The sequence below is a fragment of the Modestobacter sp. VKM Ac-2977 genome (assembly GCF_026968045.1).
Taxonomy (GTDB): Bacteria; Actinomycetota; Actinomycetes; order Mycobacteriales; family Geodermatophilaceae; genus Modestobacter.
Window position 1 is genome coordinate 50933 of the sequence record NZ_JAPVBQ010000002.1, and the last position, 114242, is coordinate 165174.

General features: G+C 73.8%; 110 protein-coding genes, 1 tRNA gene and 1 riboswitch (1 of these 112 cut by a window edge). Of the genes, 44 read left to right on the forward strand and 67 right to left on the reverse strand.

The features are described from left to right. Positions 1 to 2: 2 nt before the first annotated feature. From cmk to O2V63_RS07875, 3 genes are all read left to right on the forward strand, one after another. A complete protein-coding gene (gene cmk / locus O2V63_RS07865) occupies positions 3 to 710 on the forward strand; it encodes a (d)CMP kinase (protein WP_269164259.1) in 708 nt (235 codons plus the stop codon). Beyond that, on the forward strand, positions 707 to 2080 hold the full coding sequence (der, locus tag O2V63_RS07870; protein WP_269166992.1) for a ribosome biogenesis GTPase Der: 1374 nt from the start codon (positions 707 to 709) through the stop codon (positions 2078 to 2080). The genes cmk and der overlap by 4 nt, the downstream gene beginning before the upstream one ends. A gap of 75 nt (positions 2081 to 2155) precedes the next feature. After that, positions 2156 to 2229, forward strand: a tRNA-Pro gene (locus O2V63_RS07875). Here O2V63_RS07875 and O2V63_RS07880 read toward each other — a convergent pair. The 4 genes from O2V63_RS07880 to O2V63_RS07895 all read right to left on the reverse strand — a co-directional run bounded on the left by O2V63_RS07880 (position 2221) and on the right by O2V63_RS07895 (position 4889). After that, the gene (locus O2V63_RS07880) at positions 2221 to 2523 is read right to left on the reverse strand and encodes a tyrosine-type recombinase/integrase (protein ID WP_269166993.1); all 303 of its coding nucleotides are present in this window, start codon (positions 2521 to 2523) and stop codon (positions 2221 to 2223) included. The two genes, O2V63_RS07875 and O2V63_RS07880, sit on opposite strands and share 9 nt — an antisense overlap. 80 nt (positions 2524 to 2603) lie before the next feature. Then, positions 2604 to 3263: a hypothetical protein gene (locus tag O2V63_RS07885; protein ID WP_269166994.1), complete on the reverse strand. Its 660-nt coding sequence runs from the start codon at positions 3261 to 3263 to the stop codon at positions 2604 to 2606. A 66-nt stretch (positions 3264 to 3329) separates the two neighbouring features. Then, the gene (locus O2V63_RS07890) at positions 3330 to 4022 is read right to left on the reverse strand and encodes a class F sortase (RefSeq protein WP_269166995.1); all 693 of its coding nucleotides are present in this window, start codon (positions 4020 to 4022) and stop codon (positions 3330 to 3332) included. Positions 4023 to 4121: 99 nt separating this feature from the next. After that, positions 4122 to 4889, reverse strand: a complete 768-nt coding sequence (locus O2V63_RS07895; protein ID WP_269166996.1) for a hypothetical protein — start codon at positions 4887 to 4889, stop codon at positions 4122 to 4124. Positions 4890 to 5525: 636 nt separating this feature from the next. On the opposite strand from O2V63_RS07895, the gene O2V63_RS07900 reads away from it, so the two are divergent. After that, positions 5526 to 5723, forward strand: coding sequence for a hypothetical protein (locus O2V63_RS07900; RefSeq protein WP_269166997.1), 198 nt, complete (start codon positions 5526 to 5528; stop codon positions 5721 to 5723). Positions 5724 to 5763: 40 nt separating this feature from the next. Here O2V63_RS07900 and O2V63_RS07905 read toward each other — a convergent pair whose 3' ends face one another. From O2V63_RS07905 to O2V63_RS07915, 3 genes are all read right to left on the reverse strand, one after another. Continuing rightward, complete coding sequence (locus O2V63_RS07905) at positions 5764 to 7026, reverse strand: cytochrome P450 (RefSeq protein ID WP_269166998.1); 1263 nt, start codon at positions 7024 to 7026, stop codon at positions 5764 to 5766. Positions 7027 to 7493: 467 nt separating this feature from the next. Further along, positions 7494 to 8300 carry a LysM peptidoglycan-binding domain-containing protein gene (locus O2V63_RS07910; protein WP_269166999.1) on the reverse strand — a complete coding sequence of 269 codons (807 nt, stop codon included), beginning with the start codon at positions 8298 to 8300 and terminating at the stop codon, positions 7494 to 7496. Position 8301: 1 nt separating this feature from the next. Further along, a riboswitch (cyclic di-AMP (ydaO/yuaA leader) is annotated at positions 8302 to 8457 on the reverse strand. A 259-nt stretch (positions 8458 to 8716) separates the two neighbouring features. Next, positions 8717 to 10204 (reverse strand): alkaline phosphatase, encoded by a 1488-nt coding sequence (locus O2V63_RS07915; protein ID WP_269167000.1) that lies wholly within the window; start codon positions 10202 to 10204, stop codon positions 8717 to 8719. 273 nt (positions 10205 to 10477) lie between these two features. Between O2V63_RS07915 and O2V63_RS07920 the strand changes: the two genes are divergently transcribed. The 4 genes from O2V63_RS07920 (at position 10478) to O2V63_RS07935 (ending at position 15705) form a co-directional block, all read left to right on the forward strand. Then, positions 10478 to 11881, forward strand: a complete 1404-nt coding sequence (locus tag O2V63_RS07920) for a threonine/serine ThrE exporter family protein (RefSeq protein ID WP_269167001.1) — start codon at positions 10478 to 10480, stop codon at positions 11879 to 11881. A gap of 248 nt (positions 11882 to 12129) precedes the next feature. Next, positions 12130 to 13131, forward strand: a complete 1002-nt coding sequence (locus tag O2V63_RS07925; RefSeq protein ID WP_269167002.1) for a sugar ABC transporter substrate-binding protein — start codon at positions 12130 to 12132, stop codon at positions 13129 to 13131. Between the two features lies 1 nt (position 13132). Next, positions 13133 to 14632: a sugar ABC transporter ATP-binding protein gene (locus O2V63_RS07930; RefSeq protein WP_269167003.1), complete on the forward strand. Its 1500-nt coding sequence runs from the start codon at positions 13133 to 13135 to the stop codon at positions 14630 to 14632. After that, positions 14632 to 15705, forward strand: a complete 1074-nt coding sequence (locus tag O2V63_RS07935; protein WP_269167004.1) for an ABC transporter permease — start codon at positions 14632 to 14634, stop codon at positions 15703 to 15705. The genes O2V63_RS07930 and O2V63_RS07935 overlap by 1 nt, the downstream gene beginning before the upstream one ends. A gap of 42 nt (positions 15706 to 15747) precedes the next feature. On the opposite strand, the gene O2V63_RS07940 is transcribed toward O2V63_RS07935, so the two are convergent. The 6 genes from O2V63_RS07940 to O2V63_RS07965 all read right to left on the reverse strand — a co-directional run bounded on the left by O2V63_RS07940 (position 15748) and on the right by O2V63_RS07965 (position 22332). Continuing rightward, positions 15748 to 16527 (reverse strand): SDR family NAD(P)-dependent oxidoreductase, encoded by a 780-nt coding sequence (locus O2V63_RS07940; RefSeq protein WP_269167005.1) that lies wholly within the window; start codon positions 16525 to 16527, stop codon positions 15748 to 15750. 18 nt (positions 16528 to 16545) lie between these two features. After that, entirely contained in the window at positions 16546 to 17364 is an 819-nt protein-coding gene (locus O2V63_RS07945) for an SDR family NAD(P)-dependent oxidoreductase (RefSeq protein ID WP_269167006.1), read from the reverse strand. Next, positions 17361 to 18179, reverse strand: coding sequence for a MoaF C-terminal domain-containing protein (locus tag O2V63_RS07950; RefSeq protein ID WP_269167007.1), 819 nt, complete (start codon positions 18177 to 18179; stop codon positions 17361 to 17363). Before O2V63_RS07950 ends, O2V63_RS07945 begins: the two co-directional genes overlap by 4 nt. A gap of 54 nt (positions 18180 to 18233) precedes the next feature. Continuing rightward, entirely contained in the window at positions 18234 to 19910 is a 1677-nt protein-coding gene (locus O2V63_RS07955; RefSeq protein WP_269167008.1) for an amidohydrolase, read from the reverse strand. A 203-nt stretch (positions 19911 to 20113) separates the two neighbouring features. Further along, positions 20114 to 21079, reverse strand: coding sequence for a helix-turn-helix domain-containing protein (locus tag O2V63_RS07960; RefSeq protein WP_269167009.1), 966 nt, complete (start codon positions 21077 to 21079; stop codon positions 20114 to 20116). 101 nt (positions 21080 to 21180) lie between these two features. Then, entirely contained in the window at positions 21181 to 22332 is a 1152-nt protein-coding gene (locus O2V63_RS07965; protein WP_269167010.1) for a CaiB/BaiF CoA transferase family protein, read from the reverse strand. Positions 22333 to 22476: 144 nt separating this feature from the next. Here O2V63_RS07965 and O2V63_RS07970 point away from each other — a divergent pair, with 144 nt between their 5' ends. The 11 genes from O2V63_RS07970 (at position 22477) to O2V63_RS08020 (ending at position 33119) form a co-directional block, all read left to right on the forward strand. Further along, positions 22477 to 23142 (forward strand): CDP-alcohol phosphatidyltransferase family protein, encoded by a 666-nt coding sequence (locus O2V63_RS07970; protein ID WP_269167011.1) that lies wholly within the window; start codon positions 22477 to 22479, stop codon positions 23140 to 23142. Further along, a complete protein-coding gene (locus tag O2V63_RS07975) occupies positions 23139 to 24131 on the forward strand; it encodes a DUF881 domain-containing protein (protein ID WP_269167012.1) in 993 nt (330 codons plus the stop codon). Before O2V63_RS07970 ends, O2V63_RS07975 begins: the two co-directional genes overlap by 4 nt. A 3-nt stretch (positions 24132 to 24134) precedes the next feature. After that, positions 24135 to 24467 (forward strand): small basic family protein, encoded by a 333-nt coding sequence (locus O2V63_RS07980; protein ID WP_036332584.1) that lies wholly within the window; start codon positions 24135 to 24137, stop codon positions 24465 to 24467. After that, positions 24464 to 25342, forward strand: coding sequence for a DUF881 domain-containing protein (locus O2V63_RS07985; protein WP_269167013.1), 879 nt, complete (start codon positions 24464 to 24466; stop codon positions 25340 to 25342). Before O2V63_RS07980 ends, O2V63_RS07985 begins: the two co-directional genes overlap by 4 nt. A gap of 95 nt (positions 25343 to 25437) precedes the next feature. Then, on the forward strand, positions 25438 to 25842 hold the full coding sequence (gene gcvH, locus O2V63_RS07990) for a glycine cleavage system protein GcvH (protein ID WP_269167014.1): 405 nt from the start codon (positions 25438 to 25440) through the stop codon (positions 25840 to 25842). 292 nt (positions 25843 to 26134) lie between these two features. Continuing rightward, positions 26135 to 26653, forward strand: coding sequence for an oxoglutarate dehydrogenase inhibitor Odhl (odhI, locus tag O2V63_RS07995; RefSeq protein ID WP_036332588.1), 519 nt, complete (start codon positions 26135 to 26137; stop codon positions 26651 to 26653). A 43-nt stretch (positions 26654 to 26696) separates the two neighbouring features. Then, positions 26697 to 27473 (forward strand): transcriptional regulator FtsR, encoded by a 777-nt coding sequence (gene ftsR / locus O2V63_RS08000; protein ID WP_269167015.1) that lies wholly within the window; start codon positions 26697 to 26699, stop codon positions 27471 to 27473. Between the two features lie 119 nt (positions 27474 to 27592). After that, entirely contained in the window at positions 27593 to 28078 is a 486-nt protein-coding gene (locus O2V63_RS08005) for a bifunctional nuclease family protein (RefSeq protein WP_036332790.1), read from the forward strand. 271 nt (positions 28079 to 28349) lie between these two features. After that, complete coding sequence (locus O2V63_RS08010; protein ID WP_063124211.1) at positions 28350 to 28922, forward strand: MerR family transcriptional regulator; 573 nt, start codon at positions 28350 to 28352, stop codon at positions 28920 to 28922. Positions 28923 to 29173: 251 nt separating this feature from the next. Next, on the forward strand, positions 29174 to 32188 hold the full coding sequence (gene gcvP / locus O2V63_RS08015; RefSeq protein ID WP_269167016.1) for an aminomethyl-transferring glycine dehydrogenase: 3015 nt from the start codon (positions 29174 to 29176) through the stop codon (positions 32186 to 32188). Between the two features lie 52 nt (positions 32189 to 32240). Next, positions 32241 to 33119: a hypothetical protein gene (locus O2V63_RS08020; RefSeq protein WP_269167017.1), complete on the forward strand. Its 879-nt coding sequence runs from the start codon at positions 32241 to 32243 to the stop codon at positions 33117 to 33119. Positions 33120 to 33129: 10 nt separating this feature from the next. Here O2V63_RS08020 and O2V63_RS08025 read toward each other — a convergent pair whose 3' ends face one another. Together O2V63_RS08025 and coaA are read right to left on the reverse strand one after the other, a co-directional pair. After that, positions 33130 to 33330, reverse strand: a complete 201-nt coding sequence (locus O2V63_RS08025) for a DUF5999 family protein (RefSeq protein ID WP_269167018.1) — start codon at positions 33328 to 33330, stop codon at positions 33130 to 33132. A 143-nt stretch (positions 33331 to 33473) separates the two neighbouring features. Next, entirely contained in the window at positions 33474 to 34436 is a 963-nt protein-coding gene (coaA, locus tag O2V63_RS08030; protein WP_269167019.1) for a type I pantothenate kinase, read from the reverse strand. A gap of 92 nt (positions 34437 to 34528) precedes the next feature. On the opposite strand from coaA, the gene O2V63_RS08035 reads away from it, so the two are divergent. Beyond that, positions 34529 to 35359: a GNAT family N-acetyltransferase gene (locus O2V63_RS08035; protein ID WP_269167020.1), complete on the forward strand. Its 831-nt coding sequence runs from the start codon at positions 34529 to 34531 to the stop codon at positions 35357 to 35359. Positions 35360 to 35395: 36 nt separating this feature from the next. Here the strand turns inward: O2V63_RS08035 and O2V63_RS08040 are convergent, their stop codons facing one another. Then, a complete protein-coding gene (locus O2V63_RS08040) occupies positions 35396 to 35935 on the reverse strand; it encodes a YbhB/YbcL family Raf kinase inhibitor-like protein (protein ID WP_269167021.1) in 540 nt (179 codons plus the stop codon). Positions 35936 to 36194: 259 nt separating this feature from the next. Between O2V63_RS08040 and O2V63_RS08045 the strand changes: the two genes are divergently transcribed. Both O2V63_RS08045 and O2V63_RS08050 read left to right on the forward strand, forming a co-directional pair. Continuing rightward, positions 36195 to 36926 (forward strand): HAD family hydrolase, encoded by a 732-nt coding sequence (locus tag O2V63_RS08045; RefSeq protein WP_269167022.1) that lies wholly within the window; start codon positions 36195 to 36197, stop codon positions 36924 to 36926. Next, on the forward strand, positions 36923 to 39295 hold the full coding sequence (locus O2V63_RS08050; RefSeq protein WP_269167023.1) for a glycoside hydrolase family 65 protein: 2373 nt from the start codon (positions 36923 to 36925) through the stop codon (positions 39293 to 39295). Before O2V63_RS08045 ends, O2V63_RS08050 begins: the two co-directional genes overlap by 4 nt. A 49-nt stretch (positions 39296 to 39344) precedes the next feature. Here the strand turns inward: O2V63_RS08050 and O2V63_RS08055 are convergent, their stop codons facing one another. Beyond that, complete coding sequence (locus tag O2V63_RS08055) at positions 39345 to 40064, reverse strand: M50 family metallopeptidase (protein ID WP_269167024.1); 720 nt, start codon at positions 40062 to 40064, stop codon at positions 39345 to 39347. A 107-nt stretch (positions 40065 to 40171) separates the two neighbouring features. Here O2V63_RS08055 and O2V63_RS08060 point away from each other — a divergent pair, with 107 nt between their 5' ends. Continuing rightward, positions 40172 to 40780 carry an antibiotic biosynthesis monooxygenase gene (locus O2V63_RS08060; RefSeq protein ID WP_269167025.1) on the forward strand — a complete coding sequence of 203 codons (609 nt, stop codon included), beginning with the start codon at positions 40172 to 40174 and terminating at the stop codon, positions 40778 to 40780. A gap of 55 nt (positions 40781 to 40835) precedes the next feature. Here the strand turns inward: O2V63_RS08060 and O2V63_RS08065 are convergent, their stop codons facing one another. Together O2V63_RS08065 and O2V63_RS08070 are read right to left on the reverse strand one after the other, a co-directional pair. Further along, positions 40836 to 41630 (reverse strand): ABC transporter permease, encoded by a 795-nt coding sequence (locus O2V63_RS08065; RefSeq protein ID WP_269167026.1) that lies wholly within the window; start codon positions 41628 to 41630, stop codon positions 40836 to 40838. 34 nt (positions 41631 to 41664) lie between these two features. Beyond that, a complete protein-coding gene (locus O2V63_RS08070) occupies positions 41665 to 42606 on the reverse strand; it encodes an ATP-binding cassette domain-containing protein (RefSeq protein WP_269167027.1) in 942 nt (313 codons plus the stop codon). Between the two features lie 120 nt (positions 42607 to 42726). Between O2V63_RS08070 and O2V63_RS08075 the strand changes: the two genes are divergently transcribed. After that, positions 42727 to 43512, forward strand: coding sequence for a TetR/AcrR family transcriptional regulator (locus tag O2V63_RS08075; protein WP_269167028.1), 786 nt, complete (start codon positions 42727 to 42729; stop codon positions 43510 to 43512). Positions 43513 to 43527: 15 nt separating this feature from the next. On the opposite strand, the gene O2V63_RS08080 is transcribed toward O2V63_RS08075, so the two are convergent. Genes O2V63_RS08080 through O2V63_RS08090 form a run of 3 tightly spaced genes read right to left on the reverse strand, consistent with a single transcriptional unit; the run spans position 43528 to position 45666 of the window. Beyond that, positions 43528 to 43680, reverse strand: a complete 153-nt coding sequence (locus O2V63_RS08080) for a hypothetical protein (protein ID WP_269167029.1) — start codon at positions 43678 to 43680, stop codon at positions 43528 to 43530. Between the two features lie 19 nt (positions 43681 to 43699). Continuing rightward, positions 43700 to 44374: a response regulator gene (locus O2V63_RS08085; RefSeq protein WP_269167030.1), complete on the reverse strand. Its 675-nt coding sequence runs from the start codon at positions 44372 to 44374 to the stop codon at positions 43700 to 43702. Beyond that, positions 44371 to 45666 carry a histidine kinase gene (locus tag O2V63_RS08090; protein ID WP_269167031.1) on the reverse strand — a complete coding sequence of 432 codons (1296 nt, stop codon included), beginning with the start codon at positions 45664 to 45666 and terminating at the stop codon, positions 44371 to 44373. Before O2V63_RS08090 ends, O2V63_RS08085 begins: the two co-directional genes overlap by 4 nt. 138 nt (positions 45667 to 45804) lie before the next feature. Here O2V63_RS08090 and O2V63_RS08095 point away from each other — a divergent pair, with 138 nt between their 5' ends. From O2V63_RS08095 to O2V63_RS20725, 3 genes are read left to right on the forward strand one after another with little or no spacing between them, the layout of a single operon-like run. Next, a complete protein-coding gene (locus tag O2V63_RS08095; RefSeq protein WP_269167032.1) occupies positions 45805 to 46710 on the forward strand; it encodes an ABC transporter ATP-binding protein in 906 nt (301 codons plus the stop codon). Further along, positions 46707 to 47492 (forward strand): hypothetical protein, encoded by a 786-nt coding sequence (locus O2V63_RS08100; protein ID WP_269167033.1) that lies wholly within the window; start codon positions 46707 to 46709, stop codon positions 47490 to 47492. The genes O2V63_RS08095 and O2V63_RS08100 overlap by 4 nt, the downstream gene beginning before the upstream one ends. Then, the gene (locus tag O2V63_RS20725) at positions 47432 to 47788 is read left to right on the forward strand and encodes a VOC family protein (RefSeq protein WP_331253833.1); all 357 of its coding nucleotides are present in this window, start codon (positions 47432 to 47434) and stop codon (positions 47786 to 47788) included. The genes O2V63_RS08100 and O2V63_RS20725 overlap by 61 nt, the downstream gene beginning before the upstream one ends. A 27-nt stretch (positions 47789 to 47815) precedes the next feature. Here the strand turns inward: O2V63_RS20725 and O2V63_RS08110 are convergent, their stop codons facing one another. Both O2V63_RS08110 and O2V63_RS08115 read right to left on the reverse strand, forming a co-directional pair. After that, positions 47816 to 49606, reverse strand: coding sequence for a glycoside hydrolase family 15 protein (locus O2V63_RS08110; protein ID WP_269167034.1), 1791 nt, complete (start codon positions 49604 to 49606; stop codon positions 47816 to 47818). Between the two features lie 240 nt (positions 49607 to 49846). After that, the gene (locus tag O2V63_RS08115; RefSeq protein WP_269167035.1) at positions 49847 to 51082 is read right to left on the reverse strand and encodes a cation:proton antiporter; all 1236 of its coding nucleotides are present in this window, start codon (positions 51080 to 51082) and stop codon (positions 49847 to 49849) included. Positions 51083 to 51204: 122 nt separating this feature from the next. Between O2V63_RS08115 and O2V63_RS08120 the strand changes: the two genes are divergently transcribed. Next, positions 51205 to 51759, forward strand: a complete 555-nt coding sequence (locus O2V63_RS08120) for an isochorismatase family protein (protein WP_269167036.1) — start codon at positions 51205 to 51207, stop codon at positions 51757 to 51759. 56 nt (positions 51760 to 51815) lie between these two features. Here the strand turns inward: O2V63_RS08120 and O2V63_RS08125 are convergent, their stop codons facing one another. Together O2V63_RS08125 and O2V63_RS08130 are read right to left on the reverse strand one after the other, a co-directional pair. Further along, positions 51816 to 52304: a hypothetical protein gene (locus tag O2V63_RS08125; protein ID WP_269167037.1), complete on the reverse strand. Its 489-nt coding sequence runs from the start codon at positions 52302 to 52304 to the stop codon at positions 51816 to 51818. A gap of 752 nt (positions 52305 to 53056) precedes the next feature. Then, positions 53057 to 53344, reverse strand: a complete 288-nt coding sequence (locus O2V63_RS08130) for a hypothetical protein (RefSeq protein ID WP_269167038.1) — start codon at positions 53342 to 53344, stop codon at positions 53057 to 53059. Between the two features lie 239 nt (positions 53345 to 53583). Between O2V63_RS08130 and O2V63_RS08135 the strand changes: the two genes are divergently transcribed. From O2V63_RS08135 to O2V63_RS08150, 4 genes are all read left to right on the forward strand, one after another. Next, on the forward strand, positions 53584 to 54360 hold the full coding sequence (locus tag O2V63_RS08135) for a glycerophosphodiester phosphodiesterase (protein ID WP_269167039.1): 777 nt from the start codon (positions 53584 to 53586) through the stop codon (positions 54358 to 54360). A 118-nt stretch (positions 54361 to 54478) separates the two neighbouring features. Next, positions 54479 to 55849 (forward strand): MFS transporter, encoded by a 1371-nt coding sequence (locus tag O2V63_RS08140; protein WP_269167040.1) that lies wholly within the window; start codon positions 54479 to 54481, stop codon positions 55847 to 55849. Further along, positions 55846 to 56613, forward strand: a complete 768-nt coding sequence (locus tag O2V63_RS08145; protein WP_269167041.1) for a thymidine kinase — start codon at positions 55846 to 55848, stop codon at positions 56611 to 56613. Before O2V63_RS08140 ends, O2V63_RS08145 begins: the two co-directional genes overlap by 4 nt. A gap of 195 nt (positions 56614 to 56808) precedes the next feature. Further along, positions 56809 to 57153 (forward strand): RNA polymerase-binding protein RbpA, encoded by a 345-nt coding sequence (locus tag O2V63_RS08150; protein WP_269167042.1) that lies wholly within the window; start codon positions 56809 to 56811, stop codon positions 57151 to 57153. 85 nt (positions 57154 to 57238) lie between these two features. On the opposite strand, the gene O2V63_RS08155 is transcribed toward O2V63_RS08150, so the two are convergent. The 8 genes from O2V63_RS08155 to O2V63_RS08190 form a co-directional block, all read right to left on the reverse strand. Then, entirely contained in the window at positions 57239 to 57766 is a 528-nt protein-coding gene (locus O2V63_RS08155) for an FxsA family protein (RefSeq protein WP_269167043.1), read from the reverse strand. A gap of 36 nt (positions 57767 to 57802) precedes the next feature. Next, positions 57803 to 58606: a polyprenol monophosphomannose synthase gene (locus O2V63_RS08160; RefSeq protein WP_269167044.1), complete on the reverse strand. Its 804-nt coding sequence runs from the start codon at positions 58604 to 58606 to the stop codon at positions 57803 to 57805. Beyond that, positions 58603 to 60234, reverse strand: coding sequence for an apolipoprotein N-acyltransferase (gene lnt / locus O2V63_RS08165; RefSeq protein ID WP_269167045.1), 1632 nt, complete (start codon positions 60232 to 60234; stop codon positions 58603 to 58605). The genes O2V63_RS08160 and lnt overlap by 4 nt, the downstream gene beginning before the upstream one ends. A 509-nt stretch (positions 60235 to 60743) precedes the next feature. Beyond that, the gene (locus O2V63_RS08170) at positions 60744 to 61139 is read right to left on the reverse strand and encodes a hotdog fold domain-containing protein (protein WP_269167046.1); all 396 of its coding nucleotides are present in this window, start codon (positions 61137 to 61139) and stop codon (positions 60744 to 60746) included. Beyond that, entirely contained in the window at positions 61136 to 61945 is an 810-nt protein-coding gene (locus O2V63_RS08175; RefSeq protein ID WP_269167047.1) for an OAM dimerization domain-containing protein, read from the reverse strand. Before O2V63_RS08175 ends, O2V63_RS08170 begins: the two co-directional genes overlap by 4 nt. Further along, on the reverse strand, positions 61938 to 63515 hold the full coding sequence (locus O2V63_RS08180) for a lysine 5,6-aminomutase subunit alpha (protein ID WP_269167048.1): 1578 nt from the start codon (positions 63513 to 63515) through the stop codon (positions 61938 to 61940). Before O2V63_RS08180 ends, O2V63_RS08175 begins: the two co-directional genes overlap by 8 nt. A gap of 40 nt (positions 63516 to 63555) precedes the next feature. Continuing rightward, a complete protein-coding gene (locus tag O2V63_RS08185; RefSeq protein ID WP_269167049.1) occupies positions 63556 to 65061 on the reverse strand; it encodes an amidohydrolase in 1506 nt (501 codons plus the stop codon). Continuing rightward, on the reverse strand, positions 65058 to 66101 hold the full coding sequence (locus tag O2V63_RS08190) for an L-erythro-3,5-diaminohexanoate dehydrogenase (RefSeq protein ID WP_269167050.1): 1044 nt from the start codon (positions 66099 to 66101) through the stop codon (positions 65058 to 65060). Before O2V63_RS08190 ends, O2V63_RS08185 begins: the two co-directional genes overlap by 4 nt. Positions 66102 to 66219: 118 nt before the next feature. Between O2V63_RS08190 and O2V63_RS08195 the strand changes: the two genes are divergently transcribed. The 3 genes from O2V63_RS08195 to O2V63_RS08205 all read left to right on the forward strand — a co-directional run bounded on the left by O2V63_RS08195 (position 66220) and on the right by O2V63_RS08205 (position 69653). Beyond that, on the forward strand, positions 66220 to 67587 hold the full coding sequence (locus tag O2V63_RS08195) for a KamA family radical SAM protein (RefSeq protein ID WP_269167051.1): 1368 nt from the start codon (positions 66220 to 66222) through the stop codon (positions 67585 to 67587). 104 nt (positions 67588 to 67691) lie between these two features. Continuing rightward, positions 67692 to 68204, forward strand: coding sequence for a GNAT family N-acetyltransferase (locus O2V63_RS08200; RefSeq protein WP_269167052.1), 513 nt, complete (start codon positions 67692 to 67694; stop codon positions 68202 to 68204). Between the two features lie 12 nt (positions 68205 to 68216). Beyond that, the gene (locus tag O2V63_RS08205; RefSeq protein WP_269167053.1) at positions 68217 to 69653 is read left to right on the forward strand and encodes a lipase maturation factor family protein; all 1437 of its coding nucleotides are present in this window, start codon (positions 68217 to 68219) and stop codon (positions 69651 to 69653) included. 3 nt (positions 69654 to 69656) lie between these two features. Here the strand turns inward: O2V63_RS08205 and O2V63_RS08210 are convergent, their stop codons facing one another. Both O2V63_RS08210 and O2V63_RS08215 read right to left on the reverse strand, forming a co-directional pair. Beyond that, positions 69657 to 70523: a lysophospholipid acyltransferase family protein gene (locus tag O2V63_RS08210; protein WP_269167054.1), complete on the reverse strand. Its 867-nt coding sequence runs from the start codon at positions 70521 to 70523 to the stop codon at positions 69657 to 69659. Between the two features lie 42 nt (positions 70524 to 70565). After that, positions 70566 to 71729 carry a carboxylate-amine ligase gene (locus O2V63_RS08215; RefSeq protein ID WP_269167055.1) on the reverse strand — a complete coding sequence of 388 codons (1164 nt, stop codon included), beginning with the start codon at positions 71727 to 71729 and terminating at the stop codon, positions 70566 to 70568. A gap of 158 nt (positions 71730 to 71887) precedes the next feature. On the opposite strand from O2V63_RS08215, the gene O2V63_RS08220 reads away from it, so the two are divergent. Next, positions 71888 to 72733 (forward strand): hypothetical protein, encoded by an 846-nt coding sequence (locus O2V63_RS08220; protein ID WP_269167056.1) that lies wholly within the window; start codon positions 71888 to 71890, stop codon positions 72731 to 72733. Positions 72734 to 72770: 37 nt separating this feature from the next. On the opposite strand, the gene O2V63_RS08225 is transcribed toward O2V63_RS08220, so the two are convergent. The 3 genes from O2V63_RS08225 to O2V63_RS08235 form a co-directional block, all read right to left on the reverse strand. Further along, positions 72771 to 73871 (reverse strand): Rv2578c family radical SAM protein, encoded by a 1101-nt coding sequence (locus O2V63_RS08225; protein WP_269167057.1) that lies wholly within the window; start codon positions 73869 to 73871, stop codon positions 72771 to 72773. 150 nt (positions 73872 to 74021) lie between these two features. Beyond that, positions 74022 to 74504, reverse strand: a complete 483-nt coding sequence (locus O2V63_RS08230) for an Lrp/AsnC family transcriptional regulator (RefSeq protein WP_269167058.1) — start codon at positions 74502 to 74504, stop codon at positions 74022 to 74024. Beyond that, the gene (locus tag O2V63_RS08235; RefSeq protein WP_269167059.1) at positions 74479 to 75624 is read right to left on the reverse strand and encodes a M24 family metallopeptidase; all 1146 of its coding nucleotides are present in this window, start codon (positions 75622 to 75624) and stop codon (positions 74479 to 74481) included. Before O2V63_RS08235 ends, O2V63_RS08230 begins: the two co-directional genes overlap by 26 nt. A 75-nt stretch (positions 75625 to 75699) precedes the next feature. Here O2V63_RS08235 and O2V63_RS08240 point away from each other — a divergent pair, with 75 nt between their 5' ends. Next, positions 75700 to 76608 carry a 5'-3' exonuclease gene (locus O2V63_RS08240; RefSeq protein ID WP_269167899.1) on the forward strand — a complete coding sequence of 303 codons (909 nt, stop codon included), beginning with the start codon at positions 75700 to 75702 and terminating at the stop codon, positions 76606 to 76608. A gap of 9 nt (positions 76609 to 76617) precedes the next feature. On the opposite strand, the gene O2V63_RS08245 is transcribed toward O2V63_RS08240, so the two are convergent. From O2V63_RS08245 to O2V63_RS08280, 8 genes are all read right to left on the reverse strand, one after another. Then, positions 76618 to 77196, reverse strand: a complete 579-nt coding sequence (locus O2V63_RS08245; protein ID WP_269167060.1) for a DUF4333 domain-containing protein — start codon at positions 77194 to 77196, stop codon at positions 76618 to 76620. 69 nt (positions 77197 to 77265) lie between these two features. Next, complete coding sequence (locus O2V63_RS08250) at positions 77266 to 80091, reverse strand: DEAD/DEAH box helicase (RefSeq protein WP_269167061.1); 2826 nt, start codon at positions 80089 to 80091, stop codon at positions 77266 to 77268. Positions 80092 to 80173: 82 nt separating this feature from the next. Further along, the gene (locus O2V63_RS08255) at positions 80174 to 81058 is read right to left on the reverse strand and encodes a diacylglycerol/lipid kinase family protein (protein ID WP_269167062.1); all 885 of its coding nucleotides are present in this window, start codon (positions 81056 to 81058) and stop codon (positions 80174 to 80176) included. Positions 81059 to 81074: 16 nt separating this feature from the next. Beyond that, complete coding sequence (gene tatC, locus O2V63_RS08260) at positions 81075 to 81986, reverse strand: twin-arginine translocase subunit TatC (RefSeq protein WP_269167063.1); 912 nt, start codon at positions 81984 to 81986, stop codon at positions 81075 to 81077. A 43-nt stretch (positions 81987 to 82029) separates the two neighbouring features. Further along, a complete protein-coding gene (tatA, locus tag O2V63_RS08265) occupies positions 82030 to 82356 on the reverse strand; it encodes a Sec-independent protein translocase subunit TatA (protein ID WP_036332666.1) in 327 nt (108 codons plus the stop codon). Positions 82357 to 82459: 103 nt separating this feature from the next. Next, complete coding sequence (locus O2V63_RS08270) at positions 82460 to 82666, reverse strand: hypothetical protein (RefSeq protein WP_269167064.1); 207 nt, start codon at positions 82664 to 82666, stop codon at positions 82460 to 82462. 39 nt (positions 82667 to 82705) lie between these two features. Next, complete coding sequence (locus O2V63_RS08275; RefSeq protein ID WP_269167065.1) at positions 82706 to 83671, reverse strand: helix-turn-helix transcriptional regulator; 966 nt, start codon at positions 83669 to 83671, stop codon at positions 82706 to 82708. Then, positions 83668 to 84645, reverse strand: a complete 978-nt coding sequence (locus tag O2V63_RS08280) for a helix-turn-helix transcriptional regulator (protein ID WP_269167066.1) — start codon at positions 84643 to 84645, stop codon at positions 83668 to 83670. The genes O2V63_RS08275 and O2V63_RS08280 overlap by 4 nt, the downstream gene beginning before the upstream one ends. 52 nt (positions 84646 to 84697) lie before the next feature. Here O2V63_RS08280 and O2V63_RS08285 point away from each other — a divergent pair, with 52 nt between their 5' ends. Beyond that, positions 84698 to 85816, forward strand: coding sequence for a DUF3866 family protein (locus O2V63_RS08285; RefSeq protein WP_269167067.1), 1119 nt, complete (start codon positions 84698 to 84700; stop codon positions 85814 to 85816). Positions 85817 to 85940: 124 nt separating this feature from the next. Here O2V63_RS08285 and O2V63_RS08290 read toward each other — a convergent pair whose 3' ends face one another. The 9 genes from O2V63_RS08290 to O2V63_RS08330 all read right to left on the reverse strand — a co-directional run bounded on the left by O2V63_RS08290 (position 85941) and on the right by O2V63_RS08330 (position 95788). Further along, positions 85941 to 86690: an SDR family oxidoreductase gene (locus O2V63_RS08290; RefSeq protein ID WP_269167068.1), complete on the reverse strand. Its 750-nt coding sequence runs from the start codon at positions 86688 to 86690 to the stop codon at positions 85941 to 85943. A 330-nt stretch (positions 86691 to 87020) separates the two neighbouring features. After that, positions 87021 to 88379: a Pup--protein ligase gene (pafA, locus tag O2V63_RS08295; protein WP_269167069.1), complete on the reverse strand. Its 1359-nt coding sequence runs from the start codon at positions 88377 to 88379 to the stop codon at positions 87021 to 87023. 59 nt (positions 88380 to 88438) lie between these two features. After that, positions 88439 to 89356 carry a proteasome subunit alpha gene (gene prcA / locus O2V63_RS08300; protein WP_269167070.1) on the reverse strand — a complete coding sequence of 306 codons (918 nt, stop codon included), beginning with the start codon at positions 89354 to 89356 and terminating at the stop codon, positions 88439 to 88441. A gap of 3 nt (positions 89357 to 89359) precedes the next feature. Further along, on the reverse strand, positions 89360 to 90202 hold the full coding sequence (gene prcB / locus O2V63_RS08305) for a proteasome subunit beta (protein ID WP_269165450.1): 843 nt from the start codon (positions 90200 to 90202) through the stop codon (positions 89360 to 89362). A 112-nt stretch (positions 90203 to 90314) separates the two neighbouring features. After that, on the reverse strand, positions 90315 to 90725 hold the full coding sequence (locus O2V63_RS08310) for an endonuclease VII domain-containing protein (protein WP_269167071.1): 411 nt from the start codon (positions 90723 to 90725) through the stop codon (positions 90315 to 90317). Between the two features lie 252 nt (positions 90726 to 90977). After that, positions 90978 to 91187 (reverse strand): ubiquitin-like protein Pup, encoded by a 210-nt coding sequence (locus O2V63_RS08315; protein ID WP_269167072.1) that lies wholly within the window; start codon positions 91185 to 91187, stop codon positions 90978 to 90980. A gap of 110 nt (positions 91188 to 91297) precedes the next feature. Next, a complete protein-coding gene (gene dop / locus O2V63_RS08320; RefSeq protein ID WP_269167073.1) occupies positions 91298 to 92803 on the reverse strand; it encodes a depupylase/deamidase Dop in 1506 nt (501 codons plus the stop codon). Positions 92804 to 92906: 103 nt separating this feature from the next. Beyond that, positions 92907 to 94697, reverse strand: coding sequence for a proteasome ATPase (gene arc, locus O2V63_RS08325; protein WP_269167074.1), 1791 nt, complete (start codon positions 94695 to 94697; stop codon positions 92907 to 92909). Between the two features lie 143 nt (positions 94698 to 94840). Beyond that, complete coding sequence (locus O2V63_RS08330) at positions 94841 to 95788, reverse strand: tRNA (adenine-N1)-methyltransferase (protein ID WP_269167075.1); 948 nt, start codon at positions 95786 to 95788, stop codon at positions 94841 to 94843. Between the two features lie 85 nt (positions 95789 to 95873). On the opposite strand from O2V63_RS08330, the gene O2V63_RS08335 reads away from it, so the two are divergent. After that, entirely contained in the window at positions 95874 to 96803 is a 930-nt protein-coding gene (locus O2V63_RS08335) for a RecB family exonuclease (RefSeq protein WP_269167076.1), read from the forward strand. Positions 96804 to 96864: 61 nt separating this feature from the next. Here the strand turns inward: O2V63_RS08335 and O2V63_RS08340 are convergent, their stop codons facing one another. The 3 genes from O2V63_RS08340 to O2V63_RS08350 form a co-directional block, all read right to left on the reverse strand. Beyond that, entirely contained in the window at positions 96865 to 97602 is a 738-nt protein-coding gene (locus O2V63_RS08340) for an HAD family hydrolase (protein WP_269167077.1), read from the reverse strand. A 35-nt stretch (positions 97603 to 97637) separates the two neighbouring features. Continuing rightward, positions 97638 to 98333 carry a class F sortase gene (locus O2V63_RS08345; protein ID WP_269167078.1) on the reverse strand — a complete coding sequence of 232 codons (696 nt, stop codon included), beginning with the start codon at positions 98331 to 98333 and terminating at the stop codon, positions 97638 to 97640. Positions 98334 to 98428: 95 nt separating this feature from the next. Beyond that, positions 98429 to 99205, reverse strand: a complete 777-nt coding sequence (locus O2V63_RS08350) for a hypothetical protein (RefSeq protein ID WP_269167079.1) — start codon at positions 99203 to 99205, stop codon at positions 98429 to 98431. Between the two features lie 330 nt (positions 99206 to 99535). On the opposite strand from O2V63_RS08350, the gene O2V63_RS08355 reads away from it, so the two are divergent. Both O2V63_RS08355 and O2V63_RS08360 read left to right on the forward strand, forming a co-directional pair. Then, positions 99536 to 100099, forward strand: a complete 564-nt coding sequence (locus O2V63_RS08355) for a copper resistance CopC family protein (protein WP_269167080.1) — start codon at positions 99536 to 99538, stop codon at positions 100097 to 100099. Then, positions 100096 to 101451 (forward strand): CopD family protein, encoded by a 1356-nt coding sequence (locus O2V63_RS08360; protein ID WP_269167081.1) that lies wholly within the window; start codon positions 100096 to 100098, stop codon positions 101449 to 101451. Before O2V63_RS08355 ends, O2V63_RS08360 begins: the two co-directional genes overlap by 4 nt. A 65-nt stretch (positions 101452 to 101516) precedes the next feature. Here O2V63_RS08360 and metH read toward each other — a convergent pair whose 3' ends face one another. Continuing rightward, positions 101517 to 105311, reverse strand: coding sequence for a methionine synthase (gene metH, locus O2V63_RS08365; protein WP_269167082.1), 3795 nt, complete (start codon positions 105309 to 105311; stop codon positions 101517 to 101519). Positions 105312 to 105513: 202 nt separating this feature from the next. Here metH and O2V63_RS08370 point away from each other — a divergent pair, with 202 nt between their 5' ends. Further along, on the forward strand, positions 105514 to 106374 hold the full coding sequence (locus tag O2V63_RS08370; protein WP_269167083.1) for a PAC2 family protein: 861 nt from the start codon (positions 105514 to 105516) through the stop codon (positions 106372 to 106374). Between the two features lie 157 nt (positions 106375 to 106531). Here O2V63_RS08370 and O2V63_RS08375 read toward each other — a convergent pair whose 3' ends face one another. The 7 genes from O2V63_RS08375 to O2V63_RS08405 form a co-directional block, all read right to left on the reverse strand. Beyond that, on the reverse strand, positions 106532 to 107641 hold the full coding sequence (locus O2V63_RS08375) for an HD domain-containing protein (protein WP_269167084.1): 1110 nt from the start codon (positions 107639 to 107641) through the stop codon (positions 106532 to 106534). After that, positions 107638 to 108921 (reverse strand): cysteine--1-D-myo-inosityl 2-amino-2-deoxy-alpha-D-glucopyranoside ligase, encoded by a 1284-nt coding sequence (gene mshC / locus O2V63_RS08380; RefSeq protein ID WP_269167085.1) that lies wholly within the window; start codon positions 108919 to 108921, stop codon positions 107638 to 107640. Before mshC ends, O2V63_RS08375 begins: the two co-directional genes overlap by 4 nt. An 81-nt stretch (positions 108922 to 109002) precedes the next feature. Then, a complete protein-coding gene (locus tag O2V63_RS08385; protein WP_269167086.1) occupies positions 109003 to 109389 on the reverse strand; it encodes a VOC family protein in 387 nt (128 codons plus the stop codon). A gap of 59 nt (positions 109390 to 109448) precedes the next feature. Next, on the reverse strand, positions 109449 to 110324 hold the full coding sequence (locus O2V63_RS08390) for an SCO1664 family protein (RefSeq protein ID WP_269167087.1): 876 nt from the start codon (positions 110322 to 110324) through the stop codon (positions 109449 to 109451). A 12-nt stretch (positions 110325 to 110336) separates the two neighbouring features. Further along, positions 110337 to 110888 (reverse strand): DUF3090 family protein, encoded by a 552-nt coding sequence (locus tag O2V63_RS08395; RefSeq protein WP_269163072.1) that lies wholly within the window; start codon positions 110886 to 110888, stop codon positions 110337 to 110339. A 10-nt stretch (positions 110889 to 110898) separates the two neighbouring features. Beyond that, positions 110899 to 111600: a histidine phosphatase family protein gene (locus tag O2V63_RS08400; RefSeq protein ID WP_269167088.1), complete on the reverse strand. Its 702-nt coding sequence runs from the start codon at positions 111598 to 111600 to the stop codon at positions 110899 to 110901. A gap of 72 nt (positions 111601 to 111672) precedes the next feature. Next, positions 111673 to 112506, reverse strand: a complete 834-nt coding sequence (locus tag O2V63_RS08405; protein ID WP_269167089.1) for an undecaprenyl-diphosphate phosphatase — start codon at positions 112504 to 112506, stop codon at positions 111673 to 111675. A gap of 157 nt (positions 112507 to 112663) precedes the next feature. Here O2V63_RS08405 and O2V63_RS08410 point away from each other — a divergent pair, with 157 nt between their 5' ends. Then, positions 112664 to 113644 (forward strand): aldo/keto reductase, encoded by a 981-nt coding sequence (locus tag O2V63_RS08410; RefSeq protein ID WP_269167090.1) that lies wholly within the window; start codon positions 112664 to 112666, stop codon positions 113642 to 113644. Positions 113645 to 113662: 18 nt separating this feature from the next. Next, positions 113663 to 114242, forward strand: partial view of an AAA family ATPase gene (locus O2V63_RS08415; RefSeq protein ID WP_269167091.1) — the beginning only. 1367 nt of this gene lie beyond the right edge of the window; the window shows 580 of its 1947 coding nt (coding positions 1-580); the start codon lies at positions 113663 to 113665; its stop codon lies off the right edge, out of view.

Sequence of the window (114242 nt, forward strand, 5' to 3'; positions counted from 1 at the left end):
CAGTGAGTGAGCAGGGGAGTGCAGCAGTGGGGGAGTTCCTCGGGCAGGTGACCCTGGACGGGCCGTCGGGGACCGGGAAGTCGAGCGTCGCCCGGGACGTCGCCGCCCGGCTGGGGGCCGCATATCTGGACACCGGCGCCATGTACCGGGCGGCGACCGTCGCGGTGCTCGACGCCGGGGTCGACCTGACCGACACCGACGCCGTGACCCGCGCCGTCGCCTCCGCCGACATCCAGGTCGGGACGTCGGCCGGCGCGGAGCTGGTGCTGGTCGACGGCGTGGACGTGGCTGCCCGGATCCGGGGGGCCGAGGTGACCCGTACGGTGTCGCCGGTCTCCGCCGTCCCGGCTGTGCGCCGGATGCTGGTCGACCGGCAGCGTGCGCTGGTCGCGGAGGCCGACGCGGTCGTCGTCGAGGGCCGGGACATCGGCACGGTCGTCCTGCCCGACGCCACCCTGAAGGTCTACCTGACCGCCGCACCCGAGGCCCGCGCCCAGCGGCGGGCCGGTCAGCTGGGGGTCACCGACCCCGCCAAGATCGCCGAGATCGCCGCGGACCTGCGGCGTCGCGACGAGTACGACAGCAGCCGGGCCGACAGCCCGCTGCGCCCAGCTGTCGACGCCGTGGTCGTCGACAGCACCGGGCTGGACCGTGATGCCGTGGTCGAGCGTGTGCTCGACCTGGCGCGCACTGCAGTGGGAGCAGCATGAGCATGGACAACGACCTCGACGTCCCCGGTGGTGACGAGCCCACCGGCCCGCTCCCGGTGGTGGCCATCGTGGGGCGGCCGAACGTCGGCAAGTCGACCCTGGTCAACCGGTTCCTGGGCCGTCGCGCCGCTGTCGTCCAGGACATCCCCGGCGTCACCCGGGACCGCATCCCGTACCAGGCGCTGTGGAACGGCAAGAACTTCACCGTCGTCGACACCGGCGGCTGGGAGCCGAAGGCGACCGGCATGGCCGCCTCCATCGCCCGGCAGGCCGAGTACGCGATGAAGACCGCCGACGTGATCGTGCTGGTCGTGGACGCCGCGGTCGGGGTGACCGAGACGGACCTGGCCGCCGCCCGGGTGCTGCGCCGCAGCAAGACGCCGGTGATCCTGGTGGCCAACAAGGTGGACGACGAGCGGGGCGAGTCGAACGCCGCCGAGCTGTGGTCGCTGGGCCTGGGGGAGCCGTTCTCGGTCAGTGCGCTGCACGGCCGGGGGAGCGGTGACCTGCTCGACCTGGTGCTGGACGCGATGCCGGAGGCACCCCGCGAGCAGGACGACGTGGGCGGCCCCCGCCGGGTGGCCCTCGTCGGCCGGCCGAACGTCGGCAAGTCCAGCCTGATCAACCGGCTGTCCAAGGAGGAGCGCTCGGTCGTCGACTCGGTGGCCGGCACCACGGTCGACCCGGTCGACTCCCTGGTGACCCTCGGCGGGGAGCAGTGGCGGTTCGTCGACACGGCGGGGCTGCGCCGCAAGGTCAACACCGCCAGCGGCACCGAGTACTACGCCAGCCTGCGGACCGAGGCCGCGATCGAGGCCGCCGAGGTCGCGGTCGTGCTGCTGGCCGCCGACGAGGTGATCAGCGAGCAGGACCAGCGGGTGATCACCCAGGTGATCGAGGCCGGTCGGGCGCTGGTCATCGCCTTCAACAAGTGGGACAACGTCGACGAGGACCGGCACGCCCAGCTGGAGAAGGAGATCGACCGTGACCTGGCCCGGATCCAGTGGGCCAGCCGGGTCAACATCTCGGCGACCACCGGTCGCGGGGTGAACAAGCTGGCCGGTCACCTGAAGACGGCGCTGGCCGGCTGGGAGACCCGGGTGCCCACCGCGGAGCTGAACACCTTCATCCGGGCGCTGGTGCAGGAGACGCCGCCGCCGGCTCGTGGCGGCCGCGCCCCGAAGATCAAGTACGTGACCCAGGCCGACATCCGGCCGCCCCGGTTCGTCGTCTTCTCCACCGGCTTCCTGGAGGCCGGGTACCGGCGGTTCCTGGAGCGCAAGCTGCGCGAGCAGTTCGGTTTCCACGGCACCCCGATCGACGTCTCTGTCAAGGTGCGCGAGACCAAGGGGCGCGAGCGCAAGGGCTGACCCGGCCCACGGGGCAGCGGCCCGGGTGCGGTAACCTTCTCGGGCAGCGTCCGGGGCCGTGAGGCACCTGGGGCTCGGGCTGTAGCGCAGCTTGGTAGCGCACTTGACTGGGGGTCAAGGGGTCGCAGGTTCAAATCCTGTCAGCCCGACAGAAGAAATCGCACGTCAGAGGCCGTTTCCGGGAGACCGGGAACGGCCTCTGCTGCTGTTCCGGGTGGTTCGACCACCATCTGACCACCATTAGTCGACCCTGAGTCGGTCAGGTCGGTGCCCAGGGTGGCCACGGCGTCTCGGGAGACGTCGGGGGAGATGTGGCCGTAGACGTCGCCGGTGATGGTGATGGAGGAGTGGCCGAGGACGTCCGAGACCACCGTGAGCGGCACGCCGTGGCTGAGCATGGCGCTGGCTGCGGAGTGCCGCTCCGCGGCTTGGGCGCGTTGCACGTCGTGACGCAGGTGATCATCGGGCGCGGAGATCGGCTCGAGGCCGGGGGAACGAGTCCGTCGTCTCGGTGGGCGATCCTCTACCAGCTCCGCAAGCAGAACTCGAAGATCCCGAAGCCGCGGGTGACTTGAGAGATCGACCCCTCACCCTCGCGTATCAAGTCCCGCCTCGTCGTCACCGCCGTCGACAACGCCGTCGCCCGACGGGCCGCCGACAGGGCCGAGGCGGCGCCAGCGCGGTCGGGCGGGGCAGCGCCGGTCACCGTGTCGACGCCCCCGGCGAGCACCGGCATGAGCCCGGTGAACAGCATCGCGAGTCCGGTGACCACCAGGGTCGGTCCTGCGCTGGAGACCTGGTTCAGTACGGCGAGCGTGGCCGCGGTCATGGCCAGGCCGCCACCGGTCGTCGCCAGGTCGGGCAGCCGCTGCCCGGCGGCTTGGACGAGCACGACTGCGGCGATGCCGCAGGCCAGGGGCGGCAAGGTCCACGGCCCAGCTGTCAGCGGCGTCAACCCGGGGACGAGCTGCAGGTACTGGGCGGCGAGGAAACCGATGCCGGCCAGCACCACCGATCCAAGGGTCAGCACTCCGAGGGCCACGGTCAGTCGGCGTTCACCGAACCAGGTGAAGTCCACGAGGGGGCGGGTGAGCCGCTGCTCCCGGCGGGCGAAGGCGGTCGCCGGGACCGAGCAGACCGGCGAAGAGCGCGAGCAGGCAGTGCCCCGGCTGCGCTGGTCCAACGCCGGGCACCCACCCCGGGCGGTGGATCATCGCTACTGCGTGGTCAATCGCACGCTGGGCCGTGCTCAACGGATGCCGGTGAGCGAGGCGTAGACGACGATGTTGTCGGCGTAGTCCCGGGAAGCCGAGTCGAAGGCGCCCCCGCAGGTGATCAGCCGGAGTTCGGGACCGGTGGTGTTGCCGTAGACCTCGATGGTCGGGAAGTCGGCCTTGGGGTGGACCTCGACCCGGTCGACGGTGAAGGCCGCGACGCTTCCGTCGGCGCGGGTGACGTCGACGCTGTCGCCGGGCGTGAGCGCCCCGAGGTCGAAGAAGATGCCGGGGCCGTCGGCGGCGGAGTCGACGTGCCCGAGCAGCAGCGCAGGGCCAACGGCACCCGGGCGGGGTGAGCCGGTGTACCAGCCGGCCTGCAGGACGTCCTCGAGTGGTGGCACCTGGACCGTGCCGTCGTCGTTGAGGCCGAGCTCGATCAGGTCCGAGCGGGCATCGATGGCCGGGATCTCCAGGGCGACGGGCCGGGGGGCTTCGGCCGCCGGGGTCGTGGGCGCGGTCTCCGGAGGCGAGGGTGCGGCGACCACGGGCGATGGAGGTGCAGCGGGCACGTCGGTGGCCGGGACCGCTGCCGCTGCGGCGGCTGGCTGCGGTGGGCTCTGCTGGCCGGTGACGGCGATGACCAGTGCGACGGCGGCGACCACGGCGAGCACCACGGCCGCCGCCGCGGGCAGGAGGAACCGGTGGCGACCGGCGGTCGGGATCATCGGAGCTCCTCGCTGTCGGCGGGTGCGGCCCCGCACTGCACCGGTGGTGCCGTGCGGGGCCGAGGGGGCGGCCCAGCCGCTGGGCCGCCCCGGTCCGACTCAGGCCTGGTTGCCGGCCCGGCGGCGGTAGGCGACGGCGCCGGTGGCGGCGGCACCGGTCAGCGCAAGCGCACCGACCCCGATCGCCGTGGTCTGCTCCAGCCCGGCCGTGCTGCCCGCACCGGTGTCGGCACCGCCACTGGGCACCCCGGCCATCTGCGCGACCTCCAGCACCCCGCAGGCCGCAGGCACGGTGGCCTCCAGCGGCAGCGACGGGTCCAGCGGGCTCATGGCGTCCCCGTCGTAGGCGCCGCTGTCATCCAGGTCCACCCCGTGCACGACGATGACCCCGGTGCCGTTGCGCAGCCCGTCGACCACGTCGGCTCCGACGGTGAAGGTGCGGTCGTAGTCCTCCGTGCCACCCGGGGCGGTCGGGAACCGCTCCACGGCCAGCGCACTGTCCGGGCTGGTGTCGCCCTCGGTGGTCAGCGAGGCCGCGATCGGCCCGTAGCTGGGGGCCGCCTCCGGGGTGGACACCACGCCGTCCCCGTCGGTGTCGGCTGCCGGGGTCGGGCAGGTGCCCTCGGCGCCCAGGTGGATGTGCTGGGCGTGCGGTGAGCCGGCCAGCAGCCCCGCGGCGTCGATGGTGACCATCGCCTGGTCCCCGTCGATGGTGACCATCGCCGTGCCGCTGACCCCCGAGTCGTTGAGGGCCCCCAGGTCAGCCTGGTAGCTGGTGGCCTCTGCGGCGGCCGCACCGGTCATGGTCAGCAGCGGGAACGCGGCGGCCGCGATGGCCACGGCCGGAGCTGCGAGTGCCTTGCGCATGGAGTGTCTCCTCTGAGTCGTGTGCACGCCGTCCTCGTCCAGGACGACCGGCCCGGTCCAGCGACCGCGCCGATGGACGTCACAGGCACCAGAGGCACCCGCCGCCCACCCCCTCCCATTCGGGACGGGGTGCCCAGCGGATGCGACACGGTTGGTCGCGCGCACCTCCCCCCGCCGGGGTCATCCGGAGCCGTGACCCGGGGTGTCTTCCCGGAATGGCTCCGCGGCGACCCATGCCCGGCATTCAGCGGCGTACAACACGGCTGGACGCATCGTCGCCAGTTGGACACAGCTTCGTCACGGGTCCGCAATGAGGCGGGGACGGTACGTCGGCCTGACCTGAGTCCTGCGGTCGCGAGCCTCCGCGGCTGGAAGAGACCGAAGATGACTCGGGGATCGTCGGCCTGGGCCAGGCATGGAGACAGGTGGTTGCCCGTGGGCGCACCGCTCCCTCCATCGCCTCGGCCGTCAGCCCGACAGAGCACGACACAGGGGCCGTTCCCGGACCGGGCGCGGCCCTGTGTGCGCCCGGGGCCGTTCGCGCTCGGCGCCGGGTGTGGTCGACTGGAGTTCCGGCCTCGCGTGCCGATCCGTCTGATGTCCCCTCCGGGACGTACACCGATGAGGGGATGTGTCGTGGAGCACTTGCGCCGCCTGCAGGTCGAGAAGCCCGTGGTCTTCTGGGCCGTCGTGCTGCTGGGCTTCTTCGTGGCCTTCCAGCTGCTGCTGTTCGTGGCGGGGCTGCTGCTGGGCCCGTTCGGGCTGCCGGCCTGGGCGCCCATCGCGGTGGTGCTCGCCGGCCTCGTGATCGTCGCCCGCCGGCAGCAGCGCTGACCCGGCCGCCGGGCCGGGACGACCGGCCCGGCGGTTCCGGTCAGAAGGAGACCGGGAGCTCCTCGACGCCGTAGACGAAGGAGAGCCCGCGCCAGGGGAGCTGCTCCTCGGGAACGGCGAGCGCCAGGTCCGGGAAGCGGCGGAACAGCGCCGGGAGCGCGATGCGGAGCTCCATCCGAGCGAGTTCGGCACCGACGCAGCGGTGCATCCCGTGGCCGAACGCCAGGTGTCCGCCGGCGGGGGACCGGTTCGGCTGGAACTGGTCGGGCTGCGGGCCTGCCCAGGCCGGGTCGCGGTCGGCCCCGCTGAGGGAGACGGCGACGAGGTCACCCTGCTGGATCGGGCAGCCGGACAGCTCCAGGTCCTGCTTCGCGAACCGCGGGAAGGCCACCTGGACCACCGACAGGTAGCGGAGCAGCTCCTCCACCAGACCGTCGATCTCGGCCGGTGAGCCGTCCCGGACGATGGCGGCGTGGGCGGGGTCGCGCAGCAGCACCATGGTGCCCAGGGAGATGGAGCTGGCGGTGGTCTCGTACCCGCCGGTGACGATCCCGTCGACGAGACCCGCGAGGTCGTCGTCGGAGATGCCGTCGCCCTCGGCCTGGAGGATCCGCCCGATCAGGCCGTCCCCGGGCGCCGTCCGTTGCCGCGCCACCACGTCGAGGAGGATCCGCTTCTGCTCGGACACCGCGCCGAGCGCCGCGGCCGCGCCCCCCGTGGCGTCGAAGCGCTGGGTGCCCAGCCGGACGAAGGCCTCGTGATCGGCGTCGTCCAGCCCCAGCAGCCCGCAGATCACGTCCATCGGGACCCGCCAGGAGACGTGCTCGGCCAGGTCCGCTGGTGATCCCGCGGCCGCGAGCTCGTCCAGCCGGCGGGTGACGATCGCCTCGACCGTGGGCTCCAGCCGGTCCAGCCGGCGCCGGGTGAACTCCGGGGCCACGAGCTTGCGCAGCCGGGTGTGCAGCGGCGGGTCGGTGAACCCCAGGCCGCCGACGTCTGCCGTCGACCCCGGTCCGGCATCGCCGAACAGGTGCCGGATGTCGTTGCTGTAGGAGTCGCGGTCGGTCAGGACGGCGCGGGCCTGCTCGTAACCGGTCACGAGGTGCGCCCGGAGACCCATGGGCAGCTCGAGTCGCTCCACCGGGCAGCGGGTGCGCAGTTCGGCGAGCTCCGGCACCGGGTCCACCCCGCGTCGCAGCAGGGGCAGCCGGGCGCTCTCCGGGAAGAAGGTCAGCTCGGTGAGGTCGATGCCCTTCTTGCGGATCCGCCGCTCCACGATGCGGCCCAGCCATGCCTGGGCCATGGCCCGTGCGCTGCGCTGGCGCCGCGGCCATCCGCTCGACCTGCGCGTCGCCGGGCGGGTGGCCAGGGCCACGGTCCGCCCTACGCGGCGACGCCTGGACCTGCGTGGTGGTGAGAAGTCGGTCGTGGACATGATCCCTCGTCGTCGTCCGGCACCGGCGCGACGGCAAGCCACGCCGAGCCCATCGGTGAGCCACACCCGGCCTGCGCCGAGTGCTGCTCGTGCGACGTCCGCCGTGCAACGACGTCGTGGGACCTCGATCGGATCACGGGCCGTGCGCGGTCGCCGTCGACGGTGTCCGCGCCGTGGCGGGCCGTCCGTGGCAGTGGGCTCTACCCCGACCATCCCATGCGGACGGTCGGCGACCGTCGGCGGCCCGCCGGGGTCGGAGACGGACAGTGCCCCCGTGCCCGCGGTTACGGGCAGGGGGGCACTGTCGTCACCCTGGTGGAGCGCGGTCGGGCGGCTCAGCCCGCCTGGTAGTTCACGTGCGGGTGGTCCATGTGGTTGGCCGTGGCGCTCCCGCGGTCGGCCATGGGGCTCCACGAGCCGGTCGGCGAGGACAGCATGCGCTGGTGCCAGATGATGTACTCCACGCCGAGCGCGTCCCAGTTCGCCACGTGGTACTGGACGATCGCATCGCCGAGCGCCGTGTCGGACAGCACCATGTAGTCCAGCGCCAGCCCGGACGGGTGGCCGCCCGGGTCAGCTGCGCTCGGTCGTGTCCCGCCGATGGTGATGCCGGCGGCGCCCGGCACGTTGCTCACGACGGCGTTGGCGGCTGCCGCCGCCCGCGGCTGGACGGGACCGGCGTTGTTGGTGATCGACGCGACCGGGGACTGCGCGGCCGCGACCAACGCCTGGACCGGAGCCGGTGCGGCGGCCGGTGCCGGAGCCGGTGCGGCGGCCGGTGCCGGAGCCGGTGCGGCGGCCGGTGCCGGAGCCCCGGTGCCGGAGACGGCCAGTACCTGCCCCGGGGTGATGACGTTGGGGTTGCTGCCGATGACCCCGACATTGCGCTGGTAGAAGGCCTGCCAGGGCTGGCCGTGGGCCGCCGCGATCCTGGCGACCGTGTCGCCCGGCTGCACGGTGTACTGGGCCACCTGGGCGGCTGCGGGTGCAGCCACCACCGCGGGCGGCGCGGCAGTGGTGGTGTGGGCCTGGGCCGGGAAGGCCAGGGCACCCAGCGTGACGGCGGAGACGCCTGCGACGACGGGGATGCCGACGACGATCTCCTTGGTGCGGACGAAGCGAGGTGCGCGGTGCTTGGGCATGGTGATCTCCGATCACCGCCGAAGGGGTTAGCTGTCGGGTTCGGGCGATCGGTGCCCGGCCGGCGACGCCGGCTTCACCCCGAGGCGCGCCGTCTGATCTGTCGGCGCGCCGTGTGCGGTGGGTCCCCCACCCCTGCCCTGAGGGTCCTGGATGGCAGCCGGCAGGCAGGGTTGGGCGGACCGGCGCCACGCCCACGACGTCGGCGTGACCGGAACGTTATGTACCCGCACGCAGGCTGTCCTCGTGACGGCCGTCACGTCATCGGCGTGCCGTCGACGGCACGCCGTCCGCCGGCAGGTCGAGACGGTCCGACCCGCCGCCGCGGCGCCGAGCAGCGGGCCCAGACGCGCAGTCCCGCGCAGGCGACGGCAGCCTCACCGTCGCCTGCGCGGGGATCACTCCTGCTGCCGACCGGTCAGCGACCCAGCGCGCGGGTCACGTCGCCGATCCCCTCGAAGGTCTCGTCTCCCAGGCGTCGCTCCAGCTCGGCGACGACGGCCTCGGGTGCGCCGTGGTCGCGCACCGCCTGCACCAGGTCGGACCCGGCGATCGGGAAGTCGACGCGGTTGAGCCAGCGCAGCACCTGGTCGCGGGTGACGACCGTGCCGGGGCCGTCCCCGCCGCTGGTCGGGCCGGAGAACAGCGACTCCTGGACGACCTGGTGCACGAAGGTGTTGTCGTAGTAGCCCGAGAGCCGCTCCGCGCCGGGTCCCATCGCGGTCAGCGGGACGTCGGCGTTCGTGTGCCCGCTCGTCGTCCAGTCGACGACGAACTGGAACTCGGACCCGGCGATGTCGAAGGGCCCGTCCTCGGTCGACGGCGGGATGCCGCTCTCGTCCTCGGTGCCGGTGTCCTCGACCGCCATGCCGCCGGTCTCGTGGTCGGCGGTGGTGACCAGCAGCGTGTCGTCGTCCCGCTCGGCGAACTCCTCGGCGACCGCCACGGCCTCGTCCATCAGGGCGACGGCCTCGATGGTCTTCTCGGCGTTGTTGGCGTGACCCTGTTCGTCGACCGCCTCTTCCTCCACGATGAGGAGGAAGCCCTCCTCGTTCCGGGACAGGACGTCGACGGCCTTCTGGGTCATCTCCGCCAGCGACACGATGCGCTCGTTGGTGCCGACCGGCTCGGGCTCGGAGACGAACATCGTGCGGTTGGCGAACAGGCCCAGCAGCTGGTCGCCCTCTGCGGCGGCGAGCCCCTCGGCGTCGCTGACGTACCCGTAGCCGAGTTCCTCGGCCCGCTGGACGAGGTCGCCCTGGTCGCTCAGGCCCTCGCCGCCCTCGATCGCCCCCTCGTCCCCGGCGGGGTACCAGAAGTCCTCCCCGCCGCCGAGGAGGACGTCGACACCGGTCTCCTCGATGTACTGGCGGGCGATCTCCGTCTGCATGTCCCGGTCCTCGACGTGGGCACCGAAGGCAGCAGTGGACGCGTCGGTGATCTCGCCGGTGGTGACCAGGCCGGTGGACAGCCCGGCCGCCTCGGCCTGCTCGATGAGGGTCTCGACCTCGTTGCCCTCGGCGTCCAGGCCGATGGCGCCGTTGTAGGTCTTCACGCCGCTGGCGTAGGAGGTGGCCCCGGCGGCGGAGTCGGTGATGAAGCCCTCCGGGTCGGCGGAGTCGGTCTTGACCAGGCCGGCGTAGGGCAGGCTGTCCATGACCAGCTCGCCCTCGAGGCCGACGGTGGCGAGTGCGCCGGCGTTGCGCGCGGCCACGCCCATGCCGTCGCCGATGAAGAGGATCGCGTTCTGCGCCTTGCCCTGGGCATGTGGTCCCTGGCCGCGGTCGTCGTCGCCGGCGGCCGCGGTGCCGACCCCGCCGACGGTGAACGCGACGGTCGCTGACAGTGCGCCGACGGCGATGGCCAGCGGCCAGGGCCGCGCCCCGGACGTGTGTGTCTGCTGCATGACTCTCCCAGTGGACGGTGGACCTGCCCGCCGGCTCCCGGCGGCACCTGCGACGCTGGCAAGCCGAGGTGAAGCGGACGGACCCGTCCGGTGAACCGGGTCGGTACAGCCGGACGACGGCTGACCGGTGGAGGAGCGCGTGCCCGTTCGCACGGTGAGGCCTCGCTGATGCGGTCGGCCGGCGCCGGTGCCCGTCGTCGGAGTGGGGAAGGCCACGAGTCGCCGGTGGTCGGCGGCCGTGACTTCACGTCAGCGCTCCGTAACCTGACCGGGATGAAGCCCACGACCCGGGACCGCAGCCGGCGGTTCGCTCGCTTGCCGGACCGGGCGCGCAAGGCGATCTCCGGCTCCGGGCCGCCGACGGCACCCCTCGCGCTGCGCGCCCGGCCCAGCCCGGTCGACGCGGGCACCGCGCGCTCGGCGCTGGGTCTGGCCCTCCGCATCGGGGAGTCGATGATGGCGGTCGGGGCCTCGGCGGCCGACGTGACCGCCACGGTGCTCCGCGTGGCGGCGGCCTACGGGTTGACCGACTGCCAGGTCGACATCACCTTCACGTCACTGACCATCAGCTGGGACCCCGACGACGTCCCGCCGCTGATGCTGATGCGCATCGTCCGGCCCCGGGGGCTGGACTACACCCGGCTCCAGGGGATCACCGACCTGGCGGCGGCGATCAAGGGCGAGGGCCTGGGCCTGGAGGACGCGCACCGCCAGCTGGACGACGTCCTGGCCGCACCGCACCCCTACCGCCGGTCGATCCACGCACTCGGCTGGTCGGGTGTGGCGGGCTTCGTCGCCTTCCTGCTCGGTGGTGGCTGGCTGGTGGCCCTGGTCGCGGCGGTGACCACGGCCGCGATCGAGCAGACGATCCGCGCGCTCGACCGGCGTGGGCTCCCGATGTTCTTCCAGCAGGTGGCCGGTGCGGCGGTGGCCACGGCGTCGGCCGTCCTGCTCGTCGTCTGGGAGGTCGAGGTCCGCACCTCGCTGGTCGTCGCCGCCGGGATCGTGGTGCTCCTGGCAGGGCTCTCCTTCGTGGGCGCCGCCGAGGACGCGATCAGCGGCTTCCCGGTCACCGCGGCGGCACGGGGCTTCGAGGTGCTGACGCTGACGACCGGGATCGTCGTCGGCATCGCCGCGGTCCTGGACCTGGCACAGCGGGCGCAGGTACCGCTGCGGGTGCTCGACCCGGGAACGGCCGGCGTGCCGTTCGCCGTGACGCTGGCCGCGGCCGCCGGGATGGCCGGGGCGTGGGCACTGGCCTCGCACGCCCGCCCGGCCGCCATCGGGGTCGCCACGGCAGCCGGCGCGCTGGCGTGGGCGACGGCGTCGGCGACCGCGGCCTTCGGTGCCGGTCCCGCGGTGGCGAGTGCGGCGGCGGCCATCGTCGCCGGGTTCTGCGGGGAGTCGCTGACCGATCGGCTCCGGATCCCGCCCCTGCTCGTCGCGGTCTGCAGCATCGTCCCGCTGCTGCCCGGGCTGACCATCTACCGCGGGCTCTTCGCGGTCGTGGTGGAGGGAGACGTCGGCCGTGGGGTGAACGGGCTCGTCGGGGCCGCGGCGATCGGGCTGGCGCTCGCCGCCGGCGTCGTGCTGGGCAGGTTCTTCGGCCGGCCGCTGGGTGGTCGGCGGGACCGGTTCGACCGGCGGGTGCGGCGCCGCGCGACCAGCGCCGGCTGAGATCGCCCCCGCTGTCCGAGGGGGCCGGGCCGGTCAGCCCGGGCGGGTGCGCGAAACGGCGAGATCGGGTGCACGCGGTGGTCGTCGGCCGGCGCGGATCAGCCCGAGGGTCTACCGAACAGCTCACCGTCGCCGGGTGATGCCGTCAGCGGAGCTCGCTCCGGTCACCACCCCGCGGGACCAGTTCCCGGGGTGGCCGGGATCCGTCCGGTCCTGACGCCGTCCCCTCTGGAGAGATCGAGGCCCTCATGTCCGCACGCCGTCACCGAGCCACCGCCGCCGTCGTCGGGCCGCTCGCGGTGGTCCTGGCGCTCACCGGTTGCAGCACCACGAGTGAGAGCAGCACCGCCACGGCCACCCCTGCGGGAGGGGACACCGAGGTCGACACGATCCTGTTCGACTTCCCGTTCACCTCGCTGCCCATCTACTCAGTGCTCAGCCAGCAGATGCAGGACTACGCCGAGGAGCAGGGCGTCACCGTCGAGTTCACCAACGACAACAGCGACCTGTCGACGCAGGTGTCCAACCTGACCACCTACCTCAACAGCGACGTCGACGCGGTGGTGTCCTTCCCGATGGACCCGGCCAGCATCGACTCGATCGCCCAGCAGTACCTGGACGCCGGCAAGTACTGGGTCACCTACGGCGGCGACCTGGAGAACCAGAGCAGCACGCTGCAGTTCAGCTTCACCGAGTCCGGGCGGATGCTCGGGGAGGACGCCGGCCGGTGGGCGCAGGAGAACCTCGGCGAGGCCCCCACGGTGCTGGTGCTGGAGGACCAGCTGACCCAGATCGGGCAGGAGCGGACCAGCGGGATCCTCGAGGGCCTGCGCAGCGCCGCTCCCGATGCCGAGATCGTCGCCCAGCAGCAGGCGGTGACCCCGCAGGAGGCGCTCACGGTCACCAACTCGGTGCTGGCGGCGAACCCCGACGTGGACGTGGTGCTGGCCGCCGTCGGTGACGCCGCCCAGGGCGCCTACCAGGCCCTGCTGTCCTCCGGCCGGGCCGCGGACGACCCGGAGACCTACGTCGGCGGGCTCGACGGGAACCTCTCCCTGTTCCAGGCGATGCAGGAGGGCGACCTCGTGCGGGGCGTGGTGACCGTGAAGTCCGAGGACATCGTGAAGGCGACCATCGACATCCCCCTGGCCCTGGGCCGCGGGGAGGAGCCGGAGACCGACGTCCCGGTGCACCTGGTCACCCCGGACAGCCCCGACCTGCAGGAGTACGTCACCGCCTTCGGCGGCTGACGTGACCGTCTCCGTCCGCGGCCTCACCAAGAGGTACGGCCCGACCCTGGCGCTCGATCGCGTCGACCTGGACATCGCCGCCGGTGAGGTGCACGCCCTGCTCGGGCACAACGGCGCCGGCAAGTCCACGGTGATCACGTGCCTCGGCGGGGGCACCGCACCCAGCGCCGGCTCGATCACCATCGGTGGGACGACGCACGCCGCACTGGACCCCCGGTCCTCCATCGCCGCAGGGATCGCGGTCATCTACCAGCACCTGAGCCTCATCGACCGGCTCGACGTCACCGAGAACCTCTTCCTCGGTCAGGAGGCGACGACGGCGGGGGTCTTCCTGCGCCGCGCCGACCATCGTGCGCGTGCGGTGCGCCTGCTGGAGCGGGTGGGCCTGGACGTCTCCCCGGACACCCCGGTCCGGCAGCTGACCATCGGCCAGCGGCAGCTGGTCGAGATCGCGAAGGCGCTGAGCCGGGATGCACGGCTGCTGGTCCTGGACGAGCCGAGCGCCGCGCTGTCCCCGGTGGAGTCCCGCCGGCTTGCCGACCTGGTGCGACTGCTCAAGGCCGAGGGGATCGCCGTCCTGTACGTGACCCACCTGCTCAACGAGGTCGTCGAACTGGCCGACCGCACCACGGTGATGCGGGACGGGCGGGTCGTGTGGTCCCAGCCGATGGCCGGGGTCAGCAAGACCGACCTGGTGACCGCGGTGAGCGGCCGCGCGCACGGGGCGGCCGTGGCGCCGCGGCCGGTGGACCCGGACACGGCACCGGCGCTGGCCGTCGACCACCTGCAGGCACCAGGCCTGCACGACGTCTCCCTGGTGGTCCGCCCCGGGGAGATCGTCGGCCTCTACGGGCTGGTGGGGTCCGGCCGGTCGCGGCTGCTGGAGACCCTCTTCGGCCGCCGGCGAGCCACCTCCGGCACGGTCGCCGTGGACGGGCGCACGGTGGGCGTCGGCCGTCCCGACGACGCCCTCCGCGCCGGGCTCGCGCTCGTCCCCGGTGACCGGCTCCGGCAGGGGCTCTTCGGCTCCCTGTCGTCCGGGGAGAACACCGTGCTGCGGGTCATGTCGCTCACCGCGCGTGCGGGGTGGCGCCGGCCCCGGGCGGAACAGGAGGTCTTCCGGAGCACCGCCGCCGCCTTCGGCCTGCGCCCGGCCGACCCGGCGGTGCCGGTCTCCCGGCTGTCCGGCGGCAACCAGCAGAAGGTGCTCATCGCCCGCTGGGTCAACGACCGGGCCGGTACCCGGGTCCTCCTGCTGGACGACCCGACCCAGGGGGTGGACGTCGGCGCCCGGGCCGAGATCTACGACGTCCTGCGGCAGGTCGCCGCCGAGCGGGGGCTGGCGGTGCTGTTCGCCAGCAACGACCCCGACGAGGTCGTCGCGCTGGCACACCGCTGCCTGGTGATGCGCCAGGGCCGGGTCGTCGACGAGCTCGACATGCGGGACACCGACGAAGAACAGCTGCTCGACCTCATCCACAGCGAGCTGGAGCCCTCCTGATGACGACCGCCACCCCTCCCACCGTCGACGGTGCCGACCGTCGCCCGCCGTCCACCGGTCACGCCGCCGCGGCACCGTCCCCGGTGGCCGCCGCCGCGGGCTGGCTGGTCCAGAACCCGCTGCTGGTGCTGCTCGTGGTGATGGTGGCCGGCGTGCAGCTGGCCACCGGCGCGCAACTGGGCTGGGGCAACCTGCGGGGCGTCTTCCTGGACGCGGCGGTCATCGCGATCGTCGCCGCCCCGGTCGCGATGCTGGTGATCGCCGGCTACATCGACCTCTCGGTCGGGTCGACCCTGGCCCTGGGCGGGGTGGTGGCCGGCAAGGTGGCGCAGTCCGGCGGGTCCCCATTGGTCGCCGTCGGGGCGGCGCTGCTGGCCGGCGCCGCCGTCGGGGTGGTCAACGCGGTGCTGGCGACGGTGTTCGGGCTCTCCTCCTTCATCGTGACCCTGGGCATGCTCACCGCGGTCCGGGGCGTCGCGCAGCTGGTGAGCCCGCTGCCGCTGAGCAACTTCGGGGAGGCCTTCGGCTTCCTGGGCATCGGCAACATCGCCGGGATCCCGCTCCCGGCGCTGCTGGCCGTCGCCGTGCTGCTGACCGCCGGGGTGTTCCTCACCCGCACGCCGGCCGGGCGGCACGTCTACGCGATCGGGGTGAACCGGGAGGCCGCCTACCTGTCCGGGGTCGACGTGCGGCGCATCCCGTTCCTGCTGTTCGTCACCAGCGGGGCCGCGGCCGGGCTGGCCGGCGCGATCACCGTCGCCCGGCTCAACAGCGCTCCGGCGGGTCAGCTCGGCGGCGGCTTCGAGCTGGCGGTGATCACCGCGGTGCTGCTCGGCGGCATCGCGCTCACCGGCGGGGAGGGCAGCATGGTCGACGTCCTGGTCGGGGTGCTGTTCATGGGACTGCTCCGCAACGGCCTCACGCTGCTGGGCGTCACCACGTTCTGGCAGAACGTCGCCAGCGGCCTCGCGCTGGTGGCGGCGATCGCCATCGCCGCGGCCACCCACTCCGTCCGCGGGAAGATGCAGACCCGGGAGGCTCGACGGCTCGACGACGCGGCTCCCACCGGCTGACGCGCACCCGGCCGGGGGCGGCTGCCCTCGGCCGGGCCCGGGCTACGGGGTGGGGTCGGTGGCGAACTCGTACGGCGGGACGGCGGGCCGGGCGAGGTAGCCGAAGTCGGAGACGACCGAGGTGCCGTTGATCGGGGCGCTCACCGGCGAGGCGAGGAACGCGGCGTGCCGGGCCAGGTCCGCCGGCTGCATGACCGGCAGGTCGCTGCCGGCGAACCCGTCGGGCCGGCCCAGGTCGGCCCGCGACATCGGGGTGTCGACGACGCCGGGGCACAGGCAGTTGACGCGCACCTCGGGGTGGTCGACCGACAGCGAGCGGGTGAGCATCAGCACCGCGCCCTTGGAGGTGTTGTAGGCGCTCATCCCCTCGAACGCCACGAGCGCCGCGTCCGAGGCGATCAGCACGATGGTGGCGACCGGGCTGGGTCGCAGCGCCGGGACGGTGTGCTTGGCCAGCAGGAAGTTGCCGCGGACGTTCACCGCCATCACCTGGTCCCAGTCGGCGACGCTCACCTCCGCAGCCGGTGTCCCGGCCGGGCCGGAGATCCCCGCACACCCGAGGACGGTGTCCAGCCGGCCGAACCGGTCGAGGACGGCGGCCACGGCCGTGCGCACGTCGGCCTCGACCGTCACGTCGGCCCGGACGAACAGGGCCTCGTGACCCCGGTCGCGCAGCAGCGCGGCGACCTCCTCGCCGGCCGGGTCACGGTCGAGGAGGGCGATCTGCGCGCCCTCCTCGGCCAGCGCGTCGGCACACGCCCGCCCGATGCCGGAAGCACCACCGGTGATCAGCGCGACCCGGTCGCGCAGCTGCAGGTCCATGGTCCGGTCTTCCTGTCCTCAGCGGTCGTCGACCGGGCGGTCGTCGACCGACACCCGGGGGTCGAAGGGCACCGTGCCCACGTCCACGGCCACCTGCCCGCCGTCGACCGGGACCACCGCCGCGTTGACGTAGCGGGCCTGGTCCGACAGCAGCCAGGCGATGCACGCGGCGACCTCCTCGGCGCCGGCCGGCCGGCGCGCCGGGACCAGCGAGGTCACCAGCCCGTAGGCGGCGCTGGGGGAGAGGCCGCGCGGACCGCCGAACTCCGCCATCTCCGCGTCGGCCATCTCGGTCGCCGTCCACCCGGGGCACACCACGTTCGCCCGCAGTCCCTGGGGGCCGTAGTCGACGGCGAGGGACTGGGTGAGCGCGGTGGCGGCCGCCTTCGAGGCGGCGTAGACCGACATCTCCGCGCTGGCCCGCAGGCCGGCCACCGAGGCGACGGTGACCACGGCGCCGCGGGACGCCAGCAGGTGCGGCAACGCGGCCCGGAGCACGTGGTAGAGGCCGCCGACGTTGACCCGCAGCGTCGCCTCGAATGCCTCGGGGGAGACGTCCAGCAGCGCGCCGGGGTGCATCACCCCGGCATTGAGCACCAGGCCGTCGAGGCGGCCGAAGTGGTCGACGGTGCGCTGCACGACCCGGGCGGCGTCCGCCGGGTCGGCGACGTCGCCGGCCACGGCGAGCCCGCCGGTCTCCTGCGCCGTCCGCTCCAGCGGTTCCGGCCGGCGACCGCAGACGACGACCCGGGTCCCGGTGCGCGCCAGCGTGCGGGCGGTCGCCGCACCGATGCCGGCGCCGCCGCCGGTGACCAACGCGACCCGGGGAGGGGTCACGGCGTGGTGACCGGCGGTGCCACGGACAGGGGCTGTGCGTAGGCGCCCATCGTGAGGTCGACCAGCTCACCGCTGAACTGGTCGAGCGCGAACTGGATGCCCACCGAGCGCAGCTGGGTCAGGTCGACCAGCACCATGCCCTCGACGCCCAGCAGCTTCTCCAGCCAGGAGAAGAGGTACACCCCCTCGCGGATCTTCCAGTGCACGCACCGCTCGGTGTCCGCCTCGCCCTGCTCGGCACCGCCCATGCAGACCCAGGTGAAGAGGCGGTCGGTGAGGTAGACGTGGTCGTAGACGTCGTCGCTGCTGTAGCGGTAGCGGATCCGCCGGCCGACCAGCTCGGTGGTCGGCTGGTGGGGGTGCGGGTCCGTCCGCCCTCCGTCGACGGTCGCCTGGAACCACTGCTGCCGGGCGCGGTGCGGCTGCGGCTCCAGGCCGAGCTGGGCCAGGGCCCCGGTCGCTGCGCCGTTGCGCAGGTCCAGCGCCATGGACGCTGCCTCGGGCTGGGGGAGCCCCTGCCACAGCTGGTGCACGTAGAACAGCTGGTCGGCCAGCTCGAAGGCCGAGTAGCCGGCGGTGCCGCTGCGCTCCGGGTGGTCGCCGACGCGCAGCACCCAGTCGAGCCGGCGGTCGTCGGTGAACCGCTGCTCGAGGGAGAACTCCTCGCCGCCGTCGGTGAGGGCGCCGGTCAGGGTCACGGTCCGGCCGACCAGTGCGCCGGACACCGGCGGGCGGAACTCGTCGAAGCCCTCGGCCATCTCGGTCAAGGGGGTCCAGGACTGCGCGTCCCAGGCGAACTCGCCTCTGCCGCTCACGGTTCTCCTCGTCGTCGTGCTGGTCAGGTCGGTCTCGGCGCAGCCGAGTGGGTGTCAGGGGTGGGTGGTCGGGCGGTCGGCGGTGTGCACCAGCCGGCCGGCGAACCAGGTGCCCAGCACCTGGGTGGCGTGGACCTGGGTCGGGTCCACCGTGAAGACGTCGCGGTCCAGGACGATGAAGTCCGCGGACCGGCCGGGGGTGAGGCGGCCGGTCACGTCGCCGAGCCCCATCGCCTCGGCCGGGTGCGTGGTGAAGGCGGTGACCGCCTCCTGCACGGTCAGCGCCTGCCCGGGGTTGAGCGTCCCGGGCACCGCGGGGTCGGGGTTGCGGCGGGTGACCATGGCCTCCAGCCCGGTCCACGGGTCGGGGGTGGGTGCGGCGCAGGGCCAGTCCGACCCGGCGGCGACCACCGCCCCCGAGTCGAGGAAGTCGCGGAACGGCCAGGACGCCGCGACCACCTCCTCGGGTACGTGGGCGGCGATGCTGTCCTGGATCACCCCGGGGAACCAGATGTAGGGGGAGGCGTCGGCGACCACATCGAGCGCGGCGAACCGGGGCAGGTCGTCGGGGTGCACGTACTCGGCGTGGGCGATCTGGAAGCGCGGCCCGGGCCCGCGGCGGGCGCGCACCTGCTCCACGGCATCGAGCACGAGCCGCACCGAGGCGTCCCCGGTCGCGTGGAACTTCGCACCCAGGCCCAGGTCGTGACACCGCTCCACCTCGGCGACCAGGTCGGGCAGGTCGTAGTACAGGTCGCCGGTCGTGGCGGGCTCGCCGTGCCGGCACAGGTAGGGCTCCAGCAGCGCCGTCGTCCGGGTCATCGGCACGCCGTCCAGCACGATCTTCACGAAGTCCGGGCGCACCAGCTCGCTGCGCTGGGCCCGGGCCTCGGCGATGAGCTCCCCGCCGACCGCGCCGTCCTCGAGGAACGGGCGCACGGGGAGGGAGGCGACCACCCGCAGCGTCAGCTCCCCCTCCGCCTCGAGCTCGCGCAGCGCGGCCAGGGGCGCGCCCATGGTCGCGGCCTCCTGCACGCTGGTGATGCCGTAGGAGTTCAGCACCCGGATCGCGGTGGCCACCGCTTCCCGCATGCGCGCCTGCGGATCGGCGACCGACGCCGCGAAGGCCGACTCGGCCCGGGCGGAGGCCAGCTCGTGCAGCACGCCGGTGAGCCGGCCGGCGTCGTCCCGGACGTAGCGGCCGCCCTCCACGTCCGGGCTGTCCGGGCCCACCTCCATGAGCTCCAACGCCCGCGAGCTGACCCAGCGGTTGTGCATGGTGTCGTCGCGCAGCAGCACCGGCCGCCCGCCGCTGGCCTCGTCGAGGGCCAACCGGTGGCGCTCCTCGGCCAGCTGACCGAGCAGGGTGCTGCCGAGGATGCCGCCGACGACCCAGGCGTCCGGCTCCAGCCGGCCGGCCCACGCCCGCACCTTCGCCAGCACGTCGTCCAGCGAGTCGCTCGGCAGCAGGGGCAGCTCGAACGCCGCCTGGGCGCCGGCCAGGTTCAGGTGCACGTGCCCGTCGACCAACCCCGGGAGCACCAGCGCGCCGGCCAGGTCGTGCACCTCCGTGTCCGGGCCGCGGTGCCGAGCGACCTCCTCGACCGTCCCGACGTCCAGCAGCAGCCCGTCCCGGACCGCCAGCGCCTCGGCCCACGGGCGCGCCGGGTCCGACGTCCAGACGCGTCCTCCGGTCACGACGAGGTCAGCGGCGAGCGGGGTGGGGGACATCGGGCCTCCGGGTGGACGTGGGCGGGCGGGGAACGCGCGGTGCCCGGAGCCACCGGCGGGACGGTCGGCCTGCCGAACGCGGCCCGGCCGGCCGGTGACGGGCTGCGCCGACGCCGGTGAGTCCACGGCACCGCGGGGGAGGGGCTGAGCCATCCCGTGCACGGCCTGTCGCCATCTCGTGCACGGGAGGGGGCGGCATCCGGTCAGGCGGCGGTGTTCTGCCGGCGGCGGAGCTGTGCCGGGGACTCGCCGAAGGCCGTGCGGAACTGTCGCGCGAGATGGGTGACGTCGAGGATCCCCCAGCGGGCGGCGATCGACGGGGTGCTGCGGCCGGCGAGCGTGGGGTCGAGCAGGTCGCGGCGGATGCGCTCCAGGCGGCGGCGCCGTATCCACGCGGCGGTGGTGAACCCCTCCTGGGCGCACATCTTGTGCACCTGCCGCACCGAGACGCCGAGGGCCACCGCGATCGACTCGACGCCGAGGTCGGGGTCGCCCAGGTGGGCCAGCGCGTACGTGCGCACCCGGTCGGCCAGCGTCGGCCCGCTGCCCCCGGGCACCTGGGGGAGCCCGGCGTAGACGGCCAGCACCATCGACACGAGGGCATCGCCGAGGTGGCAGGCCGCGGGGGAGTCGCTCGACCCGGCGTCCTCGCACCTCGACAGCTCTTCCAGCATCGACGAGAGCGCACGAGCGGGGCTGCTCGTCGCCGGGACGGGGACCGCGGTCCGCTCGCTGAACGGTCGGAGGTGCGGGTGCAGCCGGTCCCGCGGCACCGCGACGACGACCGCCTCCCAGTTCGTACCCGCGCTGTCCAGGTGGTACGGCCGGGTCGTCTCGTAGGCCACCAGGTCCCCGGGCCTGGCCTCCCCCCGGCGCCCGTCCTGGCTCAGCCGGCTGACGCCGGAGCGCTGCCAGATGAGCTTGAGGAACTCCGGGTCGGTGGAGCTGAGCAGTCGCCCGGTACGGGAGACCGAGTTGGGGCTGGTGCGCAGCGCGGTGACGAGCAGCCCGTCGGCAGTGGCACTGCGCAGCCGGCCGTGGAAGGCGACGCCCTCGACCGGCCGCACCCGCACCGGTGCGCAGGCCGAGGACACCGCCGCCTCGAAGCTGCCGAGGGCTGCCTCGGCGTCCAGCGGCTCGGCCGCGGGGCTGCAGGGCGTCGTGACCACAGGCTGCCTCGTTCCACTCGCAAAGCGAACGACATGTCCGTTAAGAGGGAACGCTAGGTCATCTGTGACCTGCTGCACAACGACTGACCGTCCGCGGACGGTCAGTCGAGGGGAGTCGGGGCCTGGACCACCGTGCCGGCGGCCAGCAGTGCGTCGACGTCGGTGATGCCCCAGTCCGACAGCGCCGCCCGGGTGTGCTCCCCGGCGCGGGACGGTGGCCGGTCCAGCGTGGCCGGGGTGCGGGAGAACCGCGGCGCGGGCGCCGGCTGCACGACGCCGTCCCGCTCGACATAGGTCTGCCGCGCCGCCAGCTGGGGGTGGTCGCGGGCCTCGGCGAAGGAGAGCACCGGGGCCACGCAGGCGTCGGTGCCGGCGAACACCTCGGCCCACTCGTCGCGGGTCCGCCGGCCGATCGCGTCGGCGAACAGGCCGCGCAGCTCCTCCGGGTCCGCTCCGGCCCGGTCCGGCACGCGGCCGGCCAGGCCGAGCCGGTCGACGAACTCGGCGTGGAACTGCGGCTCCAGGGCGCCGACCGCGAGGTGCCGGCCGTCGGCGGTCTCGTAGACGTCGTACCAGGGGACGCCGGAGTCCAGCAGGTTGACGCCGCGGGTGTCCTGCCAGACCCCACCGGCCAGCATGCCGACGATCATGGTCGCCAGGTGCGCGGTGCCGTCGACGATGGCGGCGTCCACCACCTGGCCCCGGCCACTGCCGCGGGCCTCCAGCAGCGCGGCGAGCACCCCCACCACCAGGTACATCGCCCCGCCGCCGAAGTCGCCGACCAGGTTCAGCGGGACCTGCGGCGGCCCGCCCGCCCGCCCGATGGCGTGCAGGACGCCGGTGACCGCGATGTAGCCGACGTCGTGCCCGGCCGTCGTCGCCAGCGGGCCGTCCTGACCCCAGCCGGTCATCCGGCCGTACACCAGGCGGGGGTTGCGGGCCAGGCACTCCTGCGGCCCGATGCCCAGCCGCTCGGTGACCCCGGGCCGGAAGCCCTCGAGCAGCACGTCGGCACGCTCGGCGAGCCGCCGGACCAGCTCCGCACCGCCGGGGTCCTTGAGGTCGACGGCCACCGACCGCCGCCCGCGGGCCAGCAGGTCGTGCTCGGCGGACGGCGTGGGCGGATGCGCGCCGGGACGGTCGATCCGCAGCACGTCGGCGCCGAGGTCGGCGAGGAGCATCGCCGCGAACGGAGCGGGGCCGAGACCGGTGAGCTCGACGACGCGCAGCCCGGCGAGGGGTCCGGTGGTCATCGGAGAACCTGACGGCACCGGGACGCCGGTCGTCAAGGGGCGGGTGCCGAGGGTCGGGAGCCCCGGGCGACCGGCCGGTCGGCGGGGGCACCATGGACGTCGGGCACTAGCCTGATCCGCGGTGGACGGCGAGGTGGAGCTGCGATGACGACGGCGGGCGACCGGGCGGCCGACGTCCCGGCGGACGGTCCGGCTGACCGTCGACGCGTCGTGCCGCGGAACCGGGACGAGCTGGGCGACCGGGTGTGGACGCTGCCCAACCTGCTGTCGGTGGTCCGGCTGCTGGGCGTGCCCCTGTTCCTGTGGCTGCTGCTCGGCCCGCACGCCGACGGCTGGGCCATCGTCGTGCTCGTGGTCTCCGGCGCCACCGACTGGCTCGACGGGAAGCTCGCCCGCGCGCTGGGACAGGCCAGCCGGCTCGGCGCCCTCCTGGACCCGGCCGCCGACCGCCTCTACATCGTCGCGACGCTCATCGCCTTCGTCATCCGGGACGTCGTGCCCCTGTGGGTGGTTGTCGTGCTGCTGGTGCGCGAGGTCGTGCTCGCCGCGACCCTGCTGGTGCTCCGGCACGCGGGCTGGCCGCCACTGCAGGTCCACTACCTCGGCAAGGCCGCGACCTTCCTGCTGCTCTACGCCTTCCCCCTCCTGCTGCTGGCCGACGGCGAGGGGTCGGTGGCCGCGGTGGTCCAACCGGTCGCCTACGCGCTCACCGTGTGGGGGGCGGCGCTCTACCTGCTCGCCGGGGTCTTCTACGTGGTCCAGGCCGTCCAGCTGCTGTCCGGGCGCCGCCCGGCCGGAGTGGAGGCGTGAGCGCGCCCGCACCCGGGCGGCCGCGCTCGCTGGGTGCCTCCCTGCTGGACCAGGTGCTGGCCGACACCCTGGACCCGGCCTACGCCCAGGTCGCCGCGGCCCGGGCGGCCCGGGCCGCGGCGGAGGCGGCCGGACCGACGGCGGACGCCGGCCCGCACCCCCGGCCCAGCTGGCTGCAGCGCAACCGGGGGCAGCTGCTCGTCGCCACCGCGCTGCTGCTGGCCGGGCTGCTGGCCGCGGTGACCTACCAGGAGGCAGCGGCCGGCGCGCAGGGGCGTGAGGCGGCCCGGCAGGCGCTGCGTGACGACATCGTCCAGGAGTCGGCGGTCGGCGACGAGCTGGCCGCCCAGCTGCAGGAGCTCACCGCGGAGGTCGCCCGGACCCGGCAGCAGGCGCTGGACACCAGCGTGGTCGGGCAGCGTGCGCTGAGCCGGCTCGCGGTGGCCCAGCAGGGCGCCGCCGCGGTGGCGGTCTCCGGGCCCGGGCTGCTCGTGACGGTCGGCAACGCCCCGCCGGCGGCGGACAGTGACCCGGTCGGCGGGTCCGACCAGATCGCCCTGGCCGGTCGGGTCCAGGACGGGGACCTCCAGCTGGCGGTGAACGCGCTGTGGGCCTCCGGTGCCGAGGCGGTCAGCATCAACGGTCAGCGGGTGGGCCCGACCACTGCCATCCGTCAGGCCGGCGACGCCATCCTGGTCGACTTCCGGCCGGTGATGAACCCCTACGAGATCTCCGCGGTCGGCGACCCCGACGACCTGGCCCGCGCCTTCCTGGCCACCCCCGAGGCCAACGACCTGGCCAAGCTGACGAAGGACTTCGGTGTGGTCTTCGACTTCGCCCGGGCCGACGACCTCGAGCTGCCGGCCGGCAGCAGCGCGGAGCTGCTGTTCGCCGAGCCGCTCACCGCACCCGAGGGACAGGGTGAGGCAGCGGCGCCTGTCATCCCCGACCCGCCCACCATCCCCGACCCGCCCACCGACGGAGGCTGACGCGTGATCCCGATCCTCGGACTCGCAGTCGGCGTGGTGCTGGGGCTGTTGCTCGACCCCAGCGTCCCGCTCTGGCTGCAGCCCTACCTGCCGATCGCGGTGGTCGCAGCGCTGGACGCGGTCTTCGGCGGGGTGCGGGCGCGCTTCGACCGGATCTTCGACGCCAAGGTCTTCGTCGTCTCCTTCGTCTCCAACGTCGTCGTCGCAGCGCTGATCGTCTTCCTCGGTGACCAGCTCGGGGTCGGCGCGCAACTGTCCACCGCCGTGGTGGTGGTGCTCGGCATCCGCATCTTCGGCAACGCCGCGGCGATCCGCCGGCACCTGTTCCGCGCATGAGCGAGGAGCCGACCGCCGGTCGCCGGTCCGACGCCGCGTCCCCCGAGGCCGACGCCCCTGGGACGGGCTCCTCTGCGGCAGGGGCCCCCGAGACGGGCGCCCCCGATGCCGACGGCGTGGGGGAGCAGGAGCCGGCCGGCCCGTCGGACGATGTGGACGGCACCGGGGCCACACCGGTGGCCGGACGTCGGCGTCGCGATCCGCTGGCGGCCCTGCTCATCGGCGTGCTGACCCTGCTGCTGGGCTTCGCCTTCGCGGTGCAGGTGCGCAGCACCGACACCGACGCGCAGCTGGCCGGCCTGCGCGAGGAGGACCTCGTCCGCATCCTCGACGACCTCTCCGCTCGGGAGGACCGGCTCCGTCAGGAGATCCAGGACCAGCGGACGGCGCTGGCCCAGCTGGGCAGCTCCGACAGCGCCGCGGCCGCCGCGCTGGCGGAGGCCGAGCAGCGAGCCGAGGCGCTCGGCATCCTCAACGGCACCGTCGCCGCGCGCGGTCCCGGGCTCGAGGTGGTCATCCGCGACCCCGTCGACCGGGTCACCGCCGGTGTCGTGCTCAACGCCATCCAGGAGCTGCGCGGCGCCGGCGCGGAGACGATGCAGATCGACGGCGTCCGGATCGGCGTGAGCAGCGCCATCACCGGCGAGCCCGGTGCCCTGGAGATCGACGGCGAGCCGGTGGAGGCCCCCTACACGATCCGGGTCATCGGCTCGCCCGAGGACATGGCCACCGCCCTCAGCATCCCGGGCGGGGTCTCCGCGGTGGTCAACCAGCGCCGGGGCGACGTGGCCATCAGCCCCTCCCAGGACGTCGTGGTGGACGCGTTGCGGCCACTGGACACGCCTCAATACGCTGAGCCGGCCGAGGGGGACTGAGGAAGGACCTCGGTGCCCCCGGACCTCGCTGGCGCTCCGCCCGGGCCCCTGCACGGGGGCCGAGAACCCGTTCCGCGACTGCTTGGAGATGCCGCATGACCACACCCGATGACCGCCGTTACACCGACCAGCACGAGTGGGCGCTGGTCCAGGCCGCCGAGGGTGCGGTGACGGTGGTCCGGGTCGGGATCACCGATCACGCCCAGGACGCGCTGGGGGACATCGTGTTCGTCCAGCTGCCCGAGGTGGGCGCGGAGGTGGCCCCCGGCAACCCGATCGGTGAGGTCGAGTCCACCAAGTCCGTCTCCGACGTCTACTCGCCGGTGGCCGGCGTCGTCTCGGCGGTGAACGAGGCCCTGACCGACGCTCCGGAGACGGTCAACAGCGACCCCTACGGCGCCGGCTGGCTGGTCGAGGTCCAGGTGACCGGGGAGGACGGCGACCCCACCGCGGCGCTGCTGGACGCCGCGGCGTACCAGGCGGTCGTCCAGTCGTCCTGAGTCGGCCCCCACCGGATCGGCCCGTCACGGCGCTGGCCCCCCGCCGTCCGATCGGGGTGGTCGTCGATCACTATCATCACTGCGACGGTCGGCCGTGCGCTCCACAGCGTCCGACCCTCACCCTGTACGTGCGGTTGACCCTCGGGTCGGCCGCTGGTTCCATGACCCCCGGCCCGACCGCGATCCTGCGGCGGCCGACCTACGACGGGCCGACCGGTCCGTCGTCCGCCGGCCGACCGCGGCCCGTACCACCAGGCCCGCGGCGGTGCCGCCTGCACCGGAGGAGACAGACGTGCTCTGCACTCGATGTGGCCACCAGAACCCAGAGGGCAGCCGCTTCTGCGCGCAGTGCGGGGCGGCGCTGAGCCCCGAGCGGGTCGGCGAGTCGACCAGCATCATCCCCAAGGTCGGCGGTGAGGACTCCGGTGAGCAGGCCGAGGTCGCCGAGTCGACTGCGGACGCGCACGCCGGCGCCGTCGAGTCGCTGCCGGCCGGGTCCGCGCTGTTGGTCGTGAAGCGCGGCCCGAACGCGGGCAGCCGCTTCCTGCTCGACCAGGAGGTCACCACCGCCGGCCGGCACCCGGACAGCGACATCTTCCTCGACGACGTGACGGTCAGCCGCCGGCACGTGGAGTTCCACCGCGAGGGTGGCGGGTTCACCGTCCACGACGTGGGCAGCCTCAACGGCACCTACGTCAACCGCGAGCCGGTCGACGTGGCCTCCCTCGCCGGCGGCGACGAGGTCCAGATCGGCAAGTTCCGCCTGGTCTACCTGACCGGGCCGCGGACGGGCGAGCCGGCCGGCGCATGACCGCCACGTCGTGCACGGAGCCGGCCGAGAGCGGACGCCGGTCATGACGGCGGTGCCCCAGCCCAGCCCCCGCGCTGACCGGGACACCGCCGACGCCCGGGACGCCGCTGACAGCAGAGACGCCGCGGACGCCAGGGACACTGCTGACACCAGGCCCCGGTTCACCATCGGCGAGGTGCTGTCCGCCCTGCGCGGCGACTTCCCGGACGTCACGATCAGCAAGATCCGCTACCTCGAGTCCGAGGAGCTGGTCCACCCGCAGCGGACGCCGTCGGGCTACCGGAAGTTCTCCGTCGCCGACGTCGCCCGACTCCGGTACGTGCTGGCCGCGCAGCGGGACCAGTACCTGCCGTTGCGGGTCATCAAGGAGCACCTGGACGCCCTGGACCGGGGCGAGCCGGTCCCCGGCAGTGCGACCACCGGCGGGGTGGCCGGCCAGCCGGTCGGGACGGCACCCCTGCCGGGCCCCGAGTTCGCTGCGGCCGCCGGCCTGACGGAGGCCCAGCTGGCCGACTGCGTCCAGTTCGGACTGCTCAACGCCGACTCCCAGGGCCGGCACCGCGTCACCGACCTGCCCGTGGGCCGCGCCGTCGCCGGCCTGGCCCGGCACGGCATCGAGCCGCGGCACCTGCGGGTGTACCGGACGGCGGCGGAGCGGGAGGCCGCCCTGCTGGAGCAGCTGGTGGCCCCGGTGCTGCTGGCCCGCTCCGAGGAGGCGCGTGCCCGGGCCGGTGAGCAGCTCCAGGAGCTGGCCGCGCTGTCGGCACAACTGCACGGCGGGCTGCTGGAGTCGCGCCTGCGCGAGGTCCTCGGCGGCTGACCCCTGGCGTACCGTTGCGGGGGTGCGGGCACCCCCCGGTGCACCGGTCGGCCGCCCTGCGGTGGACGGTCCGGGAGCCGGCGGATGACCACGGGGAAGTCAGCGGAGGGGAGCCAGACGTGCAGGAGCTCAGAGTCGTCGGCGTCCGGGTGGAGCTGCCCGGCAACCAGCCCATCCTGCTGCTCAAGGAGACCCAGGGCGAGCGGTACCTGCCGATCTGGATCGGCGCCACCGAGGCCGCGGCGATCGCCTTCGAACAGCAGGGCGTCCGGCCGGCCCGGCCGATGACCCACGACCTGCTGCGCGAGGTGGTCACGGCCCTCGGCGCCACGCTGGAGGCGGTGCACATCACCGAGATGCGGGACGGCATCTACCTGGCCGAGCTGCAGTTCGGCGACGAGCGCACGGTGAGCGCCCGCCCGTCCGACGCCGTCGCCCTCGCCGTCCGCACCGGTGCGCCCATCTACGGCGCCGAGGCACTGCTCGACGAGGTCGGGATCGAGATCCCCGACGAGCAGGAGGACGAGGTGGAGAAGTTCCGCGAGTTCCTGGACAACATCAGCCCCGAGGACTTCGGCGCCGGGTCGGGCTCCGGCGGCAGCTGAGCCGCCGGCTCCCCGGACCACCCGCACGGGTGAGTGCAGCGACACGCCGGGTTCCTCGGTTGACCCTGTCCCGGCCCCGGCCTACGGTCAGCGAATCACGTGCGTGGAAGTCCCTGAGTCGCGCCCGTGATCGTTCCCAGCGAGAACACGGGAACGGCCCAGGTGCTGGGTGCCGGAGTCGAGGAGGCGCTGGAGTGAGCGGGCCCGCGATCGACGGCACGAACCCAGCAACGCCGCGACCGCGGCAGATGAGCGCCAGCGAGGAGTGCCCGTGAGCGACCAGGACAACGGTTCACAGGGTCAGCTGTTCAGCGACGCAGCGGTGGGCGTCCCCTCCTACGACGAGGTCGACACCGACGTCGTCGGCTACCGCGGCCCGACGGCGTGCGCCGCCGCCGGCATCACCTACCGGCAGCTGGACTACTGGGCGCGCACCGGCCTTGTCGCGCCGTCCGTGCGGACCGCCACCGGGTCGGGCACGCAGCGGCTCTACTCGTTCCGCGACATCCTGGTGCTCAAGGTCGTGAAGCGGCTGCTGGACACCGGCGTCTCCCTGCAGAACATCCGCAAGGCCGTCGACCACCTGCGCACCCGCGGCGTCAAGGACCTCGCCAACATCACGCTGCTCTCCGACGGCGCCACCGTCTACGAGTGCACCTCGGCCGAGGAGGTCGTCGACCTCCTCGCCGGCGGGCAGGGCGTCTTCGGCATCGCCGTCTCCGGCGCCCTCCGGGAGCTCTCCGGTGAGCTCGCGGAGCTGCCGGCCGAGCGACTGGACGGGGGCGGCTCCGTCGCCGACGACGAGCTGTCCGCCCGCCGCCGCCGCCGCGCCGCCTCGGCCTAGGCCACACCCCGACGGCCTCGGCCCGGGTCAGACCCTGGCTGCCCACGGGCCCTCTCGGCTCCCGTCCCGGCGCGGCTCGACCCTCGTGGTGCAGGGTTGAGCCGCAGGCGCACGCGGCTCGACCCTGCGCAGTGCGGCTCGACCCCCGGGAGGGCCTGCTCCGGCGCGGGCTCGACCCGGCGCGGACGTGGCCGGTCCACCTCGGCCTGGACGGCCCGGACCGGTGATAGCGCGCTGGTACCGTCCCAGCAGTGGCCGACCGGACTCCTGGTTCTGATCCCGCACCCCTGACCGGGTCGCTCCCCGCGCTCTCCGCGCTGTCGACGAGCGGGTCGTTCGCGGCCCGGCACATCGGCCCCCGCCCCGCGGACACCGCCGCGATGCTCGAGGTCCTCGGCCACGACTCGCTCGCCTCGCTGGCCGATGCCTGCGTGCCGGAGGGCGTGCGCGACCGCACCCCGCTGGACCTGCCGGCGGCCGCCGACGAGGCGACGGTGCTGGCGCAGCTGCGGGAGCGAGCGGCGGCCAACGAGGTGTTCACCTCGATGATCGGGCTCGGCTACAGCGACACGATCACCCCGGCGGTCATCCAGCGGAACATCTTGGAGAACCCTGCCTGGTACACCGCGTACACGCCCTACCAGCCGGAGATCAGTCAGGGCCGCCTCGAGGCGCTGATCAACTTCCAGACGATGGTCGCCGACCTCACCGGTCTGCCGGTCGCCGGCGCCTCGATGCTGGACGAGGCCACCGCCGCGGCGGAGGCGATGACGCTGGTGCGCCGGGCCGGACGGGCGAAGGCCGACGCCGTCTTCGTCGTCGACGCCGACACGCTGCCGCAGACCCTGGCCGTGCTGCGCACCCGTGCCGAGCCGCTGGGCATCGGCCTGCACGTGGCCGACCTCTCCGCCGGCTGGCCCACCGACCTCCCGGAGGCCGGGGCCTTCGGTGTGCTGCTGGCCTACCCGGGCGCCAGCGGCGCGGTCCGGGACCACCGCGAGCTGGCCGCGGCCGCGCACGCGGCCGGTGCCGCCGTCGTGGTCGCCGCCGACCTGCTCGCCCTCACCCTGCTGGAGGCGCCGGGGGAGTGGGGCGCCGACGTCGCCTGTGGCACCACCCAACGCTTCGGCGTGCCGATGGGCTACGGCGGTCCGCACGCCGGGTACCTGTCGGTGCGCGAGGGCCTGGCCCGCCAGCTCCCCGGTCGGCTGGTGGGGGTCTCGGTCGACGCCGACGGTGACGTGGCCTACCGGCTGGCGCTGCAGACCCGCGAGCAGCACATCCGCCGGGAGAAGGCCACCAGCAACATCTGCACCGCCCAGGTGCTGCTCGCCGTCATGGCCGGCGCCTACGCCGTCTACCACGGGGCCGAGGGGCTCACCGCGATCGCCGCCCGGGTGCACCGCACCGCGCAGGTGCTGGCCGGCTGGCTGCGCGCCGGTGGCCTCACCGTGGTGCACGAGCACTTCTTCGACACCGTCGTCGTCGCGGTGCCCGGCCGGGCCGCCGAGGTGGTGGCGGCCGCGGCCGCCCGCCGGGTGAACCTGCGCCTGGTCGACGACGACGCCGTGGCGATCGCCTGCGACGAGACGACGACACCCGCCGTCCTGCGGCTGGTCGCCGAGGCGTTCGGCGTGGCCCCGGACGACACCGCACTGGACGACGCCGGGGCCGATGCGCTCCCGGCAGCCCTCCGCCGGCGCACCCCGTTCCTCACCCACCCGGTCTTCGCCGAGCACCGGTCGGAGACGGCGATGCTGCGCTACCTGCGTCGGCTCTCGGACAAGGACCTCGCGCTGGACCGCACGATGATCCCGCTGGGCTCGTGCACCATGAAGCTCAACGCCGCCACCGAGATGGCTGCGATCACCTGGCCGGAGTTCGCCGGCCTGCACCCCTTCGCACCGGTCGAGCAGGCCCGCGGGTACGCCCAGCTGATCCAGGAGCTGTGCGACGGGCTCGCCGAGGTCACCGGGTACGCCGCGGTCAGCGTGCAGCCCAACGCCGGGTCGCAAGGCGAGTTCGCCGGCCTGATGGCCATCCGCGCGTACCACCACAGCCGCGGTGACGTCGAGCGCGACGTGTGCCTCATCCCGTCCTCGGCGCACGGCACCAACGCGGCCAGCGCCGTCATGGCCGGCATGCGGGTGGTCGTGGTGGCCTGCGACGAGGCCGGCAACGTCGACCTCGCCGACCTGCGGGCCAAGGTCGGCACCCACGCCGAGCGGCTCGCCGCGATCATGATCACCTACCCGTCCACCCACGGGGTGTTCGAGGTGGAGGTGCAGGAGATCTGTGCGGCGGTGCACGACGCCGGCGGCCAGGTCTACGTCGACGGCGCGAACCTCAACGCCCTGGTCGGGCTGGCCAAGCCGGGCCGGTTCGGTTCCGACGTCAGCCACCTCAACCTGCACAAGACGTTCTGCATCCCGCACGGCGGCGGCGGCCCCGGCGTGGGGCCGATCGGCGTCCGGGAGCACCTGGTGCCCTTCCTGCCCGGCCACCCGCTGGTGGAGACCGGGGGCAGCGGCCCGGCGATCTCCGGTGCCCCCTGGGGCTCGGCGGGGATCCTGCCGATCTCCTGGGCCTACCTGCGGCTGATGGGCCCCGACGGGCTCCTCCAGGCCACCGAGCAGGCGATCCTGGCGGCCAACTACGTCGCCGAGCGGCTGCGGCCGCAGTACCCGGTGCTCTACACCGGTGCCACCGGCCTGGTGGCGCACGAGTGCATCCTGGACATCCGGCCGCTCACCAAGGCCACCGGTGTGACCAACGACGACATCGCCAAGCGGCTGATCGACCTGGGCTTCCACGCGCCGACGATGAGCTTCCCGGTGGCCGGCACGCTGATGGTCGAGCCGACCGAGAGCGAGGACAAGGCCGAGCTGGACCGGTTCGTCGAGGCGATGGTGCACATCCGCGGGGAGATCGAGCAGGTCGCCACCGGCGAGTACGACCGCGAGGACAACCCGCTGCGCAACGCCCCGCACACGCTGAAGATGCTGGCGGGGGAGTGGGACCGCCCGTACTCGCGCGAGGCGGCCGTGTACCCGGTCCCGGGGCTGGTCGGGCGCGGCTACCTGGCGCCGGTGCGGCGCATCGACGGGGCCTACGGCGACCGCAACCTGGTCTGCTCCTGCCCGGCGCCGGAGGCGTTCGAGGAGCCCGCGGAGCCGCACCCGCCGGTGGCGACCGAGCCTGCCCGCGCCGACGGGGACCCCGATGACCTGGGGACGGTGCAGGACGTGGTGGGCGCCCGGTCCTGACACGCCGGGAAGGGGTCGACGGCGCGGCTCGGGAGGTGCACCATCCCCGTGCATGGGGACCCTGGTGCGTCGGTCGTCGGTCGGTGTGGTAGTGCTCGTCGGGACGGCGGTGCTGACCTCCTGTGCGAGCCAGCTGGGCGCCGCCGGCCCCACCGCGGTCAGCGAGGCGGCAGCGACCGATAGCGTCGCGCCGGCCGCCGACGAGGCCGTCGCGGAGGAGCTGGCCGGCGCACTGCTGCCCGAGTCGGCGTTCGGCCCGGACGCCACGGTGCTCCAGCTCCCGTCGGAGTGGGTCGGGCCGTGGTCGGGGTCGGGGTGGCCGGGGGACGGGTCGTGGGGCGACCACCGCGGCTGGGGCGACCACCGCGGCTGGGGCGGCCACGGCTGGGGCGGCCACCACAGGTGGGGCGACGCGGACGGCACCGACGCGGACGGCACCGACGCGGACGGCACCGACGCGGACGGCACTGCCGTGGAGCCGACGGTCGAGCCGGCCGCGTGCGCTGATGCGCTGGCCGCCCTGCCGACGCGCGAGGACGAGGAGATGCCGGCGGTCGCGGCCCAGGTGGCCGCCACCGATCAGCAGCGCACGTTCCAGGTGGTCGCCGAGGGGCCGGCCGTCGAGGGGCTGGAGCTGCCGGTCGACCAGCTCGTCCAGGCCTGCGCGGACGCGACCGTCGACGCGCCCTGGGGGATGCAGGTCGAGATCGGCCTGTCGGCGCTGGACGTACCGGAGCGTGGGGACTCTGCCGCCGGGCTGGCGGTCACGATGACCCACTCGGTCGGCACGGTCTCGATGCTGGTCGGCGTGGTCACCGACGGCCCGCGTGCGGTCATGCTGAGCCGGACCGGCACCGCGGACGCTGCCCTGGACCAGGCCGCGTTCGTCACGCTGCTCACCCAGGCCGCCGACGCCGCCGGCCTGGACTGAGCCGACCCGATCAGCCGGCGGAGGAGCCGGCCAGGGCCCAGGGGCGGGTCAGTACGACCTGACCGTCCGGGAGCAGCTCGCCGTCGTCGTCGAACACGACCACGCCGTTGCACAGCAGCGTCCACCCCTGCTCGGGACGGCGGCTGAGCGGCACGGCGAGCACGCGGCCGTCCGCGGCGGGCGGGGGACAGGTCGAGGGGTGCGAGCACATGGGGGGTCCACTCCAGGGAAGCGAGGAAGGGTGCGACCGCGGCGCTGCGGTGGAGCCGAGTGTGCGCCGCGTCACTCCCGGCGGACGGGGACGCGACCTCACGACGTCGGCCGGCGTGCTCGGCACTTCCTGACAGCGGACGGTCAGAGCTTGCGCAGCAGCACCCGTCGCACGGAGTGGTCGGCGGCCTTCTGCAGCACCAGGCGCGCGCGGGACCGGGTGGGGGCGATGTTGAGCCGCAGGTTCGGCTCGTTGACCGCCTCCCAGATCCCACGGGCCGTCGTCGTGGCCTGCTCGTCGGTGAGGTCGGCGAAGCGGTGGAAGTACGCCCCGGAGTCCTGGAAGGCCGTGCGGCGCAGCGCGAGGAAGCGCTCCACGTACCACTGGGAGATGTCGTGCTCGGTCGCGTCGACGTAGACGGAGAAGTCGAAGAAGTCCGAGAGGAAGACCTCGGGCACCCGGCCGTCGTTGCGGGCGCCGGCCTGCAGCACGTTGAGCCCCTCGAGCACCAGCACGTCGGGGGAGTCGACGACCTGCCGCTCGTCGGGGAGCACGTCGTAGGACTGATGGGAGTACAGCGGGGCGCTGACCGCCGGCTTGCCGGACTTCACGTCGGCCAGGAAGCGCAGCAGCGCCCGCCGGTCGTAGCTCTCCGGGAAGCCCTTGCGGCCGAGCAGCCCGCGGGACTCCAGGACGGCGTTCGGCAGCAGGAAGCCGTCGGTGGTGACCAGGTCGACCCGCGGGGTGTCCGGAGCGGCGGCCAGCAGCGCCTGCAGCAGCCGCGCGGTGGTGCTCTTGCCGACGGCGACGCTGCCGGCCACGGCGATGACGAACGGGACCTTCGCGGTGCGCGCACCGAGGAACTGGGTCTGGGCGGCCCACAACCGCCGGCTCGCGGTGACGTGCAGGTGCAGCAGCCGCGCGAGGGGCAGGTAGACGGTGGAGACCTCGTCCAGGTCGATCCGGTCGCCCAGGGTGGCCAGCTGCCGGACGTCGGCGTCGTCCAGGGGCAGCTCACCGCCGGCAGCCAGCGCCCGCCACGACTGTCGGTCGAACGCGGTGAAGGGCGAGACCTGCGCACGCGTTCCGGCCGTCACGGCGCCCATGGTGCCGTCTGCCTGCCGGGCGCCCCCCGACGGGGTGGGTCGGAGACGGCTGCCGGCCCGTCCTCCACCGGCGGGCCGCTAGGGTCCGGGGCGTGTCGTCGCCCGGGCTGCTCGACCGGATCGAGCGCTACTTCGCCCTCGCCCCGCTGACGGACGCCCGGGTGCACTCGGTGGGTGCGCTGCAGGTGCCGATCGGTCCGCCGGAGTGGCCCCACCCGGCCCGGCCGCGGCCCGGTTTCCAGGGAGAGGTCGCGGTGGACGACGTCCGGGCCGCGATCGCCCTGCAGGAGCGGGCCGGCCTACCGGCGTCGCTGGAGTGGCTCGGCGATCGCTGCCGCGGCCTGGCCACGGTGGCGCGGGCAGCGGGTCTGGTGGTCGACGAGTTGCCGCTGCTGGTCGCCGATGACCCGGTCGAGGTGCTGCTGCCCAGCGAGGTGAAGCTTTACCTGGTGGGTGCCGACGATCCGCGGCTGGGCCTGTACCAGCGGCTGGCCGCGCTGGCGTTCGCCACGCCCGCCGGCACACCCGCGGGCGACGCCCCCCGGGACGCCCCGGAGGTGGCCCGGGACGACCCCGGCCCGGCTGCGGTCCCGCCGACCGAGGTGCTGCGCGACCGGGTCGCATCGGGCTCGACGGTGATGATGGTGGCCGTCGAGGACGGCGAGCCGGTCGCCATCGGCTCGCACCAGCCGGTGCAGGTCGACGGCACCGAGATCAGCGAGGTCGTCGGCGTGGCCACCCTGCCCCGGTTCCGTGGCCGCGGGCTGGGGGCCGGGCTCACCTCGGCCCTGGTCGAGCACGCCCGGCAGACGGCCGACCTGGTCTTCCTCTCCGCCGGCGACGACGACGTGGCCCGGGTCTACGAGCGCGCGGGCTTCGCCCGGGTGGCCACCAGCTGCGTGGCAGAGCGGCCGTCCGGCTGAGGCGGTCGAACACCGCCGCCCCAGCCGGACGACGGGTCACTGCACCTCGTAGGTCGCGACCAGGGTGGCCCGGGCGAGGGTGTGGCTGAACAGGTTGAACCCCAGGTAGGCCGGGCTCGCCTCGGCCGGCACGCCCAGGTCGTCGGTGTCGAGTGCGTGGACGACGACGAAGTACCGGTGCCGGCCGTGCCCGGCCGGCGGGGCCGCCCCGACGTAGCCGGCGAACCCGGCGTCGTTGCGCAGCTGCACCGCACCGTCCGGCAGCCCGCCGTCCGCGGCACCGCTGGGGAGCTCGGTCACCGAGGCCGGGAGGCCGGCCACCACCCAGTGCCAGAAGCCGCTGGCGGTGGGGGCGTCGGGGTCGTAGACGGTGACCGCGAAGCCGCGGGTCCCGTCCGGGAACCCGGACCAGCTCAGCTGCGGTGACCGGTCCTCACCTCCGGGCACGCCCATCTTCCCGCTGACGTGCGGCTGGGGCATCGGCTCGCCGTCGGTGAGGTCGGCGCTGGTCACCTGGAAGGCAGGCACGGGGGGCAGGAACTCGTAGGGGTCGGGCGGGGTCGGTCGACCGGCCATGCCGGGTCCTCCTCGGGTCGTCGGGCTCCCCGGCAGTCCCGCCGGCGAGCGGGGGCGTGGTGCCCGCTCGCCGACCCTAGGCAGCCGCGCCCGCCGGCGCCCAGCGAGCGCCTCGACCGGACGATGGACCGTTATCCCCAACAACGACGGGAGACCAGCCCGTCGCGTCCCCGACCGCCGCACCCTCCGGGCACGGCTCAGCAACGGGGGTGGGGCTCCCGAGAGGTCGTGTGGATCATCTCGCCGTAGCGTGTCGGGCGTGCTGGGACTCCCTGACGACATCCGGGCCTGCCTGTTCGACCTCGACGGGGTCCTGACGCAGACGGCCAAGGTCCACCAGGCTGCCTGGAAACGGACCTTCGACGAGTTCCTGCGCAGCCGCGACCCGGGGGCGGCGGAGTTCAGCGCCGACGACTACAACCGGTACGTCGACGGCAAGCCGCGCAAGGACGGCGTCCGCGACTTCCTGACCAGCCGGGGGATCACCCTGCCCGAGGGCAGTGACGACGACCTCGCCGATGCGCCCACCGTGGCCGGCGTCGCGACGCGGAAGAACCAGCTGATCATGGCCGAGCTGGAGGAGCACGGCGTGCAGGTCTACGAGGGCTCGATGCGGTACCTGCGGGCGGCGCGGGAGGCCGGCCTGTCCACCGCCGTCGTCACGGCGTCGGCCAACGGGGAGCACGTGGTCGCGGTCGCCGGGTTCGCCGACCTCATCGACGTCCGGGTCGACGGCGTGGTCGCCGCCACCGAAGGGCTGCGCGGCAAGCCGGCCCCGGACACCTTCCTGGCCGGTGCGCGGGCCCTCGGCGTCGAGCCGGCGCAGGCCGCGGTCTTCGAGGACGCCCTGTCCGGGGTCGCCGCCGGGCGGGCCGGTGACTTCGGCTACGTCGTCGGGGTCGACCGGGTGGGCCAGGCCGACGGGCTGCGCGAGCAGGGCGCCGACGTCGTCGTCACCGACCTGGACCAGCTGCTGGGGGAGACCCCGTGACGGAGGGGCGCGCGCACTTCCTGGTCGAGCCCTGGTCCCTGACCGAGGTCGGCGTCGACCTGGCCTCCCTGGGGGTCAACGAGTCGGTGTTCGCCCTGGCCAACGGGCACATCGGGATGCGCGGCACGCTCGACGAGGGTGAGCCGGTCATCGTCCCCGGCACCTACCTCAACGGCTTCTTCGAGGAGCGGCCGATGCCCTACGCCGAGGCCGGCTACGGCTTCCCGGAGCAGGGCCAGACCGTGGTCAACGTGACCGACGGCAAGCTGATCCGGCTGCTGGTCGGGGACACCCCGCTGGACCTGCAGTACGGCGACGTCATCGACCACCGCCGGACGCTGGACCTGCGCAACGGGCTGCTGCGCCGCACCACCGAGTGGCGGGGTCCCAGCGGGCGTCAGGTGCGGGTCACCAGCACCCGGCTGGTCTCGCTGACCCGGCGGTCGATCGCCGCCGTCGAGTACACCGTCGAGTGCACCGACGACCAGGGCGACCTCTACATCGCGCTGCAGTCGGACCTGCTGGCCAACGAGTTCGTGACCACGTCACAGTCCGGGGACCCCCGCGCCGCCTCGGCGATGACCCGGCCGCTGCAGTCGGAGCTGCACGTGGGCCGCGGCCGGCACGCCGTCCTGGTGCACCAGACCACCCGCAGCCGGCTGCGGATGGCCGCCGGCATGGACCACGAGGTCGACGTCCCCGACTCGGCGACCGAGGACCTGGAGGTCTCCCCGGACCTCGCCCGCTACACCCTGGCCGCCCGGCTGCCGGCCGGCTCGAAGCTGCGGCTGGTGAAGTACCTCGCCTACGGCTGGTCCAGCCGCCGCTCGTCGGCCGCCGTCCGGGACCAGGTGGAGGGGGCGCTGGCCACCGCGAAGCTGGCCGGCTGGAACCGGCTGGTGCGGGAACAGCGGGAGCTGCTCGACCGGCACTGGGACGAGGCCGACGTCGAGGTGGAGGGCGACGACGAGCTCCAGCAGGCGGTCCGGGTCGGCATGTTCCACGTCCTGCAGGCGGGCCTGCGCGCCGAGCGGCAGCCGATCCCGGCCAAGGGGCTGACCGGGGACGGCTACGACGGGCACACGTTCTGGGACACCGAGACCTACGTGCTGCCCGTGCTCACCTACACCGCGCCCGGAGCCGTGCGCGATGCGCTGCTGTGGCGGCACTCCACCCTGGACCTGGCCCGTGAACGGGCCCGCGTGCTCGGTCACACCGGTGCCGCGTTCCCGTGGCGGACCATCCGCGGGGAGGAGACGTCGGGCTACTGGCCGGCCGGGACGGCGGCCTTCCACATCAACGCCGACATCGCCGACGCCGTCGCCCGCTACACCGCGGCCACCCTGGACGACGAGTTCGACCGCGACCACGGCACCGAGCTGCTGGTCGAGACGGCCCGGCTGTGGGCCTCGCTCGGGCACTTCGACGACGGCCGGGGCTTCCGGATCGACGGCGTCACCGGGCCCGACGAGTACACCGCCGTCGTGGACAACAACGTCTACACGAACCTGATGGCGCAGCGGAACCTGCGGGAGGCGGTCGCGGCCGCCCACCGCCAGCCCCAGACCGCGGCGCGGCTGCAGGTGGGCGAGGACGAGCTGGAGCTGTGGGCCCGTGCCGCGGACGGCATGCGGGTGCCGTTCAACGCCGACCTCGGGGTGCACGAGCAGTCCGAGGGGTTCACCCACCACGAGGAGTGGGACTACGAGGGCACCCGGCCCGACCAGTACCCGCTGCTGCTGCACTTCCCCTACTTCGACATCTACCGCAAGCAGGTCGTGAAGCAGGCCGACCTGGTGATGGCCCTGCACCTGCGGGGGGACGCCTTCACGCTCGAGGAGAAGATCGCCGACTTCGCCTACTACGAGGCGCGGACGGTGCGGGACTCCTCCCTGTCGGCGTCGGTGCAGGCGGTGATCGCCGCCGAGACCGGACACCTGGAGCTCGCGCACGACTACTGGGGTGAGGCGGCCCTGACCGACCTGCAGAACCTGCACGGCAACAGCGGGCACGGGCTGCACATCGCCTCGCTGGCCGGGGGCTGGATGGTCGCGGTCGCCGGGTTCGGCGGGATGCGGGACCACGGCGGCCGCCTGACCTTCGCGCCGCGGTTGCCCAGCCGGATCCGCCGGCTGCGCTTCCGGGTGGTGTTCCAGGGGAGCTGCCTGTCGGTCACGGTGACCCCGGAGAAGGCCAGCTACCGGCTGGTCTACGGAGAGGGACCGCTGGAGACCTCGCACCACGGGGAGCCGATCGTGGTCACCGCCGAGACGGTGGAGCGGGAGATCCCGCCGCCCCCCGACGTCGACCCGGTGCGCCAGCCGCCGCACGCTGCCCCCCGCCGCCGCAACCGCCCCACCAGCGACTGAAGGAGGACCCCAGTCACCACCACGATGGCCATCCTGGTGGTGACTGGGGTCAGAGGAGGGTGGTGTCGCGGAGGAGCCACCAGCCGCCGAGCAGCAGGGCGCCACCGTCGACCAGCAGGAAGACGGCGACCCACACGATCCCCGGCAGCCCGGTGAGCCGGGCCAGCTGGTCGGCGTCGGAGTCCCGGGCCGTGCCCGCGCGCCGCTTGGCCTGGAGCTCCAGGACGGTCTTCGGCGCTGCCAGCAGCAGGAACCAGGTGACGCCGGCGGCGAATGCAGACTGCCCCGCCGCGGGCAGCCACCAGGTGGCGGCGAAGACCAGGGTGCCGGTGACGAGCACCGACCACAGGCCGTACCAGTTGCGGATCTGCACCAGCAGCAGGGCCAGCAACAGCAGCAGCGCCCACAGGAGGCCGATCGCGAACCCGGCGGCCAGCAGCGCTGCCGCGCCCAGCCCGAACAGTCCGGGGCCGGTGTAGCCGGCGGCTGCGGTCAGCACCATCCCGGGGCCGCGAGGCCGGCCGGCCGACACGGTGACCCCGGAGGTGTCGGAGTGCAGGCGGATGCCGGCCAACCGTCGGCCGGTGACCAGGGCGGCCAGGCCGTGCGCCCCCTCGTGCGCGATCGTCACCGAGTGCCGGGCCCGCTGCCACAGGGCGGGGGAGAGGACCACGGCAGCGGCGAGCGCCGCGGTCAGGACGAGCAGCCAGAGCGGCAGCGGGGGAGAGGTCGCGGAGACCTGTTCCCAGAGCGAGCTGACGAGGTCCACCCGGGCATCGTCGCCAGTGGACCTGTGCGCGAGGTCAGCGCCACGCCGCTGACGCCCGGTGACCGACCCGACATCTCCGCGACATCCGCGGCAGGGATGCTGTGGCCATGGAGAGCACTGTCCCGGTGCCGGCGCTCGCGGAGACCCCGCAGCTGCCGGTGACCGTCTCCTTCACCCGGCGGGCCGACCCGGCCCACACGGTGGAGATGACCGCCTGGATCCGGGCGGGACTGACGATGGCCGAGAACTTCCCCGGGTTCCTCGGCGGTGGCTGGGTCCGCCCACGCCACGACGCCGACGAGTGGCACATGCTGTGCCGCTTCGACTCACCGGCGACGATGACGGCCTGGGAGGCCAGCCCGGAGCGACGCTGGTGGCTCGGGTCGGCCCAGGGGCTGGCGGAGGTCACCCGCACCGAGCGGCGCACCGGCATCGAGGGCTGGTTCGACGCACCGGCCGACGCGGCGACGGAGCTGCCCGCGTCCCTCGCCCCACCGCGGTGGAAGCAGGCGGTCACCATCTGGCTGGTCTTCTTCCCGCTCAACCTGCTGGCCACGGTCACCCTGGGTGCGCTGCTGACCGAGGCCCACGTCGTCCTCCGGGTGGCGGTGATGACGCTGACCCTCACCCCGGTGATGACCTACCTGCTGCTGCCCTGGATGACCCGGCGGCTGGGGTGGTGGCTGCAGGGACGCCGCTGGCGCGACCGCAAGTGAGGCGCCCGCCTGCTGGGCATGCGCACGCTCGCACTGGCGCTCGGCCGGTGAGCGGTCAGTCCCGGGTGGTGCGCCGGAAGGCCCAGCTGGCGAAGGTCGCCGCCGCGGCGAGCAGGCCGGTGCACCAACCCAGCGCCACCCAGCCGGCGTCCCCGATCGGGGTGCCGGTCAGCAGGCCGCGGACCGTTTCGATCACCGGGGTGATGGGCTGGTGGTCGGCGACCGCCTGCAGGACGGCGGGCATCGACTCGGTCGGTACGAAGGCGCTGCTGAGGTAGGGCAGGAAGAGCATGGCGAAGCTGAACGCGCTGGCCGACTCCACGCTGGAGGCCAGGACACCCAGGCCGGCGGCCGACCAGGACAGCGCGAGAACGTAGAGCAGCAACAGCCCGACGGCCAGGAGCCACTCGCCCGGGCCGGCGTCCGGGCGGAAGCCCATCAGCACTGCTGCGGTGACCACCACGGCGGTGGACAGCGCGTTGCGGGTGACGCTGGCGACCACGTGCCCGGTGAGCACGGTCCAGCCCGGGATGGGCAACGACCGCAGCCGGTCGACCATCCCGCTCTCGGTGTCGGCGGCCACCGACATGGCCGTCGACGCCGCGCCGTAGCCGGTGCACAGCAGCACGATGCCGGGGACGACGTAGTCGATGTAGGCGCCACCGGTGGTGATGGCGCCACCGAACACGAAGACGAACAGCATCATCATCAGCAGCGGCAGCACGATGGACATGACCAGTGTGTCGGCGTCCCGGCGGGTCAGTCGGATGCAGCGGCCGATCAACGTGAGCGCGTCGCCGGCGGCATTGCGGAGGCCGCCGTGGACGGGTGCGGCGAGGGCGGTGGTCATCGGGGGCTCCGGTGTCGAGGTGGGCAGCACGGACTCAGGCAGGCACCGGTGCGGGCTGTGGTGCCCGGGCGGTGAGGGTGAGGAAGACGTCGTCCAGGGTCGGGCGGTGGGCCGAGACCCTCGTCAGCCGGACGTCGGCGACGTGCAGTCGGTCGAGCACCTGGCGCAGGTGCTCGGCGCTGCCGTCGGAGGGGAGCTCGACGGTGTGCGGGTCGGCGCCGGACGACCCGACGCTGCCCAGGACGCTCAGCGCTGCCGCCCGGTCGGCCGGGTCGAGCAGGTGCACCACCAGGCGTTCCCCACCGACCTGGGTCTTGAGCGCGTCCGGCGTGCCCTCGGCGGAGACCCGCCCGGCGTCGATCAACACCACCCGGTCGGCGAGCCGGTCGGCCTCCTCCAGGTACTGGGTGGTGAGCACGAGGGTCGTGCCGGCGGCCACGAGTTCGCCGATGGCGTCCCAGGTGGTGGCCCGGCTCGCCGGGTCCAGACCGGTCGTGGGCTCGTCGAGGAAGACCACCCGGGGGGCGGAGATGAGGCTCATCGCCAGGTCCAGGCGTCGGCGCATGCCACCGGACCACTCGCCGACCCGGCGGTGCGCGGCGTCGCCGAGGTCGAAGCGCTCGAGCAGTTCGCCGGCCCGCTGCCTCGCTCTCGCCCGGCCCAGGTGGGCCAACCGGCCGAGCATCACCAGGTTCTCCCGGCCGGTCTGTCGGTCGTCCACGGCCGCGAACTGGCCGGTGAGGCTGATGGCTGCCCGCACGCCGACCGGGTCGCGGACGACGTCGTGCCCGGCGATCCGCGCCGATCCGCCGTCCGGCCGGGTGAGCGTGCTGAGGACGCGGACCGTGGTGGTCTTGCCGGCGCCGTTGGGTCCGAGCAGGGCCAGCACGCTCCCTTCGGGCACGTGCAGGTCGACTCCGTCGAGCACCCGACGGCCGCCGTAGGTCTTGACCAGGCCGACTGCTTCCACGATCACGGGCACTCCTGGGGGCTAGAGGTATGTGCGTACGACGTACGCGAAACAGCGTAGGACATACACTGAAAGTGCGGCAAGAGGTCGCACCTACCCTGTGCGGGTGCCGGAGCGAGGAGGGCGATGACCGCCGAGGGGGAGCTGCCCGAGGATGTTGCGCTGCTCTGGGGCCTGCGGAGCGGCGGACGGCGCGGGCGGAAGCCCGCGCTGACCGTCGAGGACATCACCCGGGCCGCGGTCCGGCTCGCCGACGCCGAGAGCCTGGCGGCCGTATCGATGGCCCGGGTCGCGAGCGAGCTCGGCAACTCCACGATGGCGCTCTACCGGCACGTCCGGAGCAAGGACGAGCTCCTGCTGCTCATGTCGGATGCCGCGCTGGAGGAGCCACCCACCGAGTCGGCCCCGGGGGAGTGGCGGGAGCAGCTCATCCGGTGGGCACACGACGTGCTGACCATGATCCGACGGCACCCCTGGTACCGCGACATCCCGATCAGTGGGCCGCCCGCCGGGCCGCGCAACCTCGCGTGGCTGGATCGCGCACTCGCCGCGCTGGCGGAGACCGCCCTGGCCGAGGAGGAGAAGCTCGCGGTGGTCATGGGCCTGCTGCCGCTGGTGCACGGGCAGGCGCGGCTGAGCCTGGACCTGTCGGCCGGCTACGCGGCGGACCCGGAGTCGTTCGGCGAGGGGTATGCGCGGTCGTTGGCCCGGCTGGTGGACCCGCTGCGCTTCCCGGCGCTGAGCAGGGTCATCGCCGCTGGCGTGTTCGGATCGGGCGGTCCACCCGGTGTCGACGGTGGGGGCACCGACCGCACAGGTCCGTTCGACGAGCTGGACGCGGAGTTCCAGTTCGCGTTGACCTGTTACCTGGAGGGGGTCGCCGGCTTCATCGCCCGCCGCGCGGCCGGCTGATCAGCAGCAGCCCGCTCAGTCGTCGTCGGACCGACGTCGTCCGTACGCGGTCGCGGCCACGAGGACGCACAGGCCCACGGCCAGGGCGATCACGGTGGCCCAGGCCGGGTCGGACACCAGCACGGTGAACCGACCGAACGTCCCGCTCCCGCCGGCAGCGTTCGTCATCGGTCTTCCTCCTGGTGCGTCATCCGATCAGGTCCGCGTCGTGGGTGAGCAGCGCGATCTGCACCCGGTTGGCGAGCTCCAGCTTGACCAGCAGCCGGGAGACGTGTGCCTTGACGGTGGCCACGCTGAGGTACAGCTCCGCGCCGATCTGGGCGTTGGACAGCCCCCGCCCGACGGCGAGCGCGACCTCGCGCTCCCGGTCGCTGAGCAGGTCGAGCCGTGTCCGGGCACGGGTCTGCCGGTCCTCGACCCGGCCGGCCGGCTGCACCGCCGAGACGTGCGCGATGAGCTGACGGGTCACGGTGGGGGAGAGCATCGGCTCGCCGGCCGCCACCCGGCGGACGGCCTCCAGGATCGCGACCGGTGGCGTGTCCTTGAGCAGGAATCCGCTTGCCCCCGCGCGCAGCGCCCGGAGCACCTGGTCGTCGGCGTCGAAGGTGGTCAGCACGATGACCTCGGGGGCATCCGGCCGGGCCTGCAGCAGCTCGGTGGCCGTCAGGCCGTCGGTGCGCGGCATCCGGATGTCCATCAGGACGACGTCCGGGGTGCTGGCCGCCACGGCGGCCGGCACCTCGTCGCCGTCGGTGGCCTCGCCGACGAGCTCCAGGTCCACCGCCCCGCCGAGCACCATCGCCAGCGCCGCGCGCACCAGCGGGTCGTCGTCCACGACGAGGACCCGGACCGGTTCCCTCACGCCGGCTCCGGCCAGGGCAGGTCGGCGCGCAGCCGGAACTCCCCGTCGGGCGTCCAGCCGTGCTCCAGGTGCCCACCGCCCAGGCTGACCCGCTCCAGCAGGCCCACCAGCCCGGTGCCCGCGCTGGGCAGCGGCGCGGAGTGCTCCCCGCCGGCCGGCGGCGGGTTGCGCACCTCCACGGTGAGGCCCGTGCCCGGGCCCCCGGAGACGACGACGGCGGCCACCGTGCCCGGCGCGTGCTTGCGCACGTTGGTCAGGCCCTCCTGGACGACGCGATAGGCGTTGCGCCCGGTGGCTGCCGGGGCCGAGCCGAGCTCGGGCACCCGGTACTCCGCCCGCACCCGGACCCCGGCCCGCCGGCACTCTTCGATCAGCGCGGGCAGGTCGGCCAGCCGCGGCTGCGGGCGGGTGCTCGGGTCGCCGTCCCCGCCGTCGCGGAGCACCCCGATGACCTCCCGGAGGTCCTCCAGCGCCTGGCGGGCGCTGGCCCGGACCACGCCGGCGGCCTGGGCGACCTCGGCCGCCGGGGCGTCGGGGCGGAACTCCAGCGCCCCGGCGTGCATGCTCAGCAGGGACAGCCGGTGGGCCAGCACGTCGTGCATCTCACGGGCGATCCGGGTGCGCTCGAGGTGCCGGGCCTGCTCCACCCGCAGCTGCTGCTCGTCCTCCGCGCGCACCGCACGCTCACGCAGCTGCATCACCAGCTGGCGGCGGGCACGCACGAACAGACCAGAGGCCACCACGGCGGCGAGCAACACGACGCCGAACCCGAGGAACAGCGGCAACGGCATGCCCTCGGTCGGCCGCAGCAGGCAGTAGGCGACGAAGGACACGACGTTCAACCCGGCCAGGACCAACACCGCCGGGAGCCGGCGGTGCACGGCGACCGTGAAGAGCGCGATCAGCACCGCCGCGCCGCTCATGTCGGAGAAGCTGCCGATCAACGCCAGCACCAGGGCGACGCCGACCGGCCACCGGCGCCGCCACCACAACAGCAGGCAACCGATGAACCCGGCCAGCATGTCGGCAGCGATCAGCGCATCCGGGTGCGGGCCCGGTTCGCTCAGCGTGACGCCCACGACGACCATGCCGAAGGCGATCGCGAAGAGGAACGCCGCGACGTCGACCGCCCAGTCACGGACCGAGCGGCGGACCCGGCGGCGCCCGCCCGTGCCGGACGCGGTGTCCGGGCTCCGCTCGGGCGCAGCACCCGGGTCGTCCAGCAGCTGGGCCGGCACCAGCGAGGGGTGTTCCACGCCGGGGGCGGACCCCGGTCCCGTCGCCACGCTCACAGGAGGAGGCTACGGACGCCCGTCGGTCCCTGGAACAGACCAAGGTCTACGTCTGCGGCGTCGGGAGCCGGGGAGAGCGGGTGATCACCTACTTCTGGCCGATGCGCGGAGCCGGTCGGTCGGAGCAGGGTCTGCACCATGATCACGATCGAGCACCTGACGAAGGCGTACGGCGGGCAGCTCGCCGTCGCCGACGTCTCCTTCTCCTGTCCACCGGGCACCGTCACCGGCTTCCTCGGCCCCAACGGCGCCGGCAAGTCCACCACGATGCGCGCACTGGTCGGGTTGGCCGAGCCGACCAGCGGCACCGCGACCGTCGGCGGGCGCCGGTACCGCGACCTGCCCAACGCCGGCCGCTCGGTGGGCGTGCTGCTCGACGCCGGTGCCCAGCACGGTGGGCGCACCGGGCGGGAGGTGCTCACCCTGGCCTCCCGGGTCCTCGGCGTCGACCGGCGCCGGGTGGACGAGGCGCTGGAGAGGGTCGGCCTGGCCGGGCGGCCGGCCGGCAAGCGCGTCGGCCAGTACTCCCTCGGGATGCGGCAGCGGCTGGGCCTGGCGACCGCGCTGCTCGGCGACCCGCAGGTGCTGGTGCTCGACGAGCCGGCGAACGGGCTGGACCCGGAGGGCATCTTCTGGATGCGTGGGCTGCTGCGCGACTTCGCCGACCGCGGCGGCACCGTGCTCCTCTCCTCCCACCTGCTGCACGAGGTGGAGGCGGTCGCCGACCAGCTGGTGGTCATCTCCGGCGGGCGGATCGTCGCGCAGGGCAGCAAGTCCGAGCTGCTGGCCGGCACCGGCGGCACCCTGGTGCGCGGTCCGGACCGGGCCCTGCTGGCCAAGGCGCTGGAGGTGGCCGGCATCGGCGTCTCAGCCGGCCCGGACGACGCCCTGGTGGCCGACGCCGAGGCCCTCGCCGTCGGGCAGGCGGTGGCAGCGGCGGGCGTCGTGCTGACCGAACTGCGGGCCGCCGGGGGAGCGGGGCTGGAGGACCTCTTCCGCTCGCTCACCGGTTCCTCCCACGAGGTCCAGGAGGTGCAGGCATGAGCACCGCGACCCTCACGCCCGACCGGCCGCGCACGCTGGCGGACCATCCGGCGCCGTCCCTGCTCCAGCTGGTGCGGGTGGAGCTGCGCAAGTCCTACGACACCCGCGCCGGGCGGTGGCTGCTGATCGTCATCGGCCTGGCTGTGCTCGCGGTGGTGGCGCTCTCCCTGTTCGTCGAGGACGCGCCCAAGACGTTCGCCGACCACTTCGGGTTCACCCAGCTGCCGATCAGCATCCTGCTGCCGGTCCTGGGCATCCTGTTGGTGACCAGCGAGTGGTCCCAGCGCACCGCCATGACGACGTTCACCCTGGTGCCGCGCCGCTCCCGGGTGCTCGTCGCCAAGGTGCTGGCGGCCACGGTGCTGGCCGTGCTCGGGGTGGCCGTCGCGGCGCTGGCCGCGGTGGTCGCGACGGGACTCACGCCGGTCTTCTCCGACTCGGAGCGGGACTGGGGCATCAGCGCCGCGCTGGTGGGTCAGGTGCTCGTCGTCCAGGTGGTGACCGTGCTGGCCGGTGTCGCGTTCGGCATGCTGCTGCTCAGCTCGCCCCTGGCGATCGTCCTGTACTTCGTGCTGCCGACGGTGTTCACCATCCTGGTCAGCCTGGTGGCCGCGCTGGACTGGGTGCGGGACTGGCTGGACCTGTCGACCACCTCGATGCCGCTGTTCGAGGACGGCCTGGACGCGCAGGGCTGGCTGCAGTTCGGCACCTCGGCGGCACTGTGGGTCCTGCTGCCGATGGTGCTCGGCTGGCTGCGCATCCTGCGGACCGAGGTCGCCTGATCCCACTGCGCCGATCCGCCGCCCGTGCTCGCGGGTGGCGGATCAGCGCCGTCCGCGTGCTGGACGTGCGCCGTCGGTGCAGGCCAGGCTGGGCGGAGCCGCCGGTGTGGCCGCCGGTCGCGGGGGAGCAGCGGCCGATGATGCACCTCGACGTCCAGGTCGGGGACCTCGACGACGCCGTGGCGGAGGCGGTCGCCCTGGGCGCCACGCTCGCCCAGGACCAGCCGCAACCGGACGTCCGGGTGTTGCTCGACCCGGCCGGCCACCCGTTCTGCCTGGTCCGCGACGACGGGTGACCGAGCCGGGCTGCGGGTCTGGTCCGCTCAGGCGTGCTCGCCGGGCATCCGCACCTGCCCGCTGAGGTGCCGGGCGGTGTTGACCAGGCCGACGTGGCTGAACGCCTGCGGGGTGTTGCCCAGGTGCCGGCCGGTCCGCGGGTCGTACTCCTCACTCATCAGCCCGAGGTCGTTGCCGAGGCCCAGGAGCAGCTCGAACAGCTCCCGGGCCTCGGTGGTGCGGCCGATGCCGTTGAGCGCGTCGGCGAGCCAGAAGCTGCACAGCAGGAACGGCGCCTCCTCACCCGGCAGTCCGTCGACCCGGCCGTCGGCGTGGGTGTGGTACCGGAGCAGGAAGCCGTCGGAGGTGAGCTCGCGCTGCACCGCCTCCACGGTGCCCACGACCCGCTCGTCGTCCCAGGGCAGGAAGCCGACCTGGGGGATGAGCAGCAGGGCGGCGTCCAACCCCTCGGACCCGTAGAACTGGGTGAAGGTCCGGCGCTCGGCGTCGTAGCCGCGGGCGCAGACGTCGTCGTGGATGCGCTGGCGCAGTTCCCGCCAGCGCTCGACCGGCCCGTCGAGGCCGTGCCGCTCCACCGCCTCGATCGCGCCGTTGACCCCGGCCCAGGCCAGCACCTTGGAGTGCACGAAGTGCCGGGGCTCGCCGCGGACCTCCCACAGGCTGTTGTCCGGGGTGTCCCAGACGCCCTCCAGGAAGGCCAGCAGCTCCTTCTGCACCGCCCAGGCGTCCTCGGTGGGGGAGAGGCCCGACTCGCGGGCCAGGTGCAGCCCGTCGAGCGTCTCGCCCCAGACGTCGAGCTGGAACTGCCCGGCGGCGGCGTTGCCCACCCGCACCGGCCCCGAGCCCTCGTACCCGGGCAGCCACGGCAGCTCGTACTCCGGGATCCGGCGGGAGCCGTCCAGCGCGTACATGATCCGCAGGTCGGCGGGGTCACCGGCGACGGCGCGCAGCAACCAGTCCCGCCAGGCCCGTGCCTCCTCGAGGTACCCCGTGCCGAGCAGGGCCTGCAGGGTGAACGTCGCGTCGCGCAGCCAGCAGTACCGGTAGTCCCAGTTGCGGCTGCCGCCGAGCTCCTCGGGCAGGGAGGTGGTCGCGGCGGCGACGATCCCGCCGGTGGGCCGGTAGGTCAGCGCCTTGAGGGTGATCAGCGAGCGGCGGACCGCCGGCCCCCACTCGCCGTCATAGCTGCAGTGGCCGATCCACTCGGCCCAGAACGCCTCGGTGCTCGTCAGCGCCTCCTCGGCGTCGACCGGCTCGGGCCGGGGGAGGTGCGAGGCGTGGTGGGTGAGCACGAACGGGACGCGCTCGCCGGCGGTGACCTCGAACTCGGCGGAGGTGGTGTGGTCCTGCCCGTGCAGCTGCACCGGCGTGGCCAGGGAGACCGCATCCGGACCGGCGACGGCGACCAGGTCGCCGTCCACCGAACGGACCCAGGGCACCAGGTGGCCGTAGTCGAACCGGAGCACCAGGTCCAGCCGCATCGACACCTGACCGGACACGCCCTCCACGATGCGGACGACGTCGGGGCTCTCGCCCCGCGGCGGCATGAAGTCGATGACCCGCACCGTCCCGGTCGGGGTCTCCCACTCGGTCTCCAGCACCAGGGAGTCACCCCGGTAGCGCCGGCTGGTGCAGGTGCCCGCTCCGACCGGTGAGAGCTGCCACCGGCCGTTGCGCTCGTCGCCCAGCAGCGCGGCGAAGCAGGCAGCGGAGTCGAAGGACGGCAGGCACAGCCAGTCGATCGAGCCGTCCTTGCCGACCAGCGCAGCGGTCTGCAGGTCCCCGATCAGTCCGTAGTCTTCGATCCTGCTGGGCACGGGCGGTTCCTCTCGAGTGGGTCGGCCGCGGGCTCGGCCGCGTCATGGCACGTGGAAGGCGCCCTGCGCCCCCTACCGACCTGCCCCGCTCGGCAAACCCGACATCGTTCCGTACGACCGTTATCCCCAACAATGCCGTCCTTCACCAGAGGGAACGACCAACCTCGGCCCCGAGGCCCGGGGGCGCCCCGGGGCGAGGGGCGGCTGGCCGGGGTCCGCTGAGCGCCGGCCAGCCGCGCTTCAGCGGTGCTCGGTCGGTGTCGGGGTGGCCTGCGGGCTGGCGCCAGGCTCACCACCGAGGCCGTCGTCCTGGCCGCCGGTGCGGTTGCGCAACCACCGGGCGACCGGCACGTCGGTGGAGCTGTGCACGATGATCGAGACGGCGACCACCGCGGCGATGATGGCGAACTCCTCCTGCGCCTCCGGTGCGCCGCTCTCCAGCACCAGCAGCCCGTAGACGACCGAGGCGAACCCCTTCGGTCCGAACCACGCCGCCACCACCCGCTGGTTCATCGGCAGCCGCGACGTGGTGAGCGAGGCGAGCAGTGCCGCCGGCCGGATGAGCACCAGGGAGAGTGCGGCCAGCACCCAGCCGCCGATCGGCACGCTGCCCAGCAGCGTCGGGGTGAGCAGGCCGCCGAAGACGAGCAGTGCCAGCAGCTTGGCCGCCTCGGACAGCTGCTCGCCCAGCTCGGCGAACGCCTCGCGGACCTCGGGCAGGATCGTCGCGAAGGTGACGCCGCCGACGAAGGCGGCCAGGTAGGGGTTGGTGTGGGTCAGTTCGGCGACGCCGAACAAGGTCAGGCCGGCAGCCAGCACCAGCAGCGCCGGTGCCGCTCCGGCGTTGAAGCCGGGCAGTCTGGTGAGGCCCTTGACCGCGAAGGGGACGGCGATGCCCAGCGCCACGCCGCCGACGAGCTCGCCGATGAGGACGAGGGGTTCGGTGGAGCCCTGCGGCGTCCCGCCCTGCGCCAGCAGGATGAGCACCACCGGCAGGGCCAACCCGTCGTTGATGCCGCTCTCCACGTTGAGCAGCCGACGGAGCCGCTGGGGGATCTCGTCGCGCTGCACGATGGCTGCGGCGAACACCGGGTCGGTGGGGGAGAGGACCGCACCGATCAGGAACGCCGGGAGCCAGCCGAGATCGGTGACGAGCACGGTGAGTGCGGCGATGCCCAGCGCGGTGAGGGGCATGGCCAGCAGCAGCGCACGCCCGGCCAGCCGTGCGGTGTCACGCACCTGCCCGATGGACAGGTGCTGACCGTCGGTGAACAGCACGGTGACCAGCGCGATGGAGGCGAGGGTCGAGACGATCGGGTTGTCGGCGTGGATGTCGACGACGCCCAGCACCCCCGGCCCGAGCACGGCTCCGGCGACCAGCACCAGCAGGGACGTGGACAGCGGGGTCCGGGCTGCCAGCCCCGAGAGGAGGGCCGCCAGCGCGAGCACGACACCGAAGGTCGCCAGGAGCTCCATGATCGCCTCCGTACCTGGTTTCGCGGCGCAACACACCTCCGCGTCCGAGATCACTTTCCTGTCGGACTCCCGGTCTAGCGTCGGCGACGTCGCACGAGCCGTTGACCAGCAGGGAGAACATCATGAGCACGCTGCCCGACCGGCCCAACACCGCCCTCGTCGTCATCGACGTACAGCAGGGGGTGGTGGGGGAGGCGCCCGGCCGCGACGAGGTGGTCGGCAACATCAGCGCCCTGGTCGAGAAGGCCCGTGGTGTCGGTGCCCCGGTCGTCTGGGTGCAGCACTCCGACGAGGAGCTGGTGCAGGGGAGTCATGCCTGGGAGTACGTCCCCGAGCTGGTGCGCCGGCAGTCAGAGCCGCTGGTGCACAAGTCCTACGGCGACTCGTTCGAGGGCACCGATCTCGAAGAGGTGCTGTCCGACCTCGCCGTGGGCCGCCTGGTCGTGGCCGGGGCGGAGTCCGATGCGTGCATCCGGTCGACCATCCACGGCGCCTTCACCCGGGGCTACGACGTCACGCTCGTCGGCGATGCGCACACCGCCGGCGACAAGACCGACTGGGGTGCACCACCGGTCGAGCAGGTCATCGCGCACACGAACCTCTACTGGCGGTTCCAGGCGGCGCCCGGTCGTACGGCCGGAGTGGTGGACACCCAGGAGGTGACCTTCTCCGGCTGAGCGGCGTCGTTCGCCGCCCAGGTCGCCGTCAGGTCACGAACGCGGGGGGAGTCAGGTCACGACCCGACTGATGGCGAGTCGCTGCCCCACACGCGCACGGCATGGTGCACGTCGTCGCCGGTCGTGACGTACAGCCGGGTCGGCGCACTCGGCAACTCTTCGGTCGGGTAGCTGATGGAGGCACCACCGCCGGAGCCGGCACACGGGACGGTGAACTGCCCCTGCCACACGGCCCGGTCGTCACCGATCCCGATCGTCACGGACTGGCCCGCGTGCTCCTCACCGCAGTCGCCTCCGACGTGCAGCACCGGGTGATCGCCGCCGGTGGGCAGTTCGAAGACGTGCGAGCCGGTGTGCTCCTGCTCCAGCAGGATGGTGGCGCCGGCGTCGTCGGTCGACGCCACGTACGGGGCCTCGGTGTCGACAGCCACCGGCGCGGCACCCGGCGTGGAGGGCTCGGGCGGGGTGTCGGAGAGCCAGGAGCACGCTGACGTGCCGAGCAGGGAGAACGTGGCGACCAGGAATGCTGCCGACTGTCGTCGCATCGTCGCTCCTGTTCGGTGGCTGACGGGTCACCCTACGCACGCGGTCGCTCCGCGGCACCAGCGTGCCGAGGTCGTCACCGCTGACAGTGGAGCGCTGATCGGCTACTACTTGACATAATGTCGATTATCGGCGCTTTGGAAGAGGCTGGTCGGAGGGGGTTCATGAGCCCGTTGGCTGGTCCGAGACGCAACATGCGGCAGCGCGTGGCGACTGGGCACCGATCCGGTCATCGGCGTCGAGTTGCCACGGCTTCACGTCCGATCTCCGGGCGCCGGTGCGCGTCCTGCGGCGTGCTGCACGAGTTCAACGCCGATGGCCGCAATGCCATGTTGATCATCTCGGGCCCGCCGACTGATCGGGCGATCTTGATGGGTCTCCGGGATCCGGACATGGCGGACGTCGATCGTCGTCGTCATCGGCGGCCGCGACCACTCCCTGCTCAACTTCCCTGGTCCTGCTGGTCAGGCTCCAATACGTCACTCTGACGGAATGACCGCGCTGCAGGGTCTCGGTCGACCATGATCATCGCTCCGCGTGGTCGCACGGCGAGCCGTAGCGCCCGAGTGCCGGCTCGGGCGCCCCCACCCTCTCCGACACTGACTCACGGAGGTGTCCCGGCGGCTCGACGCACACCCGTGCGAAGCCGATCGAGAACCTGGGTGCCACTCCCCCTGGGACCGGGTGTGTGCTTACGTGACAAACGTCACTGTGACGCATTGGCGGCCAACTCCTCGGTCAGCCGCCGAGTGGCTCAGCCGGCGGCCTTGCCGTTCAGCCAGAGCCGATCCAGCCGACCGGTCGACCGCACCAGCTCGGCCAGGGACCGCTCGAGCTCGACCTTGGTGGGCTTCTCGGTGAGCAGCGTCTGGACGTCCTCGATGGCGCAGCGCAGTTGGTACAGCCGGTCCTGCAGGCCGTCCAGCTCGGCCCGGGTCACCAGCACGACGTCCGCGGACAGTCCGGCCTTGGCCGTCGCCGACCGCTGCTCGTACGCCCGCTGCCGGCACGCCTGGCCGCAGTAGAGCCGGGGCCGGCCCACTGACTCCTGCGCCGGCAGGACGCTGCGGCACCAGCCGCAACGTCGCTCTTCGCCCTCGGGACGCCGCGAACGAGGGACCAGACGGGCCTCGACGCCCTGCTCTACTGCCACGGCAGGGACGGTAGACGCCCCGCCCGCCCGTCCGCCGTGGACACGCCCGAGGCCGCTCCCGGGCGGCGGGGGCCCCGCGACCTGGACCACCTCCGACACGGCACGGACCACCGCACTAGCGTGGGGGCGTGCCGGGCTCGCGTTACGCCTTCCTCGACGGGCCGACCCCGGTGGCGATGGCCCACCGCGGTGGGGCCATCGAGCACCTGGAGAACACCCAGCCGGCCTTCGAGGCGTGCGTGAAGCTGGGCTACCGGTACATCGAGACCGACGTCCGGGTCACCTACGACGGCGAGCTCGTGGTCTTCCACGACCCCACGCTGGACCGGGTCACCGACCGCACCGGCCGGGTCGACACCCTGCCCTGGCGGGAGATGCGCACGGCGCTGATCGGCGGCCGCGAGCCGATCATGCGGCTGGAGGACCTGCTGGGCGCCTGGCCCGACGTCCGGTTCAACCTCGACATCAAGGCCGCCGGCGTGCTCGCGCCGCTGGTGCACAGCATCCGGCGGCTCAACGTCGAGGACCGGATCTGCCTCGGTTCCTTCTCCGACGCCCGCATCGCCGCGGCGCGACGCCTCTTCGGCCCGGACGTCTGCACCTCGCTGGGGCCCAAGGGCGTCGCCGCGCTCCGGCTGTCCTCCTACTCGCCGCGCGCCGCGGGGCTGGTGCGGATCCAGGCCGGGTGCGCGCAGGTGCCGCTGGCCCTGGGCGGCCGCCCGCTGGTCGACGAGCGGTTCATCGCCGCCGCACACGCCCGGAGCCTGCAGGTGCACGTCTGGACCGTCGACAGCGAGGCGGAGGCCACCGAGATGCTCGACCTGGGCGTCGACGGCGTGATGACCGACCGGCCGGCGATGCTCCGCGACCTGCTGGTGTCCCGGGGGCAGTGGACCGGCGCGTGAGGGTCGTCCGCCAGGCGGCCCTGGACCGACCGGCCGCGCGCGGCACGGACGGGCACGGCACGTACGGGCAGCCGTGCCGGTGCTGGACCGTCGTCCCCGAGCCTGGCACCCTGCGCCGGTGAGCGCCGCCCCGCAGGTCGACCCCGCACCGCCGCCGGACCAGGCGCTGCGCCGCGAACGCGCCGGTTGGTACTCCTACGACTGGGCGATGTCGGTCTTCAACACCTCGGTGACGACCGTCTTCCTCGCGCCCTACCTCACCTCGATCGCCGAGGCGGCCGCCGACGCCGACGGCCGGATCCACCCGCTGGGCATCAGCGTCCCGCCGGGCAGCTGGTTCGGCTACGTGCTGTCGCTGTCGGTCGTGCTGCAGGTGCTCGTGCTGCCGATCACCGGGGCCGTCGCCGACCGCAGCGGCGCCAAGCGCCAGCTGCTGGCCGCCTTCGCCGCCCTCGGCTCGCTGTGCACCATGTCGCTGTTCTTCGTCGCCGGTGAGCGCTACCTCCTCGGCGCCGCGCTCTTCATCGCGGCCAACCTCTCCTTCGGCGCGGCGACCGTCGTCTACTACTCCTGGCTGCCCGACCTGGCCGGTCCGGACGAGCGGGACGCCGTCTCCAGCCGCGGCTGGGCCTGTGGCTACCTGGGTGGAGCGCTGTTGCTGGCCGGCAACCTGGCGTTGTTCTCCCAGTACGAGGCGCTGGGCCTGACCGAGGGTGAGGCCGTGCGGATCTGCCTGGCCTCGGCCGGGATCTGGTGGGCCGGGTTCACCGTGGTCAGCGTCTCGCTGCTGCGCAACCGGCGCCCGCGCGAGTCCGCCGTGGCGGTCCCACCCGGGCAGGGGGCGCTCTCCGGGGGCTTCCGGCAGCTGGCCGCGACGCTGCGCGACCTGCGGCGGTACCGGCTCACCCTGTGGTTCCTCGGCGCCTACCTGCTGTTCAACGACGGCGTGCAGACGATCATCGGGGTGTCGGCGCAGTACGGCGCCGAGGAGCTCGACCTCGACCAGTCGACGCTGATCTCGGCGATCCTGCTGGTGCAGGTGGTCGCCTTCTTCGGGGCGATCGGGATGGGCCGGATCGCCATGGTGGTCGGTGCCAAGCGCACGGTGCTGGGCAGCCTGGTGTTGTGGGTCGGCGTCCTGGTGGCCGCGTACTTCGTGCAGTCGGGCGCCGTCGTCCAGTTCTACCTGCTCGCCGTCTGCATCGGCTTCGTGCTCGGTGGCACCCAGGCGTTGTCCCGCTCGCTGTTCAGCCAGCTCATCCCGCCGGGCAAGGAGGCCGAGTACTTCGGCTTCTACGAGATCAGCGACCGTGGGACCAGCTGGCTCGGCCCGTTCCTGTTCGCCCTGACCTACCAGCTCACCGAGTCCTACCGCTACGCGATCTTCAGCCTCGTCTTCTTCTTCGTCGCCGGCGGTTGGCTGCTGGCCCGGCTGGACATGCGCCGCGCGATCGTCGAAGCCGGCAACACCCCTCCGGAGCGTCTGTGACCCCCACTCCCCCCGCCGGTCAGCTCGCCGCCCTCGACGCCTCGCTGGACGTCGTCCCGGCCGCCGGTGACCGTCGTCGGCACCCGGCCCCCGCCCACCTGGTCTTCTTCCACGGACCGATGGACTGCGGGAAGTCCACCCTCGCCCTCCAGGTCGACCACAACCAGAGCCGGCAGGGCCGGCACGGGCTGCTGCTGACCCAGGGCGACCGCTCCGGCACCCCGCAGATCAGCTCCCGGGTCGGGCTGCAGCGGGCGGCGATCGAGCTGGACGCCGACACCGACGTCCGGCTGCTGGTGCGCGACCGCTGGGCCGCCGGGCAGCGGGTCGACTACCTGATCGTCGACGAGGCGCAGTTCCTCACCGGCGCGCAGGCCGAGCAGCTGGCCGAGCTGGTCGACGAGTCCCACGTCGACGTCTACGCGTTCGGGCTGACCACCGACTTCCGCACCCGGCTGTTCCCGGGCACCCAGCGGCTGTTCGAGCTGGCCGACGACGTGCAGCGGGTGCAGGTCGAGGTGCTCTGCTGGTGTGGCCTGCCCGGCCTGCTCAACGCCCGGGTGGTCGGTGGCGCCGTGGTGCGCGAGGGGGCGACCGTGGTGGTCGCCGACACCGCGCCGGCACCGCAGCCGCCGGCGGCCGTCCCCGAGGTCGCGTCCGCCGGGGACGCCGCCGTCCGCTACCAGGTGCTGTGCCGGCGGCACTACTCCCGCGGTCAGCTGGGCCCGACGCCGACCGTGCCGGGGCAGCTGACCCTGCGCTGAACCGGTCGGGTGCTCACCCGTCGGGGTGGTTGAGCGCTGATACGTCACCCCGTGCGATGATGTTCAGCTGACGACGTGGAATCTCTTTCCTTCATCTGTCGTTGACCCCTGCGACACCCCGCACCGGATGCGTGAGCATGCGGCTGCCCGGGCAGTCCAGATCTGACCGACATCAGCACGAGAGGACGGTGTGCCATGGGCGAGCGTTCGCTACGCGGAAGCCGACTGGGCAGCGTGAGCTATGAGACCGAGCGCAACACCGCGCCCATCGAGCGGCAGTACGCCGAGTACCGGTGTGCCCAGGGGCACCTCGTCACGGTGCCCTTCGCCGATGACGCCGAGCTCCCCGACACCTGGGAGTGCAAGTACGACGGTTCGGCCGCCAAGCTGGTCGGGGGCGCGGAGCCGGCTCCCAAGAAGGTCAAGCCGCCGCGTACGCACTGGGACATGCTCCTGGAGCGTCGTTCGGTCGACGACCTGGAAGAGGTCCTCGCCGAGCGCCTCGAGGTGCTCCGTGGTCGCCGGACCAAGGCGTCCTGAGCGTCTCGGACTGCGCTCGCGCTAGCTGAGCACGGCACGGCCCCGGTGGGACTCCCCACCGGGGCCGTGCCGTGTCCGGGGGCGGTCAGGGGTCCGTGCGCTCCGGGTCGACCTCGCCCTCGATCACGCGGCTGGCCGGCCCGGCCCGGAACGGCTGGTCGGGGCCGGCGACCGGCTCGGTGCGGGTCGAGCGCACGTACACCGGGCCGCGCAGCCGGTCCGGCAGTCGCCGCAGCAGGCCGCGGGTGATCAGCGCGCGGGGCAGGGCGCGGGTGGCCGGCAGCAGGCACAGCAGGCCCAGCAGGTCACCCAGGAAGCCGGGCAGCACCATCAGCAGCCCACCGAGGGCGACCAGGCCGGCGTCGCCCAGGGCCCGGCCGGGCGCCCGGTGCTCCTCGGCGCGCAGCCGCAGTTCCCCCAGGGCCTTGGTGCCCTGCCGGGCCAGCAGCGCCCAGCCCAGCGCGCTGGTGGCCAGGGTGGCGAGGATCGTCCAGCCCAGTCCGATCCAGGAGGCGACCAGGACGTAGACGACGATCTCGGCCAGGGCCCCCAGCCCGATCGCCGTCCGCAGCCCCGACGACCTGCGTCGTGGGGCGGTGTGGCTGGTGGCCATGCGTTCTCCCTCCGCCCGCGGGGCGGTGGGTCCTCCCTACCGGAGGACCCTGGGCCGCCGCCCGTCCCGGGCTCGTGCTGGCACGGGACGGGCCACCCGGCCCGGCAGCCGATCGGCCAGCCGGTCCAGGATGCCCCACCAGGTCACCCGTACCAGTGCTTCTCCAACGATCGAACCGCTCATCTTGCTCCGCCCGGCTGTGCGTTCGCTGAAGGCGATCGGCACCTCGACCACCCGGGCACCGGCCCGGACCGCTCGCCAGGCCCAGTCGACCTGGAAGCAGTAGCCCTGACTGGCGACCGTGTCGAAGGGCAACCGGCGGACGAGCTCCATCCGAGCCGCCCGGAACCCGCCGGTGGCGTCGGCCAGCGGCAGCCGCAGCGCCCACCGGGTGTACAGGTTGCCCAGCCGGGACAGCGCCAGCCGGTGCGGTGGCCAGTCGAGCACCTCTCCCCCGGGCACGTACCGCGATCCCAGCACCAGGTCGGCGTCGGCGAGGGCGGCCAGCAGCGCCGGGAGCCGCTCGGGCGGGTGCGAACCGTCGGCGTCCATCTCGACCACCACGCCATAGCCGTGCTGCTCGGCCCAGCGGAAACCGGCGACGTAGGCCGGGCCCAGTCCCGCCTTGGCGGTGCGGTGCAGCACGTGCACCCGCTCGTCGGCCGCGGCCCGGGCGTCGGCCAGCTCGCCGGTGCCGTCGGGCGAGGCGTCGTCGACGACCAGGGCGTGCGCGGTCGGGACCGCCGCGTGCAGCCGGTCCAGGACCGCCGCCAGGTTCCCGACCTCCTCGTAGGTCGGGACCACCACGAGCACCGGCCCGGGGGCCGCCGGGCCGGTCACCGGCCGCGCTCGGCCCGGCGCCGGGCCAGGGCCGGGAACGCCACCGCCAGGACGGCGCCCACGCCCAGAGCGCTCAGCACCCACTCCGGGGCCGCGCCCAGCCGCTCGGCGACGGTCGAGGAGTCCCGCTGGGCGATCTCCTCGACGAAGGTGTCGGCGGTGAACAGCTCGGAGCGCTGCACGAGGGAGCCGTCCGGGGCGACGACGGCGCTGATCCCGCTGGTCGCCGCGACCACGACCGTGCGGCCGTACTCGACCGCCCGCAGCCGGCTCATCGCCAGCTGCTGCGCGCTCTCGTCGGTGTAGCCGAAGGTCGCGTTGTTGGTCTGCACGACCAGCATCCCGGCGCCGGCGTCGACGACGTCGGAGACCAGTCCGTCGTAGGCGACCTCGAAGCAGATGACGTCGCCGACCCGCGCCCCGCCGACGTCCAGGATGCCGACCTCGGTGCCGTGCACGAAGTCGGTGACCCGGTCGACGAGCGGGCTGAAGAACCGGAAGAACGGCCGGGCCGGCACGTACTCCGCAAGCGGCACGGGGTGCCGCTTGACGTAGGTGTCCCCCGGGCCGGTCACCGGGTCCCAGACGATGGCCGTGTTCGCCACGTACTCCCCCGGCAGCTGCACCACCGCGCCCACCAGGATCGGCGCGTCGATGGCGACCGCCGCGCGGGTGATGACCCGGGCGGCGTCGGCGTTGCTGTACGGGTCGATGTCGGAGCTGTTCTCCGGCCAGATGACCAGGTCGGGCTGCGCGGCCTCACCGCGCTCGACGGCTGCGGCCAGCTCGAGCGTCTGGTTCGCGTGGTTGTCCAGCACCGCCCGCCGCTGGGCGTTGAAGTCCAGCCCGGCCCGCGGCACGTTGCCCTGGATGACCGCCACCGTCCGGTCGGGTCCGCCCGCGGTCAGCGACGACCCCGCCAGCGGCAGCTCCGCCAGCACCCCGACCAGGGGGACGGCGAGCGCACCGACGAGCGCGAGGGCTGCTCCGCGCCGTCCGGCTCGCCGCTCCGCGGTTCCGGGCCGGCGGGTGGCCCGGTGCAGGCCGACCAGGCCGGCGGCCAGCAGCGTGCCGGTCAGCGCGACCGCGAAGCTCACCAGCGGGACACCGCCGTAGGCCGCCAGCGCGGTGAACGGCCCGTCGGCCTGGCTGAAACCGAGCCGTCCCCACGGGAACCCGCCCAGCGGCTGGCGGCCGCGCAGCGCCTCGGCGCCCACCCACAGCGCAGCCGCCCACAACGGCCAGGCGGGCAACCGGGAGGTGGCGGCCAGGGCGCCGCCGAGGAGCGCGAAGTACAGCGCCTCGAACACCGCCAGTGCCAGCCAGGGGAATGCGCCGACGTAGATGCCCGTCCAGGACAGCAGGGGCACCAGGAAGACCAGGCCGAGCACCAGCCCCAGCCACGCCCCGCCGCGCGCCCGTTCGCCGCGGACGGCGAGGGCGAGAGCGGCCGGCCCCAGCACGGCCAGCCCGGACAGGTCGTGCCCGGGGAAGGCGAGGTACAGCGCCAGGCCACCGGCTGCCGCAACGCCGGTGCGCCAGGGCCACCGACGACGGGGGGCCGGGGGCTCCGCCGGGGTGCTCGAGGTGGCTGACTCCACCGTGCCGGTCGCCACCACTGCCGGCACCGCCGCCTTCGCGCTGGCCCGGGTCGGACCCGGGACGCCTGGGACCCGGCGTGCTGCGCGGACCCGGTCGTGGCACGGACGCCACGACCACGTCCAGCATCCCACTCCGGGCGGGGCGACCGCCGCAGCTCTCCCCGCCCGGCGTCCGTCCCGGGGCACCCCGCGCCTTCGGGCCGGGACACCGGCCGCTGGCTGCGGCCGCTGCTCCGTTGTCTGGTGACGCGGGGCCCCGCCGGAGCGGACGTCGGGAGTGGGATGTGCACCCTCGCCGTCCGCGGCTCCCCCTCGGCCTGGCGGGGACACGCAGCCGGCGACGCGAGGTGCGTCACCGGACTGCGTCACCGAGGACGAGCGCGCGACTGTGCCGAGGGGGAAGCACACCCCGGTCTCCCGGGATGGGGCGACCCCGACCCTAGGCACCGAGCGGACGTCGGGGAACCCCTCGCGACCAGTGGTTCGGAGCGTCACCGCAGTGGGACACCGGGTGGCGTCCGGATGTCCCGGCGGGGTCAGGCAGGGCTGCTGGGGACGACGAGCGTCGCCACCGCCTCCACCACCCGCAGCGGTGGGTCGAGCACCTGGGCGGCCGAGGCGCCGCGGGAGGGGTCGGCACGGGCGACCACGTCGGCCCAGCAGCGCAGCTCCCGGCTGCGGCGGCCGATCCGGACCACCTCGCAGGAGGCCTCCAGGACGTCGCCGGCCTGCACCGCGGCGAGGAAGGAGACCGCCGAGTAGCCGGCGAGCAACCCCTCGTCACCGTCGGTGCGGATCGCCACCTCGGTCGCGACGTCGCCGAACAGGCCGAGCGTGTAAGCCCCGTCGACGAGCGAGCCGCCGTAGTGGGCGTGCGCGTACGGCACGTAGCGGCGGTGGGTGACGGTGAGCCCGACCTGGGCGTCGGTCATGACGGTTCCTCCTCGGGGACGAGCGCGTGCACCAGGTAGCTGGCGACCTCGCCGGGCGTCGTCCCCCGGCCGAAGACCTTGTCGACCCCCAGGTCGGCGGCCATCGCCGGGTCGAAGCGGGGGCCGCCGACGACCAGCAGCGGCCGGGACTCCCCCATCGCCTCGCGGAACGCCCCGGCCAGCTCGCGGGTGTTGCGCAGGTGCGCGTCCCGCTGGGTGACCACCTGGGAGACCAGCACGGCGTCGGCCTTCCGGGCCCGGGCCGCGTGCACCAGCTCCGGCACGCTGACCTGGGCGCCGAGGTTGGCCACCTGCAGCTCCCGGTAGTACTCCAGGCCCTTCTCCCCCGCGAAGCCCTTGAGGTTGAGGATCGCGTCGATGCCCACGGTGTGCGCGTCGGTGCCGATGCACGCGCCCAGGACGACGAGGCTGCGCCGGAGCCGGGTCTTCACCGCGGCGTTGACCTCGCCCGGGGACAGCAGCGGGTAGGGGCGCTCCTCGACGTGGACGGCGTCCAGGTCGACCAGGTGCCGCACGCTGCCGTAGACGACGAAGAAGGTGAAGGCGGCGCTGTCGCCCGCCGCCCCACCCCCGGATCCGATGCCGGCGCTGTGCACCACCATCGCCGGCTCGATGCCCATCTTCTGCGCCAGCTGCAGCGCGGCGCCGTCGGCCCTGGGCCCGGGCGGGACGGGCAGCGTGAACGACGTCTGCACCATCCCGTCGCCGGTGGTGTCCCCGTACGGCCGGACGACGCTCGCGCCCTCCGAGGGGCCAAAGTCGCGATTCTGGCCCTTGTCAGGCACGGGACACCTCGCGGGTGAGCAGCTCGGTGGCCGGGTCGAAGTGGTCGGCGGCCTTGCGGACGACGCCGTCGAGGCCCTTGCCGCCGTCCGGGGACCGCTTGGTGATCCCGAAGGTGCCGTCGGCGATCGCCTGGATCAGGCCCTGCGGGTGTGCGGCGATCCGCTCCAGCAGCTCGACCGCCTCGGTCAGCACGGTGTGCGCCCGGCGGTCGATGAAGCCGCCGGGCTGGGGGGCGAAGTCCTCGTGCAGGTTCCCGGCGGCCTCGAGCACGTAGCGGACGTTGCGCAGCGCCAGGTCGCGGTCGCTCAACCAGGGGGTGACCACGGCCTCGGTCATCATCCCGACCAGCAGGATGCCCTGACCGGTCAGCGCCCCGGCCAGGTTGAAGAACCCGTCGAGCAGGTAGCCGCGGAACACGTCGCCGGTCATGTGCTTGGTCGGCGGCATCCACTTCAGCGGCGCGTCCGGGAACAGCCCGCGGGCCAGCAGCGCGTGCGCCAGCTCCAGCCGGAACGACTCGGGGACGGCCGGGTCGATCTCGAAGGCGTGACCCAGGCCCAGCTGCCAGTCCTCGAGGCCGGCCTCGTGCGCCAGCCGCTCGTTCAGCAGCTGGCTGACGGTGACGGTGTGCGCCTCGTCGACGGCGTCGGCGGTGGTGAGGTAGTTGTCCTCGCCGGTGTTGATGATGATCCCGGCGCGGGCGTGCACCATCCGGCTGAACCGCTGGTCGACGAAGGTCCGGTGCGGGTTGATGTCGCGGAAGAGGATCCCGTACATCGCGTCGTTGAGCATCATGTCCAGCCGCTCCAGCCCGGCCAGGACGGCGATCTCCGGCATGCACAGCCCGGAGGCGTAGTTGGTCAGCCGGACGTAGCGGCCGAGCTCGGCGCTGACGTCGTCCAGCGCGGCCCGCATCAGCCGGAAGTTCTCCTGGGTGGCGTACGTGCCGGCGTAGCCGGTGCGGGTGGCGCCCTCGGGCACGTAGTCCAGCAGCGACTGCCCGGTGGAGCGGATGACGGCGATGACGTCGGCCCCCGCGCGGGCGGCGGCCTGGGCCTGCGGGATGTCCTCGTGGATGTCGCCGGTGGCCACGATCAGGTAGATCCACGGACGGCGGGGTGGGTCGCCGTGGGTGGCCACCAGCTCCTCCCGCCGGGCCCGGTTGGCGTCGATCCGGGCGATCCCGGCACCGACGGCGGCGCGGGCGGCCTCCCGGGCCCGGTCGGCGGCGGCACCCTCGGGCACGGTGAACCGGGCGGTGCCGGCGCCGACCTGCTCGGCGAGGTCCTGCAGCGTGCCGCCGGAGCCCAGCGCGTGCCAGACCGGCAGGGCGACGCCGTGCTCCAGACCGACCTGGTCGCGGACCGCGTCCACCACGCGGTTCACCCACGGCACCTCGCCGTCGCCGTCCAGAGGGTCAGTGCCGGTCAACCCGGCCAGCCGCAGCGTGGCCCGTTCCACCGAGACGGTCGTGTAGGTCGCGGCCAGGTCCACCACCGGCGCCGCCGCCCGGGCGGCGAGCTCCCGCGCCCGCGCCACCAGCGCCTGGTCCAGCTGCAGTCGGCTCATCGCACTCCCCCGTGTCGGGTCGGATCCGGGCAGGTGACGGTCAACACGGCTCCCCGGCGACGATCAGCTGGCGGCAGGTGGGGCGGGCGCGGGCGGCGAGGACGGCGGAGAGCGTCAGCTCGGTCGCCCACAGCGCCAGGTCCGCCGGCGCACCGACCGCCAGCGGCCCCTCCGGGTGCTCTGCGCGGATGGCGACCCAGCCGCCGTGCGTCGCCGCGTCGAAGGCGTCGAACGGGCGCATGCCGGAGCCGGGGGTGGTGTGGTCGACCGCGGCGTGCACCCCGCCCCACGGGTCCAGCGGGGTGACTGGGGCGTCGCTGCCGATGGCGACCGCCACCCCGGCGTCGACGAGGTCGGCCAGCGGGTTGCAGCCGGCGGCCCGCTCGGCGCCCAGCCGCTCGGCGTACATGCCGGCCGGCCCGCCCCAGGCTGCGTCGAAGGCGGGCTGGACGCTGGCGACCATCCCCCACCGGTGGAGCTGGTCGATCGCGGCGTCGCCGACCATCTCCACGTGCTCCAGGCGGTGCCGGCAGGCCCGGACGGCGTCCCGGCCCAGCTCCGCGACGACCGCGCCGACCGCGACCAGCACCTGGTCGACGGCGGCGTCCCCGATGCAGTGGAACCCGGCCTGCAGCCCGGCGACGGTGCAGGCGCGGACGTGCTCGACGAGGGCCGCGGTGTCGAAGCGCAGCGCGCCGGTGGTCTCCGGCCGGTCGGCGTAGGGGATGCTCAGCGCCGCGGTGTGCGAGCCGAACGCGCCGTCGCAGAACAGGTCACCGCCGGCGCCGGCCAGCCGGAGCTCCCGGACGACGTCCAGCCCGCCGCGCTCGGACAGCTCGCCCCAGTACCCGACCACCCGCGGCCCGGGCGCCTCGGTGGCCAGCGCGAGCAGGCCGGCCAGGTCCTCGGCGCTGGACACCTCCGGGCCGGCCATCTCGTGCACGCTGCCGATGCCCAGCGCGGCCGCGGCGTCCAGGGTGGCCCGCTGGGCGCTGCGCCGCTGGCCCGGCGGCACCGACCCGTAGGCGGCCTGGCGGGCAGCGTGGTGGGCATCGAGCCGCAGCCGGCCGTCGGGGCTGTACCCGGGCAGCTCGGTGATGCCGGGCACCCGGTCCAGCAGGGCGGTGGAGACCGTGGCCGAGTGCACGTCGACCCGGGCCAGGTAGGCCGGCCGCTCCCCCACCACCGCGTCGAGGTCGTGCCGGGTGAGCCCGCGGCCCTCGGGCCAGGCGGTCTCGTCCCAGCCGGTGCCGAGCACCGTGCCGGTGGGGGCGGCGGTGGTCTGGGCGGTGACGCCGGTCAGCGCGGACCGCAGGCTGTCGGCGCCGTGCAGGTCCAGCCCGGTCAGCGCCAGGCCGGTGGCGGTGGCGTGCACGTGGGCGTCGACGAACGCAGGGGTCAGCAGCGCTCCCCCGCCGTCCAGCACCCGGCCGGCCGTGGGTGCATCGGTTACGGCACCCAGCCAGGCGATCCGCCCGTCGACGACGTGGACGGCACGGCCGGGCCGGTCGCCGACCGTCACGTCCCGGATGAGCAGCCCGCTCACGAGGCGCGGACCCGGGGCTCGATCAGCGACCGCACACCCGGCGAGTGCCGGTAGAGGTCCATCGCCAGGGCTGCGTGCCCCGGCGTGTAGCCGTTGCCCACGAGCATCGTCACGTCCGCCGCCATCCCCTCAGCTCCCAGGGCCGCCGCCGAGAAGGACGTGGCCATGGAGAAGAAGACCACGGTGCCGCCGTCGGCCGTCGCGAGGACCGCCCCGTGCTCGGCGCCGGGGGCGTCGACGCAGACGACGGTGACGTCGACCGGCTGACCGACCGCGGCGGCGACGGCGAGCGGGTCGGTGGCGTCGGCCACGACCACCTCGTCGGCCAGCCGCGCCGCCCGCAGCGCCGTGGCCTCCCGCTCGTCGCGGACCACGCCCACCAGCCGGCCCGCACGGGCGTCCCGGGCGGCGGCCAGGCTCAGACAGCCGGACTTGCCGGCCGCGCCAAGGACGGCGACCGAGGGCCGGTGACCCGAGCGGTGCACGACCCGCTCGGTGGCCGCCGGGGCGCCGCAGACGTCGAGCACCGCCAGCGCCACCTCCTGGGGCAGGTCGTCGGGGAGGACGGCGGCGATCGAGCGGGCGAACAGGATCGCCGTCCCGGCCGTGGGCACCTGCTCGCTGCGGCCGTCCCACTGCGCCAGGCCGTCGGTGAGCCGCAGCGGGGTGAGGGTGAGGGAGACGAGGGTGGCCACCTGCTGACCGGGTTCCAGGCCGAGCGGGGAGTCGTCGCCCACCTCGTCGACGACGCCGATGAGCATCCCGCCCGAGCCGGTGACCGGGTTGTGCATCTTGCCCCGGCTCCCGACGATCCCGAGCACGGCGGCGCGCACCCGGTCGCCGTCCCCGTCGTGCTCCTCGGCCAGCTGCCGGTAGGAGGCGGCGTCGAGGTTGAGCCGCTGCACGGCGATGCGGACCTCGTCCGGGCCGATCCGCGGGTCGGCGTCCAGCCGGTGGGCTGCCTGGGGCAGCACGCCGGCCGGTTCGAGCACCCGGTGCACGCCGAGGCTGCGGTGCAGTGCGTTCATCGCCACCGTCATCCCTTCGTCGTTTCCGGTTCGATACCGGAGAACCTATCGCCATGTGCCCCTGATGCCGCACTTCTTCCCGTAGGGTCGCGGTGTCGGAGTCGAAGACGTCGCGCGGACAGGAGTTCCGGTGCTGGAGCAGCCCTACGAGTACACCGCCCGTGAGCTCGTCGAGCCCGACTGGCGGCGGTTGCCCGGCTTCGCCGGGGTCACCGACGAGGACTGGCGCAGCGCCCAGTGGCAGCGCGCGCACTGCGTGAAGAACGTGCGTCAGCTGCGCGGCGTGTACGGCGACCTGCTGGACGAGTCGTTCTACGCCGACGTCGAGGCCGACCAGGCCGGGCGGGCGACGATGTCGCTGCTGCTGCCGCCGCAGATGCTCAACACGATGGTGCCCGCGGCGCTGCCCTCGACCGCCGCGATGCTCGCCGACCCGGTGCGCCGCTACATGCTCCCGGTCGCCTCCGACCGGCTGCCCGGCGACGAGGCGAGCCACCCCCACGCGGCCCGCGACTCGCTGCACGAGCACGAGATGTGGGCCGTCGAGGGCCTCACCCACCGCTACCCGACCAAGGTGCTGGCCGAGCTGCTGTCCACCTGCCCGCAGTACTGCGGGCACTGCACCCGGATGGACCTGGTCGGCAACTCCACCCCGGCGGTGGACAAGCTCCGGTTCGACCTGAAGCCGGTCGACCGGCAGGCCGAGATGCTCGCCTACCTGCGCCGCACCCCGGGCGTCCGGGACGTCGTCGTCTCCGGTGGCGACGTGGCCAACCTGCCGTTCAAGAACCTGGCCGCGTTCGTCGAGGGACTGCTGGAGATCGACTCGATCCGCGACGTCCGGCTCGCCTCCAAGGCGCTGATGGGCCTCCCCCAGCACTGGCTGCAGCCGGAGGTCGTCGACGGGATGGGCCGGCTGGCGGCCCTCGCGCGGGCACGCGGCGTCGCGCTGGCGGTGCACACCCACGTCAACGCCGCCCAGTCGGTGACCCCGCTGGTCGCCGAGGCCACCCGGGCACTGCTGGCGGCCGGGGTGCGCGACGTGCGCAACCAGGGCGTGCTGCTGGCCGGCGTGAACGCCACCGCCGGGCAGCTGCTGGACCTGTGCTTCGCGCTGCTCGACGGCGCCTCGATCACGCCCTACTACTTCTACATGTGCGACATGATCCCCAGCGCCGAGCACTGGCGGGTCTCGCTGGGCACGGCGCAAACGCTGCAGCACGACGTCATGGGCTACCTGCCGGGCTTCGCGACGCCGAGGATCGTGTGCGACGTGCCCTACGTCGGCAAGCGCTGGGTGCACCAGGTCGCCGAGTACGACCGCGAGCGCGGCATCTCCTACTGGACGAAGAACTACCGCACCGGCATCGAGCGCGCCGACGCCGACGCCCTCGACCGCCGCCACGCCTACTACGACCCGATCGCCGGCCTGCCCGCCGAGGGGCGCGCCTGGTGGGCCGCTCAGCGCGACCGTCAGCTCACCCCCACCGGCTGCTGAAGGACCCCGCTGCCCCCCCAACCACCCGCAGGCTCGTGTCGGGTCCCTGCAGCGGGGCCGTAGGCGGGGTTTTCGACCGGGCGGACGGCGGTAGGCACGGTTGGGTGGAACTGCTGTGCACCGACCGGCTGCGGCTGCGGGCCTGGACGACGGACGACGCCGACCTCGCCCGCCTCGCCGACCTGTACAGCCGGGACGAGGTGACCCGCTGGCTGGGCGGTGCACCCACGGTGTCGCCCGCCGAGCTGGTCGAGCGCTGGCGGCTGGTGCACCAGCTGGACCCGGCGCACGGGTGCTGGGCGATCGAGCCGCGCAGCGGGGGCCCACCGGCGGGCACGGTGCTGCTCAAGCCCCTCCCCCAGGGCGTCGGTGAGGTCGAGGTCGGCTGGCACCTGCACCCGGACAGCTGGCGGCTCGGCTACGCCACCGAGGCGGCCCGGGCGGTCGTCGACCGCGCGTTCGAGGACGGGCTGCTGGAGGTCTACGCCGTCGTCCGGCCGGGCAACCAGGCCTCGCTGCGGGTCTGTCAGAAGCTGGGCATGCAGCCGCTGGGCCGCACCACCCGCTGGTACGGCACCGAGCTGGAGGCCTTCCGGCTCGAGGCACCACCGGACTGAGCGGAGGGCGCCGTGGAGTGGTTCGCCGACCCGGGCGCCTGGTGGGGCCGTTGGCTCTTCACCCGGGGCCTCGCGCTGGTCTACCTGATCGCGTTCGTCGCCGCGCTGCGCCAGGGGCGGGCGCTGCTCGGCACCCACGGCCTGACCCCGGTCCCCCGGTACCTGGAGCGGACCTCCTGGAAGCGCGCGCCCAGCCTGTTCCACCTGCACTGGTCCGACCGGTTCTTCGCCGGCTGCTGCTGGACCGGCATCGCGCTCTCCGTCGCCGCCCTCGGTGGGCTGGCCGACCGACTGCCGCTGGCCGGCTGGATGGCGCTGTGGGCGGTGCTCTGGGCGCTCTACCTGTCGATCGTGGACGTCGGGCAGATCTGGTACGGCTTCGGCTGGGAGTCGCTGCTGCTGGAGGCCGGGTTCCTCGCCGTCTTCCTCGGCCCGGCGCACGTCGCACCACCCGTGCTGGGCATGTGGCTGCTGCGCTGGCTGCTCTTCCGGCTGGAGCTCGGCGCCGGGTTGATCAAGATGCGCGGTGACCGTTGCTGGCGGGAGCTGACCTGCCTGGACTGGCACCACGAGACCCAGCCGATGCCGAACCCGCTGAGCTGGTGGTTCCACCGGCTCAGCCCGCGGCTGCACCGGGTGGAGACGTTGGCCAACCACGTCACCCAGCTGGTCGTCGTGTTCGGGCTGCTGGCACCGCAGCCGATCGCCGGGGTGGCGGCGCTGGTCATCGTGGTCACCCAGGGGTACCTGCTGATCAGCGGCAACTTCGCCTGGCTCAACGCGCTGACCCTGGTGCTGGCCCTGTCGGTGGTCGACGGGCGCTGGCTGGCCGCCGTCCTGCCCGTCGACCGCCCCGACGAGCTCTCCTCCCCCACCTGGTTCGTCGGCGTGGGGATCGGGCTGGCGGTGCTGGTCGCCGTGCTCAGCGTGGCGCCGGTGCGGAACATGCTGTCCCCGGGGCAGCGGATGAACACCAGCTTCGACCCGCTGCGGCTGGTGAACAGCTACGGCGCCTTCGGCTCGGTGACCAAGGTGCGCCGGGAGCTGGTGGTCGAGGCCACCGACGGCACCGGGCCGGACGCCGTGTGGCGGGAGTACGAGTTCCGCGGCAAGCCCGGCGACGTCCACCGCCGTCCGCCCCAGTGGGCGCCCTACCACCTGCGGCTGGACTGGCTGATGTGGTTCGTGGCCCTCTCCCCCGCCTACGGCCGGGCCTGGCTGCTGCCCTTCCTCGGCAAGCTGCTGGACGCCGACCCGGCCACCCTGCGGCTGCTGCGCTCGGCACCGTTCGGCACCGACCGCCCCGCCGCGGTGCGGGTGCTCGTCTACCGCTATCGGTTCACCACCCGCCAGGAAAGACGGGAGACCGGGGCCTGGTGGCACCGCAGCTACGAACGGGAGATGGTCGCCCCGCTCACCGCCGACGACGTCGGCGCGCGGGTGCGCTGAGGCTCAGCGGCGGACGCGACCCAGCAGCGCCTTGGCCCGGGCCAGCGGGTGCGGGGCCTTGACCCGCGTCCGGTTGCCGGCGGCGTAGTCGGCGTCGTTGATCGCGGCCACCTCCGGGGTCGGGGCGCTGCCGCCCAGGTGGGCCGGCTGCCACCAGCGGTCGCCGTCCCCGGCCGGCTGGTCCGGGTAGGTGCGCTGCGCCTCGTCCAGCAGCTCCACCATCGCCGCCTTGGTGCGGCGGAGCAGGGCCTGCGGCTTCTCCCCCGGCTCGGGGACGATCGGCTCGCCGATGATCACCGTCACCGGGACGTCCCGGCGCAGCACCACCTTGTGTGCCTTGGTGGCGATGCGCTGCCCGCCCCAGACTGCAGCGGGGAGGATCGGTACCCCGGCCTGGACCGCCATCCGGGCCGCCCCGGCCTTGACCTCCTTGACGGTGAACGAGGTGCTGATCGTCGCCTCGGGGAAGATCCCGACGAGGTGGCCGTCCTCCAGCGCCCGGACGGCGGCGTCGAACGCCGAGGCGCCGGCCTTGCGGTCGACCGGGATGTGCTGCATGGCGCGCATGAAGGGCCCGGCGAACCAGTGCCCGAAGATCGCGGCCTTCGCCATGAACCGCACCAGCCGGTGCTGCGGCAGCGCGGCCAGGCCCAGATAGGTGAAGTCCAGGTAGGAGACGTGGTTGCTGCAGATGACCGCGCCACCCGTGGCCGGGACGTGCTCGGCTCCGCGGATGTCGAAGCGGAAGCGGAACAGCCGGAAGACGACCAGCACGAGCCGGATCACCGACCGGTAGGGGCGGTCCCGAGGGTCCGGCTTCGGCCCGAACAGGTCTCGGCGGACGACGTCGCCCCAGCTGGCCGTGTGCATGGGCGGACCCTAACCAACCCGGTCGCGCGCGGCGTTCCGGCCTCAGCTGCCGTGGGTGGCGGCGACCGCGGCCCGGACGACGGCGGCCGGGTCGCTGGTCTCGTCGAAGACCGCGCGCTGCAGGGTCGCCCCGGTGCCGCGGCGCAGGACGTCGGCGACGCCGGCCTCGACGCGTTCGGCGTCCCCGCTGTCGCCGAGGGCAGCGCGCACGTGCTCGACCAGGGCGGTGACCACCTCGGCGGCCGGGGCCGGCTGGCCGGTCCGCGGGTCGACGAGGTCCCCGGTCAGGCCGGAGCGTCCGGCCCGCCAGCCGGCGACGCGGAGCACCTCGGTCCGCACCTCCGGCGCCGGGACGCCGGCCCGCCACTCCCGGGCCGCGGTCTCGACCAGGCCGCGCACCAGCCCGGCCAGCAGGACGGCGTCCTCCACCCGCAGCGCGACGTCGGACACCCGCACCTCCACCGTCGGCCAGGTGGCCGAGAGGCGGGCGTCGAAGTAGACCATCCCCTCGTCGAGCACCGTCTCGGTCGCGACCAGCTCGGCGATCAGCCGGTGGTACCGGGCCGGGGTGCCGAACACGGCGTTCGGGCCGGCGGAGGGCCACCGGTTCCAGACCTGGGAGCGGAAGCTGGCGTAGCCGGTGTCCCGCCCGGACCAGAACGGCGAGTTGGTGGTCAGCGCGGTCAGCACCGGCAGCCACACCCGGATGCGGTCGAGGACGGCGACCCCCTCCTCGTCGCCGTCGACGGAGACGTGCACGTGGCAGCCGCAGGTGAGCACCTCGGCGGCGGTGAGGCCGAAGACCTCGACCATCTGCGCGTACCGCTCCCCCGGCGTCGTCTCCGGTTCCACGGCCACCGGCGAGCTCGCCAGGGCCGCCACCCGGGCGCCCACGGTCGCGGCGGCCGCATCGGCCCGGGAACGCCAGTGCCGCAGCTCCGCGCTCACCTCGTCGAGCTCCCGGCAGACCCGGGTGCCCAGCTCGATCTGCTGCTCCTTCAGCTCGGGCACCAGGCGTGGGCCGGCCGGGGCCCCGGCGGCGTCGGTGTCGGGCGCCGCATCGGACTGCTGCGCCCGGTCGTGCTCTCCGACCGTCTCCCCCTCACCGCGGCGGGCGGCCACCTCCAGGGCCTCCGGGGCCAGCGGCACCGGCACCCCCGCCGGGTCGACGACCAACAGTTCTTCCTCGACTCCGACGGTGCGCACCGACCCATGATCACGGGCATCCCGGTCGTCGTGCTCGCTGAGCCCGGTCCTGGAGGTGGTCGTTGTTGCGTGGCGCCCGGAGGGCGCCTGGTCTGTCTTCGGCAGGTGACGACAATGATGTGTCGCGACGTTGTTGGGGATAACGGTAGTGTGCCGTCATGCCAGGTGCATGGCAGCCGCCGCTGCCCGACATGCCTGCCCCTCCGCCGGCCCGCGCCTGGGCCCGGCTGCCGGTGCCGCCGGGGTACGAGCCGCAGTGGCGGCGACTGGTCGAGGCGGCCCTCGAGCAGGGGCTCGGACCGGATGCGCTCGCCGAGACCGGCCTGGAGCCGCTGGTCGCCGCGCGCGACTGGAAGCCGGCCACCGTCGCCCTCTACAGCAAGGTCGCTCGCTACGGCGGGGTCGGGGTGCCGCGGGCCACCACCCCCGAGCCCGACCCGGTCACCCTCGACCTGCGGGAGCTGACCCGGGTGCGCAGCGAGGCGCCGGAGCACCTGCGCTCGGTCGCGTGGTGTGCGCTCGCGCTGGGCTGGCCGGCGACGGTGGGGCAGTTCCGGGGGTTGCGCCGGGACCAGGTGCAGGTGACCGGACGTCGTCTCGTCGTGGCCACCGAGGACGGCGAGTGGTCGGTGCCCGGTGCGCTGACCGCCTGGCACGCCTGGGAGGAGGTCCGCAGCCGGTTCCCCGGCCTGGCGGCGAGCCCGTGGGTGCTGCCGGCGCTGCGGCGGGGCCCGGGCCCGAACTCGCACGTCGGTGGGCAGCTGTCCACGCAGGCGCTGCAGGTGACCTTCGCGAAGCACGCCGTGCGTACCGCGACGGCCATGCGGGCCACCGCGTCGCCGAGTCGTCGTGAGCAGGTCGAGGAGCTGGCGGCGGACTACCTGACGCTCTCCTACGACTCCTACCGTCGGCTGGCGCTGGCCGGTGGTGCGCCGCCGGTGGGCCCCCGCGGCGCCGTGCGGGCGCTGCGCACCGTGGGCCGTCGCGCCCGGCTGGCGGGCTGATCCCGGCTCCCCTCCCCCGTCCAGCCCGACGCCGGGTTCAGCACAGCGACAACTGCTCGGGCGCCTCGTCGATCGACGCGGGCTCCGGCCGTCGGGTGGGCAGGCTGCCGGCCGGGAAGCCCACCGACTCGTCGCCGGGCAGGCCGAGGCTGCTGCCGGCGTCGACGCCGCGCGCCACCCCTCCGCTCTGCCGGTCCAGGCCGTACCGGGCCAGCACCGGGGCCACCCGGCCGGCGAGCCAGCTGCGGTACTCGGCCGGCACGTAGGCGCCGCGCCCGTAGAGCTGGCGGTACCGGCCGACCAGGCCGGGGTGCTCCCGGGACAGCCAGGCGGTGAACCACTCCCGGGCGCCCGGGCGCAGGTGCAGCGGCAGCACGGTGACCCCGGTGGCCCCGGCCGCGGCGATGGCGCCGATCGCCGCCTCCAGGTGCTCCATCCGGTCGGTGAGGCCGGGCAGCACCGGGGCCAGGAAGACCCCGCAGGGCAGTCCGGCGTCGGTGATCGCCCGCACCAGGTCCAGCCGCGCCCGGGGCGTGGGGACGCCGGGCTCCAGGGCGGCGTGCAGGTCGTCGTCCCAGATGGCCATGGACACCCCCATCCCCACCGGGACGTCGCGGGACGCGGCGGCCAGCCGGGGGACGTCGCGCCGGGCCAGCGTGCCCTTGGTCAGCACCGAGAACGGGGTGCCGGACCGGGCCAGGGCGTCGATGACCCCGGGCATCAGCCGGTAGCGGCCCTCGGCCCGCTGGTACGGGTCGGTGTTGGTGCCCAGCGCAACGTGCTCCCGCTGCCAGGACGGGCGGGCCAGCTCCCGCCGCAGCACGTCGACGAGGTTGGTCTTGACCACGATCTGCTGGTCGAAGTCGGCCCCGCTGTCCAGCTCCAGCCATTCGTGCGTCCCGCGGGAGTAGCAGTAGACACACGCATGGGAGCAGCCCCGATAGGGGTTGATCGTGTGGCCGAACGGCATCGCCGAGCCCTTGGGCACCGCGTTCAGCGCGCTCTTGGCCCGCACCTCGTGGAAGGTCAGGCCGGGGAACTCCGGCACCTGCACACTGCGCAACAGACCACGCACGTCGGGCAGCCCGGGCAGCGTGCTCGGTTCGTCGAAGTCCAGCCGCTGGGCATCCCACCGCATGTGCGCATTCGAACATGCGTTCGGTCAACCGTCCACCGGCCCCCTCGTAGGGGCCCGCCGCGAGCCTGCGAGGGGCGGGGTCAGGCCCTGCTGTAGGGGCCCGCGCTGAGCCTGCGAAGCGTGGGGGGCAGCAGGGTCCTTCACCCTTCGTCAGACCGGTGGGCGGTCCTCGTAGAAGGTGGAGAGCACGACGGTGGTCCGGGTGGTGACGTTGGCCGCCGACCGGATCTCGTGCAGCAACGCCTCCAGCGCGTCGGGCGAGGCCACCCGCACCTTGAGGATGTAGCTCTCCACCCCGGCCACCGAGTGGCAGGCCTCGATGGCCGACAGGTGCGCCAGCCGGGCCGGCGCGTCATCGGGCTGGGCGGCCTCGATCGGGGTGATGGACACGAAGGCGGTCAGCGGCAGCCCGAGCGCCTTGGCGTCCAGCTGCGCCGCGTAGCCGGTGATCAGGCCGCGCTGTTCCAGCCGGCGGACCCGCTGGTGCACCGCGGACACCGACAGCCCGACCCGGTCGGCCAGGTCGGTGAAGCTCGCCCGCCCGTCCCGGGCCAGGGCGCTGAGCAACTCGCGGTCGACGTCCTGGGCGGCCGGCGACCCGCCCGGCTCAGCCGCGGAGTTCGACGAGCTCACGGGGACCGTTGTTCAGGTTGCGGACGCCGTCGTCGGTGCAGACGACGATGTCCTCGATCCGGGCGCCGTAGCGACCGGGCAGGTAGATGCCGGGCTCGACCGAGAAGGCCATCCCCGGCTCCAGCGGCAGGTCGTGGCCGGCGACGATGTACGGCGCCTCGTGGGTGTCCAGCCCGATGCCGTGCCCGGTGCGGTGGATGAAGTGCTCACCGAAGCCGGCCTTGGTGATGACGTCGCGGGCGACGGCGTCGATCTGCGCGCAGGTGACCCCGGGGCGCACCGCGGCGACGGCGGCCGCCTGGGCCCGCTGGAGGACGGCGTACCAGTCGAGCAGGCCGCGGGCGGCGTGCCCGCCCACCAGGTAGGTGCGGGTGCAGTCGGACCGGTAGCCGGTCGCCGTCTCCCCGCCGATGTCCACCACGACCATGTCCCCGGCCTCCACCACCCGGTCGGAGACCTCGTGGTGCGGGCTGGCGCCGTTGGGGCCCGAACCGATGATCGTGAAGTCGACGCCGACGTGGCCCTCGGCGAGGATCGCCGCCGCGACGTCCGCGCCGACCTCGGCCTCGGTGCGGCCGACCCGCAGCCACTCCCCCATCCGGGCGTGCACCCGGTCGATGGCCGCACCGGCGATGGCCAGTTCCTCGACCTCGGCCGGCGTCTTCACCATCCGCAGCCGGTCGATGACCGGGCTGGCCAGCTCCAGCGCTGAACCCGGCAGCGCCCGCTGGATGCCCAGCGCGTGCTCGGCCCAGGTGCGGGACCCGACTGCCACCCGGACCGGTGCGCTGCCCAGCCGGGCGGTGACCGCCTCGGCCAGCCGGGCGAAGGAGTCGTCGGTCTCGTCCCAGGCCAGCACCTCCAGGCCCAACGAGCCCGCCGGGGAGGCCTCGACCATCGGCGCCTCCAGCCGCGGCACCACCAGCAGCGGCTCGCCCCGGCGGGGCACGGCCAGCGCGGTCAGCCGCTCCATGGCGTGCGCGTCGTAGCCGCACAGGTAACGCAGGTCGGAGCCGGGCGTGACGACGACGACGTCGATGTCGAGCTCGTCGGCGAGAGCGCGGGCGGCGTGCACCCGGTCGATGGACACCAGCGGGGAGGAGGGAGAGACGGCGACCACGTCCGCAGACTAACCAGCGGGAGCGACAGCCCCGGCCGTCGTCATCGCACCGTTACCGTGCCCGGCGTGACGACGATGCTCCTGGACGCCGCGAGCCTGTACTTCCGTGCCTTCTACGGGGTGCCGACCAGCGTGACCGGGCCGCACGGCCGGCCGGTCAACGCCGTCCGTGGCTTCCTGGACATGACTGCCCGGCTGGTCGTCGCCCACTCCCCCACCCGGCTGGTCGCCTGCTGGGACGACGACTGGCGCCCGGCCTTCCGGGTCGCCGCGCTGCCCAGCTACAAGGCGCACCGGGTCGCGCAGGAGGGCGGTGAGGAGGTGCCCGACGAGCTCGGGCCGCAGGTGCCGGTGCTGGTCGAGGTGCTCGCCGCCGCCGGGCTGACCCGGGTCGGCGCCCCCGGCTACGAGGCCGACGACGTCATCGGCACGCTGGCCACCCGGGCCCGCGGGCCGGTCGACGTGGTCACTGGCGACCGGGACCTGTTCCAGCTGGTCGACGACGCCCGCGAGGTGCGGGTGCTGTACACCAACCGCGGCATCAACGACCTGGAGTTCGTCGACGAGGCGGCCGTCGCCGCGAAGTACGGCATCCCCGGCCGCTCGTACGCCGACTTCGCGGTGCTCCGCGGCGACCCCAGCGACGGGCTGCCCGGGGTGTCCGGCGTCGGGGCGAAGACGGCGGCGGCGCTGATCAACGAGTTCGGGTCACTGGCCGGCATCCGGGAGGCGGCTGCCCGCACCGCCGTCCCCAGGGCCCCGCTCACCGCGGCGGTGCTGAAGAAGCTGCACGCGGCCGCCGACTACCTCGATGCCGCACCCGAGGTGGTCGCCGTCGTCACCACCATCGACCTGCCACCGGTGGACGGCGAGCTGCCCCGCCGCCCGGCCGACCCCGACGCCCTGGCGGCGCTGGCCGAGGCGCACGGGCTGGAGTCCTCGGTGCGCCGACTGGGGGCGGCGCTGGGGTGGCCGCAGGACTGAACGACCCGGTCAGCTCACCGCCCAGGTGTAGTCGCCGTCCTCGCCGGTCAGCGTGATCGTGATGCTGACCGGCTCGCCGTCGACGGTCCGGCCCGCGCACGAGTAGGCGGCGCTGTCGCGGACCGGGAGCTCGTCCTCGCACCTGAGGTCCAGGGCGACGCCCTCCCGGGCCTCGAACTGGCCGGCCACGGCGCGCTCCACCGCCGCCGGGTCGAGCCGGGTGGCGCCCAGCGGGGACGGCAGGGTCAGCGCCGCGACCACCAGCAGGACCGCCAGCGTGACCAGCACCAGCTTCGGCGGCCGGGACCGTCTCCTGGCCGGCTGCGCCGGCGGACCCCACCCCGCGGGGGACCCGAACTGCGCGGACGGCGGCCCCCAGCCACCGGGCTGCCCGTACTGGCTGGGCTGGCCGTACCCGGGGGCCTCCCCCCAGCCCTGGTACCGCGGTGGCTGCCCCGGTCCGCCCGACGGCGGACCCCAGCCACCCTGCGGGCCGCCCCGTCCCGGCGCCGCCGGCGGGGAACCGGGCTCCCGGTCCGGGCGCGCCCAGGGGGACTGCGGGTCCTCACCCTGCGGCGGCTGGCTCATCGTCGCTCCTCGATCGGCTCCCCGGTGCGGTGCACCGGGGACGGCCGATTGTGGCCCACGGGCCGCGGATCAGTCGGTGACGGCGACCGCGACGACCCCGCGGCGCACCCGGCCCACCGCGGCCCGCGCGATCCCGGCCAGCGGGTCGTCGGCGACCTTGGCGAGCTGGTCGAGCAGGTCGACCAGCTGCCGCGCCCAGCGGACGAAGTCGCCGCCGGAGAGCTCGGTGCCGGCCTGCTGCGCCCCGGCCAGCACCCGGTCCAGGCTCTGGCCGTCGGCCCACCGGTAGGCGGCCCAGACGAAGCCCAGGTCCGGGTCGCGGGTGACCGGCACGGCGTGCTCGCGCTCGAGGTCGGTGAGCGCGGTGTGCACCCTGCGCATCTCGGCGAGCGCACCGGCGACCTTGCCGGCCGGCACGGAGGGCTGGGCGGCACTCTCCCGCCGCGCCTCGAAGACCAGGGCGGAGACGCAACCGGCCAGCTCGGCGGGGGTGAGCCCGCGGAACACCCCGGCCCGCAGGCACTCGGCGGTCAGCAGGTCGGTCTCCGACCAGATCCGGCCGAGCCGGCGGCCGGCCTCGGTGACCACCGCTGCGGGCGGGGCGTCGTCCTGTGGAGGATCGGGCTGCAGGTAACCCAGTTCGGTCAGGACGTCGCAGGTGCGGTCGAACTGCTGGGTCAGCGAGCTGGTGCGGTCGGCGATCTGCCGGCGCAGCCGCTCGCCGTCCCGCACCTCGCGCAGCCAGCGGTCGGCGGCACGCACCCGCTCCTCCCGGTCGGGCAGCCCGTGCACCGGGTGGGCGCGCAGCGCGTGCCGCAGGTCGGCGAGCACCGGGTCGTCGTCGGCCGCGGACCGCCCCTTGGTGCGCCGGGCACCCAGACCGTTCTCGGCCCGGGCGTTGCGCAGCGTGGAGGCGAGGTCGCGGCGGGCGTGCGGGCTGCGGTGGTTGAAGTTCTTCGGCACCTTGACCCGGGCCAGGGCGCTCACCGGCGACGGGAAGTCGACCGAGCCGAGCCGGCCGGCCCACTTGTCCTCGGTGAGCACCAGCGGCCGGGGGTCGGTGAGCTCGGTGACCCCGGGGTCGAGCACCACGGCCAGGCCCTGGCGCCGTCCGCTCGGCACCCGGATGACGTCGCCGGCGCGCAGCGCGGCGAGGGACTCGGCGGCCTCCAGCCGGCGCTTGGCCTGCGAGTCCCGGGACAGCGCCTTCTCCCGCTCGGAGATCTCCATCCGCAGCCGGGCGTACCCGGCGACGTCCAGCACCGCGGCGCTGAGCCCGGCGTTCATCTCCTTGAGCAGCCGGGCGGCGTCCTCCTCGTGCCGAGCGGCCGAACGGGCCAGGCCGACCACCGACCGGTCGGCCTGGAACTGGGCGAAGGAGGCGGCGAGCAGCTCACGGGCGTGCGCCCGGCCGAAGGCGCCGACCAGGTTGACGGCCATGTTGTAGCTGGGCCGGAAGGAGGAGCGCAGCGGGTAGGTGCGGGTGCTGGCCAGCCCGGCGACGGCCGCCGGGTCGACCCCCGGCGCCCAGACGACGACCGCGTGCCCCTCGATGTCGATGCCGCGCCGGCCGGCCCGGCCGGTGAGCTGGGTGTACTCCCCCGGTGTCACGTCGGCGTGGGCCTCGCCGTTCCACTTGACCAGCCGCTCCAGGACGACGGTGCGCGCCGGCATGTTGATGCCCAGGGCGAGGGTCTCGGTGGCGAACACCGCCTTGGCCAGGCCGCGGACGAAGCACTCCTCGACGGTCTCCTTGAACGCCGGTACCAGCCCGGCGTGGTGGGCGGCGAAACCGGCGAGCAGCCCCTCCCGCCACTCCCAGAAGCCCAGGACGTGCAGGTCCTCCTCGGGCAGCGACCCGGTGCGCCGGTCGATGATCTCGGCGATCGCCCGGCGCTCGGTCTCGTCGGTGAGCCGCATCCCCGAGGCCAGGCACTGGTGGACGGCGGCGTCGCAGCCGTTGCGGCTGAAGACGAAGGTGATCGCCGGCAGCAGCCCGGCCCGGTCCAGCCGCTCGATGACCTCCGGCCGGGACGGCGGCCGGTAGCGGGGCTTGTGGCTGAACCCGCCGCGGGCTCCCCCACCGCCGTGCCAGCTGTCGTGCCGGCGTTCCTGCTCGTGCACGTACCGGACGAGTTCGGGGTCGACCACCGCGCGGCCGCGCTCGCGGGTGGACAGCCCGCGCGGGGTCTGCTCCCACTCCCCCGCGTGTGCGGCGGGCCGCAGCGCGAACAGGTCGAACACCCGGCCGCCCACCAGCATGTGCTGCCACAGCGGGATCGGCCGCACCTCGCTGACCACGACAGCCGTGTCCCCGCGGACGGTGACCAGCCAGTCGGCGAACTCCTCGGCGTTGCTCACCGTGGCCGACAGCGAGACCAGCCGGACGTGCTCGGGGAGGTGGATGATCACCTCTTCCCACACCGCGCCGCGGAACCGGTCGGCCAGGTAGTGCACCTCGTCCATCACGACGTAGCCGAGGTCGGTGAGCGCCGGGGAGTCGACGTAGAGCATGTTGCGCAGCACCTCGGTGGTCATCACGACCACCGGTGCGTCGCCGTTGATGGCGTTGTCCCCGGTGAGCAGCCCGACCTTCGCCGCCCCGTACCGGTCGCAGAGGTCCCGGTACTTCTGGTTGCTCAGCGCCTTGATCGGGGTGGTGTAGAAGGCCTTGCGACCCTCCTGCAGCGCCTTGTGTACGGCGAACTCCCCCACCACGGTCTTGCCGGCACCGGTCGGGGCGCAGACCAGCACACCGGAGCCCTGTTCCAGCGCCTCGCACGCCTCGACCTGGAACGGGTCCAGGGAGAAGCCGAGTTCGGCGGTGAAGTCCGAGAGGGCGGGGTGTGCGTTCCGCCGGCGGGCAGCCGCATAACGCTCAGCCGGGCTGGACATGCCCCCACGTTAGGCGCTCTCCCCGAGCGCCACCGGCCGTCCCCCTCCACCACCAGAATGGCCATTTTGGTGGTACGGGCGGTCAGCCGAGGACGGTGAGGGCGCCAGGTACGCAGACGGTCGTGGCCGGGAGCGCGCAGATCGGCTCGCCGTCGGCCCAGGTGGTCAGGCCGGCACCGGTGAGGCCGATCTCCCGGCCGCGCAGCACGGTGACGGCGGGGTGGTCGACGTGGCTGCCCGCGGCCAGCCGGGGGCGGGTGCGCACCAGCTCCCGACGGCTGACCGGCCCGATGACGACGACCTCCAGCAGTCCGTCGGCCGGGTCGGCGCCGGGGGCGATCCGCAGCCCGCCGCCGTACCAGGGGGTGTTGCCGACCGCGACCAGGGTCACCTCGTGCCGGCGGACGGCGCCGTCGACGGTGAGCGTGACCGCGCGGGGCCGCAGCTGGGCCAGCTCGAGCAGGATCGCGATGTCGTAGCGGCGGGGGCCGCGTGGCCAGCGCAGCCGGTCGGCTCGCTCGGTGACCGCGGAGTCGAAGCCGCAGCACAGCACGGTGGCCCACCACCGCTCGCCGGTGCGCGCGGCGTCGAGCTGCCGGGTGCGGCCGGCGTGCAGGTCCGCGGCGAGGGCGGCGGCGGCCCGCACCGGGTCGGTCGGCGCACCGAGGGCGGTGGCCAGGTCGTTGCCGCTGCCGGCCGGCAGCAGCGCCAGCGGTGTGCGGGTGCCGGCCACGGCCTGGAGGACGGCGTGGGCGGTGCCGTCGCCACCGAGCGCGGCCACTGCCCCGACGCCGTCGCCCACCGCGGCCGTGGCCAGCCGTTCCGCCTCCGCCCGGGTGCCGGCGGCCAGCACCCGGGGTCGCACCCCACCGGCGGTCAGCGCTGCCACGACGGCGGGAACGGCCCGGGCCGCGCGACCCCGCCCGGCGGCGGCGTTGACCAGGACGGCCACCTCGGGCCGCGTCATGCCCGTGCGGACCGGCTCAGCGTCGGAGGTGTTCCGGCTCGTCGAGCGGGCTCGGGGTGGTGTCCAGCGGGCTCGCCGCGTCGATGCTCGGGGAGGCCTCGTCGTCGTCCAGCCCGGCCAGGCCCTCCGCGGCCTCGCGCTTGGCCCGCCGCTTGTCCACGAACCGGGCGATCTGGATGGCGATCTCGAACAGCACGCACATCGGCGCAGCCATCGCCAGCATGGTGAACGGGTCCTGCGTGGGGGTGATGAACGCGGCGAACACGATGGTGAGGAAGTAGATCCACCGCCGGCCCTTGGACAGCGTCGCGTAGGAGAGGACGCCGATCAGGTTCAGCACCACCGCGATGAGCGGCAGCTCGAAGCTCACCCCGAACGCGACCAGCAACGAGATGACGAAGCCGATGTACTCCTCCGCCGTGAGCAAGGCGGTCACGCCGTCGCCCGCCAGGCCGAGCAGCAGGTCCAGCCCCTTGGCCAGGGAGATGTAGGCCAGCGCCGCGCCGAGGGCGAACAGGCTGCTGGAGACGACGACGAACCCCACGCCGTAGCGCTTCTCGTTCTTCTTCAGCCCCGGGGTGAGGAACGCCCAGAGCTGGTAGAGCCAGAACGGCGCGGAGAGCACGATCCCGACGATGAAACTGATCTTGAGCCGGATCAGCGCACCACCGAGGACGTTGGTGATCACCAGATCGCAGTCACCGTCGGCCTGGCCGGGCAGTCCCCGCAGTTCTGGGTCCAGGCCGCAGTACGGCGCCCGGATGAACTCACCCAGGCCCTGCTCGTACCACCAGAACGCCACCGCGGTGCCGATCAGCACGAAGAACAGCGCGATGCCGATGCGGTTGCGCAACTCCTTGAGGTGGCCGATGAGGCTCATCGTCGCCGCGGCGTCCCGTTCGGGACGCCGCGGTCGACGGTCGCGCACTCGCCCTGCCAGGGTCACGGGCGGCAGCGGTCGGTGCTGGGGGTCAGCGCGTGCCGTCGGCGGCTGCCGACGAACGCACCTGCTCCGCACGCGCCCGGGCCTCGGCGGCGCGGGCCTCGGCGGCGGCCGCCTCGGCCTCGTAGTCCACGGCACCCGGGGTCACCGCGGGGGCCACGATCTCACCGGTGACCGGGGAGGTGCGGGCCTCGTCCTTGGCGCGCACGTCGTCGTCCTTCATGCCCTTCATCTCGGACTTGAAGATGCGCATCGAACGGCCCATCGAGCGGGAGGCGTCGGGCAGCTTCTTGTAACCGAAGAGCAGCAGGACGGCCAGGATGATGAGGCCGATCTCCATGGGGCCGAGGTTCATCGGACTCCTCCTAGTCGTGGCGGACGTGCCGGGCCGACTCTACGCCGGGAACGGCGTGGATCCAGGGCTGCGGACAGCTGTACGCACGCCGTCCACCTCGGGTTCAGTCGTCGGTCCCTGCCCGGTCGGCGCGCTGGGTGGCGGCTCGTTCCGCCGATGCCTGGACCTCGGTCAGCACGGGGCGGACGTCCCGCTCCAGCGCCCGCAGCTCGCGGTCCAGCCGCCCGGCGGCACCGAACACCCCGTACCCGACGACACCGAGCACCAGCAGGGCGAGCAGGGGGACGACGATCCACACGATCAGCAGCACGGGCGCAGCCTAACCGGCGCCGCCCGGCCCGAGTGCCGGTCAGTCCGCGTACCGGGCCAGCGCGGCGCGGGCCTCCTCGGCGACCCGGGTGGCGAGCTCGACCGGCTCGTCCACGGTGGCCGCCCCGCCCAGCGAGGCGACCAGGCGGCGGGCCCAGGACAGGTCCGACGTCCGCACCGTGACCGCCAACCCGCCCGGCGGGTCGGTGACCTCGGTCTGCTCCTCCACCGGGTAGTAGTCGGCGACCCAGCGGGCGGTGCGGGCCAGCCGCAGCCGGACCAGCGGCTCCTCCGCGCCGGGCTGGTAGAGCCCGTCGTCCAGGTCGCGCTCGTGCGCCTGGGGTGGTGGGGCGGCCGGCTCCTCGAGCACCGCGACGTCGTCGATCCGGTCCAGCCGGAACAGCCGCACGCCCTCGGCGTTCCGGCACCACGCCTCCAGGTACCAGTGGCCGTCGACCAGCAGCAGCCGCATCGGGTCGACGGTGCGCTCGGTGCGCTCGTCCCGGCTGGGCACGTAGTAGTGCAGGTGCAGGGCGCGGTGCCGCTCCACCCCGTCACGGACGACGGCGAGGGACTGCGCGCGGGTGTCGACGCTCACCGCCACCGGCGCCCGCACCTCCGCCGGGTGCCCGGCCGCGGCCGAGACCTTGGCCAGCGCCCGGCTCACCGCCTCGCCCTCGGCCAGCCCGGGCAGTTCCAGCAGCGTGCGCAGGGCGACGATCAGCGCGACCGCCTCGTCGGTGGACAACCGCAGCGGGCGGACCATCCCAGCGGTGAAGGTGATCCGCACCCGGTCGCCCTCGAAGGCCAGGTCGATGAGGTCGCCCGGGCCGTGCCCGGGCAGGCCGCAGACCCAGAGCAGGTCCAGGTCACGGCGCAGCTGGACCTCGGTGACCCCGAAGTCGGCGGCCGCGTCGGCCAGCCGGACCCCGTCGGGGCGCGCGGTCAGGTAGGGCACCAGCGCGAGCAGTCGGGTCATCCGCTCGGCCGTGCTGGGCGCCGTCATGCCCGCTCTCCCACGGCGGCGAGCCGGCTGAGCCGGTCGACGACCGCTTCGCGCATCCGCTGTGGGGCCTCCACCAGCACGTTCGGCCCGTAGGCGGCCAGCTGGTCGGCCAGCGCCCAGGGCTCGGTGGTGCGCAGCTCCAGCCGGTCGTCCCCGTCGTCCGCGGCACCCAGCGACGTGGCGTGCCGGCGCAGGCCGATCGCCGTGCCCGGCCGGGCCCGGACGACGACGAGCTGCTCCTCCCGCCGCTCCGAGCCGGCCACCACCGAGGCGAGGTCGAGATCGGCCGGCGGCTCGAAGGCGCCGGCCGGACCGCTGGCCCGCGGCGTGCCGGTGACCCGGGAGAGCCGGAAGACCCGGGCTGCCTGCCGATCGAGGTCGTGACCGACCAGGTACCAGCGGCCGTGCCAGGCCACCAGGCCCCACGGCTGCACCCGGCGGCGGCTGGCGGTCTGCTCGTCGGGACGGCGGTAGTCGAAGGCGAGGGCCCGGCGGTCGCGCGCCGCCGCGTAGCAGGGCTCGAAGGCGGGCTCCCCGGCGTCCAGACGCGGCTGGATGGACAGCCCCCGGGACTGGTCGACCTCCACCCCGGCGGCACGCAGCTTCACCAGGGCGCTCTGCGCGGCGCCGGCCAGCTGCGCCGACTGCCACAGCCGCAGCGCCAGCCCCACGGCGGCTGCCTCCTCCCCGGTGAGGGTGATCTCGGGCAGCTCGTAGTCGGCCCGCGCGATGCGGTAGCCGTCCTCGGTGTCGAAGGCGCTGGTCCGTCCGGTCTCCAGGGGCACGCCGATCTCGCGCAGCTCCGCCTTGTCCCGCTCGAACATCCGCTTGAACGCCTCGTCGGCGCGGTCGGTGCCGTCATCGGGCTCGTACCCGGGGACGATCGAGCGGATCTTCGCCGCCGAGACGTACTGCCGGGTCCCGAGCAGGGCGATGACCAGGTTCACCAGTCGTTCTGCCCGCTTGGCTGCCACGGGCACAGGCTAGTGCGCGGCGGCCGGCGCGCTCGCTGGTTAGCCTCCCCCGGTGACTGATGCACCGTCTCCCGCCCCCGGCTCCCGGATCCGATGGCGCCGTGGCCGGGTCACCGAACTCGGCCGGGCGTGGCGCGACGCGCAGGAGCTGACCGTCGAGGTGCCCGAGGACGGCACGTTGAAGGCGCTGGCGCACCCCTCCCTCGTCGGGTCACCCCAGGTGGACGACGAGGTGCTGCTGAACACCACGGCCTGGGCGCAGCGGCTGGGCACCGGCGGGTACGCCCTCGTCGTCGCCGTCCCGGACCGGCTGCCGCCGGACCCCACCGGCCCCGGGCACCTGGTGAAGGGCCGGTACACGCCGCTGCAGGTGACCGTGCAGGGCGTCGACGAGCAGGAGACGCCACACCACGACACCATCGCCGGCGCCGAGGACCTCGACGGCATGCCGGTGGTCGTGGCCGACCTGCACTCGGCCCTGCCCGCGGTGCTGGCCGGCGTGCACGTCACCGACCCTGCGCTGCGCGTCGCGTACGTGATGACCGACGGCGGGGCGCTGCCCGCGGCCTTCTCCCGGACCCTGGACACCCTGGCCGGCTCGCTGGCCGGGGTGGTCACCGTCGGCCAGGCCTTCGGTGGCGACGTGGAGGCCGTCACGGTGCACACCGGGCTGCTGGCCGCCCGGCACGTGCTCCGGGCCGACGTCACGATCGTCACCCAGGGGCCGGGCAACCTGGGCACCGGGACGCCGTGGGGCTTCTCCGGGGTCGCGGCGGGTGAGGCCTGCAACGCCGTGCACGTGCTCGGCGGGCGGGCCGTCGGCGCCCTGCGCATCTCCGACGCCGACCCGCGCCCCCGGCACCGCGGCGTCTCGCACCACTCGCTGACCGCGTTCGGCCGGGTCGCGATGGGCGGCGTCACCCTGGTGGCGCCCCGCGGGCTGGGCTCCGAGCTGGGCACCCAGGTCGAGGAGGACCTGGCCGGGCAGCCGGAGCGCAACCCGGTGGAGTGGGTGGACTCGCTCGGGCTGGAGGACGCGCTGGCCGCCTCACCGGTCCGACTGTCGACGATGGGCCGCGGCCTGGCCGAGGACCGCGCCTACTTCCTGGCCGCGGCCGCAGCAGGGCGGTACGCCGCCCAGCTCACGCTGTTCGGCCCGTCCCCGGCCTGATCCGGGTCCGCTCTGCCCGCGTTCAGCCCCTCCCACGGCCTCCTTTGCACGCGCTCGGTACGGAGTGCACGTGCTACAGCGCGTGCACAGCATCCAGAACGCGTGCAGAGCGGCGGCTGGACCGTCATCCCCAGCGGCGGAAGCCGCCCTCGGCGTCGATGGTCTGGCCGGTGACCGAGCGGGCATCCGGGCCGGCCAGCCAGGCGACGACGGCGGCCGCCTCGGCCGGGCTGTTCCAGCGGCCCCGCGGCATCAGCCGGCCCACGTCGTCCTGCTCGGCCGGATCGGCCCAGCCGGTGTCCGTCGGGCCGGGGTTCAGACAGTTGACGGTGACGTCGGCGTCGATGAGCTCGTCGGCCAGGGACAGCGTCATCTGCTGGATCGCCCCCTTGCTGATCGCATAGGGCAGTTCGCGGGCCATCGGCCCCCGGTGCTGGCCGGAGGTGAACAGGACGACGGCGCCCGGACCAACGGCCGGCTCGTACTGGGCGGCGAAGGCCTGGGTGAGCAGCAGGCTGCCGCGGGCGTTGACCGCGAAGCAGAGGTCGACCTCGGCGGCCGTCAGCTCGGCGAGCCGGCCCATGGCGCTGCGGGCGTGCGCGGCGACCAGGGTGGTCAGCGGACCGACGGCGTCCCGGGCGGCGGCCACCAGTAGAGCCGGGGCGGCAGGGTCGGCCAGGTCGGCGTGGAGGTGCGGCGGGTCACCCAGCTCGGCGAGGACGGCGGCCAGGTCGTCGGCGCCCCAGGGCTGCTCGGCGTCATGTGGTGCCCAGGACTGGACGACGACGCGGTCCCCGCGCTCCAGCAGCCGCCGGGCCACCGCGAAGCCGATGGAGTTTCGGCGACTGACGCCGGTGACGAGTGCTGTGCCCACCGCGGCAGTGTGGTCGGCAGCACCGTGCAAGGCGAACGCTTTGCCGGGCCGGCTGCCCCTGCGGACGGCCTCCCCTCCTCGTCGGTGTTGTGGTCGGCCTTCCCGGGACATGTGGCCGTGAGTTGGGGATAACGGTCGTACAACGACACGTCGATCGGGTCCGGCGGACGGTGGCGCGCTCCGTGCGGTTCGGCGCCGGCCGGGAGCCGACGTGGGGCGCGCCTGGCCGGGTACACCCGAGCCCGGCACCGAGCCGAACCTGCGCGCGACTCCAGGGCCACGGCGACGGTGTGGGCCCCTGGCGGCACACCGACGAGGTGTCCCCGGCCGTCACATGGACGCGATGAGCTTCTCCACCCGCTCGTCGACGGACTTGAACGGGTCCTTGCACAGCACGGTGCGCTGGGCCTGGTCGTTGAGCTTGAGGTGCACCCAGTCGACGGTGAAGTCGCGGCGCTTGTCCTGGGCGCGGCGGATGAACTCACCGCGCAGCTTGGCCCGAGTTGTCTGCGGGGGCACGTTCTTGGCCTCGAAGATCGCCGGGTCGTGGGTGACCCGCTCGACCTGGCCGGCCTTCTCCAGGAGGTAGTACAGGCCGCGGTTGCGCCGGATGTCGTGGTACGCGAGGTCCATCTGGGCGACCCGCGAGCTGGACAGCGACAGGTCGCGCTTGGCCATGTACCGGTGCAGCAGCTGGTGCTTGATGGCCCAGTCGATCTCCCGGTCGATCAGCGAGAGGTCGCCGCTGTCGACGGCCTTGAGCGTGCGCCCCCACAGCTCCAGCATCTGCCGGTGCACCGGGCCGTAGCCCTCGCGGTCGACGAACTCGGCGGCGCGGTCGTGGTACTCCTGCTGGATCTCCAGGGCCGACATCTCCCGGCCGTTGGCGAGCCGGACCTTGCGGCGGCCGGTGAGGTCGTGGCTGATCTCCCGGATCGCCCGGATCGGGTTCTCCAGGGTCATGTCCCGCAGCACCACGCCCTGCTCGATCATCCGCAGCACCAGGTCGGTGATGGTGACCTTGAGCAGCGTCGTCGTCTCGCTCATGTTCGAGTCGCCGACGATGACGTGCAGCCGGCGGTACTTCTCGGCATCGGCGTGCGGCTCGTCGCGGGTGTTGATGATCGGCCGGGACCGGGTGGTGGCGCTGGAGACGCCCTCCCAGATGTGCTCGGCCCGCTGGCTGACGCAGTAGACCGCGCCGCGCGGGGTCTGCAGCACCTTGCCCGCGCCGACCACCATCTGCCGGCTGACCAGGAACGGGATCAGGACGTCGGCCATCCGGCTGAACTCGCCGTGCCGGCCCACCAGGTAGTTCTCGTGGCAGCCGTAGCTGTTCCCGGCCGAGTCGGTGTTGTTCTTGAACAGGTAGATGTCGCCGGTGACGCCCTCTTCGTTCAGGCGCTGCTCGGCGTCGACCATCAGCCCTTCGAGGATCCGCTCGCCGGCCTTGTCGTGGACGACGAGCTCTGTGACGTCGTCGCACTCGGCGGTGGCGTACTCGGGGTGGCTGCCGACGTCGAGGTAGAGCCGGGAGCCGTTGCGCAGGAAGACGTTCGAGCTGCGGCCCCAGGAGACCACCCGGCGGAACAGGTAGCGGGCGACCTCGTCAGGTGAGAGGCGGCGCTGCCCCTTGAAGGTGCACGTGACGCCGTACTCGGTCTCGATGCCGAAGATCCGTCGTTCCACCTCGCCGAGCCTAGGCGTCCGCGGCGCACTCGGCTCGTGTCCCGAGTACGCCGCGCCGCTCACTGCTCGCTGTCCGGAGTCTCGCCGTCGGTGCCGCCGCCGGCGCCGTCCTGCGTGCTCGGCTGGGCTGAGGCCTGCTCGGTGCCGCCGGCGGTGTCCACGGCCGCGGGGTCGCCGAGGCCCGGCGGGGTGCCGGGCGCCGGGGCGCTGGGCGCGTGGGTGGCGGCCGCCTCGGCGGGGCTCTCCGTGGGCTCTGCAGCCGTCTCCTGGTCGGAGAGCAGGCTGGTCAAGGCGGCGCCCACGACCCGGCGGAACGCCCGCTTCGGACGCCGTCGGTCGAGGACGGCGACCTCGAGCTGCTCAGCGGGCAGCTGGTCGTGCGCCCCGCCGTTGGCCGCGGTGACCGGGCTGACCGCGGACAGCGCCCGGACGCCGACCGCCAGGGCCTCCGCCAGGGGCAGTCCGGCGGTGAAGTGCTCGCGCAAGTGGCTGCTGACGGCCTCGGCCTGGCCGCCCATGACCACGAAGGAGGCCTCGTCGACGATCGACCCGTCGAAGGTGAGCCGGTAGAGCTGGTCGGAGGCGGAGTCCTCCCCCACCTCGGCGACGCAGAGCTCGACCTCGAAGGGCTTCATCTGCTCGGTGAAGACCGCGCCCAGGGTCTGCGCGTAGGCGTTGGCGATGACCCGGCCGGTGACGTCGCGCCGGTTGTAGGAGTAGCCGCGGACGTCGGCCAGCCGGATGCCGGCGACCCGCAGGCTCTCGAACTCGGAGTACCGGCCGACGGCGGCGAAGCCGATGCGGTCGTAGAGCTCGCTGACCTTGTGCAGCGTGGCGCTGGGGTTCTCGGCGATGAACAGCACGCCGTCGGCGTAGGTGAGGACGGCGACGCTCCTGCCCCGGGAGATCCCCTTGCGGGCGTACTCGGAGCGGTCGCGCATGACCTGCTCGGCCGATGCGTAGTACGGCATGGTCATGGCTCAGCCCTGCCCGTCTGCGGCCGAGCGCTCGGCGACGATGGTGGTGGCGATGGCGGCGACCTCGTCGTCCGGGAGCCGGACGGCGCCCTCGGCGTCGACCCGGTAGACGATCGGGTAGAGCCGCCGCACGGTGTCGGGGCCGCCGGTGGCGGAGTCGTCGTCGGCGGCGTCGTAGAGCGCCTCGACGAGGGTGCGGGTGGCGGCGTCGGCGGAGAGGCCGGGGCGCCAGGTCTTCTTCAGGGAGTTGCGGGCGAACAGCGAGCCGGAGCCCACCGAGGAGTAGCCGCGCTCCTCGTAGTTCCCGCCGGTGACGTCGTAGCTGAAGATCCGGCCCGGGCTGACGCCCTCGGCTGCGTCGAGGTCGTAACCGGCGAACAGGGGGACGACGGCGAGGCCCTGCATCGCGGCACCGAGGTTGCCCCGGATCATCGCGGCGAGGCGGTTGGCCTTGCCATCGAGGGACATCGTCATGCCCTCGATCTTCTCGTAGTGCTCGAGCTCGACCTGGTACAGCCGGACCATCTCGATGGCGATGCCCGCGGCGCCGGCGATGCCGATGACCGACCAGGAGTCGGCGGCGTAGACCTTCTCGATGTCCCGGCTGGAGATCAGGTTGCCCATGGTCGCCCGCCGGTCGCCGCCCATCAGCACGCCGCCGTCGAAGGTGGCGGCCACGATGGTGGTGGCGTGCGGGGCGAGGTCAGCCACGGACATCGTCGGGACGGTGCGCCGGCCGGGCAGCAGGTCGGGGGCGGTGGTGCCCAGGAAGTCGGTGAACGAGGAGCCCACCCGGTCCAGGTACGCGGGCGGGAACCCGCTCCGACCAGCTGACGTCTCGGTCACCCATCCGCCTCTCCTGCCGTCGTGCGACGGCGGTCCGTGCTGCTGCGTCTCCTGCGCCGGACGGCCGCGGAGCTGCCGGGTCGACGCCCCACCGACCCTACCGGCGGGCCCGTCAGTCGGTCGGCCACCACTGCTGGCCCGGGGGCGGGCCGACCAGCTGCCCCGCACGATGCGACTCGACGTACCGGGCGGCCACCCGGAGCAGCGCCGGGTCGTCCTTGAACTGCCCGAGCCCGCCGTTGCAGTTGAAGCACAGCAGCGATCGGACGGCGCCGCTGTCGTGATCGTGGTCGACGTGCGCCGCCGGCGCCCTGGCGCAGATCGCGCACAGGCCACCCTGGTCGCCCAGCATCAGATCGGCCTCCTCGGCCGAGATGCCGTAGCGCCGGGACAGGTGATAGGTGCGACTGCCGCCTCGCTCGGCGAGTGACTTGCGGCCTCGTTCGTTGTGGCAGGCCAGGCAGTAGCTACCGCGTCCGTTCGCGTTTGCACGCGAACGCGGGAACTCCTCCAACGACAGCACTCCGCCGCAGTCAGGACACCACTTGTGACCGGCGGGCACGACGAGGCCCCTGGGAAGCGACTTGTGTCGCCGAGGGGCCGTTCTTCGTGCCTCCCGGCTCCGAGCTGACCGCTCTGCCAGGTGCTCTCGGCAGTAGAACGCCAGACCATCTCGGGCCCGCTGGTTCCGGGTGAACTCAGCGACCGGCCGATGGGTTCCACAATCGCGGCAGAACTTCGTTTCCATCGAACAGACCCACGAAGATGATCTTGTTCACTCCCCCCCTTTTTGTACATAGGAGCGAACGAACTCCTCGGCATTCTCCTCTAGGACGCCGTCGATCTCGTCGAGGATGGAGTCGACGTCGTCGGTCATCTCCTGGCGCCGCTCGGCGGCCTCGGCGTCGACCGACGCCTCGACCTCCTCGGTCTCCTCGCGCGTGCGCGTGGCCTTCTGCTGCCCGCCGGTGTCCCTCGTGGCCATCTCACCCTCCGGAGCTCGCTGCTGGGTCGGTGCTGAGGCAGAAGCTACCCGCGCCGGGTGACAGTCCGCCGCGTTCTGGGGCTCCCCCTGAGACGGGCACCGCCGTCAGGTCAGCGCGCGGTGATCCGGTCGACCAGCTCGGCTGCGGTCGATGTCGAGTCGAACAGCGCACCGACGTGCTCCCGGGTGCCGCGCAGCGGCTCCATGGTCGGGATGCGCACCAAGTTCTCCCTGCCGATGTCGAAGACCACCGAGTCCCACGACGCCGCGGCGACCTGGGCCGGGTAGCGGCGCAGGCACTCGCCGCGGAAGTAGGCGCGGGTGTCCGGCGGCGGACTGGTCATCGCCCGGGTCACCTCGTCGTCGGTGAGCAGCCGCTGCATCGAGCCACGGGCCACCAGCCGGTGGTAGAGCCCCTTGTCCGGCCGGACGTCGGAGTACTGCAGGTCGACCAGCTTCAGCCGGGCATCGCCCCAGCTGAGCCCGTCGCGCTGCCGGTACCCCTCCAGCAGCCGGAGCTTGGCCGGCCAGTCCAGCCGGTCGGCGAGCCGCATCGGGTCCACGGCCAGCTCGTCGAGCACCTCGGCCCACCGGAGCAACACGTCGGCGGTCTGCTCGTCGTCGTCCCCGCTGTCGGCCACGAACTTCTGCGCCTGGGCCAGGTACTCCCGCTGCACCTCGATCGCGGTCAGCCGGCGGCCGTCGCGCAGTCGCACCCGGTGGGTCAGCGACGGGTCGTGGCTGATCGCCTGCAGCGACTCGACCGGCTCCTCGATGGTGAGGTCCTGGGTCAGTGCCCTGGCCTCGATCATGGCCAGCACGAGCGCCGTCGTCCCGACCTTGAGGTAGGTCGACAGCTCGGCGAGGTTCGCGTCGCCGATGATCACGTGCAGCCGGCGGTAGTCGTCGGGGTTGGCGTGCGGCTCGTCCCGGGTGTTGATGATCGGCCGCTTCAGCGTCGTCTCCAGGCCCACCTCGACCTCGAAGAAGTCGGCCCGCTGGGACAGCTGGAAGCCCTCGGTGCGACCCTCGGTGCCGATCCCGACCCGGCCGGCGCCGGCGAAGACCTGGCGGGTGACGAAGAACGGGATGAGCCCGCGGATGATGTCGATGAACGGCGTCGACCGGCTCATCAGGTAGTTCTCGTGCGCCCCGTAGGAGGCGCCCTTGCCGTCGGTGTTGTTCTTGTAGAGCTGGATGGGCTGGGTGCCCGGCACCCGGGCGGCGCGGCGGGCCGCCTCGGCCATCACCTGCTCCCCCGCCTTGTCCCACAGCACGATGTCGCGCGGGCTGGTGACCTCCGGCGTGGAGTACTCCGGGTGGGCGTGGTCGACGTAGAGCCGGGCCCCGTTGGTGAGGATGACGTTGGCCATCCCCGCGTCGTCGTCCAGGTCGTTGTGGTCCAGCGCCTGGGCCGGCGAGAGGTCGAACCCGCGGGCGTCCCGCAGCGGGGACTCCTCCTCGAAGTCCCACCGCGGCCGGCGCGGCGTCGGCGCCTCGGCCACCGCCCAGGCGTTCACCACCTGGCTCGACAGGTTCGTCGGGTTCGCTCCTGGCTGCCCGGGCACCGAGATGCCGTACTCGAGCTCCGTGCCCATCACCCGTCGCACGCTCATGCCGTCAGGCTAGGCGGCCGTCCGGAACGGCCGGTGGGCAGCGCCCGGACGCCGACCGGCCCCTGCCGCGGTGCAGCAGGGGCCGGTCAGGACGACGTCGGCGTCAGAGGTACTGGCCGGTGTTGGTCGCGGTGTCGATCGCGCGGCCGCTGTCGGCGCCCTTGCCGCTGATGAGCGTGCGGATGTAGACGATCCGCTCACCCTTCTTGCCCGAGATCCGCGCCCAGTCGTCGGGGTTGGTCGTGTTGGGCAGGTCCTCGTTCTCCTTGAACTCGTCGACGCAGGCGTTCATCAGGTGCCCGACCCGCAGGCCGCCGACGCCGGTCTCCAGGCGGTCCTTGATCGCCATCTTCTTCGCCCGGTCGACGATGTTCTGCAGCATCGCCCCGGAGTTGAAGTCCTTGAAGTACAGGACCTCCTTGTCACCGTTGGCGTAGGTGACCTCCAGGAACCGGTTCTCCTCCGTCTCGGTGTACATCCGCTCGACGGTGCTCTGGATCATCCCGGCGATGGTCGCCTCGCGGCTGCCGCCGTGCTCGGCCAGGTCGTCGGCGTGGATCGGCAGCGTCGTCGTCAGGTACTTGGTGAAGATGTCCCGTGCGGCCTCGGCGTCCGGCCGCTCGATCTTGATCTTCACGTCCAGGCGCCCCGGGCGGAGGATCGCCGGGTCGATCATGTCCTCGCGGTTGGAGGCGCCGATGACGATGACGTTCTCCAGCCCCTCGACGCCGTCGATCTCGCTGAGGAGCTGGGGCACGATCGTGCTCTCCACGTCGGAGGAGACACCGGACCCGCGGGTGCGGAAGATCGAGTCCATCTCGTCGAAGAAGACGATGACCGGCGTGCCCTCGCTGGCCTTCTCCCGGGCCCGCTGGAACACCAGCCGGATGTGCCGCTCGGTCTCCCCCACGTACTTGTTCAGCAGCTCCGGGCCCTTGATGTTGAGGAAGAACGACTTCCCCTGGCTCCGGTCGGAGTCGCCGTTGAGCTCGGCGACCTTCTTGGCCAGCGAGTTGGCCACCGCCTTGGCGATCAGTGTCTTCCCACAGCCGGGCGGGCCGTAGAGCAGGATGCCCTTCGGCGGCCGCAGCTCGTACTCGCGGAACAGGTCGGCGTGCAGGAACGGCAGCTCGACCGCGTCCCGGATCTGCTCGATCTGCCGGGAGAGCCCACCGATGTCGGAGTAGTCGATGTCGGGGACCTCTTCGAGGATGAGCTCCTCGACCTCGCTCTTCGGGATCCGCTCGTAGACGTAGCCCGAGCGGGACTCCAGCAGCAGCGAGTCGCCGCTGCGCAGCGGCTGCCCCTCCAGGGAGTCGGCGAGGTAGACGACGCGCTCCTCGTCGGTGTGCCCGATGACCAGGGCGCGGCGCGGGACGCCCGGCAGGGGCTCCAGCAGCTCCTTGAGCATCACCACGTCCCCGGCGCGCTCGAACCCGCGGGCGGCGACGACGTTCATCGCCTCGTTGAGCATGACCTCCTGGCCGTGCTGCAGCTCGACGACCTCGACGGCCGGTGACACCGACACCCGCAGCTTGCGGCCGCTGGTGAACACGTCGACGGTGCCGTCCTCGAACCGCTCCAGGAAGACGCCGTAGCCGGACGGGGGCTGCCCCAGCCGCTCGACCTCCTCCTTGAGCGTGACCAGCTGCTCGCGCGCATCGCGCAGCGTGCCGGCCAGCTTGTCGTTGCGCTCGGAGAGGAAGGCCGCGCGGCCCTCCGCCTCGGCGAGCCGCTCCTCCAGCGCACGCACCTGGCGCGGGCTGTCGGTCACCTTGCGTCGGAGGAGGCTGATCTCCTCCTCGAGGTAGGAGATCTGCTTGACCAGGGAGGCGACGTCACGCTCACGCCGCGCTCGGAACTCGTCGGGGCCAGTGCCAGTACCGGGGCCCATCGCGCACCTCCACACACATCGGGGGGAGCCAGGACGCCAATCTATACACGCGGGAGGCGACCGCGCCGCAGGCTCGGAACGGGTGCGCGCGGTGGGCCCGGACGTCATCGCCCCGACACCTGCGGGACGCGTCGGCCCAGGCGTCAGGCGAGCTTCTTGCGCCGTTGCCGCATCGGTGCGACGGCCCCCTCGGCCAGCCGACGGGCGGTGACCAGGAAGGCGGTGTGCGCGACCATCCGGTGCTCGGGGCGTACCGCCAGTCCCTCGGCGTGCCAGGGCCGCAGCATGGTCTCCCAGGCGTACGGCTCGGTCCACACGCCCTGGGCCCGCAGCGCCTCCACGTAGGCCGACAGCTGGGTGGTGGTCGCGACGTAGCCGATCAGCACACCCCCGGGGCGCAGCGCGGCGGCGACGGTGGGCAGCACGGCCCACGGCTCCAGCATGTCCAGGACGACGCGGTCCACGACCTCCGCGGCCGGGTGGTCGGCCAGGTCGCCCAGCCGCAGCGACCAGTTCTCCGGCACCTCGCCGAAGAAGGCGCCGACGTTGCCGCGGGCGACGTCGGCGAAGTCCTCGCGCCGCTCGTAGCTGGTGAGGCTGCCGGTCGAGCCCACCGCGCGCAGCAGCGAGCAGCTCAGCGCGCCCGAGCCGGCTCCGGCCTCCAGCACCCGCATGCCGGGGCCGACGTCGCCGAAGCCGACGATCTGGGCGGCGTCCTTGGGGTAGATGACCTGCGCCCCGCGCGGCATGGAGAGCACGAAGTCGGCGAGCAGCGGGCGCAGCGCCAGGTAGCCGGTGTTCGCCGTCGAGTGGACGACGGAGCCCTCGGGCGAGCCGATCAGGTCGTCGTGGCTGATCGCGCCGCGGTGGGTGTGGAACTCCTTGCCCGGCTCCAGGACGACGGTGTGGTGCCGGCCCTTGGGGTCGGTGAGCTGCACCCGGTCCCCGACCCGGAAGGCGCCCTCGACCGGCTCGGGGACGTCGGTCGGCGCCGGCTCGCCCTCGACCACCACGGGCTCGAGCGGCACGTCGGCGAGCACCTCGGTCGCGGTCGGGGTCTCGTCGGCGGGTTGCTGCTGCTGTACGTCCACGTGGGACGAGGGTACGGACGGCGAAGAGCCCGCTCCCCGGCGCGCACACTCGGAACTGTCAGGGGGCACACCTAACCTCGGGCGCATGACACTGACGGCAGAGACGGGGACGCCGGAGACCGACCAGGCCCCAGCCCGGACGACGGCCGCGGACTCCGCTCCCCGGCGTCCGTCCCTGTCGCCCTCCCGGGCCGCGGACTTCAAGTCCTGCCCGCTGCTCTACCGCTTCCGCACCATCGACCGGCTGCCGGAGAAGAAGTCCCGCGCCGCGGTCCGGGGCACCCTCGTGCACGCGGTGCTGGAGAAGCTGTACGACCTGCCCGCCGCCGAGCGCACCGCCGCCGCCGCCCAGACGCTGGTGACGCCGGCCTGGGACGAACTGCGGGAGGAGCCCGGCGTCGCCGAGCTGTTCGGGGCGCCCGAGGGTGAGCAGGCCGAGAGCCTGGAGGCCTGGCTCGCCTCGGCCGGCCAGCTGGTGGAGACCTACTTCCGGCTCGAGGACCCGACCCGCATCCAGCCGCACGGCCGCGAGGAGCTGGTCGAGGTCACGCTGCCCGACGGGCTGCTGCTGCGCGGCTACGTCGACCGGCTGGACGTCGCCCCGACCGGTGCGCTGCGGGTGGTCGACTACAAGACCGGCGGGATGCCGCGGGAGGCCTTCGAGGCCAAGGCGCTGTTCCAGATGAAGTTCTACGCGCTGGTGCTGTGGCGCACCCGGGGCGTGGTCGCCGCCCAGCTCAAGCTGCTGTACCTCAAGGACGGTGACGCGCTCACCTACGCCCCCGACGAGGCGGAGCTGCTGCGGTTCGAGCGCACCCTGCAGGCGATCTGGGCCGCCATCGAGCGCGCGGTCGCGACCGGCGACTTCCGGGCGAACAAGAGCCGGCTGTGCAGCTGGTGCGACCACCAGGCGCTCTGCCCGGCGTTCGGCGGCACTCCCCCGCCGTTCCCGGCCGACGCCGCGGCCGCCGCGGGCTGGCGCACCACCCTGCCACTGACGGCCGCCACCGACTGACCCGATCCGCGCCCGTGCGCACTCGATGCAGTCGCTGTACCGAGCCGGCCGGACGGATCGGTCAGACCGGGGTCGGCGCGTGACCGCGGTCGGCGACGAGCCGGCGCAGGTCGGGGACGGTCAACCCGGCGAGCGACGACCGCAGGGCCAGCCCGGGCAGTGGTTCCAGTGACTGCATCGACGGCACACCGAGCACCGCTGCGCCGGAGGCCAGCCCCGCGGTGACCCCGACGTGCGAGTCCTCGATGACCAGGGACCCGGCTGCGTCCACGCCCAGCTCGCGCATCGCCTGCAGATAGGGCGCGGGGTCGGGCTTGCGGGCGGGCACCTCGTCCCCGCAGACGGTCAGGTCGAAGGGCGACTGCCCCAGGTCCGTGCTGATGTGGTCGATCACCAGGGCGGCGATCCGGCGCGGCGTCGTCGTCACCAGGGCGGTGGCCAGGCCGGCGTCGCGCACCGCGACCAGCAGTTCCCGGGCCCCCGGTCGCCACGGCATCCCGCGGCTGGTCATCAGCCGGGCGGTCTGCTCCTCGACCCAGGCCGCGTCGGCCCGGTGCTGGTCCTCGGTGCGCTCGACACCCAGGTCGGCGTAGAGGACCTCCATCGCCACCCGCATCGAGGTGCCGACGGTCTGCTCCCGCGCCTCGGCGGAGAAGACGCCGCCCAGCTGGACGGCGAGAGCGGCCATCGCCTCGCCCCACAGCTCCTCGGTCTCCACCAGCGTGCCGTCCATGTCGAACAGCACCGCGTGCAGCGGCTGCACCGAGTCGGACAGGTTGCCCACCGAGGTCGCCGACACCCCCGCAGTCTAGGAACCGCGGCCGTCGGCACTGCTCAGGCGGGCTCGGTGCGCGCCAGGGTCGCGAAGGCGATGACGTTGTCCTCGTAGCTGCGGACCGAGGAGTCGAAGTCCCCGCCGCAGGTGATCAGCCGCAGCTGGGCGTCGGCGGTGTCGCCGTAGACCTCGATGGTCGGGAAGTCGTCCTTGGGGTGGCGCTCCACGCGGTCGACGGCGAAGACGGCGACCGTGCCGTCGGCGCGGGCCACCTCCACCTCGTCCCCGGGCTGCAGCGCGCCCAGGTCGAAGAAGACGCCCGGGCCGTGCTCGGCGGAGTCGACGTGCCCGAGGAGCACCGCCGGGCCGACGTCGCCCGGGGCGGGTCCGCGCTCGTACCAGCCTGCCTGGTCGTCCGGGCCCAACGGCGGCACCTCGACGGTGCCGTCGTCGTTGAGGCCCAGGCGCAGCAGGTCGCTGGTCACCCCGATGGTCGGGATGCTGACCGCCACCGGCTGCGCCGCCGCCGGAGCAGGGGCAGCGGCGGCGGTGTCGGGGCTCGCGGGCGGGGCGCTGGGCGCTCCCGTCGCGCCGGCCGCCGAGCTGGTCCCCTGGGCGGGAGCCGCCACCGGCTGCGGGGCCTGCTGCTGTCCGGTCACCGCCACCACGACGGCGACGACGGCCACCACGACGAGCGCGACGGCCAGCGCCGTCCACGTGCGGGAGCCGGGCCGGCGGCTGCTCTGCTCGCTCACAGGGGGTCCTTCCAAGAGGGTGGGAGGGGCCGGGGGGGGGGGGGGGGGGGGGGGGGGGGGGGGGCCCCCCCCCCCCCCCGCGACCCGGAGCCGGATCAGGCCTGCTCGGCCTGACGACGGCGGTAGGCGATCGCACCGGCACCCGCGGCACCGGCGGCGGCCAGGACGCCGACGCCGATCACGGCGGTGTTCTCGGTACCGGAGGTGCTGCCGGCACCGGTCTCGGCGCCGCCGGCCGGCGTGGCACCCATCTGCGCGACCTCGAGCGCACCACAGGCGGCGGGGGCGGTGGCCTCCATCGGCAGCGACGGGTCGAGGTCGCTCATGACGTCACCGTCGTAGGCACCCGAGCCGTCCTTGTCGATGCCGTGCACGACCAGGACGGCCGTGCCCGCCTCGAACGCCGCGTGGACGTCGTCGGTGACCTCGAAGGTCCGCTCGTAGCTGAGCGTGCCGTCGTCCGCGGTCGGGAAGCGGTCGATGGCCAGGCCGCTGTCCGGGCTGGTGTCGCCGGTGGTGGTCAGCGAGGTGCCGATGGCGCCGTAGTACTTCGCGGCCTCGGTGACGCTCACGAAGCCGTCGCCGTCCGCGTCGTCCGCGAGGTCGTTGGTCGGGCACTCACCCAGGGCGCCGATGTGGAAGTGCTGGGCGTGCGGCGAACCGGCGAGCAGCCCGGAGGCCTCGACCATCACCGTGGCCGTGTTGCCGTCCAGCGTGACCATGCCGGTGCCGCTGACGCCGGACTGGTTCACCGCACCGAGGTCGGCCTGGTAGCTGGTGGCCCCCTCGTGGGCGAAGGCGGTGCTCATGGTGAGCAGCGGGAACGCCGCGGCGGCGATGGCGATGGCCGGGAATGCGTGTGCCTTGCGCAAGGTGTGCTCCTCGTGATCGGAGTGCCGCTCCCACCGTGAGGTGGGAGCAGCGGACGGCGGCTGACACCGCTCGTCCGGTCGGTCGGCGGGCGCATCGTTGCCCCCGCCGCGGAACAGGTCTGGCGACCCCGGACAGCCGGCGGATCCCCCAGCGGGGATCACCCCGCTGCCGCGCTGACCACCCGACATTCGGGAGGCGGTGCCGGATCGGTTCACTGCTCCCCAGGAATTTCCTGAGGCCGGGCTCTGCAGCGGGTGGGAGTCCGGGCCTCGTACGCTCGGGGACAGGGCCGGACCAACCGGAAGAGCGGTCGCGGACGAATGCGGGGCATGACTGTCTTGCGCGCCCTCCCGATCGCCGGTCCGCGCCCCGCGCCGGTGCTGCTGGTGGGGTTGCTGACCGTGCTGCTCCTCGGCATCGGGGCGCCGCCCGCCCGGGCGCACGACGCCCTCGTGGGCAGCAGCCCGTCAGCCGGTGCCGCCGTGCCCACGGCCCCGTCCTCGGTGGAGCTGGAGTTCAGCGGGACGCCGCTGCCGCTGGGCACCGAGGTGCTGGTGCTCGGCCCGGACGGCGCCGTGGCGTCCACCGGCGCCGCCGAGATCCAGGACACGACCGTCGTCCAGTCGCTGACCGCCGGGCTCCCCGCGGGCGGCTACACCGTCCAGTGGCGCAGCACCTCCTCCGACGGGCACCCGCTCACCGGCAGCTGGGACTTCACCGTCGCCGCGGGGAGCACACCGGCCCCGGACGCGGCGGCCCCGGACGCGGCGCCCCCGTCGGTGGCGGACGCGACGGCCGACCCGGCGCTCCCGGTCGGCTGGCTGGTCGGTGGCGTCCTGGCCCTCGGCGCGGCGGCAGCGCTGGTCCTCGGCCGGCTGCGCAGCCGGCGGTGACCAGCACCGTGGTCCGCCCGGACCAGGCACAGAGCGCGCCGGAGCGGGCCCGGTGGCGGGTGCCGGCGGCCACGGCCGCGGGGGTCGGCCTGCTCGCGGTCCTGGGCTGGGCGATCGTCGTCGGCAGCGGCCCGGCGGCTCCCGCGGCCTCCGGGCTCCGCGAGGCAGGCCTGCTGGTGGAGTGGGGTGGGCCGGTCGTCACGCTGGCCGGCCGGATCGCCGCGGTGGGCACGGTGGGCACCCTGCTGTTCGCCGCCGTCCTGCTGCCCGGGGGCGCCGGGCAGCAGGCCCCGCAGGCGCGGCGCGCGGTGGCCGCGGCGCCGGCCTGGGCGCTGGCCTGGGCGGCGGCGACCGTGCTGGGCGGGCTGCTCACCGTCAGCCGGCTGGTGGGCGTGGCCCCGACGGCGCTGGACGCGGCATCGCTGCGGGTGTTCCTCGCCGACACCGGCGCAGGCCGCGCCGTCCTGCTCGTCGCCGGCCTCACCGCGGTGATCGTGGTGGCGGCCCGGTCCAGCACCGGCCGCGGGGGCGCCCTACTGCTGCTGGCCGGTGCGCTGACCGCGCTGGTGGTCCCGGTGGTGCTCAGCGGGCACTCGTCGGCCGCGGAGGACCACCTGACCGCGGTGACCACCCTGGCGGTGCACGTCGTCGCGGCGAGCCTGTGGGTCGGCGGACTGGGGGCCCTGCTGCGGTACGGCCGGGAGACACCGGCCACCGCCGCGCGGTTCAGCGCGGTCGCACTGGGGTGCTTCGCAGTGACCGCCGTCTCCGGGGTGCTGGCGGCCGGCGTGGTCCTGGGCGGCACCGGCGCCGTGCTGGCCGCGCTGGGCACCGGCTACGGCGCGCTGTTGCTCGCCAAGACGCTGGGGCTGACCGTGGTCGGGGTGCTGGGCTGGCTGCACCGGCGCCGCACCCTGCCGCAGCTGCGGGAGGGGCTACCGGGCGCCTTCCGGCGGCTCGCCGTCGTCGAGGTGGCCGTGCTGCTGGCGACCGTCGCGCTGGCGGTCGCGCTCGCGGCGTCCCCTCCCCCGGTCGCCGCTGCGGTGCCGTCGGCCACTGCGGCACCGGCGGCCGCTGACCCGATGGCCGGGCACGACCACGGCGAGCTGTCCGTCGGCGTCCTGGTCGACGAGGACCGCTTCCACGTGGCCGGGCCGGTCGCCGCCGGGTCGCGGGTGACGGTGCACAACGCCAGCGGTCAGCCGGTGACGATCACCGCGGACGACGGCTCGTTCGACGTCGACGTCGCCGCCGGCACGCTGCTCACCTTCCTGGCCCCCGACCAGCCGGGCGAGTACACCTTCAGCAGCCGCCACTCGGCGACCTACACCGACGTCCTCGTCGTCGAGTGACCCGTCGGCTCCCGTGCAGGGCCCCGCGCCGAGCGGAGCGAGGTGTGGGGGGCACGGGGGTCCTTCTATTCGTCCTCCGTTCGATAACCGAGGTTGGGTGAGAGCCACCGCTCCGCCTCGGCGACCGTCCAGCCCTTGCGCCGGGCGTAGTCCTCGACCTGGTCGCGGCCGATCCGGCCCAGCACGAAGTACCGCGACTCCGGGTGGGCGAAGTACAGGCCGCTCACGGCCGCCCCCGGCCACATGGCCATGCTCTCGGTGAGCTGGATGCCGGTGGCCGCCTCCACGCCGAGCAGCTCCCAGATCGTCTGCTTCTCGGTGTGCTCGGGGCAGGCCGGGTAGCCCGGTGCGGGGCGGATGCCGGCGTACTTCTCCGCGAGCAGCCCGTCGGCGTCCAGGTGCTCGTCGGGGGCGTAGGCCCAGAACTCGGTGCGCACCCGCTCGTGCAGCCGCTCGGCGAACGCCTCGGCCAGCCGGTCGGCCAGCGACTCCAGCAGGATCGCGTTGTAGTCGTCGTTCGCCTTCTTGAACTCGGCGACCTTCTCCGCCGACCCGAGCCCGGCGGTGACGGCGAACGCGCCCACGTGGTCGCGCAGCCCGGTCGCCTTGGGGGCGACGAAGTCGGCCAGCGACTTGCGCGGCGACCCGTCCCGGCCCTGGGTCTGCTGCCGCAGCTGGTGCAGCGTCGCCCGGACGGCGGTGCGCGACTCGTCGGTGTAGACCTCGATGGAGTCGCCGTCCACCTGGCTGGCCGGGAACAGCCCGAAGACGCCGCTGGCCCGCAGCCACCGCTCGGCGATCAGCTGGTCGAGCATCGCCTGCGCGTCCTCGTACAGCCGGCGGGCCGCCTCCCCGGTGGTCGGGTTGTGCAGGATGTCGGGGAACCGGCCGCGCATCTCCCAGGCGTTGAAGAACGGCTGCCAGTCGATGTACTCCCGCAGCTCGTCCAGCGGGTAGTCGGTGAAGCTCTTCACGAACTGGGGGGCCACCCCGTGCCGGTGGTCGCAGACGGGGCCGGCGCAGACGTCCTTGGTCTGCTGCAGCAGCATCCGGGGCCGCGGTGGGTGCTGGTCGGACCAGTCGATCGGGGTCGCCGCGGCCCGCGCGGCGGCCAGCGGCAGCAGCGACCGGGTGTCCTGGCGGGCGGCGTGCCGGTCTCGCAGCGCGGCGTAGTCGGTGTCGGTCTCGGCAAGGAGGGCCGGACGCTGCTCGTCGGAGAGCAGTGCGGCGACGACCGGCACCGAGCGCGAGGCGTCCTTCACCCAGATCACCGGGCCGGAGTACTTCTGGGCGACCTTCACCGCGGTGTGCGCCCGGGAGGTGGTGGCCCCGCCGATCAGCAGCGGGATGGTGAACCCCTGCCGCTCCATCTCCGTGGCCAGGTTGACCATCTCGTCCAGGGACGGCGTGATCAGCCCGGAGAGCCCGATGACGTCGGCGCCCTCCTCCTTGGCGGCGTCCAGGATCTTCTGCGCCGGCACCATCACGCCGAGGTCGACGACGTCGTAGTTGTTGCACTGCAGGACGACGCCGACGATGTTCTTCCCGATGTCGTGGACGTCGCCCTTCACGGTGGCCATCACGACCTTGCCGTTGCTGCGCTCGACGTCCCCGGGCTGCTTCTCCGCCTCGATGAACGGGATGAGGTGCGCGACGGCCTTCTTCATCACCCGTGCCGACTTCACCACCTGGGGCAGGAACATCTTCCCGGCGCCGAACAGGTCGCCGACGACGTTCATGCCGGCCATCAGCGGCCCCTCGATCACCTCGATGGGCCGGCCGCCGCGGGCGCTGATGTCCTGGCGCAGCTCCTCGGTGTCGGTCTCGACGAACTCGTCGATCCCCTTGACCAGGGCGTGGGTGATCCGCTCCCCCACCGGCAGCGACCGCCACTCCTCGGTGGCGACCTCCTTGGCCGCGCCGTCGCCGGCGAAGTCCGCCGCGATCTCCAGCAGCCGCTCGGTGCTGTCCGGGCGGCGGTTGAGGACGACGTCCTCGATCCGCTCGCGCAGCAGCGCCGGCACCTCGTCGTAGACCTCCAGGGCGCCGGCGTTGACGATCCCCATGTCCATGCCGGCTCTGATGGCGTGGAACAGGAAGACGGCGTGGATGGCCTCACGCACCGGGTTGTTGCCGCGGAAGGAGAACGACACGTTGGAGACGCCGCCGGAGACCAGTGCGCCGGGCAGGTTCTGCTTGATCCACCGGGTGGCCTCGATGAAGTCGACCCCGTAGGTGGCGTGCTCCTCGATGCCGGTGGCCACGGCGAAGACGTTCGGGTCGAAGATGATGTCCTCGGCCGGGAAGCCGACCTCACTCGTGAGGACGTCGTAGGCCCGCCGGCAGATCTCCTGGCGGCGCTGCAGGCTGTCGGCCTGGCCGTCCTCGTCGAAGGCCATCACCACGACCGCGGCGCCGTACTTGCGGCACAGCCGGGCCTGGGTGACGAACTCCTCCTCGCCGTTCTTCAGCGAGATGGAGTTGACGATCGCCTTGCCCTGGACGCACTTGAGGCCGGCCTCGATGACCTCCCACTTCGACGAGTCGATCATCGTGGGCACCCGGCAGATGTCGGGCTCGGTGGCGACCAGCTTCAGGAACCGGTCCATCGCCGCGACGCCGTCGATCATCCCCTCGTCCATGTTGACGTCGATGACCTGCGCGCCGGCCTCGACCTGCTGGCGGGCGACGGCGAGGGCGGTCGGGTAGTCGCCGGCCTTGATCAGGTTGCGGAAGCGGGCCGAGCCGGTGATGTTGGTCCGCTCGCCGACGTTGACGAACAGGCTGTCCTCGGTGACGGTCAGCGGCTCCAGCCCGGACAGCCGCAACGCCGGGGCGACCTCGACCGGCGTCCGCGGTGCCCGGCCGGCGACCGCGCCGGCGATGGCGGCGATGTGCGCCGGCGTGGTGCCGCAGCAGCCGCCCACCAGGTTCAGGAAGCCGCTCTCGGCGAACTCCCCGACGATCGCCGCGGTCTCCTCGGGCGACTCGTCGTACTCACCGAAGGCGTTGGGCAGCCCGGCGTTGGGATAGCAGGAGACGAAGGTGTCCGCGATCCGGGAGATCTCGGCGATGTAGGGCCGCATCTCCTTGGCGCCCAGCGCGCAGTTCAGCCCCACCAGCAGCGGCTCGACGTGCCGGACCGAGTGCCAGAACGCCTCGGTGACCTGCCCGGAGAGGGTGCGACCGGAGGCGTCGGTGATCGTGCCGGAGATCATCACCGGCCAGCGGCGGCCGCGCTCCTCGAACAGCGTCTCCAGCGCGAAGATCGCCGCCTTCGCGTTCAGGGTGTCGAAGATCGTCTCGATCAGCAGCACGTCCGAGCCGCCGTCGACCAGCCCGTTGGCCTGCTCCAGGTAGGCCTCGACGAGCTCGTCGTAGCTCACGTTGCGGGCGCCCGGGTCGTTCACGTCGGGTGAGATGGACGCCGTCCGGCTGGTCGGGCCGAGCGCGCCGACGACGTACCGCGGCTTCTCCGGTGTGCTGACCGCGTCGCAGGCGGCGCGGGCGAGCCGGGCGGAGGCGACGTTCAGCTCGTACGCCAGGTCGGACATCCCGTAGTCGAGCAGCGAGATCCGGGTCGCGTTGAAGGTGTTGGTCTCGATCAGGTCGGCGCCGGCCTCGAGGTACTCGCGGTGGATGCCGCTGATGAGCTCCGGGGCGGTGATGCTGAGCAGGTCGTTGTTGCCCTGGACGTCGCTGGGCCAGTCGGCGAACCGCTCCCCCCGGTAACCGGCCTCGTCCGGCCGGTCCCGCTGGATGGCCGTGCCCATCGCCCCGTCGAGCACCAGGATCCGCTGCTGCAGCAGCGTGGTGAGCGCGGTCGTGGCGTCGGGGCGGACGTGCTGGGATGCAGGCACGGGCAGTCCTCGGTGGTCGATCGGGCACGGTCACGGAGGCGTCCGGCGCCAGGGCCCTGGCAACTCCGACGGGCGAGCGGCCTCGTCGTCCTCGAACAGCGCCCCCATCGTCGCACTTCCCGCCCCTGCCCGGGTGCACCCCGTGGCCCGGGCGCCCCACGAGCAACCGGGGCGGCGGGCGAGATCGACGTAGGCTCGAAGGGTGATCGATCCGAAGTCCGACGCTGACGACCTGCCCGAGCTGGACGACCCCGTGGTCGTGGTCGCGTTCGAGGGATGGAACGACGCCGGGGACGCCGCCACCGGTGCCGTGGAGCACCTGGAGCTGACCTGGAACGCCACCCCGCTCGCTGCGCTGGATCCCGAGGACTACTACGACTTCCAGGTCAACCGGCCGACCGTCTCCCTGATCGACGGCGTCACCCGCCGGGTCGAGTGGCCCACCACCCGGCTGTCGGTGGTCAAGCCGCCGGGGAGTGAGCGGCACGTCGTCCTCATCCGCGGCATCGAGCCGAACATGCGCTGGCGCAGTTTCTGCGACGAGCTGATCGAGCTCATCCAGGAGCTCGGCGCGCAGACCGTGGTCGCGCTCGGCGCGCTGCTGGCCGACACGCCGCACACCCGGCCCACGCCGGTGACCGGCTCGGCCTACGACGCCGAGTCGGCGCGGCAGTGGGGTGTGGAGACGTCCACCTACCAGGGCCCGACCGGCATCCTGGGCGTCTTCGCCGATGCCTGCGTGCAGGCCGGGCTGCCGGCGGTGAGCTTCTGGGCGGCCGTGCCGCACTACGTCTCCCAGCCCCCCTCCCCCCGGGCGACGATGGCGCTGCTGACCCGGGTCGAGGAGGTCCTGGAGGTCACCGTTCCGCTGGGCACCCTGCCCGAGCAGGCCGATGAGTGGGTGAAGACCGTCGACGAGATGGCCCAGGAGGACGAGGAGGTCGTCGAGTACGTGCGCTCCCTGGAGGAGCGGCAGACGGCGAGCGACCTGTCCCAGGCCAACGGCGACCAGATCGCCCGCGAGTTCGAGAGGTACCTGCGCCGCCGCGGCGGCACGAGCTGAGCTCGGCCCTCTCGCAGGGGCCCGCCGCGAGCCTGCGAGCGGTGGGGGGCGAGGGGGTCCTTCCGCTGCGCCGCCGCGGCGGCACGAGCTGAGCCCGGCCCCGTCGCAGGGGCCCGCCGCGAGCTCGCGAGTGGCGGGGGGGCTACGGGGCCCTTCGTCAGGGCGTGACGAGCAGTGGGCGCATCCGAATGGCGGCCGTGTCGTCGAAGAGCCGGTCGTACGTCGCGAGGGCGAACCGGTCGGTCATCCCGGTGACGTAGTCGACGACCTGGGTGACCAGGTCGGCCTCGGTGTCCCGGTAGCTGGCCGGCATGAGCTCGGGATGGGCCAGGTGGTGGTCGACCAGCCGGCGGATCACCTCGATCGCCACGTGCTTCTGCCCGGCGGCGATCTCGGACCCGTACACCCGCTCGAACATGAAGGCCCGCAGCTCGTTCATCGCCTCGAGGGCGTCCGGCGCCATCCGCACGGCCGGGGTCGGCGGGCCGCCGGGGACGGCGTGGCGGGCCTCCTCGCGCGCCGCGGCGTACGTCCCGTCGACGACCGCCTCGATCATCGCGCCGACCATCGCCCCGCCGGGCGGGCCGAAGGTGGCCAGCGTGCGGGCCGGCAGGTCACCGGCGCGCAGCACCCCGGCCCGGACGGCGTCCAGCGCGTCGTGGGAGAGGTAGCCGATCCGGTCGGCGAACTTCACGCACTCCGCCTCCCGGGTGGCCGGCGGTGGGGTGATCTTCCAGCTGTGTGCCCGGACGCCGTCGCGCACCTCCCAGGTGAGGTTGAGGTCCTCGAGCACCTCGACGATCCGCACCCCCTGGGCGGCGTGGTGCCAGCCTCCAGCGACGTAGGGCTCCAGGGCCTCCTCGCCGATGTGCCCGAACGGCGAGTGGCCGACGTCGTGGGCCAGCGCGATCGCCTCGGCCAAGGTCTCGTGCAGGCCCAGCGCCCGGGCCAGTGACCGGGCGACCTGGGTGACCTGGAGGGTGTGGGTGAGCCGGGTGACGAAGTGGTCGCCGTCGGGATGCAGGAAGACCTGGGTCTTGTGCTTGAGCCGGCGGAAGGCCTTGGCGTGCAGCACCCGGTCGCGGTCGAGCTCCCAGCAGGTGCGGAGTCCGTCGTCGGGCTCAGGGCGCGCCCGTCCCCGGCTCCGGGACGACCGGGCGGCCGCCGGGGCCAGCGCCGTCTCCGCGTCCTCCCGTGCCTGCCGGTCGATCCGGGTGAAGGCAGGCGGGTACGCCAGCCACTCGAACCCCGTACCCCCCTCGCTCACGGCGCGAGTGCGACGCCGAGCAGTGCGTCGACGAGGTCGCGGACGACGGCCGGCGACTGCTCGTCCCAGTCGTCGGTGGCCTGGGCGGCGGGCAGCCCCGGACCGGATGCGGCCTCGGCGAGGCTGGCGGCGGCCCACGCGTCGACGGCGGCGATCGCCCCGGGGCTGTCGAGGTCGTCGGCCAGCCGCTCCCGGACCGTGGCCAGCACCGGACCGGCCGGCGCGCCCAGCGGCAGCTCCACGGCGCGCCGCCAGGTGTCCAGCCGCCGCTCCGCCGAGGCGAGCAGGTCGGGGGTCCAGGCCCGGTCGGTGCGGTAGTGCCCGGACAGCAGCGCCAGGCGGATCGCCATCGGGTCGGTGCGGTCGCCGCGGAGCCGGGAGACGAAGACCAGGTTGCCCCGGCTCTTGCTCATCTTCTCGCCGTCCAGCCCGATCATCGCGGCGTGCACGTAGGCCCGGGCGAAGGGCTTGGCACCGGTGAGCGCCTCGGCGTGCACCGCGGAGTACTCGTGGTGCGGGAAGACCAGGTCGCTGCCGCCGCCCTGGACGTCGAAGCCCATGCCGATCCGGTCCAGCGCGATGGCGGCGCACTCGACGTGCCATCCCGGGCGGCCCGCGACGCCCCGCGGGCCGGGCCAGGACGGCTCGCCCTCGCGCGCGCCCCGCCACAGCAGCGGGTCGAGCGGGTGCCGCTTGCCCACCCGGTCGGGGTCGCCGCCGCGCTCGGCGGACAGCCGCAGCATGGTGGCCTCGTCGTAGCCGGACTCGGAGCCGAACCCGGGCGCCTGGGCGATGTCGTGGTAGACGTCACCGGTGCCGTCCTCGAGCTGGTAGGCCAGGCCGGCGTCCCAGAGCGTCTCCACGTGCGCGGCGATCCGCGGGATCGACTCGACGGCGCCGACGAAGTCCTCCGGCGGCAGCACCCGAAGCGCGGTCATGTCCTCGCGGAACAGTGCCGTCTCGCGCATGCCCAGCACGATCCAGTCCTCACCGTCGCGGTCGGCCCGCTCGAACAGCGGGTCGTCGACGTCGGTGACGTTCTGCACGTAGTGCACGGCGTGCCGGGCGTCGCGCCACACCCGGTTGACCAGGTCGAAGGCCAGGTAGGTGGCCGCGTGGCCGAGGTGCGTGGCGTCGTAGGGCGTGATGCCGCAGACGTACATCCGGGCGATGCGGCCCGGGGAGGTCTCGACCACCTCGCCGCGGGCGGTGTCGTACAGCCGCAGAGCGGGGCCGGACCCGGGCAGGGTGGGGAGCAGCGGGGCAGGCCAGGAGAGCACGTCAGGAGCCTAGATCCGGCCACCGACAGGGCGGCACGGCACCCGGTCCCCGGCGCCGCTCCCCCGCCGTCCGGCGGTCCGTCAGGGCCAGGTGGTGGCGTGCCGCTCGAACTCCTCGCCGGTCTGGACGCCGACCACGCAGAACAGCAGACCGGCGGGGTCCTTCATCTGCCAGAACCCGCCCATGTCGGCCATCCGCAACGCCCCGAGGGCCTCCAGCCGGGCCACCTCGGCGTGCACGTCGTCGGTCTCGATGTCCACGTGCCAGCGCGGCGGGGTGCCCACCCCGGTGCGCTGGACCTCCAGGTGGAACCCGTCGGCGAAGGAGCCGAGCGAGGACCACCTGTCGTCGATGGCATCGGGCTCCACGGGGTGCCCGGTGGCGGCGGACCAGAAGCCCCGCCCCCGGTCGTGCAGCTGGGGAGGGAGGTCGATCAGCAGGATCGCGAGTCGGCTGCGATGAGGCACCCACCCACCCTGGCAGCCCGCGCCCCGGAAGTCAGCCGCTCGAGCCGCGCCGCTGTGCGCTAGAACGGCGGCCAGGGCAGCGCGGGCCAGTCGCCGCTGGGCTGGGGGTGCACCCCGGTGCGCAGCAGCTCGTCCACCCGTTGCTGGGTGCGCCGCACCTCGCGCCGGGTGAGGTGCTCGTGCAGCTGGTCACCCAGGTCGCCACGGAGTCCTTCGGCCAGCTGCTCCAGCACCGCCAGGTGCTCGGGCAGCAGGGGCCTGCCGGCCCAGCGCCACAGCAGGGTGCGCAGCTTGGGTTCCACGGAGAAGCAGATGCCGTGGTCGACGCCGTACACGTGCCCGCCGGGCATCGGGATGATGTGGCCGCCCTTGCGGTCGGCGTTGTTCACCACCGCGTCGAAGACCGCCATCCGGCGGAGCTCGGGGACGTCGAGCCGGACGAACTCGGTGAGCTCGACGGCGGGGTCGGCGTCCATCCACAGCTGGACCATGCCGGGGCCGAACGGGCCCTCGCGCAGCACGGTGGGCGGCACGATCGACCAGCCGGTCGCCTCGGACACGAGGTGGGCGCTGATCTCGCGGCCGGCGAGCGTGCCGTCGGGGAAGTCCCACAGCGGCCGCTCCCCCGCGACCGGCTTGTACACGCAGGTGGCGGCCAGCTGGTCGGTCCGGATCGCCCCGATGAGGGTGACGTTGCTGGCATCGAGGAGGCGGCCCTCCATGTCCAGCACGCCCTCGCGCAGGAGGGTGGCGACCTCGTCGGGACCGCTGGGCGGGCGGCGGTCACCGTGGTCGAACGCGGCGATGTCCAGCTCGACGACGTCGCCGTCGTCCTCCTCGAACTCGTCGTCGTCCAGCGCGTCGTCGTCCAGCTCGAGGGGCTCGTCGGTCAGCGGGTGCTCCAGCCGGTCGTCGCGGGGATCAGGCGCGGTCATCGCAGCGCCGGCTCAGCGGCGGTACCCGTTCTGCCGCGGACAGACGTGGCCGGCCGGGTCCAGCGGCAGGGAGCACAGCGGGCAGGAGGGCCGGCCGGCGGCGATGACCCGGCGGGCCCGGGCGACGAACGCCCGGGCCGCGACCGGGGTGATCGTCACCCGCAGGGCGTCCGGGCCCTCGTCGCTGTCGGAGAGGATCACGTCCTCCTCGATCGGCTCCTCGCCGGCGGCGACGGCCTCGACGACGACCGCGTCCTCCTCGCCGTCCCAGGCCAGGCCCATCGCGGCGACGCGGAACTCCTCGTCGACGGGCGCGGTGAGCGGTTCGAGGTCGTCGACGTCGGCGTCGGGCGGGACGACGACGGCGGCGCGGTTGGCCACCTCGTCGAGCAGCTCGCTCATCCGGTCGGCCAGCACCTGGACCTGCGTCTTCTCCAGCGCCACGCTGATCGTGCGGCCGGCCTCGTCGGAGGCCTGCAGGTAGAAGGTGCGGTCGCCGGGCTGGCCCACCGTGCCGGCGACGAACCGGGTGGGACGGTCGAAGAGGAAGACCTGACGAGGCACGGCGATCAGGTTACGCGGCGCCGGAGCCCGCGCCGCCGCCGACGACCGCGTCGGAGGAGGGCTTGCGCCGGCCGCGCTTCTTCTTGGGCGGGATGAGGGCGGACACGTCGCCGCCGGTGTCGTTGACCCGCACCAGGAACGGCCGGGTGTCGGTGTAGGTGACCACCGACAGGGACGCCGGGTCGACGACGATGCGTTGGAAGGAGTCCAGGTGCATCCCCAGTGCGTCGGCCAGGACCGCCTTGATCACGTCACCGTGGCTGCAGACCAGCCAGACGGCGTCCGGCCCGAGCTTCGCGTTCCACTCCCGGACGGCGGCCACCGCACGCGCCTGGGTCTGGGCGAGCCCCTCTCCCTCGGGGCCGGGGAAGACCGCCGCGGAGGGGTGCTGCTGCACGACCTTCCAGAGCGGGTCCTTGGTCAGCTCCTTGATCGGGCGGCCGGTCCAGTCGCCGTAGCGGGCCTCGCCGAACCGGTCGTCGGTCTGCACCTCCAACGCCCGCCCCTCGGCGACCGTGCCGGCGGTCTGCTGACACCGCTCCAGCGGGCTGCTCACCACCGCGGCCAGCGGCACGTCCGACAGCCGCTGCGCGACCGCCTGCACCTGGGTCTGGCCGGTGCCGTCCAGCCGCACCCCGGGGGTCCAGCCGGCCAGCACGCCGGCGGTGTTGGCCGTCGTCCGGCCGTGTCGGAGCAGCACGACGGTGGTCACTTCACCGACTCTAAGGCCCCGTCCAGAGGCTCGCCGCGAGCGTGCGAGGGGTGAGGAGGACGGGGTCCTTCATCAGGTCGGCTCGAGGACGCCGGTGCCGACGAGCACCAGCACGAGCACGCCGAGCACGATCCGGTAGACCACGAACGGGGCGAAGCTGCCGTGGGCCAGGTACCGCAGCAACCAGGCGATGACGGCGTACCCGATCCCGAAGGCGATGACGGTGGCCAGGATCGTCGGGCCCCAGGAGAGCGCCCCGCCCTCGGTGTCGCCGGTCAGGGACTCGTACGCCTGGAAGAACCCGGCGCCCAGCACGGCGGGGACGGCGAGCAGGAACGAGTAGCGCGCCGCAGCGGCCCGGTCGTAGCCGAGGAACCGGCCGGCGGTGATGGTGCCGCCGGAGCGGGAGACCCCGGGGATGAGCGCCATCGCCTGGGCGAACCCGAAGGTCAGGCCGTGCTTGACGGTCAGGTCGGGCAGGTCGCGCTCGGTGCTGCCCACCCGGTCGGCCCAGTAGAGGACCAGTGAGAAGACGATCAGGGCGACGGCGATGATCCGCAGGTCCCGGAACGTCGTCTCGATCGAGTCCTGGAACAGCAGCCCGAGGACGACGATCGGCAGGCTGCCGATGATGATCAGCCAGCCCATCCGGGCGTCGGGGTCGCTGCGGGCCGAGCGGTCGAACAGCCCCCGGACCCAGGCGGTGATGATCCGCCAGATGTCGTGCCGGAAGTAGATGAGCACGGCGAGCTCCGTGCCGATCTGGGTGATCGCGGTGAACGCCGCGCCGGGGTCGCCCCAGCCGAACGCCTCGCCGACCACCCGCAGGTGGGCGCTGGAGGAGATCGGCAGGAACTCGGTGAGGCCCTGGACCACCCCGAGGGCGACGGCTTCGAACCAGCCCACGGTCAGCGCCTCCGCTGCTCGGCCGGGCGGTGGTCAGGGCACGCGGAGGACGACTGCACGGCAGGCACCCTAGGTGCCCGGACCCGGCGCAGGGCTGCGACCTCCCGGTGGTCGCCCTCCCCGGAGTGAGACGTGGGCGACGGTAGGTTGACCCGTCGTGGAACAGCGGGCGCTCGGGCGCAGTGGGCTCGTGGTCTCCCGGCTGGGGTTGGGCACCTTGACGTGGGGCCGGGACACCGACGAGGACGAGGCCGCGATGCAGCTCACGGCGTTCGTCGACGCCGGCGGCACGCTGGTCGACACCGCCGACGTCTACGCCGACGGGGAGAGCGAGCGGACCCTCGGGCGGCTGCTGGCGGACGTCGTCCCGCGCGACGACGTGCTGGTCGCCACGAAGGCGGCGGGCCGCACCGGCCCCGGACCGATGGGCCGGGGCGCCTCCCGCGGGCACCTCCTCTCGGCGCTGGACGCGTCCCTGGAGCGGCTGGGGATCGACCACGTCGACCTGTGGCAGCTGCACGCCTGGGACGACGCGACGCCCCTGGAGGAGACGCTGGCCGCCTGCGACCTGGCCGTCTCCTCCGGCCGGGCCCGCTACGTCGGGGTGAGCAACTTCTCCGGCTGGCAGACCGCGCAGGCCGCCACCTGGCAGCGCGCCTGGCCGGGGCGCAGCCCGATCGTGAGCACCCAGGTCGAGTACTCGCTGCTGCAGCGCGGCGTCGAGCGGGAGGTGCAGCCGGCCGCGGAGGCGCTGGGGCTGGGCATCCTGCCGTGGTCGCCGCTGGGCCGGGGGCTGCTCACCGGCAAGTACCGGGGCGGCACACCCGAGGACTCGCGTGGCGCATCCGCCCAGTGGCTGGGGTTCATCGACGGTCTGCGGTCGGCGACCGCCGACCGGGTGGTGGAGGCGGTCATCACCGCCGCGCAGGGGCTGGGCACCACGCCGCTGGGGGTGGCACTGGCCTGGCTCCGCGACCGGCCGTGCGTGGTCGCCCCGATCGTGGGCGCCCGGACCGCCCAGCAGCTGCAGGCCGCCCTCGATGCCGAGGGTGTGCGGTTGCCGCCGGCGATCACCACGGCGCTGGACGACGTGTCTGCGCCGCACTTCTCCTATCCCGAGCAACGTCGGGAGCACTGAACAGTGAGCAGCCCACCCGTGAGCACCCCGACGCCCGCCGGCGACCCCGTCTTCGCCGCCTTCTGCGCCGCCGGCCTGTGGCCGGGCCTCGGCAAGCGGACGGCGGCCGACCTGCCGGCCGCCGGCATCACCGGCCCGGACGACGTCAGCGCCGACCGGCTGCTCAAGCTCCCGCGGGTGGGCCGGCAGCGCGCCGAGCGGTTGTTCAGCTCCTTCCTGGCCGCCCGGTCGACCTACGAGGTCGTCGAGCTGCTGGTCGGCGCCGGGCTGAACGCCCGGCTGGCGGTGAACTCCGCGGACGCGCTCGGCCCCGACGCCGCCCGCCGGCTCCGGGACGACCCGTGGGCGCTGCTCGGCCTGACCGGGGTGACGCTGGCCGACGCCGACCGGCTGGCGATCGCCGTCCTCTCCGGTGCCGACCGGCAGGACACCCGCCGCGGCCGGGCGATCGTGGCGCTGACCTTGCGCACCGCGACCCGGGACGGGCACACCGTCCTGCCCGCCGACCTGGTGGTGGCGGCGCTGCGCGCCGAGCAGATCGACGACCCGGCGGCGGCCGTGGTGGCCGCGGTGGAGTCCGGTGAGGTGCTCGAGCACG

Coding starts and splice junctions, on each gene's coding strand:
- der (WP_269166992.1), top strand. CDS start 707: ATGAGCATGGACAACGACCTCGACGTCCCCGGTGGTGACGAGCCCACC.
- O2V63_RS07890 (WP_269166995.1), bottom strand. CDS start 4,022: ATGATCCCGACCGCCGGTCGCCACCGGTTCCTCCTGCCCGCGGCGGCG.
- O2V63_RS07895 (WP_269166996.1), bottom strand. CDS start 4,889: ATGCGCAAGGCACTCGCAGCTCCGGCCGTGGCCATCGCGGCCGCCGCG.
- O2V63_RS07905 (WP_269166998.1), bottom strand. CDS start 7,026: ATGGCCCAGGCATGGCTGGGCCGCATCGTGGAGCGGCGGATCCGCAAG.
- O2V63_RS07910 (WP_269166999.1), bottom strand. CDS start 8,300: ATGCCCAAGCACCGCGCACCTCGCTTCGTCCGCACCAAGGAGATCGTC.
- O2V63_RS07915 (WP_269167000.1), bottom strand. CDS start 10,204: ATGCAGCAGACACACACGTCCGGGGCGCGGCCCTGGCCGCTGGCCATC.
- O2V63_RS07920 (WP_269167001.1), top strand. CDS start 10,478: ATGAAGCCCACGACCCGGGACCGCAGCCGGCGGTTCGCTCGCTTGCCG.
- O2V63_RS07925 (WP_269167002.1), top strand. CDS start 12,130: ATGTCCGCACGCCGTCACCGAGCCACCGCCGCCGTCGTCGGGCCGCTC.
- O2V63_RS07935 (WP_269167004.1), top strand. CDS start 14,632: ATGACGACCGCCACCCCTCCCACCGTCGACGGTGCCGACCGTCGCCCG.
- O2V63_RS07940 (WP_269167005.1), bottom strand. CDS start 16,527: ATGGACCTGCAGCTGCGCGACCGGGTCGCGCTGATCACCGGTGGTGCT.
- O2V63_RS07955 (WP_269167008.1), bottom strand. CDS start 19,910: ATGTCCCCCACCCCGCTCGCCGCTGACCTCGTCGTGACCGGAGGACGC.
- O2V63_RS07965 (WP_269167010.1), bottom strand. CDS start 22,332: ATGACCACCGGACCCCTCGCCGGGCTGCGCGTCGTCGAGCTCACCGGT.
- O2V63_RS07970 (WP_269167011.1), top strand. CDS start 22,477: ATGACGACGGCGGGCGACCGGGCGGCCGACGTCCCGGCGGACGGTCCG.
- O2V63_RS07985 (WP_269167013.1), top strand. CDS start 24,464: ATGAGCGAGGAGCCGACCGCCGGTCGCCGGTCCGACGCCGCGTCCCCC.
- gcvH (WP_269167014.1), top strand. CDS start 25,438: ATGACCACACCCGATGACCGCCGTTACACCGACCAGCACGAGTGGGCG.
- ftsR (WP_269167015.1), top strand. CDS start 26,697: ATGACGGCGGTGCCCCAGCCCAGCCCCCGCGCTGACCGGGACACCGCC.
- O2V63_RS08020 (WP_269167017.1), top strand. CDS start 32,241: ATGGGGACCCTGGTGCGTCGGTCGTCGGTCGGTGTGGTAGTGCTCGTC.
- O2V63_RS08025 (WP_269167018.1), bottom strand. CDS start 33,330: ATGTGCTCGCACCCCTCGACCTGTCCCCCGCCCGCCGCGGACGGCCGC.
- coaA (WP_269167019.1), bottom strand. CDS start 34,436: ATGGGCGCCGTGACGGCCGGAACGCGTGCGCAGGTCTCGCCCTTCACC.
- O2V63_RS08040 (WP_269167021.1), bottom strand. CDS start 35,935: ATGGCCGGTCGACCGACCCCGCCCGACCCCTACGAGTTCCTGCCCCCC.
- O2V63_RS08060 (WP_269167025.1), top strand. CDS start 40,172: ATGGAGAGCACTGTCCCGGTGCCGGCGCTCGCGGAGACCCCGCAGCTG.
- O2V63_RS08065 (WP_269167026.1), bottom strand. CDS start 41,630: ATGACCACCGCCCTCGCCGCACCCGTCCACGGCGGCCTCCGCAATGCC.
- O2V63_RS08075 (WP_269167028.1), top strand. CDS start 42,727: ATGACCGCCGAGGGGGAGCTGCCCGAGGATGTTGCGCTGCTCTGGGGC.
- O2V63_RS08080 (WP_269167029.1), bottom strand. CDS start 43,680: ATGACGAACGCTGCCGGCGGGAGCGGGACGTTCGGTCGGTTCACCGTG.
- O2V63_RS08095 (WP_269167032.1), top strand. CDS start 45,805: ATGATCACGATCGAGCACCTGACGAAGGCGTACGGCGGGCAGCTCGCC.
- O2V63_RS08100 (WP_269167033.1), top strand. CDS start 46,707: ATGAGCACCGCGACCCTCACGCCCGACCGGCCGCGCACGCTGGCGGAC.
- O2V63_RS08115 (WP_269167035.1), bottom strand. CDS start 51,082: ATGGAGCTCCTGGCGACCTTCGGTGTCGTGCTCGCGCTGGCGGCCCTC.
- O2V63_RS08120 (WP_269167036.1), top strand. CDS start 51,205: ATGAGCACGCTGCCCGACCGGCCCAACACCGCCCTCGTCGTCATCGAC.
- O2V63_RS08125 (WP_269167037.1), bottom strand. CDS start 52,304: ATGCGACGACAGTCGGCAGCATTCCTGGTCGCCACGTTCTCCCTGCTC.
- O2V63_RS08150 (WP_269167042.1), top strand. CDS start 56,809: ATGGGCGAGCGTTCGCTACGCGGAAGCCGACTGGGCAGCGTGAGCTAT.
- O2V63_RS08155 (WP_269167043.1), bottom strand. CDS start 57,766: ATGGCCACCAGCCACACCGCCCCACGACGCAGGTCGTCGGGGCTGCGG.
- O2V63_RS08170 (WP_269167046.1), bottom strand. CDS start 61,139: ATGACCGACGCCCAGGTCGGGCTCACCGTCACCCACCGCCGCTACGTG.
- O2V63_RS08180 (WP_269167048.1), bottom strand. CDS start 63,515: ATGAGCCGACTGCAGCTGGACCAGGCGCTGGTGGCGCGGGCGCGGGAG.
- O2V63_RS08190 (WP_269167050.1), bottom strand. CDS start 66,101: ATGACGGTGGCGATGAACGCACTGCACCGCAGCCTCGGCGTGCACCGG.
- O2V63_RS08210 (WP_269167054.1), bottom strand. CDS start 70,523: ATGCACACGGCCAGCTGGGGCGACGTCGTCCGCCGAGACCTGTTCGGG.
- O2V63_RS08220 (WP_269167056.1), top strand. CDS start 71,888: ATGCCAGGTGCATGGCAGCCGCCGCTGCCCGACATGCCTGCCCCTCCG.
- O2V63_RS08225 (WP_269167057.1), bottom strand. CDS start 73,871: ATGCGGTGGGATGCCCAGCGGCTGGACTTCGACGAACCGAGCACGCTG.
- O2V63_RS08240 (WP_269167899.1), top strand. CDS start 75,700: ATGCTCCTGGACGCCGCGAGCCTGTACTTCCGTGCCTTCTACGGGGTG.
- O2V63_RS08245 (WP_269167060.1), bottom strand. CDS start 77,196: ATGAGCCAGCCGCCGCAGGGTGAGGACCCGCAGTCCCCCTGGGCGCGC.
- O2V63_RS08250 (WP_269167061.1), bottom strand. CDS start 80,091: ATGTCCAGCCCGGCTGAGCGTTATGCGGCTGCCCGCCGGCGGAACGCA.
- O2V63_RS08255 (WP_269167062.1), bottom strand. CDS start 81,058: ATGACGCGGCCCGAGGTGGCCGTCCTGGTCAACGCCGCCGCCGGGCGG.
- tatA (WP_036332666.1), bottom strand. CDS start 82,356: ATGAACCTCGGCCCCATGGAGATCGGCCTCATCATCCTGGCCGTCCTG.
- O2V63_RS08275 (WP_269167065.1), bottom strand. CDS start 83,671: ATGACGGCGCCCAGCACGGCCGAGCGGATGACCCGACTGCTCGCGCTG.
- prcA (WP_269167070.1), bottom strand. CDS start 89,356: ATGACCATGCCGTACTACGCATCGGCCGAGCAGGTCATGCGCGACCGC.
- O2V63_RS08315 (WP_269167072.1), bottom strand. CDS start 91,187: ATGGCCACGAGGGACACCGGCGGGCAGCAGAAGGCCACGCGCACGCGC.
- dop (WP_269167073.1), bottom strand. CDS start 92,803: ATGAGCGTGCGACGGGTGATGGGCACGGAGCTCGAGTACGGCATCTCG.
- arc (WP_269167074.1), bottom strand. CDS start 94,697: ATGGGCCCCGGTACTGGCACTGGCCCCGACGAGTTCCGAGCGCGGCGT.
- O2V63_RS08335 (WP_269167076.1), top strand. CDS start 95,874: ATGACACTGACGGCAGAGACGGGGACGCCGGAGACCGACCAGGCCCCA.
- O2V63_RS08355 (WP_269167080.1), top strand. CDS start 99,536: ATGACTGTCTTGCGCGCCCTCCCGATCGCCGGTCCGCGCCCCGCGCCG.
- O2V63_RS08390 (WP_269167087.1), bottom strand. CDS start 110,324: ATGACCGCGCCTGATCCCCGCGACGACCGGCTGGAGCACCCGCTGACC.